This is a genomic window from Colwellia sp. BRX10-1, from assembly GCF_014077545.1.
Taxonomy (GTDB): domain Bacteria; phylum Pseudomonadota; class Gammaproteobacteria; order Enterobacterales; family Alteromonadaceae; genus Colwellia_A.
On sequence record NZ_JACGWC010000017.1, the window covers coordinates 1 to 82,572 of the forward strand.

73 protein-coding genes are annotated in these 82,572 nt (G+C 37.5%); 33 read left to right on the forward strand and 40 right to left on the reverse strand.

Annotation, left to right across the window (positions count from 1 at the left end):
* Positions 1-141: 141 nt before the first annotated feature.
* Together H4J75_RS13520 and H4J75_RS13525 are read left to right on the forward strand one after the other, a co-directional pair.
* Positions 142-1,020: a DNA ligase gene (locus H4J75_RS13520; RefSeq protein ID WP_182222445.1), complete on the forward strand. Its 879-nt coding sequence runs from the start codon at positions 142-144 to the stop codon at positions 1,018-1,020.
* 48 nt (positions 1,021-1,068) lie between these two features.
* Complete coding sequence (locus H4J75_RS13525; protein ID WP_070375724.1) at positions 1,069-1,683, forward strand: LysE family translocator; 615 nt, start codon at positions 1,069-1,071, stop codon at positions 1,681-1,683.
* Positions 1,684-1,693: 10 nt separating this feature from the next.
* Here the strand turns inward: H4J75_RS13525 and H4J75_RS13530 are convergent, their stop codons facing one another.
* The 6 genes from H4J75_RS13530 to hemE all read right to left on the reverse strand — a co-directional run bounded on the left by H4J75_RS13530 (position 1,694) and on the right by hemE (position 10,995).
* Positions 1,694-2,623 carry a class I SAM-dependent methyltransferase gene (locus H4J75_RS13530; protein WP_182222446.1) on the reverse strand — a complete coding sequence of 310 codons (930 nt, stop codon included), beginning with the start codon at positions 2,621-2,623 and terminating at the stop codon, positions 1,694-1,696.
* A 95-nt stretch (positions 2,624-2,718) separates the two neighbouring features.
* Positions 2,719-4,143: a sodium-dependent transporter gene (locus tag H4J75_RS13535; RefSeq protein WP_182222447.1), complete on the reverse strand. Its 1,425-nt coding sequence runs from the start codon at positions 4,141-4,143 to the stop codon at positions 2,719-2,721.
* 239 nt (positions 4,144-4,382) lie between these two features.
* Positions 4,383-5,225: an HDOD domain-containing protein gene (locus H4J75_RS13540; protein ID WP_083278183.1), complete on the reverse strand. Its 843-nt coding sequence runs from the start codon at positions 5,223-5,225 to the stop codon at positions 4,383-4,385.
* 121 nt (positions 5,226-5,346) lie between these two features.
* Positions 5,347-7,005, reverse strand: a complete 1,659-nt coding sequence (locus H4J75_RS13545; RefSeq protein WP_182213771.1) for a M28 family peptidase — start codon at positions 7,003-7,005, stop codon at positions 5,347-5,349.
* A gap of 195 nt (positions 7,006-7,200) precedes the next feature.
* Positions 7,201-9,768, reverse strand: coding sequence for an EAL domain-containing protein (locus tag H4J75_RS13550; RefSeq protein WP_182222448.1), 2,568 nt, complete (start codon positions 9,766-9,768; stop codon positions 7,201-7,203).
* 159 nt (positions 9,769-9,927) lie between these two features.
* Positions 9,928-10,995, reverse strand: a complete 1,068-nt coding sequence (gene hemE / locus H4J75_RS13555) for a uroporphyrinogen decarboxylase (RefSeq protein ID WP_182222449.1) — start codon at positions 10,993-10,995, stop codon at positions 9,928-9,930.
* Between the two features lie 598 nt (positions 10,996-11,593).
* Between hemE and H4J75_RS13560 the strand changes: the two genes are divergently transcribed.
* Positions 11,594-12,136: a DUF2780 domain-containing protein gene (locus H4J75_RS13560; RefSeq protein WP_182213778.1), complete on the forward strand. Its 543-nt coding sequence runs from the start codon at positions 11,594-11,596 to the stop codon at positions 12,134-12,136.
* Positions 12,137-12,364: 228 nt separating this feature from the next.
* On the opposite strand, the gene H4J75_RS13565 is transcribed toward H4J75_RS13560, so the two are convergent.
* From H4J75_RS13565 to H4J75_RS20520, 4 genes are all read right to left on the reverse strand, one after another.
* The gene (locus H4J75_RS13565) at positions 12,365-13,774 is read right to left on the reverse strand and encodes a hypothetical protein (protein ID WP_182213780.1); all 1,410 of its coding nucleotides are present in this window, start codon (positions 13,772-13,774) and stop codon (positions 12,365-12,367) included.
* Between the two features lie 37 nt (positions 13,775-13,811).
* Positions 13,812-14,900, reverse strand: coding sequence for a hypothetical protein (locus tag H4J75_RS13570; protein ID WP_182213782.1), 1,089 nt, complete (start codon positions 14,898-14,900; stop codon positions 13,812-13,814).
* A 122-nt stretch (positions 14,901-15,022) separates the two neighbouring features.
* Complete coding sequence (locus tag H4J75_RS20515) at positions 15,023-15,190, reverse strand: hypothetical protein (protein ID WP_182222450.1); 168 nt, start codon at positions 15,188-15,190, stop codon at positions 15,023-15,025.
* A gap of 132 nt (positions 15,191-15,322) precedes the next feature.
* On the reverse strand, positions 15,323-15,787 hold the full coding sequence (locus H4J75_RS20520; RefSeq protein ID WP_182213785.1) for a hypothetical protein: 465 nt from the start codon (positions 15,785-15,787) through the stop codon (positions 15,323-15,325).
* A 243-nt stretch (positions 15,788-16,030) separates the two neighbouring features.
* Here H4J75_RS20520 and H4J75_RS13585 point away from each other — a divergent pair, with 243 nt between their 5' ends.
* Entirely contained in the window at positions 16,031-16,468 is a 438-nt protein-coding gene (locus tag H4J75_RS13585; RefSeq protein WP_182169200.1) for a hypothetical protein, read from the forward strand.
* Between the two features lie 37 nt (positions 16,469-16,505).
* Positions 16,506-16,715: a hypothetical protein gene (locus H4J75_RS13590; RefSeq protein WP_182213787.1), complete on the forward strand. Its 210-nt coding sequence runs from the start codon at positions 16,506-16,508 to the stop codon at positions 16,713-16,715.
* Here the strand turns inward: H4J75_RS13590 and H4J75_RS13595 are convergent.
* Both H4J75_RS13595 and mpl read right to left on the reverse strand, forming a co-directional pair.
* Complete coding sequence (locus tag H4J75_RS13595) at positions 16,687-17,304, reverse strand: flavin prenyltransferase UbiX (RefSeq protein WP_182213789.1); 618 nt, start codon at positions 17,302-17,304, stop codon at positions 16,687-16,689. The two genes, H4J75_RS13590 and H4J75_RS13595, sit on opposite strands and share 29 nt — an antisense overlap.
* A gap of 2 nt (positions 17,305-17,306) precedes the next feature.
* Positions 17,307-18,698 (reverse strand): UDP-N-acetylmuramate:L-alanyl-gamma-D-glutamyl-meso-diaminopimelate ligase, encoded by a 1,392-nt coding sequence (gene mpl / locus H4J75_RS13600; protein ID WP_182213791.1) that lies wholly within the window; start codon positions 18,696-18,698, stop codon positions 17,307-17,309.
* 167 nt (positions 18,699-18,865) lie between these two features.
* Between mpl and H4J75_RS20430 the strand changes: the two genes are divergently transcribed.
* From H4J75_RS20430 to H4J75_RS13640, 8 genes are all read left to right on the forward strand, one after another.
* Positions 18,866-20,044: an MOSC N-terminal beta barrel domain-containing protein gene (locus H4J75_RS20430; RefSeq protein ID WP_182213793.1), complete on the forward strand. Its 1,179-nt coding sequence runs from the start codon at positions 18,866-18,868 to the stop codon at positions 20,042-20,044.
* Positions 20,045-20,542: 498 nt separating this feature from the next.
* Positions 20,543-21,778 (forward strand): alginate export family protein, encoded by a 1,236-nt coding sequence (locus H4J75_RS13610; RefSeq protein ID WP_182213795.1) that lies wholly within the window; start codon positions 20,543-20,545, stop codon positions 21,776-21,778.
* A 195-nt stretch (positions 21,779-21,973) separates the two neighbouring features.
* Entirely contained in the window at positions 21,974-22,558 is a 585-nt protein-coding gene (locus H4J75_RS13615) for an aminodeoxychorismate/anthranilate synthase component II (protein ID WP_070375702.1), read from the forward strand.
* 115 nt (positions 22,559-22,673) lie between these two features.
* Positions 22,674-23,819 (forward strand): HDOD domain-containing protein, encoded by a 1,146-nt coding sequence (locus H4J75_RS13620; protein WP_182169190.1) that lies wholly within the window; start codon positions 22,674-22,676, stop codon positions 23,817-23,819.
* Between the two features lie 335 nt (positions 23,820-24,154).
* The gene (locus tag H4J75_RS13625; RefSeq protein ID WP_070375700.1) at positions 24,155-25,369 is read left to right on the forward strand and encodes an aspartate aminotransferase family protein; all 1,215 of its coding nucleotides are present in this window, start codon (positions 24,155-24,157) and stop codon (positions 25,367-25,369) included.
* A 105-nt stretch (positions 25,370-25,474) separates the two neighbouring features.
* Positions 25,475-26,491, forward strand: coding sequence for an arginine N-succinyltransferase (gene astA, locus H4J75_RS13630; RefSeq protein WP_182213797.1), 1,017 nt, complete (start codon positions 25,475-25,477; stop codon positions 26,489-26,491).
* A gap of 124 nt (positions 26,492-26,615) precedes the next feature.
* Positions 26,616-28,085, forward strand: a complete 1,470-nt coding sequence (gene astD, locus H4J75_RS13635) for a succinylglutamate-semialdehyde dehydrogenase (RefSeq protein ID WP_182222451.1) — start codon at positions 26,616-26,618, stop codon at positions 28,083-28,085.
* A 204-nt stretch (positions 28,086-28,289) separates the two neighbouring features.
* Positions 28,290-29,111, forward strand: coding sequence for a DUF1338 domain-containing protein (locus H4J75_RS13640; protein ID WP_182213800.1), 822 nt, complete (start codon positions 28,290-28,292; stop codon positions 29,109-29,111).
* A 495-nt stretch (positions 29,112-29,606) separates the two neighbouring features.
* On the opposite strand, the gene H4J75_RS13645 is transcribed toward H4J75_RS13640, so the two are convergent.
* Positions 29,607-32,573, reverse strand: a complete 2,967-nt coding sequence (locus H4J75_RS13645; protein ID WP_182213801.1) for a TonB-dependent receptor — start codon at positions 32,571-32,573, stop codon at positions 29,607-29,609.
* 368 nt (positions 32,574-32,941) lie between these two features.
* Here H4J75_RS13645 and H4J75_RS13650 point away from each other — a divergent pair, with 368 nt between their 5' ends.
* Positions 32,942-33,085 (forward strand): hypothetical protein, encoded by a 144-nt coding sequence (locus H4J75_RS13650; RefSeq protein WP_182213803.1) that lies wholly within the window; start codon positions 32,942-32,944, stop codon positions 33,083-33,085.
* A gap of 191 nt (positions 33,086-33,276) precedes the next feature.
* On the opposite strand, the gene H4J75_RS13655 is transcribed toward H4J75_RS13650, so the two are convergent.
* The gene (locus H4J75_RS13655; protein WP_182213804.1) at positions 33,277-36,264 is read right to left on the reverse strand and encodes a TonB-dependent receptor; all 2,988 of its coding nucleotides are present in this window, start codon (positions 36,262-36,264) and stop codon (positions 33,277-33,279) included.
* Positions 36,265-36,634: 370 nt separating this feature from the next.
* Between H4J75_RS13655 and H4J75_RS13660 the strand changes: the two genes are divergently transcribed.
* Positions 36,635-36,988: a DUF3802 family protein gene (locus tag H4J75_RS13660; RefSeq protein ID WP_182213806.1), complete on the forward strand. Its 354-nt coding sequence runs from the start codon at positions 36,635-36,637 to the stop codon at positions 36,986-36,988.
* A 32-nt stretch (positions 36,989-37,020) separates the two neighbouring features.
* Here the strand turns inward: H4J75_RS13660 and H4J75_RS13665 are convergent, their stop codons facing one another.
* Together H4J75_RS13665 and H4J75_RS13670 are read right to left on the reverse strand one after the other, a co-directional pair.
* Positions 37,021-38,328, reverse strand: a complete 1,308-nt coding sequence (locus H4J75_RS13665; protein WP_310733532.1) for a GGDEF domain-containing protein — start codon at positions 38,326-38,328, stop codon at positions 37,021-37,023.
* Positions 38,329-38,573: 245 nt separating this feature from the next.
* Positions 38,574-39,074, reverse strand: a complete 501-nt coding sequence (locus tag H4J75_RS13670) for a lactoylglutathione lyase family protein (RefSeq protein ID WP_070375692.1) — start codon at positions 39,072-39,074, stop codon at positions 38,574-38,576.
* 94 nt (positions 39,075-39,168) lie between these two features.
* Here H4J75_RS13670 and H4J75_RS13675 point away from each other — a divergent pair, with 94 nt between their 5' ends.
* Positions 39,169-40,041 carry a LysR family transcriptional regulator gene (locus H4J75_RS13675; protein WP_182213807.1) on the forward strand — a complete coding sequence of 291 codons (873 nt, stop codon included), beginning with the start codon at positions 39,169-39,171 and terminating at the stop codon, positions 40,039-40,041.
* Between the two features lie 86 nt (positions 40,042-40,127).
* Here the strand turns inward: H4J75_RS13675 and H4J75_RS13680 are convergent, their stop codons facing one another.
* A complete protein-coding gene (locus H4J75_RS13680; RefSeq protein ID WP_182213809.1) occupies positions 40,128-40,343 on the reverse strand; it encodes a TIGR02450 family Trp-rich protein in 216 nt (71 codons plus the stop codon).
* 19 nt (positions 40,344-40,362) lie between these two features.
* Positions 40,363-40,950, reverse strand: a complete 588-nt coding sequence (locus H4J75_RS13685) for a CIA30 family protein (protein ID WP_259364801.1) — start codon at positions 40,948-40,950, stop codon at positions 40,363-40,365.
* 151 nt (positions 40,951-41,101) lie between these two features.
* On the opposite strand from H4J75_RS13685, the gene H4J75_RS13690 reads away from it, so the two are divergent.
* From H4J75_RS13690 to H4J75_RS13715, 6 genes are all read left to right on the forward strand, one after another.
* On the forward strand, positions 41,102-41,629 hold the full coding sequence (locus tag H4J75_RS13690) for a hypothetical protein (protein WP_182213811.1): 528 nt from the start codon (positions 41,102-41,104) through the stop codon (positions 41,627-41,629).
* Between the two features lie 374 nt (positions 41,630-42,003).
* Positions 42,004-42,885 carry a kinase gene (locus H4J75_RS13695; protein WP_182213813.1) on the forward strand — a complete coding sequence of 294 codons (882 nt, stop codon included), beginning with the start codon at positions 42,004-42,006 and terminating at the stop codon, positions 42,883-42,885.
* A complete protein-coding gene (locus H4J75_RS13700) occupies positions 42,882-43,730 on the forward strand; it encodes a mannosyl-3-phosphoglycerate phosphatase (protein WP_182213815.1) in 849 nt (282 codons plus the stop codon). The genes H4J75_RS13695 and H4J75_RS13700 overlap by 4 nt, the downstream gene beginning before the upstream one ends.
* A 10-nt stretch (positions 43,731-43,740) precedes the next feature.
* On the forward strand, positions 43,741-44,970 hold the full coding sequence (locus H4J75_RS13705; RefSeq protein ID WP_182213817.1) for a glycosyl transferase: 1,230 nt from the start codon (positions 43,741-43,743) through the stop codon (positions 44,968-44,970).
* A 13-nt stretch (positions 44,971-44,983) separates the two neighbouring features.
* Positions 44,984-46,753, forward strand: a complete 1,770-nt coding sequence (locus tag H4J75_RS13710; RefSeq protein ID WP_182213819.1) for an alpha-amylase family glycosyl hydrolase — start codon at positions 44,984-44,986, stop codon at positions 46,751-46,753.
* Between the two features lie 85 nt (positions 46,754-46,838).
* On the forward strand, positions 46,839-47,273 hold the full coding sequence (locus H4J75_RS13715) for a hypothetical protein (protein ID WP_182222452.1): 435 nt from the start codon (positions 46,839-46,841) through the stop codon (positions 47,271-47,273).
* Between the two features lie 13 nt (positions 47,274-47,286).
* Here the strand turns inward: H4J75_RS13715 and H4J75_RS13720 are convergent, their stop codons facing one another.
* Positions 47,287-48,060 carry a MipA/OmpV family protein gene (locus tag H4J75_RS13720; protein WP_182222453.1) on the reverse strand — a complete coding sequence of 258 codons (774 nt, stop codon included), beginning with the start codon at positions 48,058-48,060 and terminating at the stop codon, positions 47,287-47,289.
* A gap of 300 nt (positions 48,061-48,360) precedes the next feature.
* On the opposite strand from H4J75_RS13720, the gene H4J75_RS13725 reads away from it, so the two are divergent.
* Genes H4J75_RS13725 through H4J75_RS13740 form a run of 4 tightly spaced genes read left to right on the forward strand, consistent with a single transcriptional unit; the run spans position 48,361 to position 50,652 of the window.
* Complete coding sequence (locus H4J75_RS13725) at positions 48,361-49,035, forward strand: flavin reductase family protein (protein ID WP_182222454.1); 675 nt, start codon at positions 48,361-48,363, stop codon at positions 49,033-49,035.
* A gap of 29 nt (positions 49,036-49,064) precedes the next feature.
* Positions 49,065-49,502, forward strand: coding sequence for a DUF3429 domain-containing protein (locus H4J75_RS13730; protein WP_182222455.1), 438 nt, complete (start codon positions 49,065-49,067; stop codon positions 49,500-49,502).
* Positions 49,503-49,517: 15 nt separating this feature from the next.
* Positions 49,518-49,943 (forward strand): thiol-disulfide oxidoreductase DCC family protein, encoded by a 426-nt coding sequence (locus tag H4J75_RS13735; RefSeq protein WP_182213827.1) that lies wholly within the window; start codon positions 49,518-49,520, stop codon positions 49,941-49,943.
* Positions 49,906-50,652: an SDR family NAD(P)-dependent oxidoreductase gene (locus tag H4J75_RS13740; RefSeq protein WP_182222456.1), complete on the forward strand. Its 747-nt coding sequence runs from the start codon at positions 49,906-49,908 to the stop codon at positions 50,650-50,652. Before H4J75_RS13735 ends, H4J75_RS13740 begins: the two co-directional genes overlap by 38 nt.
* Positions 50,653-50,780: 128 nt before the next feature.
* On the opposite strand, the gene H4J75_RS13745 is transcribed toward H4J75_RS13740, so the two are convergent.
* The 7 genes from H4J75_RS13745 to H4J75_RS13775 all read right to left on the reverse strand — a co-directional run bounded on the left by H4J75_RS13745 (position 50,781) and on the right by H4J75_RS13775 (position 58,004).
* Entirely contained in the window at positions 50,781-51,038 is a 258-nt protein-coding gene (locus H4J75_RS13745; protein WP_182213831.1) for a DUF3081 family protein, read from the reverse strand.
* A gap of 3 nt (positions 51,039-51,041) precedes the next feature.
* Positions 51,042-51,323 carry a DUF6482 family protein gene (locus tag H4J75_RS13750; RefSeq protein ID WP_259364960.1) on the reverse strand — a complete coding sequence of 94 codons (282 nt, stop codon included), beginning with the start codon at positions 51,321-51,323 and terminating at the stop codon, positions 51,042-51,044.
* Positions 51,324-51,733: 410 nt separating this feature from the next.
* Positions 51,734-52,129: an MmcQ/YjbR family DNA-binding protein gene (locus H4J75_RS13755; protein WP_182213896.1), complete on the reverse strand. Its 396-nt coding sequence runs from the start codon at positions 52,127-52,129 to the stop codon at positions 51,734-51,736.
* Positions 52,130-52,309: 180 nt separating this feature from the next.
* Entirely contained in the window at positions 52,310-54,526 is a 2,217-nt protein-coding gene (gene feoB, locus H4J75_RS13760) for a ferrous iron transport protein B (RefSeq protein WP_182213833.1), read from the reverse strand.
* Entirely contained in the window at positions 54,526-54,750 is a 225-nt protein-coding gene (locus H4J75_RS13765; RefSeq protein WP_182213834.1) for a FeoA family protein, read from the reverse strand. Before H4J75_RS13765 ends, feoB begins: the two co-directional genes overlap by 1 nt.
* Before the next feature lie 327 nt (positions 54,751-55,077).
* Positions 55,078-57,258, reverse strand: a complete 2,181-nt coding sequence (locus H4J75_RS13770) for a TonB-dependent receptor (RefSeq protein WP_182222457.1) — start codon at positions 57,256-57,258, stop codon at positions 55,078-55,080.
* A 323-nt stretch (positions 57,259-57,581) separates the two neighbouring features.
* Positions 57,582-58,004 (reverse strand): CBS domain-containing protein, encoded by a 423-nt coding sequence (locus H4J75_RS13775; RefSeq protein WP_182213838.1) that lies wholly within the window; start codon positions 58,002-58,004, stop codon positions 57,582-57,584.
* Positions 58,005-58,145: 141 nt separating this feature from the next.
* Between H4J75_RS13775 and H4J75_RS13780 the strand changes: the two genes are divergently transcribed.
* Together H4J75_RS13780 and H4J75_RS13785 are read left to right on the forward strand one after the other, a co-directional pair.
* Positions 58,146-59,399: a serine protease gene (locus H4J75_RS13780; RefSeq protein WP_182222458.1), complete on the forward strand. Its 1,254-nt coding sequence runs from the start codon at positions 58,146-58,148 to the stop codon at positions 59,397-59,399.
* Positions 59,390-60,364 carry an FHA domain-containing protein gene (locus tag H4J75_RS13785; protein WP_182222459.1) on the forward strand — a complete coding sequence of 325 codons (975 nt, stop codon included), beginning with the start codon at positions 59,390-59,392 and terminating at the stop codon, positions 60,362-60,364. The genes H4J75_RS13780 and H4J75_RS13785 overlap by 10 nt, the downstream gene beginning before the upstream one ends.
* Before the next feature lie 88 nt (positions 60,365-60,452).
* Here H4J75_RS13785 and trpS read toward each other — a convergent pair whose 3' ends face one another.
* Entirely contained in the window at positions 60,453-61,457 is a 1,005-nt protein-coding gene (gene trpS / locus H4J75_RS13790; protein ID WP_182213843.1) for a tryptophan--tRNA ligase, read from the reverse strand.
* 39 nt (positions 61,458-61,496) lie between these two features.
* Entirely contained in the window at positions 61,497-62,171 is a 675-nt protein-coding gene (rpe, locus tag H4J75_RS13795) for a ribulose-phosphate 3-epimerase (protein WP_182213845.1), read from the reverse strand.
* 446 nt (positions 62,172-62,617) lie between these two features.
* On the opposite strand from rpe, the gene H4J75_RS13800 reads away from it, so the two are divergent.
* Positions 62,618-63,307: a TorF family putative porin gene (locus H4J75_RS13800; protein ID WP_182213846.1), complete on the forward strand. Its 690-nt coding sequence runs from the start codon at positions 62,618-62,620 to the stop codon at positions 63,305-63,307.
* A 240-nt stretch (positions 63,308-63,547) separates the two neighbouring features.
* Positions 63,548-64,354 (forward strand): glucosamine-6-phosphate deaminase, encoded by an 807-nt coding sequence (gene nagB, locus H4J75_RS13805; RefSeq protein WP_182222460.1) that lies wholly within the window; start codon positions 63,548-63,550, stop codon positions 64,352-64,354.
* 57 nt (positions 64,355-64,411) lie between these two features.
* Here the strand turns inward: nagB and H4J75_RS13810 are convergent, their stop codons facing one another.
* Positions 64,412-65,593: a GGDEF domain-containing protein gene (locus H4J75_RS13810; protein ID WP_182222461.1), complete on the reverse strand. Its 1,182-nt coding sequence runs from the start codon at positions 65,591-65,593 to the stop codon at positions 64,412-64,414.
* A 312-nt stretch (positions 65,594-65,905) separates the two neighbouring features.
* On the opposite strand from H4J75_RS13810, the gene H4J75_RS13815 reads away from it, so the two are divergent.
* A complete protein-coding gene (locus tag H4J75_RS13815) occupies positions 65,906-66,136 on the forward strand; it encodes a DUF2970 domain-containing protein (protein ID WP_259368901.1) in 231 nt (76 codons plus the stop codon).
* An 18-nt stretch (positions 66,137-66,154) separates the two neighbouring features.
* Here the strand turns inward: H4J75_RS13815 and H4J75_RS13820 are convergent, their stop codons facing one another.
* From H4J75_RS13820 to H4J75_RS13860, 9 genes are all read right to left on the reverse strand, one after another.
* Positions 66,155-66,973 (reverse strand): Dam family site-specific DNA-(adenine-N6)-methyltransferase, encoded by an 819-nt coding sequence (locus H4J75_RS13820; protein ID WP_220463144.1) that lies wholly within the window; start codon positions 66,971-66,973, stop codon positions 66,155-66,157.
* A gap of 89 nt (positions 66,974-67,062) precedes the next feature.
* Positions 67,063-68,460, reverse strand: coding sequence for an SPOR domain-containing protein (locus H4J75_RS13825; RefSeq protein WP_182222462.1), 1,398 nt, complete (start codon positions 68,458-68,460; stop codon positions 67,063-67,065).
* Between the two features lie 23 nt (positions 68,461-68,483).
* Positions 68,484-69,548, reverse strand: a complete 1,065-nt coding sequence (aroB, locus tag H4J75_RS13830; protein ID WP_182222463.1) for a 3-dehydroquinate synthase — start codon at positions 69,546-69,548, stop codon at positions 68,484-68,486.
* A 32-nt stretch (positions 69,549-69,580) separates the two neighbouring features.
* Positions 69,581-70,099 carry a shikimate kinase AroK gene (aroK, locus tag H4J75_RS13835; protein ID WP_070375650.1) on the reverse strand — a complete coding sequence of 173 codons (519 nt, stop codon included), beginning with the start codon at positions 70,097-70,099 and terminating at the stop codon, positions 69,581-69,583.
* A 157-nt stretch (positions 70,100-70,256) separates the two neighbouring features.
* Positions 70,257-72,314 (reverse strand): type IV pilus secretin PilQ, encoded by a 2,058-nt coding sequence (locus H4J75_RS13840; RefSeq protein ID WP_182213855.1) that lies wholly within the window; start codon positions 72,312-72,314, stop codon positions 70,257-70,259.
* Entirely contained in the window at positions 72,314-72,853 is a 540-nt protein-coding gene (locus H4J75_RS13845) for a pilus assembly protein PilP (RefSeq protein ID WP_070375648.1), read from the reverse strand. The genes H4J75_RS13840 and H4J75_RS13845 overlap by 1 nt, the downstream gene beginning before the upstream one ends.
* A complete protein-coding gene (locus H4J75_RS13850; RefSeq protein WP_182213857.1) occupies positions 72,850-73,458 on the reverse strand; it encodes a type 4a pilus biogenesis protein PilO in 609 nt (202 codons plus the stop codon). Before H4J75_RS13850 ends, H4J75_RS13845 begins: the two co-directional genes overlap by 4 nt.
* Positions 73,455-74,045, reverse strand: coding sequence for a PilN domain-containing protein (locus tag H4J75_RS13855; RefSeq protein ID WP_070375646.1), 591 nt, complete (start codon positions 74,043-74,045; stop codon positions 73,455-73,457). The genes H4J75_RS13850 and H4J75_RS13855 overlap by 4 nt, the downstream gene beginning before the upstream one ends.
* Complete coding sequence (locus tag H4J75_RS13860) at positions 74,033-75,112, reverse strand: pilus assembly protein PilM (protein ID WP_182213859.1); 1,080 nt, start codon at positions 75,110-75,112, stop codon at positions 74,033-74,035. Before H4J75_RS13860 ends, H4J75_RS13855 begins: the two co-directional genes overlap by 13 nt.
* Before the next feature lie 185 nt (positions 75,113-75,297).
* Between H4J75_RS13860 and H4J75_RS13865 the strand changes: the two genes are divergently transcribed.
* Positions 75,298-77,862 (forward strand): penicillin-binding protein 1A, encoded by a 2,565-nt coding sequence (locus H4J75_RS13865; protein WP_182213861.1) that lies wholly within the window; start codon positions 75,298-75,300, stop codon positions 77,860-77,862.
* Positions 77,863-78,335: 473 nt separating this feature from the next.
* Positions 78,336-79,946: a phosphoenolpyruvate carboxykinase (ATP) gene (pckA, locus tag H4J75_RS13870; RefSeq protein WP_070375643.1), complete on the forward strand. Its 1,611-nt coding sequence runs from the start codon at positions 78,336-78,338 to the stop codon at positions 79,944-79,946.
* A 170-nt stretch (positions 79,947-80,116) separates the two neighbouring features.
* Here the strand turns inward: pckA and envZ are convergent, their stop codons facing one another.
* Both envZ and ompR read right to left on the reverse strand, forming a co-directional pair.
* A complete protein-coding gene (envZ, locus tag H4J75_RS13875) occupies positions 80,117-81,412 on the reverse strand; it encodes a two-component system sensor histidine kinase EnvZ (RefSeq protein WP_182213863.1) in 1,296 nt (431 codons plus the stop codon).
* Between the two features lie 58 nt (positions 81,413-81,470).
* A complete protein-coding gene (ompR, locus tag H4J75_RS13880) occupies positions 81,471-82,196 on the reverse strand; it encodes a two-component system response regulator OmpR (RefSeq protein WP_070375641.1) in 726 nt (241 codons plus the stop codon).
* Positions 82,197-82,572: the final 376 nt, after the last annotated feature.

Here is an 82,572-nt window from a genome sequence, read left to right on the forward strand (position 1 = left end):
ATACATAGCTCCTCCTTGAACTTCGCAATAAAACAACAACTAACATTAACAGCTTAGTACATTTAATTAACATTACATTAGCAATCACAAAAAAAACTTCTATACTAAAACCTATCGAGAAATGAGCAAGGATGTTCAATTTTGAAAATATTCACCTTAAAATATTTTGCCATATTCACCAGTTTTATCCTTTGGCCACAAGGCTACACCTCAGAGTTACCAAAAATTCAGCTGGCTACGCCTTATAAAGTAGAGAGTAAAACCCCGATAAAGATCAGCGAATATTTTGTTAGTGAAAAACTTGACGGTATTCGAGGTTATTGGAACGGTAAAAACTTATTAACCCGTGGCGGTAATCTTATCCATGCGCCAAAATGGTTTACTCAAGGTTGGCCATTAACCTATCTTGATGGCGAACTATGGAGCAAGCGTGCTGAATTTGAAAAGATCAGCAGCTGTGTTAGAAAGCATGCCCCCCAACAGCAAATCACAATAAGTTGTTGGCAGAAAATACGCTTTATGGTTTTTGATTTACCCAAGCATTCAGGTACTTTTAGTGAGCGTATTAAGCAAATGAAAGCTGAGATGGCAACAACTGACAATCACTATTGGCAAATCATAAAACAAGAGAAAGTAAACTCAATTGCGATATTGAATCAACGTTTAGCAGACGTGGTCGAAAAAGGCGGGGAAGGACTGATGCTACATCATCAAGCCGCCTATTATAAAATAGGGAGAAGCCAAGACCTGATAAAATTAAAACAATATGATGATAGTGAAGCGATCGTTGTTGCTTATATCGCAGGTAAAGGTAAATACAAAAATATGATGGGATCGATAAGAGTAAAAATGAAGTCAGGCTTACTCTTTAAAATTGGTAGTGGTTTTACTGACGAACAACGTAAAAACCCACCAAAGATTGGTAGCACAATTACCTTTAAATACATTGGTAAAACAGCGCGAGGTGTGCCAAAATTTGCTAGCTTTTTACGTGTGCGTACCTTAGCGTTGAGCCAGTAAAATAGACAAAATTACGATTCAATCCTTTAAAAAAGAGAATAATAATTAATGGAATTTCACTTATGGTTATCTTTTGTGGTTATTTGTATGATGGGCGCTTTATCACCAGGCCCGAGTTTAGCATTAGTCATCAAAAACACCCTCGCTGGCGGAACACCACAAGGTTATGCGACGGCGATTAGTCACGGTTTAGGCGTTGCACTTTACGCGGCGATTACAGCAACAGGCATAGCGGTAATTATCGTTAAATCGCCTTTAATATTTAGTATTATTCAATATGCAGGCGCTGCTTTTTTACTTTACTTGGGGGTAAAATCATTATTAAGTAAAAAAAATAACCAAGTATTTTCTCAAGATGACTCCGCGGCAAAAACACAGGTAAATGGCTGGCGAGATGGCTTTTTAATTGCCTTTTTAAATCCTAAACTTGCTATTTTCTTTCTCGCATTATTTAGCCAGTTTTTAGCAGGAGATGCCAGCAGTGAACAAAAAGTAATAATGACCGCCACCGTAGGCAGCATTGATGCTTTATGGTATTGCCTAGTAACTTTTACACTATCGCGCGGTAATATCATTAGTAAGTTACGTGAAAACAGCCATATTGTTGACAAGGTAACCGGCAGCTTTTTGATATTACTTGCAGCACGAATAGTGATTAGCTAAGTCTGGCTTATTAAGACATTTCAATATAGCGAAAATAAAGTACTTTCAAGCCCTTACCTGCTTCAGCCTCAACAAACACCTCAGGGTTATCAATACGATGCTGAAATTGACACTGAGGGCACTCTCTAGCGACTTCCGCTAACAAAAAGTCCTCACTTAAATCAGGAGAGTTTAAACAGAGTATAACATCACTATTATTTGCCATTAATACCGGCAAACGTTTAATTATTTTCTGATAATCTCGCTCAATATTGACACTCCCTTTTTGAAATGAAGGTGGATCGCAGATTAATAAATCATAAGGACCATATTTTTTTAACTTGCCGTAAGACTTAAATATATCGACACCTTCATATTTTACCTTACTCGCTTCTTGCTTATTAAGTTTATGGTTTTCACGTCCTGTTGATAAAGCGCCTTTACTCATATCAATATTAACGACTTGCTCTGCACCACCGGCGATGGCAGCAATAGAGAAAGCACAGGTGTAGGCAAAAAGGTTTAACACTTTTTTACCTTCACTGTTATCTTTGACCCACTGGCGGCCATTACTCATATCAAGAAACAGTCCAGAATTTTGTGCCTTCCCCAAACTAAGGTGATATTGCAAACCATGTTCTTGTGCGTTTAATGCGGTAATCTCTTCTCCCCAGAGTACTTCACTTGGCGAAAATTTTCGGCTGCGATACTGCACTTGAATAGATAGACATTGTGGTAGCAACTGCTGGATCACGATAACTTGTTCACTTAACCAAGCCTCTTCAACCTCTTGGTAAAGCGTAATAAGCACAACGGGTGAGAACCAATCAACATTAACATGGGTTAAGCCAGGGTAAGCATGACCACGACCGTGAAATAATCGCTGACAATCGACGAGCTTATTTTCATTTTGAAGACTGACTAAAATAGGTTGAAGATGTGTTTGAAGCGTTGAATTCATAACTTAATTTTTTATGGCCAAAAATAAAGCCGCATAATAACAAATTATGCGGCTTTACGTTCAAATCGTTTGCCTGTTTAGTCTAGATTAATAAACTAAAATCCAAAAATACTAAAAGCAAAGAATTTTTGTGTCACCGTATTCAAGAAAATACCCAAGACAATGACTGGAATAAAAGTGCCTAATGAAAAGTTAACGTACTTTTCTACCCAAGAGCCTTTATAGGTATCGTTACCAATAGCCAGCTCTTCTGACAAGTTATGCTTTTTCCAACGATAGCTAACGAAAACACATAATAAAAAGCCGTTTAACGGTAAAATAGTATCGTAGAAAATATCATAAACCACGTCAAAGAATGAACGTGTGCCCCCAGCATAACTGGTAAATTCAGTAAAGAATGACACCATACCAAAAGAGACCATAGCAAAGACTGTTAGCGCGCCACCAACAATCATTAAAATTGATAAAGCTTTTCTGCGGCTATGTTTCTTTTCAGTCACTAAGTAAGAAACGGGTACTTCAATAATCGATACCAGTGATGTTATTGCAGCAAAAAAGACCAACAGGAAGAAAAATGCCGCAACAGCACTCGCACCAATATAACCAAGCGACACTTGTAATGCTAAAAATATTTTAGGTAAAAAAGTAAAGATCAATGAGACTGAGCTGTCACTTAATTCCGCTGGGTTAACATTCGGGTTGAATGAAAACACTGCAGGTAAAATCATTAAACCCGCAGTAAAGGCAACAGCGGTGTCGGTTAGTGCAACCAGTTTTGCAGAATTAACTATGTCGGTTTTATTATTAATATATGAACCGTAAGTAATTAAAATCCCCATACCGAGTGATAGCGAGAAAAAGGCTTGTGACAATGCGCCATTAATGACTGAAGGAGTAATTTTATCAAAATCAGGAACAATAAAGAATTTCACACCAGCAAAAGCATTTTCTAGTGTTAAGACGTAAACCACCATAATTAACAACATCACAAATAATGTTGGCATTAAAACTTTTGCCGCTTTTTCTATGCCCTCTTTGACACCTGCCACTAAGATGAAGTTGACAATAGCCGCTACGGCAAACATAGCAACAAATAAATAGGGACTGTTGATGAACTCACCAAAACCATTGCCACTGGCTAAGTAATCTAATTTACCCGCGAGTGTTAATGCAACATAGCCAAAAATCCAGACCGTTAGCACCATATAAAAAACCGCAATCATAAAGGGAGTTAAGACACCGAATATACCAGCGATACCCCAACCTCTACTGCCGCCACTTAACGCTTTGTAGGCGCCAACAGGTTCTTTTTGGGTTTTTCGACCAACGGCCATTTCTGCAATCATTACCGGTAAACAAATTAAAAATACGAATATTGCATACATGATTAAAAATGCGCCACCCCCATTTTTAGCTGCGTTTACTGGAAAGCCAACTAAATTGCCAATACCAACAGCAGAACCTGCTGCTGCCAAAATAAATCCAAGTTTAGAGCTAAACTGCTCTCTCGATGCGCTCATAAATGTCCTTAATTATAATTATTTGTAGGGCATATTTTGTATAGTTTATTAACTATACGAAAAAAAGAATTGCCTGATGCTAGCAGGCTTTATAATTAATGTCTTCTTTTAGAACGAAGGTATTAGTAATTAAGTGTATAAATATAGTTGCACTTAGACAACAACCAGCCAAGCCATTGAAAAACAGACAATAAAAATAATATATTTAGCAAGATACGCTTCTGTACAGCCCCGTTTTGCTATTTTGAGAAGAGCCCACCATTCATAATAGTAAGAATATTTTCCGCTTCTTCTGCCGCAAACACTATTGCCTGAGCTAAATCATCACTTGAAATATTTAAATTCGCGCATAAGCTTTCATCAACACTATCATCATAATCAAACTGATCAGGGTGACTATCAACTAAAGCTAAGCGAGATGCTAAATAGAGTACCTTGACATCTTTATTAATTTGAATAGTTTTCGCTTCATTAAAGTGACGGATCGGTAAAATGATTTTTTCAGGTATTTGCCATATCTTTAACAGTTCGGCAGAAATATCAGTATAAGTAAAACCCAAGGCTTGCTTTTGTAATACCCAAGGCAATTGTTCTGCTGAATATTTTTCACATTTTTTTGCAATCTCAGGGGTTATTTTTGCGACAATCAATTCACCAAAATTTTGCAAGAGTCCGGCAACAAAAAGCCGTTCAATATCTCGTATACCTGCTTTAATGGCTAAGTTTTTAGTCGCTAAGCCACAAAAGATACTCATTCGCCAGAAGCGTTTTAAATCGATAGCCTGATTTGAAAAATGCTTAAAAGCGGTTGCCGCAACATCCACTAACATCATGTTATAAATAGCTTGCGTACCTATAATGGTAATGGCACGTGAAATAGTACTTATTTCGCCAGGAAAACTATAAATCGCACTATTTGCTATTTGTAATAAACGCGAAGTCATCGAAGGATCGACACTGATCACATTAGCAAAGTCTTCAATGCTTGAATCTTCATTGTCCATTAAGGCTTTAATTTTAAAGCAGGCATCGGGAAGCGCAAAAGAGCCATTGGCTTGAAGCGCATATTGGTGAGCATCCATTGGGTTATCAATCATTTTTTATAGAATAATATTAATAGTGTAGCTTGTTGCTTTAAAACAGAAAACAAAAAAAACGCAGTGATCTTCATCACTGCGTTTTTATATTTTCTATTGAGGTATTTTACTGAGCGAAAGTTTTTCCAAAAAAATCACCTTGGTTCCAAGTTGGACGCTTATCACCATTAGCAATTTCTAAACCTATCATCATATTCACTTCGGCAAAACTTGCCGCGGCATCGTAACGAATAGGTAAGGTTATTTCATCACTGTGCTGATGATAATGATTTTTAAGAAAATCACCAAATACCGCACCACCATCTATTTCAGGATCTTTAGATTTAAAGCCCGTCATTAAGAATACAGATGGAATACCAGCTTTTACAAAGCTGTAATGATCGCTGCGAGTAAATAACGCCTGCTCTGGCATAGGATCGTCACTTAACGATAAATTAATTTTTTCGGCAGCACTCGCAACAATAGGCCCTAAACTTGAGTGTGTAGAACCGAAAGCAATAATATCGGCGAACGGATATAAAATTAATGGCATATCTAAATTAACATTGGCGACCATTTTTGATGTAGGTACCGTTGGGTTTGTTGCAAAGTAACTAGATCCTAATAAGCCTTTTTCTTCAGCCGTTACCACCACGAACAAAATAGAACGCTTTGGCTTTTCAGGCATAGCCGATAACAAACGCGCAGTTTCTAATAGTATTGCAACGCCTGAAGCGTTATCAAGCGCACCATTATTGATTTTATCTTCTTCATCACCATGACTACTAAGACCGATATGATCAAGATGCGCACTAAAAACAACATACTCATCTTTTAGACTTGGATCGCTTCCTTCAATAGCAGCAATGATATTAGGGCTAGTGATCTCTTCATGACGACTTTTACTGGCCATTTCAACGGTTGATTTTAATGCAAAACCTTTAATGGCAACATTGTTTGTATCGTCGCTAAGTATATCCGCTAAGGTTCGCTCAGCACCAACAAATAAAGCCGCTGCAGACTCGGCACTGATATAAGCTCCGCCTTTCAACTGGGGATGTTTACCAAAAGGTATTCCGTCTTTATCTAACCAGTTAAGCCTTGGTGCATCGGCATAACTAGCCGTTTTAGTAAAGGTGCGTACTGCATCGCGTTTTGGCGTATGAATCGTGATAAAACCAACAGCACCATTTTTAACAGCATTTTTTAATTTTTCACTACCCGAGCCAATATGAGCGCCTTCTTCTGAAGGTAAATCGTCTGGACGGCCTGTTAAGACGACAACAACTTTTCCTTCAACATCAATATCTTTATAGTCGTTATAACCAAAATCTTCAGAAACAACGCCGTAACCAATGAAAACAGTTTCCGCTGATATAGCCGATTCTGTCGATGTACTGTCGCCCGACATAATAAACGCATCTTTAAATGTGAGCGCAACTTCACCATCGCTATTGATTACCGATAACTTAGCACTATTTTCTTCAAGAAACGCTTTACGAAAAGTAACTTGCTGCTCAAATCCTGCTTGCTCACCCATAGGCGTTAAACCTAATTGCTTGAAGTATGACTTTACGTAATTAGCCGCAATTTGGTAACCATCGCTGCCGGTATCTCTGCCTAACAATGTATCGTCGGCTAAAAATTCTATGTGAGCTCGAATATTGTTTTCATTAACTTGTGGTGCTTTTTCGGCAACAGTTGTCGTTGCTTTTTCGCTTTGTCCACACGCAGATAAGAATGCGATAGTTAATAAACTTACGCTGGCTATTAATTTAAATTTCATTGGTTTTTTCATATTATGACTTAATTTTTTTTAAGATCAGTAGATTTATATCGACCGTCACTATAATGATTGTAAAAATAAAACGCTAGTATAGTGACAAAGTTATTGGTTAACACTAATGGCAATTAAACCTGACAGGTCAAAGGGAAAAGTACTGTTAATACCAATAAGGTGTGGTGGTATTATTTAGATAAACTACTTGAGTAAATATTTTTCAGAATCAGCCGCAGCCATAGGCTTAGCATAATAATAGCCTTGCCCATACCGACACGCCATAGCCGTTAGTAGTTCGGCATCGGCTAAGTTTTCAATACCTTCTCCAACCGTGCCCATATTCAAATTAGTAGCTAAATCTATAATTGTTTTTATGATTGCTTGATGATTATCATGTTCATGAGCGTTGTTAATAAATGAGCGATCAATTTTCAGCACATCAATAGGAAAACGATGTAAGTAGCTAAGACTTGAATAACCGGTACCAAAATCGTCAAGCAGAATTTTAACGCCTAGCACTTTTAAAGTATTCATATTCTCTAGCACTAAATCACTATTTTCTAATAAAGCACGCTCAGTTAATTCGACTCTTAGTTGGCTAGGTTTAATGCCCACACGTTGAATTATTTCTTCAATATCTGCGGGCAGGGTTGCACTAAAAAAGTGATTACCATAGAGGTTACAGCTCACATATAAATCGTTACGACCACAGATTGCTTCCCACTGTTTTAACTGTAGACAAGACTTTTCCAGAATAAGAAAATCAATCGCCATGACTAAATTCGTTTCTTCAGCTAACGGGATAAAATCATCAGGATAAACAAAACCACGCTTATTGCTCTGCCAACGCGCCAGTGCTTCAAAACCAACAACAGTTTCAGTTTTTAAATCAACGATAGGTTGAAAGTAAGGAGAAAATTCACTATTGGCTATTCCATCACGAATATCGGCTTCTAATTCCAGGGCATGTTGCACTTTTTTCTGCATACTAGAATCAAACACTTCATAACGTCCCTTACCTTTATCTTTTGCATGATACATGGCGGTATCAGCATCTCTGAGCATAATATCAGCACTGTCATAACGTTCATTATTAAACAACACGCCAATACTTGTGCCAATAAAAATACTTTGATTTTCAATAGTAAAGGGCGTCGCTAAAAAATCAGTGATACGTTGCGCAATATCATAAGCTTCATGATTAGATTCGAGGTCTTCAATCAAGATAACAAATTCATCACCACCTAATCGAGCAACAGTGTCTTTGTCTCTGACCAGTACTTTTAACTCTTTGGCTATTTCTTGTAAAAGTAAGTCACCGGCATGGTGGCCTAAGCTATCATTAACGACTTTGAAACGGTCAAGATCTAAAAACAACACAGCAAATTTAAGATCTGCTTTTCGTTTATGACAGGCGATAGCGTGGTTTAATAAATTAATAAATAAAGTACGGTTAGGTAAACCGGTTAGAATATCGTGCGACGCCGTATGTTGTAACTTCTCTTCAGCTTGTTTTCTTTGCTTGATTTCGTCTTCTAATGCCACAGTTCGCAGCTTAACTTGCTGCTCTAGAAGGATATGAGACTGTCGTTCAACTTCTAATATGTCACGTCTTTGAATCGCTGATGCAACATGCTGAGAAACAAATTTCAATAGCTCGGCATCTTGTTCGGTAAAGGTTGTTGCTAAATTATAACTTTGTAAGACCATTGCTCCCAACACTACACCTGAATGTATTAATGGCACGCCCAGCCAAGATTTAGTTTCTATTTGTGGCTCTTTTGTCTCACCTTGTTGATACAAGGCATACATTTTCGGGTAATTAAGTAATTGAGTTTCACCGGTACGAATAATATATTCGGTAAAGCCATTCCCTAATACCCTAGGCTGCGAGTCGACGGCTGCATTGGTAGAGTTTTGATCTAAATAATAAACAAAAGTTAGTGTTTTTGAATGTTGATCATATTTAGTAATATAAAAGTTTTGTGCGTTAATTAACTGACCAACAATATTATGAACCATCGAATAAAATTCATCAATATGGAGCGTAGCATCGTTGGTTAACTCTGATATTTTGAAAAGTGACTCTTGCAATAGTTCTGATTTTTCTCGTTCTCTAATTTGCTTCATTAATTCGCGAGTGCGAGAATTTACCGCATTTTGTAAACGCTCATGGTCGTGTAAACGGGTCATAGCGGTAACTATATGCTGAGCGGTAAATTCCATTAGCTCAAGGTCATCTACTTGGTAACGGAGTGCTTCGGAATAACTTTGTACGGCCATAACGCCAATAACAACACCATCATTAAGTAATGGTACACCAAGCCAGTCAGTGCTATCGGAGCCAATACGTTTGATTGAATTATTAGTTTCTAATTCAGTCACAATTTCAGGGGTCGCCAAGAGTGGTTTAGCCGTTTCAATAACATAGCAAGTCATAGAACCTTCAAATGCTTCAAGGGGTGACTTACCTAGAGGATAATCATCTTTTTCATCCACATCATAAACGAACTCTAACGTTGAAAGGGTTTGGTCATAAAGGGCAATATAAAAATTTTCAGCTCTCATCACTGATGCAATGGATTGGTGAACTTGACCATAAAACATACTTAAATCTGCACAGTCATGAGATAACTGGTTTAACTTAAAAAGTGCAGTATAACGATCTTCGAGCTTACGGTATTTGTCTAGCAAAGAAATGGCTTCCTTTGCTAGCAAGCTATCGCTCTCGTTCAGCTTATCAAGTTCGTTATTTAAAGGGTCTGTCATACATTACAACTTGGGGTGAGAGTAATAAATTTACTCTATATAATGACGATATTTAAGCAAAATATCCACTAGATGAAATAAAATACTAGCAATGAGTTAGCTCATTATTATAAAGGAGCACAAGGCTCCTTTATAATTTATAGCTTAACTATTAATATATTACTTATGGTAAGGCTTACTTAAACGATGTACTGATTCTATAAAGTGGCCCGCATGTTCTGGATTCACATCAGGATGTATACCATGACCTAAATTAAAGACATGTCCAGTACCACCGTCACCAAAGCCGGCAAGAATTTTGTCAACTTCTTGCTCAATACGAGGTAATGGCGCGTAAAGCATTGAAGGATCCATATTACCTTGTAAAGCAACTTTGTCGCCAATACGGGCTTTAGCATTTTCAATATCTATGGTCCAATCAAGCGCTACTGCATCACAACCCGTTGCCGCAATAGACTCTAACCACATACCGCCATTTTTAGTAAATAAGGTTACCGGTACTTTACGCCCCTCATTGTGACGAGTTAAACCATCAACAATTTTAGCCATGTACTGTAATGAAAATTCGTTATAATCACGTGGTGATAACACACCACCCCATGTATCAAAGACCATAACAGATTGCGCGCCGGCAGCAATTTGTGCATTCAAATAAGAAATCACTGAATCCGCTAACTTATCTAATAGCATGTGTAATGTTTTTGGCTCAGCAAACATCATTTTTTTGATTTTGGTAAAGGCTTTTGAACTACCTCCTTCAATCATATAAGTCGCTAATGTCCATGGACTACCTGAAAAACCAATCAGAGGTACTTCGCCCTTTAATTCTTTACGAATAGTACGTACCGCATTCATTACATATTGTAATTCCACTTCTGGATCGGGTATGCCTATTTTTTCTACATCAGCTTTACAGGTAATAGGACGCTCAAATTTCGGCCCTTCCCCTGTTTCGAAATATAAGCCTAAGCCCATAGCGTCAGGAATAGTTAAAATATCGCTAAATAAAATGGCGGCATCAAGCGGAAAACGACGTAACGGCTGAATGGTAACCTCACATGCAAGATCAGCATCGCGGCATACCGACATAAAATCGCCAGCGTTTTTGCGAACTTCACGGTATTCAGGTAAGTAACGCCCTGCTTGTCTCATCATCCATACTGGTGTGTAATCTACAGGCTGACGCAAAAGCGCGCGTAAGTAAGTATCGTTTTTTAATTCAGTCATGAAGTATCTTCCCATTTTTATATGCGCGCATTCTACCATTAGCAATTTTTTGGGTCTATGTTCTAAATCAATTCGTTGCTGTAATAATTAGATCTATTTATGATATAAAAACAATAAGCGATTAGTAATCAGTCACTTAATTTCAATAAACATAATTAATTGTAACAAAAGTTACTTTATACGAAAAAAATCGTGGTATAAATGCTCTATTAAAGTTGTTGCGTTAGCTTTTTCGCTTTGTTATAAATTGCCCCGCGTTAAAGAAGTACACAAATAAAAATAATAATAATAAAAGAAATAACTAAAAAGAAGCTAGTATAAACTAGACCTACAGCGAGCAATTCAAGCCTTACACTTTGTAAGGCTTTTTTATTGCCTAAAGAAAAGTATCGCGTTAATAGGCCTTATGAACATAGGCAATGGTTAAGTCCTGTAAAGAATAAACACGCTTGTATAAATAGTTAAACTCTCTTCAAAACTTATTCTTTGGTTGTGAATTTCTAGCAATTTAACCGATATATTTGCTCCTATTAAACTGTAAAATGTCGTACAATTACCTTAATTTATTAATAACTTTTAATCATTACGGAAATCCCCCATGAAAAAAATTATCATTTTATTAACTATTTCAACATTAAGCAGTTCGGCTATGGCACAGGAAACTAGCTGGTTTGATAGCTTAAAAAGCTTTGTTGGAATGGGCGAAGTTGAAGAGCAAAGTGTAAAATTGCCAAGCACTGAAGGTTTAGTTGAACAATTAACAAATTCATTAAATGTTAATACTGAACAAGCAGCTGGCGGTATGGGTGCTATCTTTAATTACGTAAAAAGTAATGTTTCAACAGAACAGTTTAGTCAGTTAGCTAAATCATTACCGGGTGTCGATGGACTTGTTAGTCAAATGCCTGATATTAGCGAACTTAGCTCTGGCAAAGGCTTAAGCGGTTTACTTGACAAAGCTTCACAATACAGTGATTCATTAAAGTCTATTAATGATATAAAAAAGCAATTTGAAGCATTAGGTTTAAATCCAGAAATGATAAGCAGCTTTGTATCTAGTGCTCAAAGCTACTTAGACACTCCACAAGGGCAAGACGCAAAACAAGTATTAACGCAAGGTTTAGGCAAGTTACTCGGGTAACTTGATCTATTAGCGACTAATCGCTGCAGCTAATTTCACTGAGTTTACTAAAACAGAACTTCAGTGAAATTAGCAAATATTGATTTTTAACGACTCAATATTGATCTTTAACGACTCATTATAGACTGTAATTAATATACGCTAATTACCGCTTCATATAACGGCTTTCCTTTATTATAATCATCAAAGAGCAAAAATAACGAATACCCTACCGACGCTAGACTGTAATTAATATATGCTAATTACCGCTTCATATAAGGGTTTTCCCTTATTATAATCATCAAAGAGCAAAAATAACGAATACCCTACCGACGGTATTTCGATACCATAATTACTTTCATAGGCATCGTCAGGAAAAGACTGTTGAAGTTGTTCAAATGATCCCCCTTGAATAAAATCCCCCAAAGCCCAAATAGCTTTTGAATTAGCGTTATCGTTTATAAAGACTTCTTCCAACAAATGAATTTCAACAAGTTCAGTAGCGTTTACCTTTAACATTAAATGTTGGTTATAAAGATTGATAGTGATCCCTCTTGGCAATACTATCCGCCCTTTAGCTTCACCAAGCTGCTCTGCAAGGTTATTAACGTTTATCTCTTTGTTTGATACTAGGGCTAAATACGCCTGTGTAATTGCCTCGTTTTGAATCACTTGATCATCAAAAGGCAGCATACGACTTTCTTTATAGTTGCTTTGCTCCATAGAGAAGCCACCCAACGTATATTTCTTTTCATTGGTATGAGAATTTTTACTGGCAATAAAATTTAGTGTTAGCACCTTGTCTTGGCTATTAAAGACTAATTGATTCTTTTCATTTAAAGGTTTATCTAACGCTAATGCAGAATAAACTTCCTCTAAAAGTGCTTTTCGACCGACCTTATTGTTGATCTTCCAAGCATTGGCATCAAAAAAATCAAGTAAAGGAATTTTATTCAAAATACTGGCTGATAAATATGGCAAAGTACTTTGTACCTTTACTAATTTATCCAATTGAAAATGCAACCAATGGTGTCTTCCGTAACCTATAATCAACTCATCAGCCAGCAAGGTTAATTGCACATTAGGCTCACCAAATTTTTTGATGACTTGTTGATAGCTATCGCCCAACTTTACGCCATAAAGACCGTTAGCCAAAGATACCTCAGTATTGATAACTTCAGGCCGGCCAACTCTAGAGTCAGCAGAAGTCAATTTGAAGGTCATCATACTTTTTGCTTTAACACCGTCATGATTATAAGCGGTAAATCTTTGATGGATGACATGTGGAGTGCCCATTTCATGGGCTACTTTTTTCTGTTGACACTGCACAATGAGCTTAGCAAAAAAACGTATTTGTTGTTGCCCACCCTTTTCATCTAAAACGTTAATATCTTCTATTTTTTTATCGATGATAATCACACCATTGGCGCCAGCATCTATCGCTTTTTGTTGTAATTGATTTAATAATCTCTTGGTAGTTTTAGCCATTTGCTGCGCTTTAGCCATACCAATAACACTCGTTTCTTTAATGACTTGGTATTCACAATTAGGGTAGTAGTCAAGAATAGGTGGCAGTACGACTTCCTCAACGGCTGAAAAAGCAAACAAGGAAAAGAGTAAAAAACAACTAAAGGTAACTATTTTTAGAAAAATGTGCATTAAGGTAACTCCGCTATAATTCATGAATAACTTATATTTATAATAAAATAGCTTTATCAATTACTAACTTTTTGGTCAGTGCATTGATGGCTGGGTAGCGTAAATAAAAATCATTAATATCAATATCTTCAACCTTTGCTTGTAAAGGTTCAGTAACGTTAACATTGATGTGGCGGTTTATATTTTTACTTCTTCGCTCTGCTTGAAGAGGATAATTTAAAAATAAACCTTGTGGATCAAGGACCTCACTCTCCATAGTTTGCCATGCTTGATACCAACTTGCATGGCGATCACCGGAAGCTAAGTTTGTCGCTAAAGACAGGTTAACCACTAGGTTTTTATAGGACGAGTAATTTGTTCTAGCGCCAATAAAAGTGGCTTGGCTATTACTTTTTGCCGTTTCAGAGTCAAACATAGATAACAGTTCGATGGTGTTATCTGTTAATGATTTATTTAAATCTATCAGTAACTTTGCACTTAGGTGCTTAGCGAGCTTAGGTAGATAATCTCTCTCGCGCTCAATGAGCGTTAGTTGGGCTTTAATTCCACGCTGTAATGCAAACCCTGTTGGTAGTATTGACTCGAGGTCACTGCTGTTTATTCGACTTAGCGCTTTGGTTAATTTGGCTTTACTTTGCGTTAACTGGTTGATCACGCTATTAACCTTTATTAAGTCCCAGTCATCAACAGGTCGATTAAGACATTCCTGATAAATTTCAGGTAGATCTGTTGGCCGACTAGTAAATGATTCGCTAATAAATTGCATTATTTTTATTATCGGCACTAACTTTTTAGCTGCCTGTATTAATACTTTTTTATTTTCGGTACTGGGGAAGTGCTGATGAGAATCATGACTTAACAGATAAGCTAAATAGTAATCGCCCTGAGCAAGGTGAACTTGTGCCGCTATTAATTTATCTTGCGCTTTTTCGGCAAGCGTTAATTCAGCTTGGTATTGTGAGGGTTTTAGTTGAACCAGTTTTTTTAATGCGGTGATTGAGTGAGTGAGGTTGAGTTCTTGCTTAGCTTGCTGATATGCCTGCAAGGCTTGGCTATGTTTCGTTGGACTACACGATACGAGTAAAAAAAGTAACCCTACTATAAAGATTCTTTGATAAATAGCCATTAGATAAATTCCATTTTACATTAACGTTTATGCCTAAACTGAATATAAAGTATCAACTAATCAATAACTAATCAAATAGTTGTTCAATGCTGAGTTCAAGTTGCTTGTCGCTTTTTGCCGTATTACAAGAGTTGCTCAAAGCGAACAACTTTTCCTTTTGTTGTAATGATTTCTGTGGTGATGGTTTGGTTATCTTCGCTTAAGGTCAACAAGCCAATACCACTGCCATTAAATAAAGTTACATCGTTAGCTGAGTCAATGTAATTAGGCCTTCTCACACGGACCTTCATCCGCCTTCTTTTTGTAAACCAGTTAAGCGGTGAATAAGTCGCATACAAATATTTATTTAGCCTTTCTAAGGTATGTAATAAAGCGGCTGGAAATTCATTTTTTAAACCGCTACAGGTGACTTGTAATATTTTTTAGCTGTTACGACGAAAACGGTGAGTCACTTTATAAACAAAAGAATAGTGCACATCACCTGAAAGAATAATAAAATTAGGCGGTGTTTTATTGTGTCTAAAAATATTTAACATCACATTAGCTGTGCCAGAGTGTGCCATCCAGTTTTCAGCATCTACTGCTAAAGGCTTTCCCCAAAAAGTAAAAATACGCTGAATAGTTTCAATCAACTTAACCCCATAAATAGGTGCAGCAGAGACCATGATAATATTAGGCTCATTAATTAACGCTTGCTGTAGGGCTGATAATGACTGCCAGTCCATTAAGCCAGAAGGTTTGCCGGCATTACTTTCAGAGTACCATCGCTGGGTGCGTGTATCTAATACAACGATTTTAGGTGAGGTATTTAAACTATAATGCCATTCATCCCATTTGAGTATTTTATCAATAAGTTCACTATGGTTTAAATCCCCAGGCGAACTCAATACCGTTTGGGGTTATCTAATCAAGCCGGAGAATTTTTCAGGCCTATTACCCCAAACTTGGCATAAGCAATATCCTATTAACGCCTTACCTATAATTTTTTTGAAAACGTAAAATTATGTAAGCCACCGTAAACAATTAACATACAATTTTTAAATATTTTTGGCTTGTAACTCTCGGTAACATCTTTTCATACTCCTTGTGCCCTCCTTATTATATGCACAATAAATTATTGAGAAAACACCATGAAAAGATTATTACTTAGCGCTTTACTATTTGCCGGATGTGCAAGCCATGGGGTTGACCGAGCAGAGCAACACCAAATAATTAAAGAATTTTATGCGACTATTGCGTCGGTTACTCCGGTAACTTTATCTTCAGAGGTCAAAACAGGTATTATTACCGGTGCTGGCATTGGCTTATTAGGCGAACTTGACGGTAACCATAAAGATATGATTGCAGGGACCATCGCTGGGGCATTAGTTTTTGGGTTATTTACCGCTTTATTTGAAGGGAGTAATGATGCTTTTCAGTACCATCTAAATTCCGCCATCCAAGGTGAATTTGATGTCATTCAAAAGCAAAAAATTCCTGAATCAGTAAGTTGTGTAAAAGTGCGAAGTGGTAAAACGGTTACGTTAATGGCAGCCTCACCTGAAAACTGTTCTAACTTATTTAAATAACTTATACTGATTTCACATAGGATTCTAGAGCAAAAATATGCAAAAGTTATTATCTACTTTACTGATACTTTTTTTATTTTCTTGTGGCTCTGTGTCAATGAGCAATGGTCGACAAAAAATTATAATTAATGGTCAATCAACTCCTTGCGATATTCACCGCAAAGAGATCGATCCCAATTGTAAAACAGAGAATAAAAGCCAAACACCACAAGTAAACATTAAAGCTGATAACCCCAGCGCGGAATAATCGCTTGTTCAATACCTAAATGATCCAACATTCTGCCCACCATAAAATCAATTAAATCATTAATCGACTTGGGGTGATGATAAAAGCCAGGTGCCGCTGGCATGACAGTAACGCCCATTTGTGAAAGTGTCAGCATATTTTGTAAGTGTATGGTAGAAAAAGGTGATTCTCGTACCACTAAAATCAACTGCCCTCTTTCTTTAATAACAACATCGGCAGCACGCTCAATCAAGTTGTCACTCATACCTAAGGTAATAGCGGCTAATGTGCCCGTTGAACAAGGACAGACAATCATTTTTTTAGGGGCAGCAGAGCCAGAAGCCACGGGAGAGAACCATTGTTCTTTGCCAAAGACTGTGATTTGTGAAGGTTTTGCCTTAAATTTTTCACTGAGAAATTGAGTGGCGCCGTCAGGTGAACCCGGTATTTTAATGCCAACTTCTGTGTCAAGAACAACTCGTGCTGCGCTTGAACATAAAACATAAATTTGTACATTCGCAGCAACTAAACATTCGATTAATCTTAATGCATAGGGAGCACCAGATGCGCCGGTAATTGCGACAGTAATTTTTTCTCGAAACTCGTTCATAACTATCCTTTCTTTGCTAATTGATCTAATATTTTTTGGTGAATATTGCCAAATCCACCATTACTCATCACAACGATAGTATCGTCTGCTTGTGAGTTGTTAACGATATGACTCACTAAAACATCTATATCTGTCTCAACAAAACACGGCTGTCGGCATTCTTTAATCAGTGTATTTACTGACCATTGCACTTGCTCGTCTTGAAATAAATAGACAACGTCTGCTTGAGCTAATGATGCTGGAAGGGTGTCTTTATGAATACCTGATTTCATGGTGTTTGATCTTGGTTCTAATACCGCGATTACTCGACATGATTGATCGCCTTCACCGTTAGCACTTACATTCGCTCGAACACCGGCTAACGTTTTAGCAATAGCGGTAGGATGATGGGCAAAGTCATCAAATACACGTACCTTCCCTACTTCACCGCGCAGCTCCAAACGCCTTTTGGTATTAATAAACTCAGCCAGTGCATCAATAGCAACATGGCTAGGAACGCCGGCATGTCGAGCAGCGGCAATAGCCATTAAACCGTTATCGATATTAAAATCACCAATTAAGTTCCATTTTACTGTGCCTTGTATTTCATCCTTAAAGTAGACAATAAACTCACTACCATCGCCAGTAAGCTTTTCTGCATACCAGCCAGATTTACTAAATTCATTGTCGACACTAAATTCTGTGGGTGTCCAACAACCTTGCGCTAAAGTTTCAGTGATGGCTGATTCATTTTTGGGTGACAACACTAGGCCGTTACTTGGCACCATACGAATAAGATGATGAAATTGGCGTTGTATATCAGATAAGTCATTAAAAATATCAGCGTGATCAAACTCCATGTTATTAATCACTAAGGTGCGCGGACGATAATGAACAAACTTAGAGCGCTTATCAAAAAAGGCGGTATCGTATTCATCGGCTTCAATGATAAAAAAGGGGGCGTCACCTAAACGTGCCGAACAATCAAAATTTTGTGGTACACCACCAATTAAGAAACCCGGTTTCATATGAGCATACTCTAGGATCCAGGCAACCATAGAGCTAGTGGTAGTTTTGCCATGAGTACCCGAAATAGCGATGACCCAACGGTCTTTTAAAACATTATCTAATAACCACTGCGGGCCAGACGTGTAGGCGATATTTCTATCGAGTACGTATTCAACCATAACATTGCCGCGTGACATGGCGTTGCCAACAATCACTAAATCAGGCTCATCTTTTAAATGTTCTGTTAAGTAGCCTTGTTTTAACTCAATACCTAATTGTTCAAGTTGTGTGCTCATTGGCGGATAAACATTAGCATCGCAACCTGAAACACGATGCCCCAGCTGTTTTGCAATAGCGGCGATACCGCCCATAAATGTGCCGCAAATACCTAAAATGTGAATATGCATGTTATGTCCGTTAAAGCTTGGTTACCTTGGCAATGCTGTGGTAACCAGTAATAAAAATAAGATCAAAATAATCTCTGATAATATACCTGATAAGATAGTAAAAAGGCATTGCAATGCCTTGTTAATTTAGTAAGTATGCATAGCCATACTAAATTAAAGGATGCGACGTGCGATCACCTTCACTACAATCACTTCATATTTACCCGATTAAATCGGCTGCTGGTATTTCATTATCGACTAGTTGGGTTGATGACTTGGGCTTGAGCCTTGACCGCCGTTTTGTCATAACAGATAAAAATGGCCAATTTATAACCGCTCGCACTGAACCAACACTTTGCCTTATTAAGGTTAATTTATCTGCACAGGGCTTAATATTAACCGCTCCAGATATGCCAGCGCTGCATCTACTTTATCAAGAATTGTCACCCATTTATAAAAAAGTAACGGTATGGCAAGATGAAATACAAGCACAGTATGGCCATGAAAATTTTGATTTATGGTTCAGCCAATTCCTAAAAAAACCTTGCCAGCTTCTTTATTTTGGTAAAAAATCACAGCGTTTAGTTAGCAAAAGTCATAAAAAAATTGCCTTTGCTGACGGTTATCCACTATTGCTTACCTCTCAAGCCTCACTCGATGATTTAAATAACCGGCTAACTCAACAATCAATCCCTGCGATTACCATGAAACAATTCAGACCTAATATTGTGGCTAACCTCTGCGATGCCTACGCCGAAGACACTTGGCAGCATATTCGTATTGGCGAGGTTGAATTTGAAGTAACTAAGCCTTGTTCACGTTGTATTTTCACTACAGTGAACCCTAACAATGCCGAAAATCATCCACAGCAAGAACCGCTAACAACCTTAATAAACTACCGACAAGTGGCCAGTGGAGATGTGATGTTTGGGCAAAATTTAATTGCGCTTAATCAAGGAAGTATTCAGCAAGGTGATGAAATTGTTATTTTAAAGAAGCAAAATCCACCTATATTTATTGCCAAACCAACAAAAAAAACAGCTAACAAAAAAACGACTGCACAAGCCAGTGTTAACAAGGAGCCAAAAAAAATGCGTAAAGGAAAAGTTAATTTAAACTTTGAGTCATGGAACAAAAACGTTATTGGCAACACAAAAGACTCTATTTTAGAACAAGGTGAATCAGCAGGAATGCTACTTCCCTATTCATGTCGTGGTGGCATGTGTGGTCGTTGTAAAATAAAACTAATAGATGGTGATGTTAAACAATTAGCTAACGACGGTTTAAGTGACGATGAGAAAGAACAAGGCTTTGTTTTAGCTTGTAGCTCAGTGCCACAATCAGACTTAGTGTTAGCAAAAAGATAATAAGCAACCGCTTTTATTGAAAAATAATTCCCGATAAACCTTTGATACATATATCGTAACGTGACTAAAGTGAACGGCAATTGATACCGTTCTCTTTTTAACGACTATCCATTTTTTTATAACTCACCTTGTATGAACAAGCGTTGATAAGCAGATATGCTTTACTTTAGCGCTGAGATAATTCAATCCTCTTTACTATATTTTATCTGCTATGTATTTAGCATTTTATCATTCTACTTTTAATCCGCTCTAACAGTATCAAGCTAATGTTTGATGTAAATCAACAATAAAACAGCTGCATCATTAGACAAAATCACAACTTGATTTAAATCAAACTTTGCATTTTGGCAAAGTGACAAAATCAGCCCATTAATTAGTTCTCAAGAAATAAACATTAAACCATATTAAATAACGCCACTGTGTGTGACCTCCTTGTTTGGTCGCAATAACGTGTGTCGAGCCGAAAGATACATACATAAAATAGATAGGATATACACGATGAAATTTACGAAAACAAAATTATCACTGGCTTTAATTACCGGTTCTATTATTTCTGCGCCTTTTGCAATGGCAGACGATGCGGCATTCAATTCAGGTATTAAAAAAGCACTAACAGACAGTAAAGTAAATGTGAGCTTACGCGCCCGCTATGAAGGTGTCGATGAAGACGGTGCAAATGGCACCACAGATAAAGATGCAACAGCGTTAACAATAAAGTCTCGTCTAACCCTACAAACAGGCAATTATAAAAAATGGTCGTTAGGCCTTGAGGTTGATAATGTAACCGCCATTGTTGATGATTATAATGACTTAACCTTTGATTACTCTGGCAGTGATGCTGTCGTTGCTGACCCTGAAATAACCGACGTTAACCAGGCTTTTTTACAATACAATAGCGAAAAAGTTAAATTAACAGCAGGTCGCCAACGTATTTTACATAATAATCAGCGTTTTATTGGTGGTGTTGGCTGGCGTCAAAATGAACAAACCTATGACGGTTACCGTATTGAATATACCGCAAGCGCTGCACTTTCCCTCGATTACAGCTACATCTATAACGCAAACCGCATTTTTGGCGATGACAAAAAAGGTGACGATCTTTCAGGTGCTTTTCATTTTGCGAATGCTGCCTACAAAATTAATACCGAACACAAAATATCAGCATTTGCCTATGTATTAGACTTTGATAGAGCACATGCAATGTCTTCAAGCACCTTCGGCGCTCTTTACAATGGTAAATTTGGCGCGGTAAGTGTTAACTTAAGTGCAGCAATGCAAAGCGACGTTGGTGATAACCCCGTAAATTACGATGCTAACTACTACAATGCTGAGATAGCCACTGACTTAGGTCAAGTTACATTATTAGCAGGCATTGAGGTTTTAGGCAGTGATAACGCTAAAGCAGCATTTAGTACACCTTTTGCGACCTTACATAAATTCCAAGGTTTTTCAGATAAATTCTTAAATACGGGTAGCAGTACTGGTATGCCAAATGGTGTTGAAGATACATACATTACCGTTAAAACAAAATTGGCTGGAGTTAAGTTAGCGGCAACATTCCATGACCTAGCGGCAAATGAAGGCAATATAGACTATGGTACAGAATTAGATCTTGTCGCCGCCTATACCTTTAAAAAGGATTACGACTTACTGGTAAAATTTGCCCGTTACAGTGCTGATGAATTGAGTACGGATACCAGCAAACTATGGATACAAGTTGCAACTAAGTTCTAGAAACTTACGCTTGAACATCATCTTAATTAAAGGCTGTTACGTAAGTATCAGCCTTTTTTATGTGGGGTGTCTGTTATGTTATTAAAAAACCAACAAAAACAACAACAAAGCAGCAAAGTAGAAATATATAATGAATTGTCAATGATGAGCGATTAGAATAGCCGCGTTTATTATCTTCCTACCCAAGGGACTATTTTGTTATTAATGCTCGACAATTACGACTCTTTTACTTTTAATTTAGTACATTACTTCCAAGCATTAGGGCAAGAGGTCGTCGTTGCACGAAATGACCGAATAACTTTAGCTGAAATTAGGGTACTATCACCCCAGTATATTGTTATTTCTCCAGGTCCATGTTCTCCAAATGAAGCGGGATTATCATTAGAGATAGTTAAACACTTTGCCGGTAAAGTGCCAATTTTAGGTGTTTGTTTAGGTCATCAGTGTATTGCACAACACTTTGGTGCAAGTATTGAAAAAGCACTTGTCGTGATGCATGGGAAAACAAGTAGAATAAAACATAACGAAAGTGGCTTATTCCATCAATTAAATAACCCTTTAACTGTGACACGCTATCATTCATTAATTGTTAATAAAGACACTTTGCCTGATTGCCTTGAAGTAACGGCTTGGAGCAAAGATGAACAGGGTAAAAACAATGAAATTATGGCCTTAGCCCATAAAACATTGCCTATTGTAGGTGTACAATTTCATCCTGAATCGATTTTAACGGAACAAGGCATGATGTTACTGAAGAACTTTATTACTCACTGCAAATAAAACAAAAAAATTAGCGTCAGGCGATCACTCTCATTTGTCATCATTCATACTTTTGTGTATGTCGCCGATAAAGACTATTCAAGTTCAACTTTATTGGAAAACACCCTATTAGCTCATGCAGATATTTGAAAACAACGACCTAGTCGCCCCAATATATAAAAGAGCGATGAGCTTAATGATCAGTAAAGGCTTTGCTGAAAAGCAAAGTGGAAAAGTGTCTGTTGCTGTCCATCAAAACAGCGAACAAGCTAATCGCCGCAGAGAATTACTTGCGGTTGAAGAAGAAGCAAATAAAAATAAAATCATTCAGGCCCACGGAGAAAGTTTCTTTACTGAGCAAGTCATGGCTAAATTTTTTACCCATGTGACAACTGAAGTAAACAAAAAATTTGATAACAAAGAAAACCTCTACAACAAAATATTAAAAATTGAAGATGCCATTCCCAGTATTATGGAAATACTGTCAGTGCGCGCCGCTTCGATTAATCGTATTATTCCTTTAGCTAAATCATTACCTTGGTTAGCAAATGAGCTAATTAATCTGGTCAATAAACCACAGTATCGTAAACGGGCCGATGTCCAAGTTACTGACGCAAGTTTAGCATTAAGTTATATCGGCTTAGACAATTTAAAGTTAGTCATGCCAACCTTTATGCTCAAACATTGGTTACCTAATAGCACGGCTCCTTACACGTTAATGAAAAGAAAACTTTGGAATGACAGTTTGGCTGTTGCCATGTCTTCCTCAGTATTGGCTAAAAAAGCAGGTATGGATGAATTTTCGGCTTTTGCTGCTGGCATGTTTAGTCACCTAGGACTAATCGCTGTTTCTCGCTGCTTTTTAACCACTTACAGTGAGTTACATACCGCAGAATTAAAAGCTGCTTACGAGAATAAAGATAAAAAACTTCATGATACATTAGTTGCCTTTGACGCTTCACCAGACTTATTAATCGAACAGCTAATAACACGCAGTAGCAAGATATCAGCAGATTTAGTGGAGTTGATGCGTCTAGACCGCTTGCAAATTACCGAAGCTATATTTGATCTTGCCTACACAGAAACATTAGAAAAAATGTGCCCACTAGCGCAAATAGTCACCAAAGCAAAAGCGTATGTTGCTTTTAGAAGCTTAGCTAAAGATGATTTAATCAGTAATGATGAAGCTAAGTTACTGTTAACAACAGTACGAATCACGCCACAAGAGATCAATTTATTAAAGAAAAGCGACATTGATCACATAAAATTAAATTTTAAATAATTTTTGATTAATTATGAAAAGTTTACCTATTGTTAATAACCCACTGTGTTCGTTACCTCACGAGCAATTCCGTTAGTAAGCCTATAAAACTCTCTTTATATAGTTATGCATCTATACTGAATAAAACATGGCAAGCCTTTGTTTTATAAGGTCTGCAGTCATTTTGAGCAAGACAGTACTTGTTTTCTCTGTCATACTTAGCGCCTAATTTTTAGCTTCATCATTTTTATGTCTGCTGAAAAATAAACTAATATAAGGTTTTTACCTGCTGAGCTATTTTGCGGTAATGCCAAGATACACTGCACAGCAGTGTTTAATAACTTGAGGTGTGAACAATGACTAACCATTTTCCTGTAGACCGTAAATTATTTGATGACGTAATGGTACCTAACTATGCGCCGTCAACGGTAATCCCTGTACGTGGTAAAGGCTCTCGTGTTTGGGATCAACAAGACCGTGAATTTATTGATTTTGCTGGCGGTATTGCGGTTAACTGTTTAGGCCATTGTCACCCAGCATTGGTTGGCGCATTAAAAGACCAAGCTGATAAAATTTGGCACTTATCTAACGTAATGACGAATGAACCCGCTTTACGTTTAGCTAAAAAAATGGTTGATCATACTTTTGCAGATAAAGTTTACTTTGCCAACTCGGGCGCTGAAGCAAATGAAGCAGCCCTTAAATTAGCTCGTCGCTGGGCACTTGATGTTCATGGCGCAGGCAAAACACAAATTATTGCATTTAATCAAGGTTTTCACGGCCGTACTTTCTTTACCGTTACTGTTGGTGGACAAAAAGCTTATTCAGATGGTTTTGGCCCTAAGCCTGGTGATATAGATCACGTTGACTACAACGACCTAGAAGCACTAAAAGCAATTATGTCTGATAAAACTTGTGCCATAATGATTGAACCATTACAAGGTGAAGGCGGTTTAGTTTCTCCTACACAAGAGTTCATTGAAGGTGTGCGTGAACTTTGTGATCAACATAACGCTTTACTAATCTTTGATGAAGTACAGACAGGTGTTGGCCGTACTGGCGACTTATATGCTTATATGGGTCTAAATGTTGTACCTGATATTTTAACAACCGCAAAAGCATTAGGTGGTGGTTTTCCAATCGGCGCGATGATAACAACAACCGAACTTGCTAAACACCTTAAAATAGGTACTCACGGTAGTACTTATGGTGGTAACCCATTAGCCTGTGCTGTAGCTGAAGCCGCATTTGATACGGTTAATACGCCAGAAATTTTAAATGGTGTAAAAGAAAAAGCAAAACGCTACGTTGCAGGTTTAAACGCAATTAATGCTAAGCATAAAGTATTTAAAGAAATTCGTGGTAAAGGCTTGTTAATTGGTGCGGTACTAACCGAGCAGTATCATGGCAAAGCAAAAGACTTTTTAAACGCTGCTTTAGAAGAAGGTGTTATGACCTTAGTTGCTGGCGCAAACATTATTCGTTTTGCTCCTTCATTAGTTATTCCAGATGCTGATATCGATGAAGGCTTAGCGCGTTTTGAAAAAGCTGTTGCTAAACTAGCAAAATAGTCATTGTTAAATTACGTTAATAAAACAATTACACCGTTGAAATTGTAGTTATTTTTCTAAAATGACTGCAATTTCATTTTTCTTTGTAAAAAATGAGATCTTTCTATGATTATTATACGCCCTATTCAAGCGAGCGATTATGACTCTTTACATCGTATTGCGATAGAATCAGGACACGGTTTTACATCACTACCTGTCAATGAAGGCTTATTAAAGCAACGTATCGCTCATTCTGAGTATTCTTTCGATAAAGATGTGTCGCACCCGTCTAGCGAAGGTTATCTGTTTGTAATGGAAGATACTGACACGGGTCAGGTTGTTGGTACAAGTGGTATTGAAGCCGCTGTAGGTTTAGAAGATGCTTTTTACCATTATCATTTAGGTAAAGTCGTCCATAACTCTCGTGAGTTAGGCATTTATAATACCGTAGAAACATTGTCACTGTGTAATGACTACACGGGTGCATCTGAAATTTGTACTTTGTTTTTGGGTGAGAGTCACCGAAAAAATAAAAATGGCCGTTTTCTGTCTCGTTGTCGCTTTTTGTTTATGGCTGAACATCACGAGCGCTTTGCAGACACAGTTATCGCTGAGATGCGTGGTATATCTGATGAAGAAGGACGATCTCCTTTTTGGAATTGGTTAGAAGAGCATTTCTTTTCGATGGACTTTCCAACAGCCGATTACTTAACCGGTATTGGTAAAAAAGTCTTTATCGCTGAGTTAATGCCAAAGCATCCTATCTATGTCAGTTTATTAAGCAAAGATGCACAAAAAGTGATTAACGAAGTTCATCCTAAGACATTACCTGCCTTGCGATTATTAGAAGCCGAAGGTTTTGCCCGCCGAGGATACGTTGACATCTTTGATGGTGGCCCCACGGTTGAAGCACAAACAGCCAAAGTAAAAACAATTCGAAATAGTGGCAAGTATCAAGTCATTATTGGTGAGACAGATGATAAAGCTAATTTTATTATTTGTAACACGAAAGTTGCAGGTTTTAGAGCTGTTCAAGCAAAGGTATCGCTAAGAGCAACTGCTGAACAGGTGTTGATGTCAGACGATATCGCTAAAGCACTGCATGTAAATGAAGGTGATTTTGTACGCTTAGTTCGCAATTAACGTAAACCTTGATTCTCTAAGCAATCATTTTATTTCACTGAGCAGCGCGCAGTGAAATAATAATTAGTTCATTAGGTGGGTTTTTATGTCACCTGGTAACGTCGTAAAGTATAAGGACAGAAAAATGTCAAAAGCAATACAATTAATTAATGGTCAGTGGCAAGCAGGTTTAGGTCACGATGTTAGCTCGTTAAACCCAGCAAGAAACACAGTTATTTGGCAGGGAAAGTCTGCTTCTAAAGAACAAGTTGATATTGCGGTAAAAAGTGCGAGAGCGGCGTTTGAGTCATGGGCAGACATGAGCCTTGAAGCACGTATTGCTATTGCTGAAAAATTTGCTGTGCTTCTTGGCGAGAACAAAGAAAATCTGGCAATAACCATTGCAGAAGAAACAGGTAAGCCTCTTTGGGAAACCCGTACAGAAGTTGGCGCCATGATGGGTAAAATAGCGATTTCTGTCAAAGCAAACAATGAGCGAACGGGTACTGTTGAAAACCCAATGCCTGGCGCAAAAGCAATGATACGTCATAAGCCTCATGGTGTTGTTGCCATTTTCGGTCCTTACAACTTCCCTGGTCATTTACCTAACGGACATATTGTTCCTGCATTAATAGCGGGTAACACAGTTGTATTTAAACCAAGTGAATTAACACCAAAAGTTGCTGAAGAAACCTTAAAACTTTGGTTACAGGCGGGTTTACCAAACGGTGTCATAAATCTCGTACAAGGTGAAGTTGAAACAGGCAAAGCGCTTGCTTCACATCCACAAATCGATGGTTTGTTTTTTACCGGTAGTTCAAATACTGGCCATTTATTACATGAACAATTTGGCGGCCAACCGGGTAAGATTTTAGCTTTAGAAATGGGTGGAAATAACCCACTAATCGTTAAAGATATTAGCGATGTTAAAGCGGTAGTGCATGATATTATTCAATCAGCCTTTGTTACTACAGGACAGCGTTGTACCTGTTCAAGACGCTTATTTATTGAAGCAGGCGAACAAGGTGATGCTATTATCGCTAAGCTTATTGAAGCGACAAAAGCGATTAAAATAGGTTATTTTGACGATGAAGAACAACCTTTTATCGGTTCAATGATTTCTGAAAAAGCAGCGTTAAGTCTTGTTGCTGCACAGCAACAGTTACTAGATTTAGGTGCACAATCATTAGTTGAAATGAAGCATTTAGAAGCAGGTACTGGTTTTATTTCTCCGGGTATTGTTGATGTAACATCGATTAAAGCTATGCCTGATGATGAGCATTTTGGTCCATTATTAAAAGTATACCGTTACACAGATTTCGACGCGGCGATCAATGAAGCAAACAACACTTCATTTGGTTTGTCTGCTGGCCTATTAAGTGACAGCGAAGATTTATACAACCACTTCTTCCGTAGAATACGTGCAGGCATTGTTAATTGGAATAAACCGATTACTGGCGCAAGTAGTGCGGCTCCATTTGGTGGTATTGGCGCAAGTGGTAACCATAGAGCAAGTGCATTCTATGCAGCTGATTACTGTGCTTACCCAGTAGCCTCTGTTGAAGCACCTAAAGTGTCATTACCAGCAACATTAAGCCCAGGCTTGAGTATTTAGGCACACTTACAGTAATGTACGCTAATAAGTTAATAATCAAAGCTGGGCTTCGTCCCAGCTTTTTTAAGAATATAGATCAAATCTAGCCATTCAGCCTGAATAGTTAGCAGTGACTCGCATTCTCATAAATCCTTTTAAAATGAACGCCTCTCTTTAACTATTCATTAGTCACTAATTTTACCTACTCCTACTACGGATATTTACATGACAAATATTAATTCAATTCAACACCAGCAAGTTACTGACTTGTTTACTAACATTTGGCAAAACTATATTGAAGTTACGCCTTCTGCCGATAAAATTCATCATTTACTCAGCTCAGGAGGCGATTTAATCAACGATCATGTTGCTTATCGAACCTTTGATAGTGCGAAGGTAAATTTAGATAAATTAGCCGCTATCTTAATAGCGCTAGGTTATAAATATTCTGGTGAATATGACTTTTCAAGCAAAAAACTTAATGCAAAACATTTTGAACACAGTGATGCGAGCTTGCCAAAAGTTTTTATCAGTGAATTACGCGTCAAAGAATTCTCAGTTAATGTTCAAAACATTATCGAAAAAATGGTTAGTGCTATAGACGATGAGAAGGTTGCACAGAGTAGTTTCTTGTATTCTGGTACACATTGGCAAGTAAGCAAAGCAGAGTACCAAACTTTGTTAGCAGAGAGTGAATATGCCGCTTGGGTGGCTGCTTGGGGATACCGTGCAAACCACTTTACTGTCAGTATCAATCACCTAGATAACTTTTCGACTATTGAAGAGGTAAATATCGCCGTTAAAGCAGGTGGGTTTTTATTAAACACGACCGGCGGTGAAATCAAAGGCGACTCAATCGTTAAACTTGAACAATCGTCAACCATGGCAGATAAAGCTATTGTTAAATTCTCAGATGGAGAAGCAGAAATCCCTAGCTGTTTTTATGAATTTGCTAAGCGATACCCATTAGATTCTGGCGAGCTATATGCTGGTTTTGTTGCGGCTTCTGCAGATAAGATATTTGAAAGTACCAACGTAGCAGCCTAATTGTTGTTCAACAACCCATCAATGGGCTAGGTTATAGCGAGCAGAAATAAAGCCCTGCTCGCTAAATTTTTACAACAATAACATTACTTTGCATAGTCCTCCCTTTTACTCCATGACATTAGTCACATTACCGATTACAAATATCAAACACCTTTCATTGGTGCTCAGCCTTTCTATTTTGGCACTGAAATCGGATCCTTTGGTTCGAATAAGAACTTATCCTTTTCCTATATTATGATTAGTTTTTCCTGAACTAGTATTTAAAGCATCGCTGACGACTGAAAGGGATTAACCCTTACTATTTATTCTCTGCTATTTATAGGTAAGCGTTTCATTTAACGCCCTCTAATTTTTAATGTCTGGCATTTACCCTTATATAAATACAGCAAACGTTAAAGTTCAGTGAACAATAAATATCGCTTGTTAAATATTAACCATAAAAAAACCCGCTAAGTAGCGGGTTTTTTAACAACTAAATTATTGTTTAAACAATTTTTAGAAGCGGATTGAAGCGCTTAAACGAACATAACGTGGAGTCTGCCAGTTCTGTGCTAAGCCGTAAGTTGGGCTAACAAAGTAGTTACCTGAACCGTCTTCATTGAAATCAGTTCTAGATTCATCATCATAAATCTCGTCGAATTCAGATGCTGTATCATTGTTAAATACGTTGAAAACATCTGCACGAAGATTTAAGTCAAAGTCTTCAAATTCAATGTCGTAACTAGCCGTTAAATCAAGGTTCCAAAGAGAATCTGTTGTACCTTCTGAACCACGTTTAGCTAATTGACCGCCTTTGTAGAAAGACTCTGAACCATATGCCTGAGCAAATATATCAGTTGGGTGAATACCAAATGCACTTCTTGGCTTACCTGCTTGCCATGAGAAGTTTGCACCAATATTCAAGTCATCAGTAACTTGGTAAGAACCAAATACTTTAACTGAATGACGACGGTCATTTGGTAAGTTACCATCACCACCATCTAATAAACCAGGTTGGTCAAAGTTAGTTGTTAAACCAGCGTCATCTTGACCGTTGTCTGAACGAACTAAACCTTCGTTGTTACCCCAGCTATGTGACCAAGTGTAAGTACCAGTTAACATCCATTTGCCATCCCACTCTTTGTTAACAGTTACGTCAACAGCAGCATATTTACGGATAGCTTCAGGGTAGTTTAAGTCAGATGCAGGAATAGTGTATTCTTGATTAGCTAAAGGACCAGCATCACCATCAGGGTCAGTTGTTACAGTAATGTCTGTACCTGGGTTAGTTAGTACATAGTAATGGAAACCTGTACATTCAGTACAAGCTGAACCGAATTCACGATTAACATATTCATTAAAACCAAAATCGATTGCAACATCTTCAATAGTTGTTGCTAGTTCACGGTAAGTACCTTGAACTGCCATGCTCCATTCGTCATTTAACTGGAACTGGTAACCGGCAATGAATTCATCTGAATACATAGGGTCGATGCTTGAATCAACGATTGCGCCTGCTTCTGGAACATCACCGTTTGAGAATACATCTTGAGGACGACCAGTGTAAGTACCACCAGTTAGGTTAGGAACTTCTAACCCATCGCTGCTCATTCCGTCGTAGTTGTAGTAATCTTGAACATAAGTTTCAGCACCGGCTAAACGAATGTTAGTGTTAGCAGCGATTGGAAGATAGTAACGACCGTAGCTTGCCCATATTTTAGACTCGCCATCGCCCATAACATCGTATACAGCGCCTAAACGTAATGCCCATTGGTTTTCAAGTTTAATGAAAGATTCACCAATACCATTCTTGTTTTCAAATGAATCGTTACGAATACCAGCATTAATAACTAGATCGTCTGTAGCTTGCCATTGATCTTGAATGTAGTATGCAAAGTTTTCTGATTCAAAAGAACCACCGCTGCTGTATGTACGGTGACGTACATAATCAATCGTAGTATCATCTTCACCGATTACGTATAAGTAGTAAGCGCCACCAGAGTTAATTGTTTGTTGGTTTGCCGTTAGTGATTCTTTATCAACACCAAAACGTATTTCATGATCACCTAAGTACCAATCAGCATCGATACGAACAACTTGACGCTGATCATCACCTTCACCAATGCTAAAGTTAGCAAAGTTACCACCAGGAACAAACGCTCCTGTTCTAGTGAAGTTACGGTAAATAGCTGGGTTAGCATCTAAAACACTACCAGCTGTACGGTCTGTTTCATTGATACCGTATTGAACTGATACTGAAAAATCGTCAGTAATAATAGACGTTAATTTAGCTGTGTAGTTCAAACCACCATTGTCTTCAAAACTTTCTTTTGGTTCAGCACCAGTAGAACCAATATAATCAGTTCTCAATGTAGTTGTAGTACTTTGATCAGAGAAAGCTGAGATTTCAAGGATATTGTTTTCAGTAATATACCAATCTACTTTTGCACCCCAGAAAGAATCATCATCTTTTTGTGAGTATAAACTTTGTGCAATACCATCTGGAGTAGAAGCTTGTCCACCGTTGTATTCAAATTCATCGCTACGCGGGCTGTATAGTGCGTAATAGAAAAGAGTATCTTCGATGATAGCGCCACTTGCCCATAAGTTAACTTCGTAGAAGTCATTCTCATCGCCAGTGTTATCAATACGTAAAGTACCGTCATCACGTTTTTGTGATTGCTTATCTTCTCTTAAAGCATCTGGTTCGTAGTAAACATTTACGCCAGCTTTAAATTCGTTTGAACCACTTTTAGTTTTTGCGTTAATTACGCCACCAGTAGCACGACCAAATTCAGCCGAGTAACCACCAGTTTTAACTTCAAATGTATCATACATTTCAAATGGTGGTTGACTAGAACCAACACCTGTACGGAAGTTAGTAATGTTAAGACCATTCACATAGTAAGCATTTTCAGCTACAGATGCACCACCAATAGATGGGTTGTTACCAAAAGCAGAATCACCTTTAGTTGTACCCGGTGCTAATAAAGCAACACCAGTGAAATCACGTGCAACAGGTACTCTATCAAGAGTTAAAGTATCAACAACGATACCTGTGCTTGAACTTGTGATATCAACCATAGCAATAGCTGAACCAGTAACTTCAATACGCTCAATATCATCAGCAGCTAGAGTCATGTTAAGGCTAACTTTACCGCCCATACCAACTTTAACATCTTTTTGAGCTGTGATTTGGAAGCCATCTTTCATTGCTGTAATGTCATACATTCCAGGAGGAAGAAGCGGGAAGCGGAAAGAACCTTCGCTATCAGAAACAACAGAGCGGGTTAAACCAGTTTCTTTGTTTACAATTTTAATTGTAACTGAACCAAGAACTTGACCACTTTGGCTAATAGAACTACCAGTAATATAACCTGTTGTGTTATTTGCCATTGCAGGCATTGCTGCACTCAATGACATCGCTACTGCTACAGCAGTAATTGATTGTTTAAAGCTACGCTTTAAATTAGAATTTTTCATATTAGTGTTTCTCTCTGGACTTATAGTTTAAATATTTATTGTTTTAAATTCTTTGAATATTTCAACAAATTGTTACATTAGGTAACAATATCCATTAATTCTGCCTGAATATAGAAATATTACAACCCCTATTACAAAAATGTTTTTGAACTTTTTTATTAGTACCTAACCAACTGTTTACCAATGAAATAATCAACCTATTAACCAAACCATATCCAAATATGTATCGATTTATAGACGCTACAAACAAAAAAAAAGCCTTTTTGTAACTTTTTTGTAAAAATATTTTATACAAAATATCCGTATTAATTGAAATATTCCAAATATCAGTAATCAAATTAAGCTATAAATCACTTGAGGGAGCTACAATGAGTTCTACTTTATATAATGCAGATCAATTTAACTGCAGCTCTGTGGCTGAGCGATTTAAAAAATATAACGATTTACCTCGCCCAGAAATAATGCCAATGATTGATTTATCCCCATATTTACATGGCCCGTTAAAAAGTTAAGGGGGAATTTTCGTTAATGTTTAGGTAAAGTGTTGAGTAGAAAAATAATGGTCAGTTTAGATGAGCAAGCAGCCAAGGTTCTACGCGACGACAGTTAACGCATGAAATAAACCTAGTTAATAACTGAGGTATCTAGATATATAAAAAAAATGCCAGCAAGATGCTGGCATTTTTATTAAGTTATCATTTAATTAGAAAGAAAGACGCGCACCTAAGTATAGTCTTCTAGGTTGAACCCATTCAATAGCTTCACCAAAGGCATAAATACCGTCACCCGCTTTAAGATCTTGTTCACGTACACCTGCTTGATCATCCAAGACATTAAACATATCTACAAAAAATTCTGCTTTGTATTCATCAAAATCATAAACATATTTAACACGAAGATCTAAAGTACCATAGGAAGCACTAGTGTTAGCTGCGACCACACCATCTTGAACCCAACGTGAAGAAATACCGCCAAAATCATAAGCATTATCTTCACGTAACGGGAAGTGACGACTACCGCGAGCGTAGTTAGTACTATAAAGTGTCCCCGAGTTCCAGTTGTAAACAGCACCAACTTCAATGCCATTATCAAAATAATAACTACCTGCCAGTTTCGCTAAGTATTTAATATTACCCGGTTGATCACCCCACATATTAGGTGCGGCTGGATCTAACTCTAATACATCACCTTGGTAATCAGCGTTGCCATCTGAGTTTGAATTACCTTGCGCATCGTTATAAGTAAAGGACGCAAGCATTGACCAATTGTCTGTACGGCGTTTACGGAAAGTTGCCTCAAGACCTTGATATTCACGTTTTGCACCAGACAGTGTGCCGATAACAAAGTTTGATTCAGGAGCTTCTGAATATCCAAAGTATGAATAAGGTAAGTAAAAGGGTGAATTTACTAATGCTTCATTATTTGGATCTGAGAAAGTTCCTAGGTCATAATCTTCCATGATATCTTTGGTTACACGCTTAGTGTAAGTAAGATCAATACTCATATCGTCAGATAAGGCTTGCGTATAACCAATTAATAACTCGTCCGTGTAGGGCGTTTTAATACTGGGAGCGAAAAAGGCATCTTGACCACCCTTTTGACCACCACGTGTACGGAATGTTAGCCAGCGGTCACCAGCAAAAACTTGCTCTTCACGAACAGGGCCCGTCAGATTACCCGCAAAACTTGTCATGTCGGTACGAATCGGATCATAGTAGCGACCAACAAAAGCAAAGACTTTACTTTCCCCATCGTTATTAATGTCCCATGCAGCACTTAAGCGAGGAGCAATTTCCCAGTCGAACGTTTGAATCGTATCGCCTGCAGATGAAATATGCTCATATTTTTCCGAACGTATGCCAATATTTACCGAAATACCATCATCATTGCTCCATTCATCTTGAATAAAGAATACTTGACCTTCAATTGACATTTCAACCGGAGCTGTTTGGGTCATATTAATGCGATAAACATTATTTAAACCATTTGGATTACCCGTAGAACTATTAAAAGTCATCTCATCTAATTCTGCACGACTAATTGCACCATCATTATCAGAATCTAACAGGCCTAAATAGTATGCGCTATCAGTTGCTACCATCGCATCTAGAATGCCATCTACGTCACTGTCTGAATCAGAAATATCGGTAGTTCCTGTCCAGCTATCGCTAACATAGCTACCAAAAGTTGCACCTGAATTTTGACCTGGAATTGATGTGTATTGCGCGCCGTCACCAGTATATTCTAGGCTGGTTTTAAAGGTACTTTTAGTTTGTGAGTAACCGGTTTTAATAACATGAGAGCCAAAATCACTCGTATCTAAATAATATTCGGCAGTAATTTTCATTTCAGTGCCATCACGACTGGTAATAGAGTCAGAACCGAGTCCACCGAGTGAAAGATCACGACCCGTAGGGTTCCCCCCTAAATAAGCCACATCATTTCTTGAAGATTGGTCTGCGGCTAAACTAGACAGCTCTCCTTCATGTGAAGCATATTCTGCAGTAACAATTAAATCATCCCATGTATGAGAGTATTCAAAATGCAGATTATCACCACCTTGTTTTCGAGCTCTATCTCGATTATTAAAGAGTGACGCATCAGCTGAACCACTTATTTCTGTTGGATCGTTAAAGTACGAAACAACAAAACGATCATTTTGAGTTGCTTGCCAAGTTAATTTAGCAAAACCTAAATCAGCTTCATTAGTAATCGTGCGTTGTAGTGCACCCGTTTCTGGATCAGCAACATCTTCTTCAAGGTCTTTGACTTGATAAGAAGTAAAGAACCATAATTCATCTTTGATGATTGGACCACCAAGCGTAAAAGCCGTATCAAAGGTTGAAAAACTATTTGCATCTTCATTTTTGTTATCAGCAACTAAGCCATCATTTTGCAGGTAGTAGTTAACAGAACCATGAAATTCATTACTGCCTGACTTAGTAATAACGCGAGAGACTAAACCTGCACCACCGGCAAACTCAGCAGGAATACCACCCGTCAGTATTTGTTGTTCTTGAATAATTTCGGAGTTAAAGTTTGCACCAAATGTACCTGTGTTATTATCGGTAACATTAATATTATCAATATAATAAACGTTATCTGTAGATACCCCTACACTGCCACCACTATCACTATAGTTAACACCTGATTTAGAGGAAGGGTTTCCACCTGTAGAAGGTTTAGTACCTGGTGCTAATTGTAAGTATGCTTGATAATTACGCGCAGTAGGCAAAGATTCAAGCATTTCTAAAGTTAAATCAATACCTGATGTCGTTGAGCTAGTATCAATGGTTGCAACAGAGCCTCTCACTGAAATCACTTCGATATTATCCCCAATACCAGATAAGATGTAATTTACATCAAAGCTTTTACCTGACACTACACGCACCTTATCACGTGAAAAAGGTTCAAAACCATTACCTGTTATTTCAACTTCATATTTAGTTGATGGGTCTAAACCTGATAATCTTAAGTAACCATTTTTATCAGTTACACCTTTGCGGCTAACTAAACTTTCAGAAGTGCTTACATTTACAACGGCACCCGCTACAGGTTTACCCTCTGCATCAGTTACTTGGAATTTTAGACCACCGGTATCTGCAAATGCTGTACTCATACCTAGAACAGTCGTTACAGCGATAGCTGCAATTGAGCGTTTAAAGTTTCGCTTTAAATTAGAATTTTTCATTATTAGTATTTCTCCCTGAACTTATAATTTTAATTATTTAAAATCATGAGGTTAACTTTTAAACAAATCGTTCGTTTAATTAACAACCCCTTGATACTGCCTGAATATGGAGATATTACAAGCCTTTAGGTCAAAGTTATTTTGAACTTTTACAGACGAAGCTAACCACCTGATATTTATATAAATGTCTGTTTATTCGTACAGTAATGTTTGCAACAATATATCTTTTTCAATAAAAAAAAAGACTAATTAATAGACATATTTCAATCTAAATTGTTTTTATAAATAACGAAAAAATAGCAGAGACCAACCTTGATCAAACGCCTACATAAGAGGTATGGTATATTTTTTTATAAAGGTTACATTTTTAATGGTTACAGATACTGAAGGTTACATCCATATTATCGAATACTTGACTGAGCATTTCAGTTTATTTGAAAATTCCTCCTCAGTAAGTGCTGATTCAGATACCGTTATGAGCGTTATTGAACAAGAATTAAGTGAACAAATCATCAGTATTTGCAGCCAGAACGAAGCGTTGTCTTTTAATCAGCGCAATACTATTATTCGAGAAGTTGATGCTATTGTTTATGATTTAGAAGAGATTCTCTCTGGCGTTATTAACAACAAAGTCACTAACGAGCAAAAAACATTCATTAAAGAATTTGCCTTACTGATTAAGAATTTATTTGATAGCGAAATTCACAGTCAGTTTTTATCTTAAGGCGTTGAACGAATTATTTCGAGCAATAATATTTACCAACAAAAAACCTGATCACGACCCAAGTCTTTCGCTTGATATAATGCTCGGTCAGCGCGGGTAAAGAAATCATCAAAGTTATCATCTGCAAATCTTATACAAGTAACACCGATACTAACAGTTACTTTAATTTCGCCCTGCCACTCACCTTTTATAATTAGATTACTTTGATTAAGTCGAATACGCTCTGCGACAACCTTTGCTGACTGCAATGTAGTTTCAGGGAGCAATATTGAAAATTCTTCACCGCCAATACGGGCTAAAATATCTTCTTGTCGAAGACAAGGAAGTAAACATTGAGCCACTGACATTAGCACCTTATCCCCTATCGGATGGCCATAGCTATCATTGATATCTTTAAAGTGGTCAATATCAATAGCAATCAAGGATAGAATGCGAAGGTGCCTTTTAGCACGATGAAACTCTCGTTCAGCATGATCAATAAAATAGCGGCGGTTATACAGCTTAGTTAATGAATCGGTATTTGCTTGTTTTCTAAATTCTTCTTTTAACGCATACAATTCACTGACGTCGGTAGAAAATCCAATTAACGTTGGAAGTTCACCTTGGTGTTGATAAGGAATTTTTGTACTAATATAGTAACGTACATTACCTTGTTCATCTGCTGAGGTTTCTTCTATGGTTTGTTTTTCGCCCGTATCAAAAACTTTTTGATCAGATTGGTTAAAATGCTCAGCAACATCAAGTGGTAAAACCTCAGTGTCTTTCTTACCAATAATATTTTCTGCTGACGTACCAAATAATTCAGCAACTTTACTGTTTACATATTTAAATGTTCGCTCATTATCTTTCATGTAAATATAAGCATCAACATTATCAAGTACCGTATGAAGTAATTTTTTCTGTGCTTTAATTATTTTTTGGAGCTTTTTTTCTGCTGTTATATCTGTTGATACACCACAAATACCGATGACATTGTTAGCATCATCGAACAAGGGTTTTTTAACCGTTTTATATATCCGGGTTTCTTGTAGGGATTTGATGAAGTTTGTTTCTTCATTTTCTACAGTTATAGCCTCTTTAATAACCTTTCGATCATTTTCTTTTAGTTGCTGAGATAACGCTAAATCAAAGAAATGACTATCATCAAAGCCAATGATATCTGTTGAGTTAATATTAAATAAATCCAGTACAGCCTGGTTTACATAGGTATAGCAACCATGAATATCTTTAGTGAATATACAAGTGCCAACGTTATTTAACACTTCCGTTAACATCTTAACGTCTACGGATAAATTATCCTTTGACGTTGAAGTAACGGGTAATGGTTTCTTTTTACTCACTAATAAACCTTAACTGTTGATGATATTACAGAAAGTTTAATTGTAGTTGAAAATTAATAATAGGCATTATGCTTGCGACATAATCGTTATTTAGCCAATATTTATTCAGTGGGTAAGCTTGCATAGTGCAGAGACAGGAGACAGGAGACAGGATTAAGCGCTAAAGTTATCTTGATATAACCCAAGAGAAAATGACTTTCTATTGGGTTATTAAATCATCAGTGTTAATAAGCTATGACTTTAAATTAGTAAGCGCCGGCCGCATAGGTTAATTCATAGCTGTGGCTGTATATTTCTAATATATTACCAAAAGGGTCTTCCATGTAAATCATACGATAGGGCTTTTCACCGGGATAGTAGTAACGCGGCTCTGCCATACGTTTTTTACCACCTGCTTCGACAATTTTTTCCACCAGTTCTTCAAGATTAGGATCTTGCACACAAAAATGAAACACGCCTGTTTTCCAGTATTCAAAGTTGTCTTCTGGATTTTCTTGATTAGCAAATTCGAATAGCTCAACGCCGATGCGGTCGCCTGTCGACATGTGGGCTATTTTAAATTTACCCCAATTAGCACCAAATACGTCGGTACACATAGCGCCAATGGGGCTATCATCTTCAATGATTTCTGTTGGTTTCATTATTTCATACCAACCTAAAACGCCAGTATAAAATTCAACAGCAGCCTCTAAATTAGGGACTGAAATACCGATATGGGAAAAAGTTCTTGGATATGCTTTACTCATTTTTATTACCTCGTTAAATTTGATAGACAAAGTATAGTGAACTTTATAAAGTATATAAAATTATCATTTGTAATATAAATGAGTACATTTTGTTATGATAAATCTTATTTGGTTAAAAACATTTTGCACGCTTGCTGACGTTGGACATTTTACCCAAACAGCGGAAATTCTTTTTATGACGCAATCAGGCGTAAGCCAGCATATAAAAAAACTTGAAGCGCAGTTGGACATTTTATTATTAACGCGGGAGGGTAAGTCTTTCTCATTGACCGATGCGGGTATTAAATTACGCCAACAAGGACAAGATTTATTAGACACATCTGCTGATATCGAAGCTTCAATTAAACAAGATGATGCTTTTATCGGTGTCATTAAAATAAGTACACCTGGCAGTGTCGGCTTAAAACTATACCCAAAGATGCTTGATATGCAGCAACGCTATCCGGCGCTTATTATCGATTACACCTTTGCACCCAATAAAAATATAGAGCAAAATTTAATTGAGCGAAAAATTGACCTGGGGATACTCACTGAGTTAAATAGGAGCCCACAGTTAGCCTACAAAAAAATAGCCATTGAGCCTTTGGTTTTAGTGACGTCAAGTGATATCACAAGTATCAACTGGCAGGTGCTTACTTCTATAGGTTTTATCAGCCACCCTGACTCAGAACATCATGCACAACAATTATTGAGTAAAAATTACCTTGAATTTGAACATACAAGTCAATTTAAGCACAAAGGATTTTCTAATCAAATAAGTTTGATTTTATTGCCCGTTAGCCAAGGATTAGGTTTTACCGTATTACCCCTACATGCGGTAAACGCTTTCCCTGAGCAAAGCCTGATAAAAGTACACACATTGGAGATACCGGTCAGTGAAACCTTATATCTTTGCCAAAACAAACATTCGTTTGACACTCAAAGGAGTCAATTAATTAAAAAATCGATTCGTAAATTTATTTTATAACATTGACTATAAAAACTCACTTAGCCTATGAATTTTTTAGCGATAAGCAAACACTCAAATCGGCTCATAGTGACTTAATTGTAAATTTATTTCCAGCCGACCCGCCATTGATCACTGACTTTTAGATCCCGCCAATCTATGGTGTATTCATTGTGAGTCATCACCGCTTCGATAACACAGGCAATTACTTTTTGTTCTTCGTCAAACTCCACCTTAGTGATAATAAAGTGTTTTTCTTTATTGGTAATATCAACTTTAGTCCACTTACTATTGATGAGGGCTTTGGGATTAATTTTATTCATCTTTACCTTAGTGTATAAGTTATTGTTTCAAAAAAGACAGTGTAAATATCGATAATGAAAATTGCCCAGGGACTTTTTTAGTCATTAAAAATCCGACTTCTTTAATATCTTCTGAGTTAAGTAAAGGCGCATTTGGTATAGCCCTTCCACGAAAAGTTGCTTTAAAGTCTGCAAGCTCGAAGATATGATTTTCACGCTTATTAGCGACGGTTTTAAAGTCATGTTTATAAGCTAACCGGTAGCCATTTACATAAATAATTAGCCTTAATTGATAGGCTTGCCCGTCACCTTCGGTGTTAATAACAAGTTTCTTATAAGATTGTGGAAGATTATCGACAGCACGAAAAACCGAACTAAAGCCGCCATTATTGTCTAGAGAGATGCTACCGCTAAAAATACCATGATCTTGAGCAAATATCATTTCCCCGTTTGATAAGCCGCCCATAACGCCATCATTGGTTATCCGCCAGCGTCCGTTTTCTTGCTTTGAAAAATCAATCATATAAGCCTTCTTATTGCCACTTGAATTATCATTGGCCTGGTTATTAATATTGTTACCACTGGCATAAGCACTGAAAAACAAACATAAAATTAAAATAAATCGCATCAATAAATTCCACTTAAGTATTCTATATCGCCTTTTAAATACGCAAAATAAACTTGTTAAGATCAAAATCACTAAAAATGAGCTAAAATTAATACTCTAACGTATGTAGTGTTAGATTTAATTTAAAATAATAACCAACGAGTAAAAATATATGCGCATTTTTTTATTGATATTGTTTATCAGCCTTGCCTCAGGTTGTAGCACAAAATATACAAATCAATCAGTCACAGGTAAAGCTTTTCCAGCGGTTACCGGACAAACATTAGAAGAAAACACAGTCAATATTCCAGCCGATTTCAACAAAGAATTTACTTTATTATTAGTAGGCTACAAACAGAATTCACAGTTCGATATCGATAGATGGTTAATCGGTTTAGATATGACTGAAACTAAAGTCGATGTCTATGAGCTCCCGACTATTCAGGGATTGTTCCCAAAAATGTTTAGTACTTTTATCGACAATGGTATGCGTGCTGGTATTCCAAAACCTCTTTGGAAAGGGGTGATTACAATTTATGAAGACGGTGATAAAGTTCAAGCTTTCACTGGAAATGAAAGCCCTAATAACGCGCGAGTATTACTGTTAGATAAAAATGGCATCATTGTTTATTTTTATGATGACGGTTTTTCAGTTGCAGCGCTTAATGAGTTGAGAGATAAGTTAACGCCATCGAGCTAGTGTAACTTTGTTGAGACTTGTGCAAGAGACAGCAATTAACCGTTACTGTTTTTTGCCAATTTTAGCTATTTACCCAAGGTTTATTCTTATCTATTTATATACCCATACTTCTTTATTTCCTTCAACGTTGTCGTCAAAATATTTTGAAGCACGACATATTAACTCACTACTTCACCCTTGATTTTTACCGCACCAAAACGGGGCGCTTAATCACATCAGTGCAATTCCCTCGGTTACTCATCATTTCAAAAAAACACTAACCTCAAATAAAAACCTTTTATTACAATAAATTAGTAGCAAAGCACTGTTTACTAATGATCTGGCATAAGACTTGAAGCTCTGATAATAATGAATAATTATCTACAGTGAAAATTATGCTCTCTGCTTTTATTGAACAACACAAACTACCTGATGAATTCAGCGACACCGTTAGACTGCATTATCAACCACTTGCTGAGCGAATATTGGGGCAATTCAAAAAACACAACACACCGTACTTTGTCGGTATCAATGGCTGCCAAGGTAGTGGAAAGTCAACATTAACAGACTTTCTCGCTGAATATTTAACAACTCAATACCCTCTTAATGTGGTGGTGATGTCTTTAGATGATTTTTACCTAACAGGTAAAAAACGTCAGCAGCTTGCAGAAAATATTCACCCATTATTAGCAACAAGAGGTGTGCCAGGCACCCATGATATCGCGACTCTTGAGCACGTACTTTTGCAATTAAAAGCTAAAAAAACGGGATTTTCTATCCCTAGATTCAATAAGGCTACCGATGAACCCTATCCAAAAGAGCATTGGACTGTGGTTGATAAACCAATAGATATTATTTTATTAGAAGGATGGTGTTGGGGGGTAAAGCCTCAAACTGAAGAACAACTAAGGTCAGCTATTAATGAACTTGAATTGCAGTATGACGCTAAAGGTGAATGGCGAAATTACGTTAATCAACAACTGAGCGAGGCTTATGTTCCCTTGTACAAAAACATGGATTTTTGGTTAGCACTGCAAGCACCATCATTTGACTGTGTTTATAAATGGCGATTAGAGCAAGAACAAAAATTACAAGCTAGAAACATCAACTTAGCTAATTCAAAGGTAATGTCTCCTGAAGAAATATTAAACTTCACCCAATATTTTCAGAGACTTAGCGTACAGAGCTGCACGACTATCGCACAATCTGCTGACGCAATATTTTACTTAGATTATGCTCGCCAAATCAAAGATGTGCCTCTAAAGGAAGTACGATGAGCTCATTAAGAACACTTGTTTTTAGTGACTTAGATGGAACCTTACTCGATCACTTCACTTATCAATCAAGGCCCGCAGATAAAACACTTGCGCAATTAAAATGTGCAAATATTCCGGTTATTTTAAATACCAGTAAAACCCTAGCTGAATTAGCCATTATTCATCGTGAACTCAAACTAGATACCCCCTTTATTATTGAAAATGGTGCCGCTATTTATATACCTATAGCTACTTTTTCAGCACAACCTGCTGACACTGAAATTGTTGGAGACTATTGGGTAAAATCTTTCTGTTTACCTAGGCAGCATTGGTTAACTTTATTAGCTGAAAAAACTGATGAATTTAAAAAGTATTATCAAGGTTTTTCTACTATGTCTGCTGCTGACCTTACCGAAATAACAGGGCTGTCGTTAACAGAAGCTAAGCGCGCTCAACAAAGACAATATGGTGAACCCATTCAATGGTTCGGTGATGAGGTCAGCAAAAATAGCTTTATAGAGCATCTTATTGATCTAGGAGCCAATGTTGTTCAAGGTGGTCGGTTCATTCATGTCGGTGGCTACTGCGATAAAGGCCAAGCCCTAATTTGGCTAACAGAGCAATATCGAGAAAACTTTAATAACCCTGCAATTCTGACCATCGCCTTGGGTGATGGTGAAAATGATAGCCCAATGCTAGAAGCCGCAGATATCGCGGTACAAATTCGTTCACCCGTTCATAACTTCCCCAAACTCTATCGCCAATTTAAAACGACTCGTACTCAAGATTATGGTCCTGAGGGTTGGGCTCAAGCACTACAAACTTTGCTAGCAAAGCAACTACTTTCATCTTCTACTATTATATAAGAGGTAAACCATGGCTGATTTTTATCAAAACGGTACAGTAACCACGCTACATAACTTAGCACAGCGTGAACCAGCAGATATGGCAGCTGAAATACTAGCCTTCTCTAAAAAGCGCTCTTTAGGGCTTATTTTACCTTCATTATTTTCTGAATTAGAAGGCAAAGCCTTGCCCGACATTATTAATAAAATTAAAGGTGTCGAATATTTATCAGAAATAGTTATTGGTCTTGACCGTGCCGATCTTGAACAATATAAACACGCCTTAACTTTCTTTGGTCAACTGCCACAACATCACCGAGTATTATGGAATGACGGTCCAAGATTACAAGCGATAGATGCAAAATTACATGCCCTAGGGTTAGCCCCCAAAGAGTTGGGTAAAGGCCGTAATGTTTGGTATTGCATGGGCTATATTTTAGCTTCGGGTAAAGCGGAGTCAATTGCCCTACATGATTGTGATATTTTGACCTACGAACGTGAACTACTAGATAGACTACTTTATCCTGTTGCTAACCCTATGTTTAATTACGAGTTTGCTAAAGGTTTTTATGCACGAGTTGCCGGTGGAAAAATAAATGGCCGTGTATCCCGTCTATTAGTAACACCGCTAATTAAAGCGTTGAAAAAAACAGTCGGTCATTGTGACTATTTAGAATACATGGACAGTTTTTTATATCCTTTAGCCGGTGAATTTTCTTTCCGTCGAGATGTATTAAACGATATTCGTATTCCTAGTGATTGGGGCCTTGAAATTGGTGTGCTCTCAGAAATGTATCGCAACTATTCGCCTAACCGTTTATGCCAAGTTGATATTGCCGCGACCTACGATCATAAGCATCAAGATTTATCTTTGGATAATACTGATGGTGGTTTATCAAAAATGTCGATTGATATCAGTAAAGCTTTTATTCGTAAACTTGCTACCCAAGGTGAAACGTTCACGGCAGAAAAATTCAGAACATTAAAAGCGACTTACTATCGTATTGCGTTGGATTATGTCGAAACTTATCGAAATGATGCCATGATGAATGGCCTTAAACTTGATATTCATAATGAAGAAAAAGCAGTTGAGATGTTCGCACAGAATATATTAACCGCGGGCAATACCTTCTTAGATCAACCCATGGATACGCCTTTTATTCCTTCTTGGAATAGAGTAGTTAGCGCCATACCTGATATTTTATCGCAACTAAAAGAAGCGGTAGAGTTAGATAACGAAGAATTCAGACAAGCATTATAAAAAAAGGTGCCACATGCCAACGCAAGATAATCAGTTAACACCTAAATTGCAGGGTAATTTAAAAGAAAAGTTAGTTCAGCAGCTTTCGACTATCTATCACGATGTCCAGCTTGAAAAGCCAGTAAGTGATATTGCCCAATCTCTGCTTGATATTATGGGGTTATCTAAAGAAACAATGGCGGCGAAGCCTTTCTCAAACCATTGGTCAGAAGAAGATATTATCTTGATAACCTATGGCGATAGTATCGTTAAGGCTGATGAAGCACCACTCAAAACGTTGAAGACTTTTTTAGACACTAACGTTAGCAATACGGTTAACAGCGTGCATATCTTACCTTTTTTTCCTTATAGTTCTGATGATGGTTTTTCAGTTATCGATTATTCATCGGTAAATGAGTCGTTAGGTACTTGGCAAGATATTGGCCAGATAAGTGAACATTATCGTTTAATGTCTGATCTCGTCATCAATCATTGTTCAAGCAGAAGTGCATGGTTTGACAATTTCATTAAAGGTGAAGGACAAGGCAGCGATTATTTTTTTACGGCTCTTGCTGATGATGACTTGTCAGCCGTTGTGAGACCAAGGACATCGCCCCTCTTAAAGGAAATTGAAACTGGCAAAGGCAAACAATTTGTTTGGTGCACATTCAGTCATGACCAAGTTGATTTTGACTTTCGTAATCCTGAAGTTTTAAAAGCTTTCGCTTCTATTATTAAACAATACCTTGATATGGGTGTAAAAATATTTCGTCTAGATGCCATCGCGTTTTTATGGAAAGTAGTAGGAACACCCAGTATTAACTTACCGCAAACTCACGAGGTGGTCAGGTTATTAAGGACGCTTATTGAGTCAGCTAAACAAGATGCTGTTATTATCACTGAAACCAATATCCCCAATACGCAGAACCTCACTTATTTTGGTAATGCCAATGAAGCCCATGGGATATATAACTTTTCATTACCGCCGTTGTTATTAAATACCTTGCTAACGGGTAACTGTTTATACCTTAAACGCTGGCTAATGAGTATGCCTCCTGCGCAAGATGGCACTATGTATTTTAACTTTATTGCATCACATGACGGTATTGGTTTACGCCCGGCAGAAGGATTATTAGATGAAGCTGAGCTGGATAATTTAGTACAGGCAGTAGAAAATTTCGGTGGAAAAATATCTTGGCGCACTACAGATACCGGCCAACAAAAAGCCTATGAAATGAACATATCACTTTATGATGCAATGCAAGGCACAGTGCGAGGTAAAGATCAGTGGAATTTTGAGCGTTTTATTTGTGCACATGCCATTATGTTTGCCCTCGAAGGCATACCAGGTATCTACATTCACAGCATGCTAGGCACACAAAATGATTATCAAAAATTAGCAAATACCCATCATAACCGTGCAATTAACAGGCGTCGCTGGCATGTAGAAGCTTTAGAAGAAGCACTTAATGACAGTAACTTACACCATGCAAAAGTGCTTTCATCATTAAAATCTTTATTGGCGTTAAGAATTAAACAACCCGCCTTTCATCCTAACGCAACGCAATTTACCCTGCATTTAGGTTTGCAATTGTTTGGTTTTTGGCGACAAAGTAAAGACCGAAAACAAAGCATGTTTTGTGTGAGTAATATTTCTGATCAACCGGTAGTATTACCCTTGAGTGAGCTGAACTTAATTATTACCGAATCATGGTTTGAACTTATTACCGCAGTAAAAATAACAGAGTTAAACCAAGAGCTTACTTTGTCACCTTATCAAACAGTATGGATATCAAATATATAAAGTGAAAAGTTAAAAATAAACGCTATACTAAAAATAATTTTGGTATTAACTGCAGATTAGCTTTGGAATAGCAGGGGGATTATCAATGCATGATTATTTTGCACCTCATGGTGAATTCAAATTACACGTGAGCAATAATATAATTATCGCGCGCTTAACGGGATCCTGGAATAAAGAGTGTGCGGAAAATTTTTCACAAGCATTTATAGCGCAAGTGAAATTGTTAAAAATACAAAAATGGGCGCATTTAGTCTTCTTAGATGACTGGCAAATAAGTGTTCCTGAAATTGTCCCTGTTGTTGATGAGTTAGCCGCTTTTTGTATTTTAAATGGTTTAGAAAAATCAGCGCAAGTCGCCAATGAATCAATGATGAAAAAAATGTACCTCGATAAAATGGCAATTGAAACACGCAGTAACTTTGAGAGGCGAATATTTTCTGATCAAGATAAAGCGATTAGCTGGCTCAGTGAATATGGTTTTACTACAACAAAAGGATTAAAAGCTTACGAGTTAGTATAGCTTGATGGTGCTGCTAGAAGTTTTTCGTAAACACTAAAAGCAACTGTAAACTGCTTTTATCTTCAACTAGAGGACTGTCAGTAATACTTTTATCAAACCAAGTGTATTCAAGATTTAAGCGGGTATATCCGCCAAAAAAAACAGGGGTCGCGATTGAAAATCCAAGATTTTTATTAACGCCACTATGACCAAGGTAAGCCCCCCTATTTTGATTCACTTCGTCTTTAGAAACACCATAATAGTAATCAACATGATGTTTATCTAAGAAACTGAGTGAAATTGAGGGTTCGAAAAATATTGGCCCATACCTAAAAACATGACCAATCGTTGATTTTATCTCAAAACCATTTGAGCGATTTAGTGCATCAAACATCGAAGAAAAGCCGATTTTCCAATCATTTTGTTGATAATCAACACCAAAGCCGACATCAAATGAACTTTTTCTTTTTCTCATCCCTTCGAAAATAGCACTATCAGATTCATCAAACCCTTGGAATCTTGGGGATAATTTTGCGGAGAGAGTTAATCGATTCGCATTTATTAACTTATAATTAATAAATGGTCCAAATACCGATAAGTTTTCTCCTTGATATCCCAATAAAGGTAAAGGCATTACTCGGGTGTTATATCCCTTATATATCTCTTTATTAACACTGATACCTACGCCGTATAAAAAACCTTCGGCTTTCTTTCGCTCAACAGATACGACTGTCCCCTGCTCTGAAAAGACGTAAAAAGCTGGAAAAACTAAAATTAATATTAAGGCTTTATAAATGCTTTGTATCATTGGGTAATTCTCACTGGATTTTTATCATACCGAGTATACGTTTAAAAGTGCAATGAGGTTTAAACCTCCGATGAAATTAACCGAGTAACAGCTTGTTATACATTTATCATAACTCTATTTATTCAGTGTTAATTTAATAATACGGTTATTAAAAATAATATTAATTATAACAAAGAGTAAAGTGCAGCCTTGTCTTTACTGTTAACTAGGTACAATAATTAAAATATCTCAGCGAGGTGATCGTCCTTGGCCTAAACTACGTATAGTTAGCCATCAATTATATTATCGGGTAAACCTAAAATGAAACACTTGAGCCATGACCAATTGTTAAAGATGGATGCACGCTACCGGGCTCAACTGGTCAATAGTTTATCCGGATTTAAAAGTGCTAACCTCATTGGTACACGCAACAAGCAAAACCATAACAATTTAGCGATATTTAGCTCTGTTGTCCATTTAGGTGCTTCGCCTGCTCTAGTTGGTTTTATTACTCGCCCAGACATTGTAGAACGTCATACTTTAGAAAACATTCTGCAGACTAAACAATTCACCATAAATCAAGTTAATGAAAGTTTTTGGCAAGCGGCCCATCAAACATCAGCGCGTTATAATGCCGACCAATCAGAATTTGAGCAAACTGGCTTAACGCCTTATAACGTTGATGGTATCAATGCCCCTTTTGTTAAAGAAAGTCACTTAAAGTACGCCTTGAAACTGCGTGAGATAGTGCCAATCGAACTTAATGGTACCCAATTAGTAATAGGCGAAATCACTGATATTCTTTGTGATGAAGTTGCTATTAAAGCCGATGGCTATATTGATATCGAATCATTGGGTACGGTTGCCATATCAGGACTAGATAGCTACCACAACAGTCAACGCTTATCACGATTGAGTTATGCTAAGCCAGAAACTCAACCTGGAGAAATTTCACTTGATGGCCATACACTTGACGGTAATTCATTTGAAATCTAAATAAGCTTCACTGAACTCTAGGGACAAAAATGAAAAGTTGGCAGTTACTTGGCTATCTTGGTCTATTACCTTTTGCAGGTTTTTTATATTTAAGTGTTGTGCTAGAAGACTCTTCTGTGTGGGCACAACAAGCTTTTATAGCCTATAGCGCTATTATAGTCAGTTTTATTGCTGGCACATTGTGGCGTAAAGCCGAAGACAATACTCGGCTAACACAGCAAATTATTAGTAATTTATTAAGCTTAATCGCTTTTACCACTTTACTGATGCCAGATGATTTAGCCTTGATAGTATTGTCGTTCAGCTTTATGTTTTTATTTTTATATGAAAAAAAATTAGCGATAACAGAGCAAATAAACGATGTTGATTTAGCTTACATGAGAATGCGTTTTTGGCTAACTTTTATTGTTCTCTCACTGCATACCAGTGCTTATTATTTGTGGTTCATTTATGTAGCCACCCAATAACTTTTAGGAAAATTCATGCTAACTATATTCTATGATGGCAACTGTCCAATGTGTGCAACTGAAATGATCCACCTAAAAAGGCATGATCAAGACAACATCATACTTTTGGTCGATATACATCAAGAAAATTTTTCAAGTCTATACCCTGCAATTGATTTTTCAGCCGCTATGAAAATATTACACGCGACTTATAATGGTAAAGTTCTGCTCGGTTTAGAAGTCACACATAGGGCTTGGACACTTGTTGGTAAAGGCTTTTGGGTAGCTCCACTTAATTGGCCAGTATTTAAAACACTAAGCCACTGGGTTTACTTAGGACTGGCTAAATACCGTCATCAAATTTCAGCACTTCTCGCCAAGGTTTTTGGCATAAAAACAGCAAACTGTAATTCAGGAACTTGTTATGATAAATCAACTAACACTGATCATTGGCGCAAATAGCGACATTGGCAAAGCAATTGCCACCCAAGTAGCTTCTTTGGCTGATACTGGCCTTATTCTTATTAGTCGACAAGCCATTGACGAGAAAGACACTGTTGAGGAGCAAAACAGCCTTAAAACTAAAAAAATTACGGTTAAAGATTACCAACCGCAATCAATAGACAATGCTATAGCAGAATTAGTTGCGCATAGTGAGTTACCCATAAGCCAAGTCTTTGTCTGTAACGGCATACTGCATAGTGATAAATTTCAACCAGAAAAACGTCTCGAAGACTTCGATGCACAAGCATTTGAGCAAGTTATTAGCGCAAATACATTAACCCCAATGTTATGGGTTCAGAAGTTGACACCAATACTGACAAGGAAGTCACCCTGTAAATTTATTGTTTTTAGTGCCCGGGTCGGCAGTATAAATGATAACAAATTAGGCGGGTGGTATAGCTATAGGGCATCGAAAGCAGCATTAAATATGATGCTTAAAACTGCATCTATCGAGTTTGCAAGAAGAGCAAAGAATATAAAGCTAATTTCTTTTCATCCCGGTACTACAGATACGCCGTTGTCTAAACCTTTTCAAAAGAATGTCCCTGCAGATAAACTTTTTACCAGTGAATTTGTTGCCAAACAATTGCTAACTATTGTTGCTGATACTCCTATTGATCATACCTTGAGTTATCTTGATTGGCAGGGCAAGTCTATTAATTGGTAGCTGACAGTAATGGCCGTTAAAAGTTAGTTATTCCAGGTTACTTTTTGATTTAACTATTGAAGTTAAAAACAATAAAAAAAACTGCAATGAGATTTGCAGTTTTTATTGGGATTATTTATTAAAGGTGATTATTTTTTAGTAAAACCGTCAGCTATTTTATGAAAAGATTCAAGCGTCACTTTATTATCATATTCAATCGAAAATCTGCCATGGAATAACAAGGTTATTGTTAAGTCTTTATAACCTAACCAACATGTATATCCATCAAAGTCATGCCAAGCTTTAATACCAGAATACTGATAAACACCATCGAGTTTAGTACCCTCTTTGGTGATATGGTCATAGATTTCTAAAAAATCTCTTAGCGTTAATTGTCTATCCTTCATCAGTTAAAACTTAATCATTTGGCTGCATCGACCATTGCTACTGCTGGTGCCACACATTTCATCATAAGCTGTTTGATACTCTAGTGCAGCGTTAAATATATTATTATCTCGAAGATAATTTTTAGCTTCAACTAAAGATCCCATCACAGCAACATCTCTAGATTGGGTTAGACCAATAAAGTTATTGAGAGAATCAACCGCGCCAACCAAATAATGAGTCGATTCAGCGACACCAATAATAGTAGGTATAGTTGCTTGATTACTGTTAGTTAATGTATTCATCATAATAATTCTCCAACTTGAGTATAGCTATCATTACGGTGATACGAAGATTAAAGATCAACTTCAGTAAAATTCATAGTTGAATTTTACTAACCTATCACCTTAAAATATCTCGTTTGTCAAAAGATGCTCCTCTCTATTATCCTTTAGCTAGTATTCAGCTACAGCCATTAAGGAACATCTATGAAGAGTAAAACTGTCTGGTATCTCCATCTCCATGTAATGGATGAGTGGAGATGTGTATCCTCTGGTAACCTTGCTCATATCAAAAAAGCCCAGAGTATGTATATACAAAATGGCGTAACCACACTGCTAAGGGTTGCACATAGTAAATTGATTAGTTCAAACAGTTAAATTAACAGATAACGCTTTTAAGCGAATAGCTAGGTTTATGATCAATATTGCCATAGCGGCTAAAGCTGGATTAGAATTGACTGCTGATCTTTCTTGGTCATTTTACTGACCACTAGTAAATAAGAATTATCCATCATTCTCTCTAGCTCGCCCTGAGGAATTGAGCCATCTAAGATAATAGTATTCCAATTAGATTTATTCATATGATAGCCGGGAATGATGCCTGGAAAAATATCACGTAATATCTCTGCCTCATCTGGGTCACATTTTAGGTTCATCCAAAAGTGGCCTTTAGCGTCTTCTGCAACCTTGGCACTTTTAGCGTTTGAACCATGAGAAATCGTTGCAAACAGTTTGTTTTTGACCTTGAAAACGCTAACGTCATCGCCAAATGGATAATAAAGTGAGCTTGCTGGTTTAGCTAATAAATAGTGCTCAGCCATTTGTTGGTTCATAGATTTCATTGACGTTTATCTCTATACATTAAAGGCTTAAATTTACGGTCTAATGAATTTAAGCATAGCAGTAAAGAGTGACTTTGGGTTAATGAGCAAGATGAGCAGAAGTTTCAGCCTAAAAAAATACCGATAAACAATCTATCGGTATTTTTTAGCAAAAGCTGAGCTTAGCTTAAATTAATAATAAGAAACTTGTGTTGGGATTGTTAAAATACTTTTACCAAAACGCTTTAACCAATAATATATCGCCGCAAAAATGGCAATGACAATGATGATGCTAATTCCCGCTGACAACGGATTAGTAGCAAAGGTTGCCACTTGATAAGTAAATGTCGCCGCTAAATAAGCCAATGAAAAGCTCCATAAAGCCGCAAATCCAGCCCAACGACTGCCAACTTCACTCTTTATTGCGCCCATAGCTGCTGCACAAGGTGTATAAAGCAAAATAAATAACAAGTAACTAAATGCGCCAATTTTACCGGCAAATGCAGCCTGCATAACGGTGAATGTTCCTTCATTAACGCCTTGTTCTTCTGCGGCGGTATGTAAGTTGGTAACATCTCCGATATCAGTCCCTAAAGGATCATCAGCTTGAATACCTAATAAGTTTTCTTTTATTGAATCCGTCGCGTCAGTCCACAACTCAGCCATTGACTTTAATGCTTCTGGCTCTGCATTCACATCGGTATAGAGACTATTAAATGTAGCCACTAAAGCCTCTTTCGCAAACAAGCCGGTAATAATGCCAACACTTGCTTGCCAGTTATCTTCCTTAATACCCATAGGTGCAAGTAAAGGGGTAACAACCTGAGCACTTTTACTTAATACCGACTCTTGAGAGTCTTGATGACCAAACTGACCATCAGTACCTAATGAGTTAAAGAAGTTGAGTACACAAACCACTAAGACAATCGTTTTACCTGCCCCCAAAATAAAAGACCGAGTACGTTGCCAAACACGATGCACTAGATAAGAAAGCTTAGGTATTTCATAAAGCGGTAATTCCATAATATTGACAGAATTTTTGCCCATTAATACCGTGTGCTTTAATAAAAATCCAGTGAATAGTGCTGCCGCTATACCGATTAAGTACAATAAGAAAACTAAGTTTTGCCCAGAATCCGGGAAAAATGCCGCAGCAAATAAAGCATATACCGGTAAACGTGCCCCACACGACATAAACGGTGACATCATTATGGTGGTGATACGTTCACGCTCACTATCAAGAATTCGTGCCGACATTACAGCAGGAACCGTACAACCAAAACCAACAATTAAAGGGACAAAAGCTTTGCCGGGTAAACCAATTTTTTGCATAGCACTGTCAACCACAAACGCTGCACGCGCTAAGTAGCCACTGCTTTCTAAAATCGATAAACCAATGAATAAACAAGCGATGATTGGAATAAAAGTAGCGACCGTTTGAATACCTAAGCCAGCTCCTTCAATTAAGGTTAGCAACCACTGAGGTAAATCATAACTTGATAAAAATCTTTGCGGGTAATCGACAAAAATAGCGCCGGCTAAAATATCAAAAAAGTCGATAAAAGCGCTACCAACATTGATTGCAAACATAAACAATAAGTACATCATGCTAAGAAAAACGGGCACACCTAACCAAGGATGAAGGATAAAATGGTCAAGGCGGTCACTTAAACTTATTGCCGGTGCTTTTTTGGAAGCCGGTAGACCCTTTTTAACATCGATCAATAACTGCTGAATAAACTCGTAACGCGCCTGCATAATACTAATAGCATCGGTATTGGTTTGCTGACAGCCACCTTGATCATTACAAGCGCCACATTCAAGATCAATTAACACCTCAGTTGAGTTTTTGTCCGCGAGTTTATTGACAATATCTGCTGATAACATTAATTTCTTTGGACGTTCACTTGCTTTAGGTAATTCAAGTAAAGCCTGTTCAACTTGTTTTAAGGTATCTTTAGCTAAGCTGTTGGCAATAATAACTTTACAGCCAAGTTCTTTGGCTAAAATATTTATATCAACGGTTTGCGCTTCTTTTCGATCAGATTTATTGATAACCAATAATACCGGTAAACCGAGTTCAAGTAGCTGAGTCGTTAAATACAACTGACGCTTTAATTGCGTCGCATCGACGACATTAATTAAACAATCAATGTCGTTATTTTTAAGAAAATCTTGGGTAATAGTCAGGTCTTTACTTTGTTCAGTTCGAGTGGCGAGAGAACTAATGCCAGGTAAGTCTGAAAGTAAAACTTGCTCATTATTAAATGAGAAGCGCTGCTGTTTTGTCGCTACAGTGACGCCAGTCCAGTTTCCTGTTTGTTGTTTCGCGCCCGTTAGAGCATTAAAAAACGTGCTTTTTCCTGAATTGGCAAAGCCAACTAGAGCCAAATGTAAAGCTTGTGACATTAGACGATTTCTATACCTATTTGTTGAGCAATACTCGGTGCTAAGCAAATTTTAGTACCATGGAGATGAAAGGCAAGTGGCCCATTAAATGGTGCTTTATGGGCTAATGATATCTCAGTTTTTAACGCAAAACCCTGCTCGATTAACTTTGAAGTCAAATCGAAATTTGTTGGCAACGTGCGGATCACCGCTCGTTGGGTACGCCTCAATTGTGAAAGGGTCATAAACAACAACTCAAATAATAATGATTATCATTTGATTCTACTTTACTATTAACTTTTCAGCAAGCGTATATAACAGCGTAATTGATCTAAATCAGCTTAAATTAATCTACTGATAAATTTGATTTAAAATTTAATAGTTTAGCAAGCGTTCAATATAATCATATTAAAAATATAACTGGATTTATCTGCGCAGCTTACGTAAAAATAGCGAAAAGGTAAGAGAGGTATTGTTATTATGAAAATTAAATATTACCTAATGAAACATCGCTGACAAATCCAAATAGCTTGTCAGCGATTTACTATTTTAATGACAGTATGATTTATAGATTAAAAGCTATATGTCATTTCTGCCCATGCACTGGTACCTTCTTCAGGTAAACGGTCCATAAACGTTACATCACTGCCTTTGACTCGGTTATAGCCACCTAAGTGATTTTGATATTCTTTATTGAGTAGATTATCAACGCCAAAACGAAGCGTTAATTGATTATTGACGTAATATTGAGCGTCTACATTCATCACACCATAACCAGCACTTGTTTGTTCCTGATTCGTTAATGAAATATCTTTTTGTGCGGCGGCCATCACTAAAACCATATTTACAGACCAATTCTCACTAAAGTAATTGGCACTTAACTGACCATTCAATGGCGCAATACGATACAAGTTATCATTAATATCACGACGTTCGCCACGTACGTAACTGACCACGGCTGATAATTGTATTTGATCATTTATAGTGTAATAGCCATTTACATCAGCACCATAAAGCTTAGCATCTACATTAGTAAACTTTAGAGGGTTATCATCACCCGCCATCATTTGGGCCATCATTTTTGCTGACATATCCAACATACCTAAAGGAGTACCTTGAATATAGTCATCAATATTTTGATAGAAGAAATGAGGTGTGATCATAACTTTTTCAGTTTGGTAGGTAAAACCGACATCCGCTTGATAAGCTGTCTCACTGTTAAGATCCATATTACCCACATAAGTGTTACCGTCGGCCAGCCCACCCGTTGATTCCATCGGGGTCCAGAGGTAAAGCTCTTGATATGAAGGCGCTCTATTTTTTAAACCTACGCCTATATATAATGATAAATCTTTCGATAATTGAGTTTCCGTGCTTAATGCGATATCTATATTGGTATCATTAACACTGTGATCACTGTTATTGAAGTTATCCCGTAAGTCTATGGCTAAATCAGCCATCGTTGGCATAGCTGAATTCATATTATCCATCATTGCAGAGCCCATCGGCATAATCATCATTGCCATAGATGTTGCCACTTGACCTGCATCTAATTCAGCTCTTTTTAAACGGGCGCCTAACTGAACTTTGGTATTGTTAAAGGTTTGCTGCCATTGTGCAAATAGCCCAAAGCGATCATCTTTGACATCATTAAAGTTTACCACGGCAAACATCGAGTTATTTGGATTGGTGATCACAGAGTCATGCTTGGCTAAATAACCATCGAAGCCAAATTCTAACTCACCAAAAGTAAAAGATTTACCCAGCGAAAAATTAAAATTAGTTGTTATACCCGTAGCATTATTACGACGATGTTTTTCTGGATTATTATTCAATCGCTTTTCAAAGTTAGTCATACCATGATCGGCATCGGTGTAGCCAAACAACCAATCTGCTTGCCAATCGGCCCAGGTAAAGTTACCGTCTAAACTTGCTCGGTGACTATAAATATATTCTATATCCATAGGTAATGCTGGCGTACCCGAATCTTGGGTATCTGTATAATGGTAGCTAAAACCTGTTTCACTACTCTCGCCAAAATAACGTAAATCAGTGCCAAATTGTCGTTTAGCAAAATCAGTTGGCGATATAATTTTACCATCGCCACTTTCCATATTCTCACCTTCTTGAACATTGCCATAAAAAAGCCCAGCAATATCACCTTTGGTAAGATTAACCACCGATGATAATGTTTGCGCTTCATTATTGCTTCGAACACCTGCTTGTAAATCACCATTTATCGCGAGTTTCTCGCTATTATTGGCTTCTGCTTTACGCATTTTTACATCAATAGCACCACCCAGGGTATTTATGCCGGCAGAAACCGGGGCGATACCACGATAGACAGTCATAGACTCAACAATTAATGGCGTAGAATAACTTAAGGGTGTGTCCATAGCATTAGGACCAGCGCCAATGACAGCTTGTCCATCAAGTGTGGTTGAAATTCGGTCGCCATATAGGCCACGATATTGTGCAATACCCGTTACCGGGCCATTACTGTTGACATTTGCACCGGGGACCGACTTTAACCAACTCGCTAAATCGGGCTCCGTAGTCTTCCCTTGGGCATAACTTTCATTATTTTCAATGCCGAGATGGTGACGTTGATGAGTGATAGTGATCACTTCAATCTCATCGAGGTTAGCCGTTGAATCAAACGTATTATTAGCAAATGCACTAATAGACAAAAGACTGCTAAAAACTAATGAAGAGCTTATTGCTAAAGCAACGGGTTTAATTGAAAACGTCATAGTTGTTTCACTTACTTGTTTGAGTATACCAAATAGAATTAATACTATTGTGTTAGCTATAATCAATAAAAACAAAGTAAAAACAGTGAACTGCGACATAATGTCGCAATAAAAAATGACTTACTTGACCTAAGTCAAACAAGACATTTTAGAAGAGTAATCGTTATTTAACTAAAAACCTTAGCTACAGAGCTGATTAACGTTAAAAGCAAAAAGTGCACAACTAGCTTATTTTCAAAGCAGACTAATTTAACCTATTAACGGCAGTTACTTTAAGCAACATAATTGCTTTAAACTTAGACAATAGTTAATAACTTATTGTCTTAATTACGGCGCTCTGCATTTTTATCTCCTAAAGTTTTCATGATATCTCGCCAAGTTAATATGCCAACGGGAATGCTATTTTCATCAACAATAGGAATACATGACGTTTTAGTCTGATTAAAAATATCAATGGCATCAAAAACATTAGCGTTAGGCGTTAAGGTGACCAATTTGCGATTCAGTATTTGATGCGCTTTCTTATTTAAGGTTGCTGTATCTCTTGGGAGCTCTGCGGCAGTGCCGATATTAGGACTCAGTGCTTTGAGAAGATCTCTGTCTGAAATAACCCCTGATAATTGTTTATTATCAACGACCAGTAAATGATGAAAATTAGCATGTTCAAAAATATTTTTTATCGTCAATAACGTATCGTCCAAAGAGACGCTAACAAATGCTTTGGTCATGATGCTGGCTATTTTCATTACGCTACCTTTTATCCATTTTATTCTTAACTATACAATACATTAACAAACAACAAAGAGAATTTACTTTATTTGGGGATAATAGATGACAATTAACCTAACAATGGCACAATGAACTAAGACTCAAAATAAGGAATATAAATGAAAGGTTTAACTACCTTAATTTTATTGTGTGTTAGCACAATAAGTTATGCCACCGAACAAGCAGAAGAAATATTCAAACAACTTGCTCCGTCACTTTATCAAATAAGACTTATAGACATCGCCAGCGGTGAAAAGTCATCAATTGGCTCTGGTTTTCAAATTAGTGCCGACGGTTTAATTGCAACCAATTATCACGTTATTTCTGGCTATGCGCGTCATCCCAATAAGTACACGATTGAAATTTTTGATCATCAAGGTAACAAAGCGCCACTTACTTTACAAAGTGTTGATGTTATCAATGATCTCGCCTTGGTAAAAAGAACGACTGATGGCGAAATGCCTTTCTTTAAAATTGCAAAGCGTGTTCCCCAAAAAGGCGAAGAGCTTTATTCGTTAGGTAACCCGCACGATTTAGGCATGATAGTAGTACCCGGCACTTACAATGGTTTGAAGAATGAATCTTTTAACGACCGCATCCATTTTACCGGCTCAGTGAACTCTGGGATGAGTGGCGGACCTGTCGTTAATAAAAACTCTGAAGTCGTTGGGATAAATGTGGCGACTTCAGGTAATCAAATCGGATTTTTAGTACCACACGATAAACTGCTTAACTTATACAAGCGTTATAAAACAGGTGATCCTGAAAGTATTGCAGCACAAATGGCACAACAACTTGCCGATAATCAAGACAAGTTAATTACCACCTTGTTAAATAGCGAATGGCAGATGCGCCCTTTAGGAGAAGGTTTAATTCCCGTGGTTAATATTCCTTTTATTCGTTGTTGGGGAGAGTCAAACGCTGATAAGGCAGATGCTATTGTTCTAGCCGTGGTTGCTAATTGTTCTTTGGATGAAAACACTTACATCTCAAATGATTTTTTCACCGGCTCTATTGAAATGGAATATCGCTATATGCAAGCAAAAGAACTTAGCGACACTAAGTTTTATCAAATATTTGAGCGTCAATTAACGCAAGTCATGCCAGGAAACAAAGCGGGTAAAGATGATGTTACTGAGTTTCAATGTCAGCACGATATTGTTACACCATCAAACCAAGCGATTACCAACAAATCAGTTTTTTGTACCCGTGCCTACAAAGATTTCCCTAAATTATTTGACGTTTTATATATAGCTATTTCTGTTGATAAGGGCGACCAAGCCTTACTTAGCCACTTTACTGTCGCTGGCGTTACGCAAAATAGTGCACTCAAGTTTACAGAGAAATTTATGGAGTCTATTTCATGGAAATAATCATAGAAGAAATTACTCGCGCCCATAAATTAATAGCCCGACATAAATTTATGCAAAATCACATCAATATTGGTCGTGGTTATGATAATGATATTATTATGGCGGACCCACATATTTGTGCCCAACACCTTAGTCTTAATTTTAATGGTGAACATTGGCTGCTAAACGATGAAGGCTCTATTAACGGCAGTTTTTATGACGATGAGTTTTCAAAAACAAAATCAGCTGTCCATCAGCACATCGTTCGTTCTGGACAAGTCTTTATGATTGGCAAAAGTTTAGTACGCATTGTTTTTCCCGATCACCCCGTACCTGAAAGCATTAGTTTTAGCCCTTTTGAAAATATTTTAACCTTAACAAGACATCCGGTCTTTTTAGCCATAAATATTTTATTATTTGCCAGTGTTACCGGCTGGTTATTTAACCTTCACAACCCTGTAGAAGTCAATTTCACTCAGTTATTAGTACCGGCTATTGGCATGACTTTACTCTTTGGGCTTTGGCCTATTGGTGTTGCTTTGGTTTCTCATTTAACCAAGCATGATGCTAGATTTTGGGGACAATTAGGCATCTGTTTTGTCTTTTATAATTTAATGTGGCTAAGTGATTTTATTGAAAACATCACCAGCTTTAATGCTTCATCTCAGTCAATACTCAGCGTACTTGCCACTTTCTTACCTATTGTATTGGCATTTTGTTTATTCTGGCTAAATTGCCAAATTGGTTTTCATATGAGCACTCGACGCAGAACAGTAATAGCAAGTTGCATGACGCTGCTATTGTTTGGTGGTAGCTTCTTAATTCAGTTAAGTAAAAAACCTGAATTCAGTATCCGTCCCGCTTTTAATACCACGTTAATGGCGCCAAGTTATTTATTTACTCACAGCAATAATGTTCAAGGCTTTCTTGAGAGCAGTAAAACATTATTTAACGATGCGCAAGAAGCAGCACTTGAAGACAAATAAAGCACCTTAATAAACAGAAAAAGCTAACGAGTTCGTTAGCTTTTTTGTTTGTTAGCCCAGAGAATAACGACTGAGTGATGACGACACATTAAGGTCGAGGAATAAAACCTACCGCATCATAAACTTTTGCTAATATTTTACTTGCTCTAGCTGATGCTTTTTCAGCGCCTGCTTTCATCACTGCATCTAAATAAGCCTGGTCCTCACGGATCTGATGATATCTTTGCTGAATAGGTTCTAATAAAGCAACCACAGCATTAGCAACGTCACCTTTTAAGTGCCCGTACATTTTATCTTCATATTGTGGTACTAACTGCTCAACGGTTTCACCTGTACAACAAGACAATAAAGACAGTAAATTTGATACACCTGGTTTTTCTTCAATATTGAAATAAATATTAGCTTCTTCATCAGAATCAGTCATGGCGCGTTTGATTTTTTTACTGATTTTTTTAGGGTCTTCTAATAAGCCAATAAAATTACCAGGATTAGCGTCTGATTTTGACATTTTCTTTGTTGGTTCAAGTAAGCTCATTACTCGCGCACCAAATTCAGGAATATAAGGGTCTGGCACAGTGAATGTGTCACCATGAAGATTATTAAAACGAGTCGCTATATCACGAGCTAATTCTAGATGCTGCTTTTGATCTTCACCAACCGGCACACGGTCAGCATTATAGAGAAGAATATCTGCTGCCATTAAGACTGGATAAGTAAATAAACCTGAATTCATATTTGCTTCAGACTTTTGTGACTTATCTTTGTATTGCGTCATTCTGTTCAATTCGCCCATTTGTGTGTAACAATTTAACACCCAACTAAGCTGAGCATGTTCAGGGACATGTGATTGAATAAAGATGGTACTCTTTTCTGGGTCAACGCCGCAGGCTAGATACAAGGCTAGGCCATCAAGCGTCGCCTTTCGCAAATCAGCGGGGTTTGGGCGAACAGTAATAGCATGTTGATCAACCAACATGTAATAGCACTCATGGCTATCTTGCATGCTAACCCATTGTTTTAACGCACCTAAATAATTACCAATGGTTAAATCACCTGATGGCTGACAGCCGCTTAATACGATAGGTTTACTCATGATTTCTCTTTATTTTATTTGATTTATTTGTTAATTAAACTATTGGCTAACTGTCGCTAATTCGCTGCGCATTTCATCAATCGCCAGCTTATAATCTGGCTTTGAGAAAATGGCTGACCCTGCAACGAACATGTCAGCGCCCGCCGCCGCTATCTCAGCAATATTGTCTGCTTTAACACCGCCATCAACCTGTAAACGAATATCACGTCCACTAGCGATGATGCGCTCTTTTACTAATCTCAACTTATCCAATGTGGTTGGAATAAACGATTGACCACCAAAGCCAGGATTAACTGACATCAACAAGATAACATCAAGTTTATCCATAACAAAATCTAAACAATTCAATGGTGTGGCCGGATTTAGTACCAGTCCCGCTTTACAGCCATGGTCTTTTATTAATTGCAGAGTACGATCAATATGATCACTTGCCTCTGGATGAAAAGTGATAATATCTGCGCCTGCTTTAGCAAAGCCTGGAATTAGACTATCAACCTGCTTGACCATTAAATGTACATCAATAGGTGCAGTAATACCGTAATCACGTAGCGACTGACAAATCATTGGGCCAAAAGTTAAGTTAGGCACAAAATGATTATCCATTACATCGAAGTGCACAACATCGGCACCCGCAGCTAAAACCTTAGCAACATCATCACCTAAACGTGCGAAATCAGCAGACAATATAGAAGGAGCAATTAAAAATGAAGACATAGATAAACCTTTTTAGAATATTGCGCAACATTATAACAACGACCTAAGGGAAAACTCTATAAATTCATGCGTCCAAGCGTTATTTAACTCAATGTTACCCAGCGATTGCTCTTTTAGTGTCGAATGCTCATGATTATTTCGTGCTCTGATTACTTTTTATAACCACGGCTTAACTATAACGTGAAAGACTGCCAAGAAAGACCACGACATACGAGATAATACGAATCGATATTTTATGCACTTTTTATGAGCGTTAACGATTTAATTGCACCAATAAAGCTCGTCTATTAGTGAGAGACCCTCATAATAAAAAAACAACCTCACCAAGCCATTGAAATAACTATGTAAAATTTATTAATATTATTATGTCGCTCAGGCATCTACCTTGCAACGTATGGTTTAGCCCTAAAATATTAAATAAAAAACTACTACATAAAGAGACTATTATGAAAAAAACACTATTATCGATATCGCTCACATCTTTACTTGCCGCTACTTCATTATTATCAACACAAGCATCAGCTGTTGAAGGTTTATCTGCTAATGTTGCTGCTAGTAGTAACTATATATGGCGTGGTGTTAGCCAAACAGACAATGCTGCCGCTATTTCTGGTGGTATCGACTATGCTGACGATTCAGGCTTTTATGCTGGAGCTTGGGCTTCAAATGTCGATTTTGGTGATGATGCGAGTGCTGAACTAGATTTCTACTTAGGTTTTAGCGGCCAATTAAACGAAGATGTTAGTTATGATGTGGGTTATATTTATTATGCCTACCCTGACTCAGCTCAAACTGATAGTACTAACGAATATGATTTTGGCGAGATATATGGCTCTTTGGGCTATTCATATTTTTCACTTTCAGCAAGTTACGGAATTCATAACGACGACGGTGCTGCTTTTGCTGATGCCAGCTTATATATTGCAGCGGGAGCAGAGTTTGAAGTAGCTGATGGTTTAACCTTAGCTTTTCATCTTGGCGATTATTCTTTTGACGACGCCATGATCGCAGAAGATTATAACGATTACAGTGTTAGCTTAAGTAAAGATGGCTTTACCTTTGCGGTATCTGATACCGACATCGATAATGATGATATGAAGTTTGTCATTTCTTATTCGGTTGATATCGACTTATAAATAAAAATAAGCCAGTAATAATTTTACTGGCTTTTTAAAGATAGTTAAAGACAGTGCAAAAAAAATCTTCGCGTAGTACAATTATACTAGTGTTGATTTAAAAATAAACGGCGGCATAGCTAAGATATTTAAACCTAATTAATATATTTAGCGAAACCAAAAAGCCGATATTCATCACAATAACGATTTGCATCCATTAGTGAAACTTTACCTAATTAAATTAAATTTTAAGGATTTTACATGCAAATAATTATTTTTGATGATGCTGAACAAGTTGCAGAGCATGCAGCACTATGGGTCAGTGAATTAATCACTAAAAAAGCCAAACCTGTGCTCGGTCTTGCTACCGGTAGCACCCCGATTAGCCTCTATAAACATTTAGTTAATAAACATAAAAATGAAGGGCTAAGCTTTAGCCACGTCTCGTCATTTAACCTTGATGAATACCATAATATTAATGCTAATAATGCTCAAAGTTATCGGAGTTTTATGAAAGAGCATTTATTTGATAACGTAGACATAGCACAAATCAATACCTACCTACCAACGTGTAACCATAACCAAAACCCTCGTGAACAAGGGCTTAACTACGAAAACAAAATAAAATCATTAGGGGGTATCGACTTACAAATATTAGGTATTGGCGCTAATGGCCATATTGGTTTTAATGAACCGACTTCGAGCTTATCATCTCGTACCCGTATCAAAACATTAACCCAGCAAACACTGACAGATAATAGCCGCTTATTTAAAGACGGTGAAACACAACCAACAATGGCAATGACCATGGGTATTGGCACTATTATGGATGCTCGCTATGTATTATTAATGGCGACAGGAGAAAATAAAGCCCAAGCAGTAAATACAATGATCACCGGAGCTTTATCCGCTATGTGTCCGGCATCCGCATTACAGATGCATGAAAATGCAGTTATTTTGTTAGACAAAGCAGCTGCAAGCCAACTACAAGATCATCAGTATTACCTTTGGGCTGATCAGCAACACCGTAAAATCAACGAAACTTATGGTTTTTATCATAATTATTAACAAAGTGAATGCTTCAATAAAAGGTCCTTAATCTAGGGACCTTTGTTGAGGTGAGATTTAACTTAACTTTTGTAGTTTTTTGTCTCGGTACATTTTGCTGTCTGCTATCGAGATGAGTTGTTCTAAGCTCTTGGATTGTTGAGGAAATAACGCTAAACCGAATGAGAATCTCAATGATAATTTATGCTTTGCCACCTGGTAAACTTTCTCTTGCAGTTGCTGAAATCGATCGTTTATATTATATCTCGCAGTGACTAATGTTTGAGCCGTGTTTCCTTGCGCTAATAACAGCACAAATTCATCTCCGCCCCATCGACAACAAAAGTCATCGGCACGTAAAGTGTTTTTTAAGTTAACCGCGAAGGCTTTTAACAGTTCATCACCGATATTATGACCGTATGAATCATTAACGCGTTTAAAATCATCTAAGTCTATCATTACTAGACTGTAACAATCATTTCTGGTCAGTGTGGCGGAAAGTTTATCGAAATATGCCATTAAAGCGTATCGATTATCTAAGGTGGTTAACGGATCATGGAAAGCTTGTTCCGTCAGTTTTTCATTGAGTACTTGAATATCGGTAATATCAGTTACTGTAACGGCTACAGAATTAACTTGGTCTGAATGACTATCAAAAACAGGTTGATAAGCAACTTTGAGAAAGAGCATTTGTTTTTTATTTTCTGAATAAAACCAATCAGTATAAGTTCTCACCTTGCCTGAAAAACATAAATCGAGCTCTTTCTTAACCACTTTATTGAAAGCTTCTTCTCCTAAGACCGTTATAACATGTTGGTTAATAATGTCCGCTTTTTGCAAGCCCCATTTATGGCTATATTGCTCATTAACTGACAAATAGTGATAGTTTTTATCAACTAAGGACAATAAATTATTCGAGTGGTCGACTAAATCAATAACAGATGAGTCCTGTAGTAATTCAGCACTATATTCAATAAGAAACAGAATCGGCTGTTTACTGATAATACTGACATACACCTCTATATTTTTTTGGATAAAACTAAAATGTGTTAAACATTTATCATTTGAGCCTAAAGGCATATTAGAAATGTTGAGAATGAATTCAGATAAACTAACCTTACTGTCACATAATGCAAAGAAGTCATCTCCCTCATTAATATGATATTTATGCTTGATGTGTTTACTACGACTAACTACAGTTCCTTGCTCATTAATAATTAAAGCGGGAAAGTTAACATAATTGAGTAAATCAGTGTTCAATGGAAAATCCTTTTTCTATTTTTATCAGTAAATTAGATAAATAATCTGTATATTAGACAAATATACAATTTAGCATAGACTAGCTATATTTTACTGTCAAAAATATATGCATTTTTTATAATTTATATCGACTTTACCCTGTTATGTTAAACAGGTAATCATTGTTCATCGCCACCACGTTAGCGATCACCTTGAAATAAGTTGCTCGTTCGATAACGCTAAAACGTGTAGATAATAATGATGAAATATATTTAGGATTGTTTTAGCGCGAAAAGTAAGCGACTATCAAGTGTCACCCAACAAAAGGATTATATGATGCCAACGGAAAACTTATCAAAAAAAACAAATTCTTCTGATAAAAGCAGTAGTTTTAAAACGACCGCTAAAAGCGTCGGCGCCGCTTTTTTTGGCGTACAAAGTAATAAAAACCGCGATAGAGATTTTAGTGAAGGAAAACTAAGCCACTTCATCATTGCTGCTGTAATCGGTGTCGCTATATTTATAGGCGTGTTGATCGCGGCAGTATCTTTAGTTTTACCTTAAGATAAGTGACTTAGAAGCTTACTTATAAAGTACCAGTAACTCTGCAACTTTATTACGTTTACTCGCCTTTTGGCTAATAGTGCGCGCTACTTGTATCGTTTTTTGCTTACTGGCATGCTCATATATTTTACGTGTCCAGATAGTGTCATGATTACTGATCAATACTGATATTTTATCTTGCTCAGTGACTTCTTCAGCAATATTGGCTAAATCAGCTTGCTCATCTAAACCAAAGCCATTACCAACATAACTGGTAAAACTAGCTGTTTTACTTAATGGTACATAAGGGGGATCACAGTAAATGACATCGCCACTTTTTGCCCTGGCAAAAGTTTCTCGGTAACCTTCACAAACAAAAGTGGCTTTCTTAGCTTTTTCGGCAAAATACAGCATTTCATTTTCAGGAAAATATGGACGTTTATACTTACCAAAGGGAACATTATAACCGCCCGATTTATTATATCGACATAAGCCATTATAACCATGACGGTTCATATAAAGAAATACCAGCGAACGAAAGTAGCTGTCACTACTGGCATTAAACTCTTTGCGTAACCGGTAATAAACTTCAGATTGATTATATTCAGGCGTAAAGTATATCGCTGAATCTTTGATAAATTTTTGTGGGTTTTCTTTAATAATATTATAGAGATTGATTAAGTCTTGATTTATATCATTTAACAAGTAATGGTCAAAATTACTGTTCAGAAATACTGAACCAGCACCGACAAAAGGTTCGACTAAACGCTCCCCTTTGGGTAACATTTTATTAATTACATCGCTGAGGCCGTATTTTCCGCCAGCCCACTTTAAAAATGCTCGATGCTTTTTGATCATTTAACCCATTTGCCTTACAACTCATTATTTAAGTGCTAGGCTTAAATAGACGTTTAAAATAGAAAACGAATTGTATCCTGATTAGCTTATTATTGGGAGTCTTGATAAGCATTGATTTCATTATTAATTGCTTGAAGTGACTTTACCCACGGCTGATAAACTTTAATACTACTTGGCAGTAACGTAACAGCCTTTTCTGCGGCCAAACGAGTCTCAAAAACCTCAGAGGTTATCATTAGCATAGGTTGTTGGTTAAATAGTCGGTAGTAACTTTTAATCTTGAGACCGACAAAATCAGGTATAAACTCCTGATATACGGAAAGACGAGTAAAACCAGCAATTTGTATAACAAAGCCCGATGGTGCGCTTATATAGTAAGTGGCTTGGGCGCCAACATCTTCAATCGAGTTTACTGGAATAGCGGCTTGCGTAATCAGGGGGGTCACTTTATTTTCTGACTTTTTAACGGATAAAGCCTCTATTACGGTTTTACCCGTTGATAAGGTAACAGAAGCTTTATTTTCAGTATCCCCTTTTTTATCAAGAAACGATGCAAAGCGCTTAACTTTAGCGGTGGCTATTGGCTCTGTCGACTCAACGACGTCTTTTTCTGCGTTGACAATCGCTTGAACGATATCATTTGGCTCTGCCGGTAGACTAATTAGAACCTTTATCCCTGGGTCGGGTGCGGTTAACGAAAGAAATATATCTTCACTCTTCGCTGGAGCACTCACATTTTTATTATAGGCTGAAATAATACTGGTCGAGTTTGCTGGTACCGCTTTTAATTTAAGCTGGGTGTTCGCACTAAAAACATCTTGTTGAAACAACCAATAACCTGTTGCCCCTAAGCAAATCACGAAACAGATAAAAATTAAGGTCCACTTCGTAAAACGACTGAAGGTAAAAAGTGATGTCTTCACTTTGAATGCTTTGGAGTTAAGGGTTAATAACTGACCTGTTTCTCCAGATAAAACTGAGATTTTTTTATGGAATAGTGATTTATTTTGCGCCAATAAAAGTCCAGCTTTTGGCGTACCAAGCATAAGCACACTGATTGCATAATTGGCTTTTTTAGCTATGTCAGTTAATTGACATAGTTCATGCAAAATCTGTACGGAGAGAAACTGGGCGTGTTCGATGACAATATCAATGGTTTGCTTTTCTTGCTTAGATAAATTGATCAAGCTAACAGCTAAAGACTGCTCAGGATCAAATAGAGTGTCAGCGAAAAGTTGCTCAACAATACGACAGCGAATTTGAATATCGTTTAATTTAGGTGATATAGCGATAAAAGCAGCATTGTGATCATTACCCAAAGAGCCAAGAAACTGACTCGCTACTTGAGAATAAACATTGGCATCTTGGTCAACAACCAAAACGGCATGCTTTGAAAAGCGTAAAATATAATCAACGCGTGCGTTAGCACTAATGGTTGTTACACTTTGTGGAGCGTTATATTCTGTGGCATGTGCTTGTGCAGACATGTTTCACCTGTTCTGTATTAAAATTACAGAATTTGTTGAAGCATCTCCTCACTAATATCATCACGCATTTCTGATTGACCAATAGCGGTGGGTACGATTAAACGTAATACACCTGCCAAATTCTTTTTGTCACGACGCATGTGACAAATAAATTCTTCAAAGCCCATACTTTCAGGCGCTGTTAATGGTAAATCAAACGCGGCAATTAATGTTTCTATACGACGAAGATCTGACGCTTCAAGCAAATTCATTGCTACTGATAACTTAGAGGCAAGTACCATGCCAGTAGCGACAGCTTCACCATGAAGCCAGTTACCGTAACCTTGATCGGCTTCGATAGCATGACCAAAGGTATGGCCTAAATTCAATAATGCCCTTACGCCGGATTCGGTCTCATCAGCGGCAACAATATCTGCTTTGCATTGACAGCAAGTTTTAACCATTTCAATCAGTGTGTTTTTATCCGCTGATTTTATTTTTTCAATATTGCTTTCTAACCAAGCAAAAAAATCACTATCACCTAAGATACCGTACTTAATCACCTCAGCCATGCCCGCATTGAATTCGCGGATAGGTAAAGTGCTAAGGCTATCAATATCAATAAGAACAGCTTTTGGCTGGTAGAAAGCGCCAATCATGTTTTTACCTAAAGGATGATTAACCGCTGTCTTACCACCGACAGAAGAGTCGACTTGTGAAAGTAATGTGGTTGGAACTTGAATAAAGTTGATTCCGCGTTGGTAACATGCGGCTGCAAAGCCGGTAATATCACCAATAACACCGCCGCCTAAAGCAATTAATGTCGAATCTCGCCCATGACCATTGGCCAATAAATGTGACATGATCACATCAAAGTTTGCAAGTGACTTTTGAGCTTCGCCATCAGGTAATATTATTTCGTCAACGTCGAAAGCGCTTAATTTTGCTTTTAAAGTAGCAAGATATAACGGCTTAACAATATTATTAGAAACGATGCATACTCGTTTACCACGAATATGCTGAGTAAGCAGACTATTATTAGTTAATAGTCCGCTATCAATATAGATGGGGTAACTGCGTGTACCGAGTTCAACATTTAGCGTTGTCATTTTTAGGTCTTTTTTTGAGTGCCTAGCCGCTTTTAGAAATCTAAGCGCTCAACAATTTTATGGGCAACAACTTTAGCACTTTGATCATCTGTTTTTACAATAACGTCAGCAATTTCTTCATATAAAGGATTGCGTTCTATTGCTAGATTCTCAAGTACTGTGCGTGGTTCTTCAGAGGTTTGCAACAATGGACGTTTACGATCACGCTGCGTACGAGCCACTTGCTTGTCTATAGTTGTTTCTAAGTAGACAACTATGCCTCGTGCCGATAAGCGATTACGTACTTGTGTACTTATCACTGAACCACCACCAGTCGCTAAAACAATACCTTGTTTTTCACTTAGGTCTTCAATTACACCTTCTTCTCTTTTACGAAAGCCTTCTTCGCCTTCAAGATCAAAAACCCATGCGATGTCTGCACCTGTTCGGCGCTCTATTTCCTGATCAGAGTCAAAAAACTCAAGATGTAGCCTATCAGCTAATTCTCTACCAATTGTGCTTTTACCAGCGCCCATAGGGCCGATAAGGAAAATATTACGTTTTTCTGCCATTAGATTAACTTCAGCTCGTATAAATAATTACGTTTACAAATATGAGGGAACCCCCTCCGAAAATTTTGAGGGCGTAATTATCGCAATTGTTCGGTGTACATTGCAAGTTAACTAAGACGAAAATAAAATGAAATTACTCAGTAACTCACAAAGTTGTTTAAAAACGCTCAGTTACGATGCGTGGTGTCACAAAAATTAATAATTCTTTTTTCTCATTAAAGTTGTTGCTATTTCTAAATAGCCAACCAAAATAGGGAATGTCGCCTAAAACAGGTACTTTTGATACTGTACTGATAATTGCTTGTTGATAAATTCCGCCAAGAACAATCGTTTCGCCATTATTAACTAGCACTTGTGTACCTATTCGCTGAGTATCAATTGCGGGTGCTTGGCCACTTTGTACATCAGAGACGGTATCTTGAGTAACAACTAAATCAAGAATAATACGATCGTCTGGGGTAATGTGTGGTGTTACCGTTAAACTAAGCACAGCTTTTTTAAATTGGGTTGATGTCGCGCCACTTGATGATGCTTCTTGATAGGGAATTTCGACCCCCTGTTCAATATACGCTTGTTTTTGATTTGCCGTAGTAATTCTTGGGCTTGCGATAATTTCACCCTTGTTTTCTTTCTCCATCGCGCTCAACTCAAGATCCAATATAGTACCATCGGCTAATCGCGCCACTTGAAAAGCAATACTACCTGCTGGGTTTGCTACGGGTAAGTTAACATTTAATCGGTCAGCTAAATTAGGTACCAGCCCACTTGCCGCAGAATTAGCCCCCTCTAAGGAGCCAGAGCCCGCATATTCCCCGTCAGTATCAGTAACCCCCCAGCGTATACCTAACTCTTCATTAATGCTGTCTTTCACTGTGACCATACGCGCTTCTATAATCACTTGTCGTACAGGAATATCTAAAACATTGACCATACGCTTTATATCTTCGATACTTTTCGCCGTATCACGAATTAATAAGGTATTCGTTCTCTCGTCAACACTGACACTGCCACGTGTTGACAAAATACTGTTGTCATCATTTTTAATTAAGTTAGCAAAGTCGGTTGCCTTAGCATAATTTACTTGTACATATTCAGAGTAGAGTGGCGCAAGCTCAGCGACTTGCTGTTTAGCTTGTAAATCACGTGCTTCACGGGCAGAAAGTTCGTCGCTCGGAGCAACCATTAAAATGTTGCCTTCCATACGCTTATCTAAGCCTTTAACTTTTAATATAATATCAAGGGCCTGATCCCATGGCACGCCGTCTAAACGCAAAGTCACATTTCCAGAGACGCTATCGCTGGTCACTAAGTTAAAGCCATTGTAATCAGCAATAATTTGTAAAACGGTACGAACAGGAATGTCTTGAAAATTTAAAGAAATAGCGCGACCACTAAAATCACCATCTTCTTCTAAGTAACCGGGCGCCTTATCATTTTTAACAACGGTTAATGAAAAAACATTATTAATCTGTTGATGCTTAAAAGTAAAATCACTATTGATATCGACAATAAACTTGGCATTACGTCCCTCTCTAAAGGTTTCGATGCCAGTAACTAACGTACCAAAGTCGGTAACATCTAATTTATAAAGTAAATCGTCAATAATTTGGGTGTTATGGAATTCGATATACAGCTTGCCGAGTTTGTCTGTCACATCAACAGCAACCATACTGTCATCAAGGTAAACCAGTATTTGTGCTTCATTGTTTTCACCATTACGAAAATCTATCGAATCAATGTTGTTAATAAAGGTATTACCTAATGGATTGACCTGGGTAATCGGCGAGTCGCCCACACCTTTATTGAGAATTAATGAGAAGAACTTACCATTTTGCTTAATATCAAAAACTGACAGTTGATCTAAGTGAACCGTAGCAACCACTTTTCCTGCTAATTTTTGCACGCTAACATGACTAACACCGGCATGTTCAACAATGGTTTTTAATAACTTTTCATTAAACTCATTCGCATCAAAGGTAATGCTAATTTGAGCAGGATTCATCGCCGTTTTCATCACGGGTGGATTAACAATGGTTTCGGTGAGTTCAAACTGCAACTCTATTTCATCGTTCTGTAAAGTATTATATTTAATACCGATTAGATCACTAGACCATGCCGAAAAAGCCAAAGAATAGAGCATCACTGCGGTGATAACACTTCGCGTTACCGTTAATGTAACTGACTGATTAGTTTTTATTTTATTAAATAGCAACATTACTTCCCTTGCCCCTCTGTACCTGACTTGACCATTTTAAGTGTCGTCTCACGTTCGACCCAACAACCAGCGCCATCAGCAATTAATTCTCTAACTTTAACATCAAATGGATTCACCATTGTAATGCGACCATGATTCAACCCTAAATAACTTCCAACAGCAACTCGATGTAAGGTTGCATCAGAGGCCTCAACAAGTGCCCAAATAATCTCTTGTTCTCCTAAAGTTCCTCGCATTGATAAATTGCTGAGCGGATACTTTTCCAAGGGCTGCTTACGGCGACGAGGATCTGGACTCAAACATCCTGACATCTGTTGAATTTTCTGTTGGATTGCTTCAACTTCTGGTTTATCAAATGGACTTCGTAACCCTTGCGCTGAATAGTCAAAATGACCAAACTTTGAAATTACCGGCATAGGTTTAATAACATTAGGTGTATTTGCCTGCACTGTCGCTATATGGGTTCGTAAATCACTGGTATCATCAAAGCAACCACTGACACTGATAACAAGCGCAATAAATAAGACTGACTTTTTCATTTTTCTTCAGCCTCTCGATAACGATAAGTTTTTGCTTGTAGTTTTAAACCCAGCAAACCATTTTCCATATTGTTAATGTCGACATCAAAGTCATGCAAAGTAACAATTCGAGGTAACCCAGCAATTTTACTGACAAAGTTACCAAACTCATGATAAGAACCAACCACTTCAATATCAATAGGAAGTTCAATATAAATTTCACGGGTTATTTCTGGCTGCCAATTAAGCTTAACAAATTTCAGCCCACTTGTTGTCCCAACAAAAGTTATATCATCAAGTAAGCCAGGGGTTTCATGACTTTCAGGCAAACTTCTTAATTGATTGGCAAATAAGGCCTCTGCCTCTTTCATTTGCTGCTCAAATAACTCTAAATTGGCAGCAACATGGTATTTTATTTGATATTGGCTTTTTAGTGTAACTTCTTCCGCCGCGTAATTATCGAGTGTTGTTATTTTATCACTGATTAATAAAAAATAACCTAACACCAAAACCACGATAGCGATAAAAACGGCTAATGTTATTTTGGCAGCTTTTGGCCATTGCCCAACGTTATCAGCCTCTAAACCTTCAAATTGTTCAAAGAATTGAGTTAAATCTATGTTCATGATTTACCTCCGTTAGTGATGACTTTTCCGTCATCTCCACTATTTAATAAGCCTTTAATACGCACCCGCATTTTAAAGTCACTCAATAATTTGTTTTTTGCTTCATTGGTCGTAATAGATTCTAAAATTGCATCGGTAAATAACACCGAGCGCTCTATTTCACGGATCATATTCGCTAAATGATTATTCGATTCACTTTTGCCAACGATGTTAATACTGTTGCCCTGTTTTTCAAGACGGGTCAAATAAACACCTGTTGGCACTATTTTAGCTATTTCATCAAAAACTTGGGTACCCACATTTCGGCTGCGCTGAAGTTGTTCAACCACTTGAGTTCTTTTTTGTAATTCTTTTTTCTTTTCGTTTAAGTTTTTAATTTTTATAATACGGGCGTCTAGAAGAGCAATTTCTGTTTTTAAAAACTGATTACGTGAATTTTGACCATCAATACGCATTTGGTAAAATTGACTAATAATAAAAACCAGTGCGAAGGCGATTACGGCAACAATAGTAAGTAGGGTAAAATACTCACGTTGTTTGGCTTTTTCGGCTTCTTCGCGCCATGGGAGTAGATTTATAAATGCCATGAAACAAAGCTCCTCAATGCTAAACCTGCTGCTACCATATATTGAGCGGCGGTTTTATCTAACACATCTTTATCTACACTGTCGGCAACTGTCATCGATTTAAAAGGATTGGCAATAATAGTATGGATACCTAATTCTTCAGTTAACAAGGCTTCAAGACCTTCAACATTAGCACTACCACCTGAAACAATAATATAATCTACTTTCTTTTTCCCACTAGAGGTTAAGAACATTTGTATTGCACGGCGAATTTGCTGTGTAAAAATGGTGTGAAACGGTCCTAAAACTTCAAAGGTATAATTAGGCGGCAAGTCATTCGTTATTTTGGCATGCTCGGCTTCTTCAAAGGTTTGATTATAATATGAAACAATTGATCGAGTGTATTGTTCGCCGCCAAAGAGTTGATCCCGGCTATAAATATGTGCGCCAGCATCAGTCACCGAAAACAAGGTCATCACCGCGCCCACATCAACTATAGCAACCGTTTTGTCTTTAGCATCATCGGGTAATTGCGATAAACTTAAATCGTAGGCTCGACTCACGGCATATGACTCAACATCAATAACCTTAGTTTGAAATCCTCCCAATTCTAAAGCCGCAACTCTCGCTTCTACTGATTCGGTTCGAGCAGCACTTAATAAAACATTAACCTTGGTTGGGTCTGATTCATTAATGTCCAGTTTTTCAAAATCTAAACTAACCTCATCTAAAGGGTAAGGAATTAAACTATCGGCTTCAATTTCAATTTGACTGGCGAGCTCGTGCTCAGACAAATTAACGTCCATATAGATAACTTTAGTAATAACGGTTTGTCCAGAAACGGCTGCTGCAGCTTGATTGACTGAAGAGGTAATTTCTTTTCTGATTTTAGTAACAACTTTGCCAACGGCATCAATGTCTTGGATTTCTCGGTCAATAATAGCGCCACGGGGCATAACTTCTGTTGCTAATGCTTCCAGCACATACCCTTCATCGTCTTGACTTAACAAAACCGCTTTTATTGCATGAGAACCAATATCAATACCAACTATTAAAGATGTATTCTTTTTAAAAAGACTGCTGAGCATAACATCCTACTAATATGAGTAAATTCACTAATAACGACACAATTTAAATAAATAAATTTAAATAAACATTATTGCATTGCTTTATATTAGGCATAAACCTGAGATAAATACATTTATTACATGCTTTTAAAGGATATACTAGTGTTATTAATCGTTTTTTTGTCCAATATTGAGAGAAAAATTTAGTGCTTTTATTTAAACGTCTCATAAAAGTAGGGCTAATCTTTATATTTTTAGCTTGTTTGTCTTTAGCCGCTTTATATTTATCAATGCGCAGTGAATTGCCCAGTGTGACTTCATTAAAAGACATGCAATGGCAAACGCCGATGCAAATTTTTAGTGCCGATAATAAGTTAATCAATCAGTTTGGCGAAAAAAAACGCATCCCCTTAAAGCTTAACGAATTTCCACAACAACTGATTAACGCCATTTTAGCCAGTGAAGACGATCGCTTTTATTCACATTTTGGCGTCGACCCAATTGGACTAGGCAGAGCTGTACTCGGTAAACTGATGGGACAAAACAAAGGGGGTGCAAGTACCATTACCATGCAAGTGGCACGAAACTTTTTCTTATCCTCTGAAGTAACCTACACTCGAAAAATCCGTGAAATATTTTTAACTTTCCATATTGAAAGTTTACTCACAAAAGATGAAATACTCGCCCTGTACATGAATAAAATACCGTTAAGTCATCGTAGCTTTGGTTTTGGCGCAGCAGCACAAGTATATTACGGTAAAGATGTTAAAGACTTAACACTGGCACAGATAGCGGTACTTGCTGGTTTACCTAAAGCACCTTCTAACAGAAACCCTATAAGTTCGCCTGATAACGCCAAGACCAATCGCGCAATTGTTTTACAGCGTATGTATAGCGCAGGCTATATCAACTCAACAGAGATGGAACAAGCAAACCAAGCCCCTATTACCGGCAAGAGACACAGTGTAGAAATTGAGTTGAATGCGCCATACATAGCAGAGATGGCACACCAAGAGATGGTCGATCTCTATGGAAAAGAGCTTGCCTATACCGGTGGCTACAATGTTTATCTAACGGTTAACTCAGATTTTCAAAGAGCAGCACAAAAAGCAGTAATCGATAACTTACTGTCATACGATTTGCGACATGGATATCGTGGCGCAGTCGTTTCTTTACGCCCAGAGTTAACTGAAAATACAAGTACTATTGATAAGGTAGCTGAGCTCAGCGATGATGAAGTTATCAAAGCGCTTAATAAAATCGATAATTATCAAACACTTTTTCCTGCTGTGATCACAGGTATTGCTGAACAGTCAGCGACGATTAAATTTTTAGGTCATCAAGATAATAACCACATCACTTTGCAAGAAGGCGATATATTATGGCAAGGCATGTCGTGGGCACGCGAATTTATTAATGATGAAAAACAGGGCGCTGCACCTAAGCTTGCCAATGAAATACTCCAATATGGCGATGTTGTCTTTGTTATTAAAACCGCGCAGGGTTTTACATTAAGCCAGCTACCAGAAGTGAGTTCTGCTCTCGTCTCTTTATCAACAGATAATGGTGCGATAAAAGCAGCTATTGGCGGATTTAGCTTTCAGCAAAGCCAGTTTAATCGAGTTACACAGGCAAAACGACAAGTGGGCTCTAACATAAAGCCCTTTATTTACTCCGCCGCTTTAGATAATGGCTTTACCTTAGCCACACTTGTCAATGATGCGCCAATTAACCAATGGGATGAAAGTTCAGGTTCAGTTTGGCGTCCAGAAAACTCTCCCCCTATTTATAACGGCGACATTCGGGTTCGATTAGCACTTGCACAATCTAAAAATGTTATCGCCGTTAGACTATTAAGAGCGGTTGGATTAGACAAAATAATTCCGCATTTAGCAGCCTTTGGCTTTGTACCCAACGATTTACCACGAAACGAAACACTTGCTCTAGGCTCTGCATCTCTAACACCATTAGAAGTGGCCACCGGATTTGCAACCTTCGCGAACGGCGGCTATTTAATCAGACCCTATTTAATTGATAGAATAGAAGATTCGTTTGGTAAAGTCCTCTTCCAAGCAAATCCAGCTATTGCCTGTGACATATGTTCACTAGAAATTAAGCAACGAGATATTAATAATTCCTCAGTCCCGCTTGAGCTTTTAGCTGAAAAAGACCTACGTCCACTTATTAAAGCTGAACGAGTGATTAGCCCGCAGAACGCTTTTTTAGTGACACAAGCATTAAATGCGGCAATTTGGGGTTCAGATTATCAAATGAAACCGTTTTGGCGAGGAACAGGATGGCGCGCACAAACATTAAAACGACATGATATTGCAGGAAAAACAGGGACAACAAATCAATCAAAAGATGCGTGGTTTTCAGGCTTTAGCCGTCGATTGGTCACTACTTCTTGGGTAGGCTTTGATGACCCTGGCAGAAGTTTGGGTAAAACACGTTATAATAGCAATCTCGATAAATATCAAATTACCGGTGGCGAAGCTGGTGCAAAATCAGCACAACCAGCTTGGATAGACTTTATGGAAGTTGCATTAGTTGCTCATCCTGAAGAACCTTTTATTCAGCCTGTTGATATAGTGTCAGTACGCATTGATAAAAGCAGCGGTAAACTGACCAATAAAACAGATAAAACCAGCTTTTTTGAATACTTTCAGTTTGGCACCGCGCCAACAGAATCGGTAACACAAGATAATAGTAGTGAAATACTTGATGGCTCACGTATTTTTGATGAGAGTAGTAACGGCGATATATTTTAACCAGGCAGTAATTTTCTTCCAATATCATTAGTCGCCTGACAAATGTTAGTGAGATACTTGCTGTAACTTGTCGCTATTGTCAGCTTTTGACTTTTATAACTTTCATTTGCAACTTATTCCTTACAGAACAAAACATTTATTTAATTGTTTTGTTCCTTTTACAAAAATAAATTCACTGTAGATTATGCGAATCAACAGCATAATCTACAGTCTCTCCCATAAAGCAAAACCAGCAATAAGTTCTTGTAATAAAACAATTAAAATAAATTAACATGGTTCTAATGGTAAAATATTTAGTTTAATTACTCAGTCACCGTATCTTCCCCCCTACCACTATAAATGAAAGTTATAGTGAAAACTTTCACAACGAAAGAAATTTTGCTTTCGTTTTGTCTAATAATCGCCTAAAATTGCGTTCTCAAACATGTTTAACACAAAATGTTCACTGTCGTACTTTTAGGAGAGTATTCGCTATGGCTTCTTTAGAAAGCTCAATTGATTTATCTGTATATGGCATCAATGATGTTGCCGAGATTGTTTACAATCCGTCTTACGAGTTACTCTTTGCTGAAGAAACTAAGTCTGAACTGACTGGTTTTGATAAAGGCATAGAAACCGAACTTGGTGCGGTTAACGTCGATACGGGTATTTTTACCGGTCGCTCACCTAAAGATAAATATATTGTTCGTGATGATACTAGCCGTGATACGGTTTGGTGGTCTGATCAAGGTAAGAATGATAACAAACCAATGACGCAAGAAACTTGGGATCATTTAAAGACTTTAGTGACTACTCAACTTTCTAAACAGCGTTTATTTGTTGTCGATACTTACTGTGGTGCTAATGCCGATACACGCTTAAAAGTTCGCTTTATCACTCAAGTTGCATGGCAAGCTCACTTTGTTAAAAACATGTTTATTCGCCCTTCAGATGAAGAGTTGAAAGATTACGAACCCGATTTCATCGTAATGAATGGTGCTAAAACAACTAACGATAAATGGCAAGAACAAGGTCTTAACTCTGAAAACTTTGTTGCCTTTAACCTTACTGAAAAAATTCAATTGATCGGCGGTACTTGGTACGGCGGAGAAATGAAAAAAGGTATGTTCTCAATGATGAACTACCTATTACCTTTAAAAGGTATTGCTTCAATGCACTGTAGTGCAAACGTCGGTGAAGAAGGCGATGTAGCGGTATTTTTCGGCTTATCAGGTACAGGTAAAACAACGCTTTCTACAGATCCAAAGCGTCAACTTATCGGCGATGACGAACATGGCTGGGATGATAATGGTGTGTTTAACTTTGAAGGTGGTTGTTACGCTAAAACGATCAACTTAAGCAAAGAAAATGAACCTGATATTTATAATGCGATACGTCGAAATGCATTATTAGAAAATGTTAGCGTTGATGAACACGGTAAAATTGATTTTGATGATAACTCAAAAACTGAAAATACCCGTGTGTCTTACCCAATTGATCATATTGAAAATATTGTTAAGCCTATTTCTCGTGCTGGTCATGCGAAAAAAGTTATTTTCTTAACTGCCGATGCTTTTGGTGTATTACCACCTGTTTCAAAGTTAACCCCCGCACAAACTGAATATTACTTTTTATCTGGTTTTACAGCTAAACTTGCTGGAACTGAGCGTGGTATTACCAAGCCGACTCCGACATTCTCAAGTTGTTTTGGCGCAGCCTTCCTAAGCTTGCACCCTACTCAGTATGCTGAAGTTCTACGTAAACGTATGCAAGCCGTTGGTGCTGAAGCTTACTTAGTTAACACCGGTTGGAATGGTACGGGTAAACGTATCTCAATAAAGGCTACTCGTGCGATTATTGATTCGATTCTAGATGGTTCTATAGATAGCGCTGAAACTACTGTTTTACCGTTATTTAATTTAGAAATCCCAACGAGTGTTGCAGGGGTTGAAGGCGATATTCTTGACCCTCGTGATACTTACACAGATAAAGAAGAGTGGAACACTAAAGCAGAAGATTTAGCTAAGCGCTTTGTTAAAAACTTTAGTAAGTTTACTGATACTGATAATGGTAAGTCATTAGTCGATGCTGGACCTCAGCTATAAAGACTTAATATTTAAATGTTATCACTAAAAAGCCGCTAAACTTAACGTTTAGCGGCTTTTTTCTGTTCAGGATGAACAGTCATCACAGCATGACCATTCTTAGTGAGACATGCCTTCTATTGCATCAGTCCATTGTGCAACGCACGGTTACTATGTGAATTTCAGAAAATTTATTTAATGGGTAATAAAACCTTGGCTGATAAACCGCCTTCAGCACGGTTAGTTAACAGAACATCACCACCATGAGTATTCACTATCTTCTTTATTATCGCTAAGCCTAAACCACTTCCTTCTGTGCCTCGCGCTTTATCCCCTTGCGTAAAAGGTTGGAACAAACGTTCTATATCTTCTTCAGGAATACCAGGGCCGTTGTCAGACACACAGAAATACACTGACTTTTTATCCGCTGAAATCCCGGTAATAATATCAATATCTCCATCAGAGTAACGTAAGGCATTCTGAATAATGTTAGCAACCGCTCTCTTCATCGCAACAAAGCGTAGCGGTATTTCAGGTAGTTCTTGCTCTGAAAAATTTATCTGCCGACCATAAATAAGTTCGGTTTGCATCACATCATTAATTAAGTGATTGAGATCGCAAAGCTCAGGCTTATCTTTACTGTTATGGCGAATGTAGTCGATAAACTGATCAATAATACTGTTCATATCATCAATATCGCCTTCGATACCCTCTTTTAAAAACTCATCTTGTGTTGACATCATCTCCGCCGCAAGGCGAATTCTGGTTAATGGCGTGCGTAAATCATGAGAAATTCCGGCCATCAATAAGTTACGATCGTCTTCGAGCTGTTTTATACCTCGAGACATATGATTAAAAGCTTGAGTTACCGCAACAATTTCAGTGGTTCCTAACTCGGCTAATGGCTGAGGAAACTCGCCACGCCCGACATCTTCTGCGGCTTTTTGTAATGCTTTTAAAGGACGATTTATTTGCCGAACAAACAACCAACCGCCAATGACACTTAATAGGCCCAGAAACATTAACACCACTGTAAGCGGAGAAAAGTTTGCTTCTTCTAGACCTGAAAGGGGAATTCTGATCCAATAATGTGGCGCTTGCGGAGGCCTGATCCAGAATATATATTGCTCCCCTCCTTGGGTCAGTCTCAGTTCAGCATCGCCATCAAGTAATTTTGACATCTCTTTAGAGCGATGCGCAAGATAGGTAGCTTCTGCCAACCCTGACGATAATGCGTCACTTTCACGATAAACTTCAATGCCCGTTTTTTCTTGAAATGATCTTGAGAATGCCTTTCTAAGCAGATCATCATCAATATCAATAAGCACAACCCGTACTTGTTTTGCTAACAACTCATTAGTTAGCTGAGTATTAGGTTGGATGATGTAATAAACCATTGATACCCAAGAAACAACTTGATTAATCAAGAGTAAAAAACCAATCAAGAGTACGGTTTGCCCAAAGGCACTACGTGGCAATATTTTCATGGTTTACATCCATAGTAGGGTCTTCGCTTATATAAGGTAGGTAACGGTGTTAAACGCACTAATTGACTTCTTTACCTTCAGGCACAAAGACGTAGCCTAAACCCCAAACCGTTTGAATATAACGAGGTTTTGCCGGATCTACTTCTAACATTCTTCTTAAACGTGAAACCTGTACATCAATACTACGCTCTAAAGCTGAATAATCACGACCACGCGCTAAATTCATCAGTTTATCACGAGACAGTGGCTCTCTCGGGTGAGTGATCAGGGCTTTTAAAACAGCAAATTCGCCACTCGTTAAAGGCATATTAATATCGCCTTTTACCATCTCTCTAGTGGCAAGGTTAAGTTGATACTCACCGAAAGAAACAATGTTCTCTTCTTGTGAAGGAGCGCCAGGAGCTTCTTGTACCCTACGTCTCAACACAGCTTTAATTCGCGCTAATAATTCTCTTGGGTTAAAAGGTTTTGGCATGTAATCATCAGCACCGAGTTCCAAACCAATAATACGATCAACTTCATCGCCTTTGGCGGTTAGCATGACAATTGGCATATCATTAGATTGTTGACGTAAGCGACGACATATAGATAAGCCATCTTCGCCAGGTAACATCAAATCTAAGACTAACAAGTGAAAATTCTCTCTCTCAAGTAAACGATCCATTTGCTCTGAACTCGCCGCAGTACGCACAGCAAACCCTTGTTCAACTAAATATCGCTCTAAAAGCGCTCGAAGGCGCATATCATCATCAACTACTAATATCTTTTTAGTTTCATTACTCATTGGGGTCATCCTATAACAATCATTTGTTCACTATAATCTAAAAAAAGTAATAATAAAGCTGCTATTAAGAATTAAAGTTAAGGTATTTGTTACAATTTATGAAGTTTGACCGTTTACAGGCATAAGGAGTGAGGCCAGACAGTCTCATTGAACTGCAAAGTTATTAACACCTGCTCTGTGTTAGCGACTTTGACTGTTTTGTTAAAATTTAAATATAAAAAAAGACGCCTAAGCGTCTTTTCTTGAATTCCCGTGAGCACTAAAATCTGCAATTATGCGATGCTTCTTTTAGGTACAGCGATACAACACCTGCTCTGTGTTAGTAACTTTGGCTGTTTTGACTATTTCACTAAAATCTAGATATAAAAAAAGACGC

Bases quoted from the DNA above. Each gene is read 5' to 3' on its own strand.
- H4J75_RS13525 (WP_070375724.1), top strand. From the start codon at position 1,069: ATGGAATTTCACTTATGGTTATCTTTTGTGGTTATTTGTATGATGGGC.
- H4J75_RS13530 (WP_182222446.1), bottom strand. From the start codon at position 2,623: ATGAATTCAACGCTTCAAACACATCTTCAACCTATTTTAGTCAGTCTT.
- H4J75_RS13535 (WP_182222447.1), bottom strand. From the start codon at position 4,143: ATGAGCGCATCGAGAGAGCAGTTTAGCTCTAAACTTGGATTTATTTTG.
- H4J75_RS13540 (WP_083278183.1), bottom strand. From the start codon at position 5,225: ATGGATGCTCACCAATATGCGCTTCAAGCCAATGGCTCTTTTGCGCTT.
- H4J75_RS13545 (WP_182213771.1), bottom strand. From the start codon at position 7,005: ATGAAATTTAAATTAATAGCCAGCGTAAGTTTATTAACTATCGCATTC.
- H4J75_RS13550 (WP_182222448.1), bottom strand. From the start codon at position 9,768: ATGACAGACCCTTTAAATAACGAACTTGATAAGCTGAACGAGAGCGAT.
- hemE (WP_182222449.1), bottom strand. From the start codon at position 10,995: ATGACTGAATTAAAAAACGATACTTACTTACGCGCGCTTTTGCGTCAG.
- H4J75_RS13560 (WP_182213778.1), top strand. From the start codon at position 11,594: ATGAAAAAAATTATCATTTTATTAACTATTTCAACATTAAGCAGTTCG.
- H4J75_RS13565 (WP_182213780.1), bottom strand. From the start codon at position 13,774: ATGCACATTTTTCTAAAAATAGTTACCTTTAGTTGTTTTTTACTCTTT.
- H4J75_RS13570 (WP_182213782.1), bottom strand. From the start codon at position 14,900: ATGGCTATTTATCAAAGAATCTTTATAGTAGGGTTACTTTTTTTACTC.
- H4J75_RS20515 (WP_182222450.1), bottom strand. From the start codon at position 15,190: ATGAAGGTCCGTGTGAGAAGGCCTAATTACATTGACTCAGCTAACGAT.
- H4J75_RS13585 (WP_182169200.1), top strand. From the start codon at position 16,031: ATGAAAAGATTATTACTTAGCGCTTTACTATTTGCCGGATGTGCAAGC.
- H4J75_RS13590 (WP_182213787.1), top strand. From the start codon at position 16,506: ATGCAAAAGTTATTATCTACTTTACTGATACTTTTTTTATTTTCTTGT.
- H4J75_RS13595 (WP_182213789.1), bottom strand. From the start codon at position 17,304: ATGAACGAGTTTCGAGAAAAAATTACTGTCGCAATTACCGGCGCATCT.
- mpl (WP_182213791.1), bottom strand. From the start codon at position 18,698: ATGCATATTCACATTTTAGGTATTTGCGGCACATTTATGGGCGGTATC.
- H4J75_RS13610 (WP_182213795.1), top strand. From the start codon at position 20,543: ATGAAATTTACGAAAACAAAATTATCACTGGCTTTAATTACCGGTTCT.
- H4J75_RS13620 (WP_182169190.1), top strand. From the start codon at position 22,674: ATGCAGATATTTGAAAACAACGACCTAGTCGCCCCAATATATAAAAGA.
- H4J75_RS13625 (WP_070375700.1), top strand. From the start codon at position 24,155: ATGACTAACCATTTTCCTGTAGACCGTAAATTATTTGATGACGTAATG.
- astA (WP_182213797.1), top strand. From the start codon at position 25,475: ATGATTATTATACGCCCTATTCAAGCGAGCGATTATGACTCTTTACAT.
- astD (WP_182222451.1), top strand. From the start codon at position 26,616: ATGTCAAAAGCAATACAATTAATTAATGGTCAGTGGCAAGCAGGTTTA.
- H4J75_RS13640 (WP_182213800.1), top strand. From the start codon at position 28,290: ATGACAAATATTAATTCAATTCAACACCAGCAAGTTACTGACTTGTTT.
- H4J75_RS13645 (WP_182213801.1), bottom strand. From the start codon at position 32,573: ATGAAAAATTCTAATTTAAAGCGTAGCTTTAAACAATCAATTACTGCT.
- H4J75_RS13650 (WP_182213803.1), top strand. From the start codon at position 32,942: ATGAGTTCTACTTTATATAATGCAGATCAATTTAACTGCAGCTCTGTG.
- H4J75_RS13655 (WP_182213804.1), bottom strand. From the start codon at position 36,264: ATGAAAAATTCTAATTTAAAGCGAAACTTTAAACGCTCAATTGCAGCT.
- H4J75_RS13660 (WP_182213806.1), top strand. From the start codon at position 36,635: ATGGTTACAGATACTGAAGGTTACATCCATATTATCGAATACTTGACT.
- H4J75_RS13670 (WP_070375692.1), bottom strand. From the start codon at position 39,074: ATGAGTAAAGCATATCCAAGAACTTTTTCCCATATCGGTATTTCAGTC.
- H4J75_RS13675 (WP_182213807.1), top strand. From the start codon at position 39,169: ATGATAAATCTTATTTGGTTAAAAACATTTTGCACGCTTGCTGACGTT.
- H4J75_RS13680 (WP_182213809.1), bottom strand. From the start codon at position 40,343: ATGAATAAAATTAATCCCAAAGCCCTCATCAATAGTAAGTGGACTAAA.
- H4J75_RS13685 (WP_259364801.1), bottom strand. From the start codon at position 40,950: ATGCGATTTATTTTAATTTTATGTTTGTTTTTCAGTGCTTATGCCAGT.
- H4J75_RS13690 (WP_182213811.1), top strand. From the start codon at position 41,102: ATGCGCATTTTTTTATTGATATTGTTTATCAGCCTTGCCTCAGGTTGT.
- H4J75_RS13695 (WP_182213813.1), top strand. From the start codon at position 42,004: ATGCTCTCTGCTTTTATTGAACAACACAAACTACCTGATGAATTCAGC.
- H4J75_RS13700 (WP_182213815.1), top strand. From the start codon at position 42,882: ATGAGCTCATTAAGAACACTTGTTTTTAGTGACTTAGATGGAACCTTA.
- H4J75_RS13705 (WP_182213817.1), top strand. From the start codon at position 43,741: ATGGCTGATTTTTATCAAAACGGTACAGTAACCACGCTACATAACTTA.
- H4J75_RS13710 (WP_182213819.1), top strand. From the start codon at position 44,984: ATGCCAACGCAAGATAATCAGTTAACACCTAAATTGCAGGGTAATTTA.
- H4J75_RS13715 (WP_182222452.1), top strand. From the start codon at position 46,839: ATGCATGATTATTTTGCACCTCATGGTGAATTCAAATTACACGTGAGC.
- H4J75_RS13720 (WP_182222453.1), bottom strand. From the start codon at position 48,060: ATGATACAAAGCATTTATAAAGCCTTAATATTAATTTTAGTTTTTCCA.
- H4J75_RS13725 (WP_182222454.1), top strand. From the start codon at position 48,361: ATGAAACACTTGAGCCATGACCAATTGTTAAAGATGGATGCACGCTAC.
- H4J75_RS13730 (WP_182222455.1), top strand. From the start codon at position 49,065: ATGAAAAGTTGGCAGTTACTTGGCTATCTTGGTCTATTACCTTTTGCA.
- H4J75_RS13735 (WP_182213827.1), top strand. From the start codon at position 49,518: ATGCTAACTATATTCTATGATGGCAACTGTCCAATGTGTGCAACTGAA.
- H4J75_RS13740 (WP_182222456.1), top strand. From the start codon at position 49,906: ATGATAAATCAACTAACACTGATCATTGGCGCAAATAGCGACATTGGC.
- H4J75_RS13745 (WP_182213831.1), bottom strand. From the start codon at position 51,038: ATGAAGGATAGACAATTAACGCTAAGAGATTTTTTAGAAATCTATGAC.
- H4J75_RS13750 (WP_259364960.1), bottom strand. From the start codon at position 51,323: ATGATGAATACATTAACTAACAGTAATCAAGCAACTATACCTACTATT.
- H4J75_RS13755 (WP_182213896.1), bottom strand. From the start codon at position 52,129: ATGAACCAACAAATGGCTGAGCACTATTTATTAGCTAAACCAGCAAGC.
- feoB (WP_182213833.1), bottom strand. From the start codon at position 54,526: ATGTCACAAGCTTTACATTTGGCTCTAGTTGGCTTTGCCAATTCAGGA.
- H4J75_RS13765 (WP_182213834.1), bottom strand. From the start codon at position 54,750: ATGACCCTTTCACAATTGAGGCGTACCCAACGAGCGGTGATCCGCACG.
- H4J75_RS13770 (WP_182222457.1), bottom strand. From the start codon at position 57,258: ATGACGTTTTCAATTAAACCCGTTGCTTTAGCAATAAGCTCTTCATTA.
- H4J75_RS13775 (WP_182213838.1), bottom strand. From the start codon at position 58,004: ATGAAAATAGCCAGCATCATGACCAAAGCATTTGTTAGCGTCTCTTTG.
- H4J75_RS13780 (WP_182222458.1), top strand. From the start codon at position 58,146: ATGAAAGGTTTAACTACCTTAATTTTATTGTGTGTTAGCACAATAAGT.
- H4J75_RS13785 (WP_182222459.1), top strand. From the start codon at position 59,390: ATGGAAATAATCATAGAAGAAATTACTCGCGCCCATAAATTAATAGCC.
- trpS (WP_182213843.1), bottom strand. From the start codon at position 61,457: ATGAGTAAACCTATCGTATTAAGCGGCTGTCAGCCATCAGGTGATTTA.
- rpe (WP_182213845.1), bottom strand. From the start codon at position 62,171: ATGTCTTCATTTTTAATTGCTCCTTCTATATTGTCTGCTGATTTCGCA.
- H4J75_RS13800 (WP_182213846.1), top strand. From the start codon at position 62,618: ATGAAAAAAACACTATTATCGATATCGCTCACATCTTTACTTGCCGCT.
- nagB (WP_182222460.1), top strand. From the start codon at position 63,548: ATGCAAATAATTATTTTTGATGATGCTGAACAAGTTGCAGAGCATGCA.
- H4J75_RS13815 (WP_259368901.1), top strand. From the start codon at position 65,906: ATGATGCCAACGGAAAACTTATCAAAAAAAACAAATTCTTCTGATAAA.
- H4J75_RS13820 (WP_220463144.1), bottom strand. From the start codon at position 66,973: ATGATCAAAAAGCATCGAGCATTTTTAAAGTGGGCTGGCGGAAAATAC.
- H4J75_RS13825 (WP_182222462.1), bottom strand. From the start codon at position 68,460: ATGTCTGCACAAGCACATGCCACAGAATATAACGCTCCACAAAGTGTA.
- aroB (WP_182222463.1), bottom strand. From the start codon at position 69,548: ATGACAACGCTAAATGTTGAACTCGGTACACGCAGTTACCCCATCTAT.
- aroK (WP_070375650.1), bottom strand. From the start codon at position 70,099: ATGGCAGAAAAACGTAATATTTTCCTTATCGGCCCTATGGGCGCTGGT.
- H4J75_RS13840 (WP_182213855.1), bottom strand. From the start codon at position 72,314: ATGTTGCTATTTAATAAAATAAAAACTAATCAGTCAGTTACATTAACG.
- H4J75_RS13845 (WP_070375648.1), bottom strand. From the start codon at position 72,853: ATGAAAAAGTCAGTCTTATTTATTGCGCTTGTTATCAGTGTCAGTGGT.
- H4J75_RS13850 (WP_182213857.1), bottom strand. From the start codon at position 73,458: ATGAACATAGATTTAACTCAATTCTTTGAACAATTTGAAGGTTTAGAG.
- H4J75_RS13855 (WP_070375646.1), bottom strand. From the start codon at position 74,045: ATGGCATTTATAAATCTACTCCCATGGCGCGAAGAAGCCGAAAAAGCC.
- H4J75_RS13860 (WP_182213859.1), bottom strand. From the start codon at position 75,112: ATGCTCAGCAGTCTTTTTAAAAAGAATACATCTTTAATAGTTGGTATT.
- pckA (WP_070375643.1), top strand. From the start codon at position 78,336: ATGGCTTCTTTAGAAAGCTCAATTGATTTATCTGTATATGGCATCAAT.
- envZ (WP_182213863.1), bottom strand. From the start codon at position 81,412: ATGAAAATATTGCCACGTAGTGCCTTTGGGCAAACCGTACTCTTGATT.
- ompR (WP_070375641.1), bottom strand. From the start codon at position 82,196: ATGAGTAATGAAACTAAAAAGATATTAGTAGTTGATGATGATATGCGC.